Raw genomic sequence first — 112,305 nt, 5'->3', positions numbered from 1 at the left:
TACTATATTTGACATAGATATTGGTTGTTTAGCGACTTCAAGATACTGAATTTCAGTATCTTGACCAATATCTAATCAATTTATTTTGCTTTAAATAATTACACCCAACGGGTTAAAATGTATTGTAATAATCTATTTCGAAAGTTCCACGAAATATTTATAAAACAACGGGATGGTTTCAATTCCTTTCAGGTAATTGAAAATTCCAAAATGTTCGTTTGGCGAGTGAATGGCATCACTATCAAGACCAAATCCCATCAAAATTGTTTTGCTTTTCAGTTCTTTTTCGAATAAGGCAACAATAGGAATACTTCCTCCTGAACGCACCGGAATGGCGGGCACACCAAAGGTTTCTGTATAGGCCATATTAGCGGCTTTGTATCCAATGCTGTCGATTGGAGTTACATAACCTTGTCCGCCGTGATGAGGGGTTACTTTTACGGTAACGCCCGCAGGAGCAATGCTTGTGAAATGTTTCGTGAAAAGTTCGGTGATTTGTTCCCAATCTTGATTTGGAACCAAACGCATCGAAATTTTAGCGAAAGCTTTGCTTGCAATTACAGTTTTAGCACCTTCACCGGTGTATCCTCCCCAAATTCCGTTCACGTCAAGCGTAGGACGAATGGAGTTTCTTTCGTTCGTAACATATCCTTTTTCACCATAAACATCGTTAAGGTCAAGTGCCTTTTTATAATTTTCTAAGTTGAAAGGTGCTTTGGCCATTTCAGCTCTTTCTTCAAGCGTTAATTCTTGTACATTGTCATAAAAACCAGGAATGGTAATGTGATTGTCTTCGTCATGTAGGGAAGCAATCATTTTTGCCAGAGCGTTTATCGGGTTCGCAACGGCTCCTCCGTATAAACCGGAATGCAAATCACGGTTGGGTCCCGTAACTTCTACTTCTACATAACTTAATCCGCGTAATCCTGTAGTGATAGACGGTTGTTGGTTTGAAATCATTCCGGTATCTGAAATCAGAATTACATCATTCTTTAGCTTTTCCTGGTTGCGTTCCACGAACCAACTCAAACTTTTAGAACCCACTTCTTCTTCTCCTTCAATCATGAATTTTACGTTGCAGGGCAAAGTATTTGATTGAACCATATATTCCAATGCTTTTACATGCATATACATTTGGCCCTTATCATCACAAGCACCACGAGCAAAAATGGCGCCTTCCGGATGTATATCTGTCTTTTTGATAACGGGTTCAAAGGGCGGTGAAGTCCATAATTCCATCGGATCTGCTGGTTGAACATCATAATGACCATAGACTAAAACCGTAGGCAAGGCTGGATCGATAATTTTTTCGCCATAAACAATTGGGTATCCTGGTGTGTCGCAAATCTCAACAAAATCACATCCTGCTTTTTCTAAACTGGTCTTCACAGACTCGGAGGTGTCAATAACATCTTGAGAATAAGCGGTATCTGCGCTTACAGATGGTATTTTTAATAATTCGATTAACTCGTTTATGAAACGATCTTTATGCTGTTGAACATAAGATTTTATATTTTCCATGGATTTTAATTTTATAGTTTCAAAAGTACAAAAAATAGTATAAATATTTTTTCGATAAATTGCTTTGAAAATTGGAAGTTATGTTTATCTTTGCACCCACAATTGAGCGGATATGGTGAAATTGGTAGACATGCCAGACTTAGGATCTGGTGCCGCAAGGCGTGTAGGTTCGAGTCCTATTATCCGCACAAAAAAAGCTTCTCATTTGAGAAGCTTTTTTTATACTTATTATTCAAAATTATCACTCTTTTATCCAAGCATTAATTTTATTTTCTAGTAAGGCCAATGGCATTACTCCGGATTCCAATACTTTTTCATGGAATTTTTTGATGTCAAACTTAGATCCCATTTTATCCTGTGCTTTTTTACGCAATTCCATGATTTTCAATTGTCCAATTTTATATGATAAAGCTTGTCCAGGAATTGCCATATAACGTTCTATTTCTGGAATTATACTTGCTTCACTTTCAGCTTCATTTTCCAGAGAATATTTAATCGCTTGTTCTCTTGTCCAGCCTTTTGAGTGTAATCCCGTGTCAACTACTAATCGTACCGCTCTATGCATTTCGTTGCCTAACATGCCAAAATATTGATAAGGATCTTTGTACAGACCTAATTCTTTACCTAGACTTTCAGTGTACAAAGCCCAGCCTTCACCATAAGCTCCAAACCAATTGAATTTCCTGAAATCTGGAAGGCTATTGTTTTCTTGTTGCAAGGAAATTTGGAAGTGATGCCCAGGAATGGCTTCATGCAAAAATAAATCTTCATCCCCGTAAACATTATAGTTAGCTACATCTGGTATTGGTACATAAAAAATACCGGGACGTGAACCATCAGCAGTACCTTGCATGTATTCTGCGCTAGCTGTTTTTTCTCTAAAAGCTTCCGTTCTTCTGATTTCAAATTTTGTTTTGGGTTGCAACGAGAATAATTTATCCACATTCGGTTTTATTCGGGCATAAATACGTTGGAAATTGGCAATAACTTCCTCGGGTTTTTTGAAAGGTTTTAATTCCTTTTTATTTCGAACTTCCTCAAAAAAAGCTAATAAAGTACCTTTGAATCCAACCTGAATTTTCACTTTTTCCATTTCGGCATGTATTCGCGCTACTTCTTTTAAACCCAATTCATGAATTTGCTCTGGAGTCATTTCAGTAGTGGTCCATTGTTTTACATAAGTGGCATATAGTTCTTTCCCAAAAGGGAAACTTCCTATTCCGCTTGTTGTTCTGGATGAAGGAAGGTATTCATTTTTTAAGAATTCAGCCATTTTCTTGTGCTGCGGAATCAACTTATCATTGATTATTGCGGTATATTTTGTCGTTAACTCTTTTTTTACGGCATCAGAGAAAGTGGCGGGCATCAATTTTATAGCGGAATAAAACAAATTATCTTCTATTTTTGGGTTTGCCATTTCCGCAAATTGAGGAATTAACTGTATCGTTAATGCTTTTGGTATAACAATACCTTGTTTGATTCCTTTTTTCATATAAACCATGGCCGAATCAATCCAAACAGAATACTTATCCATTCTCTTCAAAAAATTAGTATAGTCTTTCTCCGTTTTAAACGGTTGTGCATTTGTTCCACCGGCAAATTGTCCCATGGTCAAATGCGTGCCCCAAAATTGATGGATTGGCATTAAATTAGTAGGTTGTTTTAGTAAATTTTTGCCTATTTCAACTTCCCATTTAATGATTTCGTAGCTATTTTTTTCTTCTTCAGAAAGTTTAGTTTCATCAACAGTTTGCAAAGCTTTTTCATATTTGTCAAAAAATGCAGTTTGGGATTTTCTATAACTATCCGTCATTTCAAATTGCAACTGGTCGTTGTATTCGTTTTGACCATTTTGTGTGGCAGTCAAAGGATCCAACGCATTTTTATCATCGAAGTAGTTTTTTGTTAAGGCACTGAAATCTTCTTTTTTCTCTTTGGATTTACAGTTTACCAGCAATAGTAAAATAGTGAATGCAGTTAAAACAAGGGTTGTTTTTCTCATAATGATTGATTGTTAAATAATTGTAGCTAATTTACCAAAAAAAATGAATTATTGACTAAATATATTCCTGTCTGTAATGTGGACTTTTTCTGTATCTAATTCTTGTTTACCAAAAAAAAATCCCATTCGGTTTAAAGCGAATGAGATTTTGATGTTGTGTTTTTCTAAATCCTATTAAAAACAGAATTGAAATAAAAGGTTATTTTAACCGTGATATACGCGCGAAGCAATTATTTTATTTTCTTTAATATCGAGTACTTCTGCAACAAGCATTTCATCCTCGCCATCAACTGTCCTAAGATATTCCATAAAAACACGATCTCCATTTGCAGTAAGCGAAGTGACTTTATAGTTTAAACTAGGCAAACGTTCAAAAGCATCTTGCCACCAGTCGCGCAATGCTTGTTTTCCTGTGACAAAACCATTGGTTTCGGGTTTGTTAATTTTTAGTTTTGGACTAAAATGCACGGCCTCATCATCATACAATGACAATAGTTTTTCTAATTCTTTGTTGTTAAAGGTTTCGAACCATTTAAAAGCAATGGACTGTAATTTTTCTGGTGTCATGGTAGTTGTTTTTTTAATTAAAAAAATCCCATTTCACTTTATGCGAAAGGGGATTTAATGATATAATTTCAAAGAAATATTAAACGTTCTTCAAATTGATGATTTCTTGGTCGGTAAGCAATCGCCAGTTTCCTCTTGGTAAGTTCTTTTTGGTCAAACCAGCAAAAGAAACTCTGTCAATTCTTAATACATCATAACTAAAATGTTCGAAAATATTACGAACCACTTTCACGTTAGATGATCTTAATTGCAATCCAATCTCACTTTTTGCTTCTCCGTCAATGTAGCTTACATCTTCTACAAAAACACGGTGTCCATCAAGAGTCAAACCTTTGTTTATCTTTTCTAAATCTTCATATTTCAGGTTTTTATCTAAAGAAACTTGGTATATTTTAGATGATTTTTGACTTGGTAAAGTAAATTTACGAATCATATCCGTATCGTTAGTGAACAGTAACAAACCAGTTGTATTCTTGTCCATTCTACCTACAGCTCCAATTTTTGCAGTTGTAGAACCTTTTACTAATTCCAATACATTACGATATTCCTGACCTTCGTCCATGGCTGTCGTAAAGTTTTTAGGTTTGTTCAGTAAGATGTATACTTTTTTCTCCGGTGTCAAAGTTGAACCGTCAAAATTTACAACATCTCCGGGTTTTACCATATACCCCATTTCAGTAACAGGGATTCCGTTTACTTTTACCGTTCCGGATTGAATGTAGATATCGGCATCACGACGCGAGCACGCACCAGAGTTAGCAATATATTTATTCAAACGAATCTCGTCTTTTACTTTTGGTCTTTTTGGTGCCTGATTTGGTTTTTTCTCTACTTTATCAGTAGCAACTTCGGCAACTTTAGTATTTACTTTAACTTTTTTTGGCCCTTGAGCGCGCTTCTGCATGGCAGGTTTTGGCTTATTCGAACTGGGTCTTGAGCTATTTGCTCTAGCACCACTTTTCTTATTATTGCCCTCCTTGTTATTCATAATATTCCAATAATTTGCGCAAAGATAGTATTTATATAATTGACAAACGATTTTTGACAATTAGAAAACGCTAACTATCTAATTAATAAGCTGATTAAGCAGTGATGGTTTGATTTTTTGTAGCTATTTCCCGCTTTCCACTGTATCTTTTTCTTTTTAAAGAAAAAAAGAAAAAGGATGCCGTTTTAATCGGGGCTAACCTAATCGAGGAATTAGTGAATTTTTAATGAAATTATTTTCAACCTTTTTTATGATCTTTTGAAGAAAAACCTAAATCATCAACAGTAATCTTTTTCCATGCCACAATACGCTTGGATTGATAAGCACAATACAAAATACGCCCGCTACAATAAGGAATTTCAAGACGTTATGAAGCAATAAAAATTGTGCTTTGGTGTTCGATTTCCATAAATAAAGCAGGAAGAAAATCATGATGATAAGACAGACATAAAAATAAATATCCATGTAACCTACATCATATATTTCGATTAGAACATAAACTGGAAAAATGGTTAAAAGAGCCAAAATAGTGATTACTTTCTTTGAGGTCTCTTCGCCGTAGATAATTGGAATCGTTTGGTAACCATTAGCTAAATCCCCTTTTAAATTCTCTAAATCCTTAACCATTTCCCGAACGAGAAGTAAGAGAAATAAAAATGTCGCATGCGCGAAAATTACAGCAAACTGACTTTTATAAACCTCGATATCGCTAAAGGAAATTTTAGTGTAATAATATAGCAGGATGGCAAAAAATGGTAAAACAGCCAACAAGGCAGCTGTCAAATTCCCTATTATCGGATATTTTTTTATTTTATGGGAATAGAACCAAATGAAAAATATATAAACAGAAAAGAATAAAAACGCACGCCACGACACAAACATTGACATTAATGCTACAATAAAATTGAGTAAAAAATAAACCGTAAGCTTGGTTTTCTGACTTACTAAGCGGTCAAGCATGGATTTATTCGGGCGATTGATTAAATCTTTTTTGCTGTCGTAAAAATTATTAATGATGTAACCGGAAGCAATCGTTAACGAAGATGCAAAAACAATTAGGAATAAATTGAAATCGAACAGGATATCTAAAGCTCTGATTTCGGGCGCAAGAATAAATATAGCCGATAGATACTGTGCTAAAATAATTATTGGAATGTTATAGCCTCTTACGACAGAGAACAAACTTATCATTTTCATCAATAAAAGTTTGTGCTTCCTGCTTAACATTTAGATTTATTTTAAGAATGTCCTTCCAATAATTAAGGATGCTATTTTATGTTTGTTTCTCCCTCTCCTTCGGAGAGGGTTGGGGTGAGGAATTTTAAAACTGATAAACGACTTCTAGTTTATAATCTTTTAGCGATAATTTTGCACGTTCTAAATCCTCAGTAAATCCTAAGATATAACCGCCACCACCAGAGCCGCACAATTTCAAATAGTAATCATTACTGTCAATTCCTTGCTGCCAAATTCCGTGAAATTGCTCTGGAATCATAGGCTTAAAATTATTCAAAACTACTTTTGATAATTTCTTGGTATTCATGAACAATGATTTCATGTCGCCACCAAGGAAATTTTCTACACAAGCGTCAGTGTGTTTTACAAACTGATTTTTCAACATAGCACGGAATCCTTTGTCTTTCAGGTTTTCCATGAAAATATTAACCATCGGAGCAGTTTCGCCTACAATACCTGAATCTAACAAGAATACAGCACCTTTTCCGTCGAAACTTTGATTTGGAATTCCGGTTGCTTGAATATTGTCTTTAGAATTGATAAGAATTGGAATACTCAAATAGCTGTTTAGAGGATCCAAACCAGAACTTTTTCCGTGGAAAAAACTCTCCATTTGAGAAAATATATTTTTCAGCTGCAATAATTTTTCACGAGTTAAATTTTCCAGAACCGTGATTTTATTTTGGGCATATTTATCGTAAATAGCAGCAACTAATGCGCCACTGCTTCCTACTCCGTATCCTTGCGGGATACTGGAATCGAAATACATTCCGGTTTCAACGTCGCTTTTTAAAGTATCTAAGTCAAAAGTAACTAAGTCGGGTTGCTCATTTTGCAATGTGTCTAAATAAACAAGAAAACGTTTCAAATTTCCATTTGATTTTATCGCTTCATCAGATGGATTTTCGTCTCTTTTAAGCGCACCGTTATAAAAATTGTAAGGAATGGACAATCCTTTTGAATCACGAATAATTCCGTATTCGCCAAAGAGTAATATTTTTGAGTAAAATAAAGGTCCTTTCATATTAGATTGTAAATTAGCAATTTGGGGTTGATAATTAGGTAATTTAGTAGGTAATTTTATAAATCGACTTTATCTCCTCGATTTGCTTCTTGAATTCCAAGGTCAATTTCTTCTTGTTCTTCAGGAGATAATTCTTTCCAAACATCTTTTTTTTCTGATTTGAAAATGTTTTTTATAGATTCAATTATGGATTTGTCATTAGTTTCTAATAACAATTTAATCAATTCTAATTTCTCTGATTGAATGTCCATAATTTCAGTGCTTTAAAAAATAAAGGTAGGAAAAAAACAAACTAAATCAACAAAGCTCCATTTCCAATTTCGTCACAAATGTACTGACCATTTTGGCAATAGCCAACTAATTCGTCCTGAATAAATTGTAATATTTTTGGTTTGTCCTTATTTGGATACAAAACATGCACATTTGCTCCAGCGTCAAGTGTGAAACAAACAGGGATTTGTGTCTCATTTCTATATTTCCAAATGGCGTTAATAATTTCCAAAGTGTTGGGTTTCATCAATATGAAATAAGGCATCGAAGTCATCATCATGGCATGCAAAGTCAGCGCTTCGCTTTCTACAATTTTGATAAATTCATCTAAATTTCCTTTTTCAAAAATGGTAATTAGTTTATCTAAATTCTCATGCGCTTGTGCAAATCGCCTTTCAGCAAATGGATGGTCGTGCATTAAATCATGACCCACGGTACTCGAAACCTGCTTTTCACCTTTATCAACCAATAAAATAGTGTCTTGATAATTCTTGAAATTTTCATGAATAGCCTTTGGAAATTCCACTCCAAATAAATCCGAACTTCCGGAGATATTTTTATGGTTTCCCCAAACTACCACTTGTCCTTTTACGCTACGACAAGCACTTCCTGAACCTAAGCGCGCTAGCAAAGAGGCTTTTTGATAGAAATAGTCCTCCGTCATTCCCGGGTTTAATGCTTTTTCTAAACTCATCAAGTTCATCGCCAAAGCTGCCATTCCAGATGCCGAAGAAGCAATTCCGGAACTGTGCGGGAATGTGTTTTCTGTGTCAATCGTAAAATGGTAGTCTTTCAAAAAAGGCAAGTAAATTTCGATTCGCTCCAGGAATTTTTGAATTTTCGGTTTGAAATCTTCTTTTGGTTTCCCTTCAAAAAGTAAATCGAATGAGAATTTACCATCACTTTGTTTTTTTGCAAAAGCCAATTTGGTAATAGTTTTACAATTATTCAACGTAAAACTCACCGAAGGATTGGCTGGAATCTGATTGTCTTTTTTACCCCAGTATTTTACTAAAGCAATATTACTTGGCGCACTCCATTGGAAATTTCCTTGATCTACGTTTTGAGAATAGTGTTTTGGAATGAAATCTTTTGCTGTAAACATGAATGATAAATTTACGCAAAGATACTTTTTTTGATTTATTCTTTGATTTGTTTTATTTATGGATTTGTACTAAAGTTTTGATTAAATTTGACCAACATTAGAAAATAGAATTATGACTAAGATTACTCGAATTTTAACTATGGTGGTTACCTGTCTTGCGATTGGTTATTTGTCAGGAATGGTTACTCGTTCAGCAATTGTGACTTGGTACCCAACTTTGATAAAACCAAGTTTTAATCCACCCAATTGGATTTTTGCACCCGTGTGGAGTATGCTTTTCATTATGATGGGTGTCGCAGCAGGATTAGTGTGGAACCGTTTAGAGTTTGAAAAAGAAATCGTAAAAAAAGCATTGGTTTTCTTTGCGATACAGTTGGCATTAAATGCTTTATGGTCGTATTTATTCTTTGGATTGCACAACCCGATGCTGGCTGGTTTGGAGATTATCGTATTATGGCTGATGATTTATGAAACCTATATCCAGTTTTCTAAAATTAATAGAATCGCGGGCTATTTATTCATTCCTTATTTAGCGTGGGTAAGTTTTGCTGCTGTTTTGAATGGAAGTATTTGGTGGCTGAATAGATGATAGTGTTCAGTGTTCAGTTTTTTTAGTAATCAGTTTTCATGCTGCATAAAAAAAGGTGTATTATTTTTTAAAGTCTTTATAGTTTTTTGAATTCAATATTCTTGGTAGATAAAAAATCCATTAGACTTAAAATGTTGAAATTTCCAATGATGGTCTTTGATTTAGGATCTGCATCGCAAAATTGGAGGAAAAGAGGTATCTCGTCTGGTTTTAACTGTAAAGTTTCGATATAAAACTTGTGATCACAGCTGCTTTTTGCCAATGCTGTAAATTCTATTTTTGTGTGATTTTTTTTGACTTCGTCTTTTTCTTTTATGAACAAGCCTAAAATCATCCCGCCAATTCGCTTCAAATCCATTCCATTTTCAATACTGCCATTGTAAACCCCTGTTTTTAAACTTTTTGCTGATTTCTCTAACGCATATTTATCAAGCTTCCCTTGTTCATAACCTTTGTCTGTACTTAATTTAATAGAAGGCATTTTTGTAATTACTACTTCCTCTAATTGTTCTGGCTTAAGGATTAGTGAAATAATAAGATTGTTTTGGTCAATGGTTTTTTGATCCACTACAATTTTTTTGATATCATGGTTTTTTGAAATAAAAAGGAGCGCATCGCCCACTTTTACCAATATAGAAAATTCCCCGGCTGCGTTTGTAACTGTAGTTTTTTTAGAATTAAAATTAGCCACTTCAACTTTTCCGACAGGAAATTGTTCGTGCAAAACTTTGCCGTTAATTAATTTATCGGTTTGTGAAAAACCAGATTGAAATACAAAAAACAGTAAGGAAACAAAAAAGTAGTTTTTAATCATTCGTAATATTTTAATTACAAACATATTAAAATCATTCTATGAAAATCAAAACAGAATAATAAATTCTTGTTAATCAAAAACTAAAGTTCTCTTAATTAAAGTATTGCAGAATAATGGCTTTGGTCTAAACAGCATTCGCCACAATAAACCCACTTGTCCACGCATTCTGAAAATTAAATCCGCCGGTTATCGCATCAATATTGACGATTTCACCTGCAAAATATAAGTTTTCGTGTAATTTGCTTTCCATGGTTTTGAAGTTGATTTCTTTTAAATCAATTCCTCCTGCAGTTACAAATTCTTCCTTAAATGTACTTTTTCCGTTGACTTGAAAAGTTCCATCTGTCAATTGATTTGCCAAGTTTTGCAATTGTATTTTTGATAAATCGGCCCATTTTGTCTCAGCTTCTATTCCTGAAGCGAGTACTAAACTTTCCCATAATCTATTGGTTAATTCGAATGGAGATTTTTTAGAAACTGATTTTTTCGCGTGTTCTTGCTTTAAATCTTTTAGCTTTTTCTCGACATCTTCTTTGTCAGCATCATTCAACCAATTCACAAAAATGGTAAACTGATAATTTTTGTCATGCAAGATTCGGGCACCCCAAGCGGAGAGTTTCAAAATTGCGGGACCACTCATTCCCCAATGGGTAATTAACAATGGTCCTGTTGAGCTGAGTTTGGTATCTTTTACTTTTACAGTTACTTGTGCCGCAACTCCGGGTAATTCTTTTATTCTTGAATCCTTGATGTTAAAAGTGAATAGGGAAGGAACCGGGCTAACAACTGCATGACCAAAACTTTGTAACATTTCCCATACTTTAGGATTGCTCCCTGTGGCCAAAATTAGCTTTTCGGCAAGGTAATTTTCGGTTTGGGTTTCTATTTTCCATTCATGTTCTTTTTTGAAAATAGATTGCACACTTTGTCCCGTAACTACTGCGATTCCGAGTTTTTGCGTCGCTTTTAGAAAACAATCAATAATAGTTTGTGAGGAATTTGAAACGGGGAACATACGTCCATCCGCTTCAATCTTCAGTTCTACCCCATGCCTCTCGAACCATTCAATCGTATCGCCAGAACAAAACTGATGAAAAGGTCCGCGTAATTCTTTTTCGCCACGCGGGTAAAACTTAACCAATTCATTAGGCTCAAAACAAGCGTGCGTTACGTTGCATCTTCCGCCGCCGGAAATTCGAACTTTTTGCAATACCTCTGCACCGCGTTCTAAAATTGCGACTTTCAGTTTTGGATTTTTCTCCACAATATTAATTGCCGTAAAAAAACCTGCAGCGCCACCGCCTACTATTATTATATCAAAATTTTGATTCATATTCTATTTGGGAAATCAGTGATAATTCCGTTTATGTTGAATGTTTTTATTTTTTGAATGTCTTCTACTTCATTGATGGTCCAAGGGAAAACATGCAATCCTTTTTCCTGTATTTGCGCCGTGTTATCTTTTGTCAATAAATGAAAATGCGGGTGAATGGATTTTGCCTGAATGAATTTGGCGAAAGCCAAAGCCAAGTCTAAATCGGTTTCCGTTAAAACGCCAATTGGAATTTTATCATTTAAAAACGCCACTTGCTGCAGTGCATTCCAATCAAAACTGGAAACTAAAAAACGATCGTATTTCCACCCTTTTTTAGTGACATACTTTTCAATCAGTGAAACTACTTTATCTGTAGCTTCATAGCTTTTGAGCTCAATATTGATAAAACAATCTTGGTTTACCAAATCAAAAACCTCTTTCAAAGTTGGAATTTGATGCTTACCATCAATTGGGAAAGTCTTCAATTCGTGCAAAGAGAGGTTATTTACAAAACCTTTTCCATTGGTCGTTCGGTCAATGGTTTCGTCGTGAATTACGATTATTTCACCATCAGCGCTCAAATGCACGTCGAGTTCAATGCCTTCCACTTGCATATCTAATGCTTTTTGGAACGAAACCAAGGTGTTCTCCGGTTCGTATCCTTTTGCACCACGATGTCCAATTTTAAGCATTGTCTTTTATTTTTTGGTAAAGGTAAACATAAAAAAAACGCCTTCATTTCTAAAGACGTTTGGATTAAATAATTTAAAAAATTATTTTTTCACTTCCAATAAAACAATATCGAATTCTGAATCAATATTTACTTTTCCACTGGAAACTATTGCTTCTTTGCCAGAATAGGTATCAATTACGGTCGTTCCATTACTGAAAATAGAATCTACAGAAAGTTCTTTTAATCCAATTGCCAAATCCAATCCAATTACTACTTTGTCTGTAAGTTCATCTTTAGCAAAAGTTCTGGAAAACACATACGGATGTGCCGAAATTTGTTTGTGGATTCCTGCACCTACTGAAGGATGATTTTTTCTGAATTGTCCTAATTTCTGCCAATGCAGCAACGTTTTTTGTGTTGAAGGATTTGATTTAATGGCATCCCAATTCATAAACGAACGCAATGTAGCATCACCTTGAGTTCCTTCGACTACTAAAGGACGAGCGCTTTCATCACCGTAATATACTTGAGATAATCCGGGACTTAATAATAATTTAGTCCCTGCTTCTTTGCTTTTTGTTCTTTTGGCATCAAAAGGTCCGCCGTCATCATGAGAGGATAAATAGTTTAAAACACTATAACCTTTCAAGTCATTGTTTAGCTTGTCAGAATACTTGGAAAATATAAATTCATAGTCTTTTTGCGCATCCCATTTGAATTCGAAATTGATCATGTTGTTGAATCCATTTTCATAATAATTGACTTTCTTATCTCCAAAATCAAAAATTTGTCCTGCACTTATTCCATAATTATACACTTCAGCAATGGTGTAAAAAGAATTGTTATCTAACACTTTTGTAGGATTGTTTTTCTTCCAGTTTTCAAAAGCATAATTACATTGTGTTTTAAAATCGGCCCAAACCGTTTCATCAGTATGTTTTACGGTGTCACCTCTATAACCATCAATTCCGTAATCGGCAATATAATCAGTCAGCCATTTAATGATGTAATATTTGGGCGCTCGAGGGTAACCGGTACGGGCAAAAAACGCATCCAATTCTTTCATTTCTTGGCTGTAACGTCCTTCTTTTTTCCATTTTTCGATTAAAAAAGGAGGTAAATCCACATTTTCCATACTTTCCGTTTTTATATCCGGAAGATTGGCTACTAATGTGCAGGCAGTTGTATTTACGAAGGATTTATAATTACAAGTTGGTCCTGTTCTCACCCAGTCATTTGGCCAAACCGTATCCTCCGTCGTTACCGGTCCTGTATGATTGATCACCCCGTCAAGAATAATTCGGATTCCGTGTGCATGTGCTTTTTCTACTAATGCTTTTAAGTCTTCTTTTGTTCCAAAGTTAGGGTCTAAATTTGTCCAATCTCGGGCCCAATACCCATGAAAGGCATAGCTTAAACCCGTTCCTTCATCAACACCATCATGAATTTGTTCTACAATTGGTGTAAACCAAATGGCATTAATTCCCAGTTTGTCAAAATACCCTTCCTCTATTTTTTTAGAAATTCCTATAATATCTCCTCCTTCAAAACCACGAAGTTTCCCCGGTGTTTTAGTTCTGTTTAAGTTTATATCATTTGAAGTATCACCATTATTAAAACGGTCCGTCATTAGAAAATAAACATTTGCTCCTTCCCAAACGAAAGGTGTTTTGTCACGTTCAGAAACTGTTTTTGTACTGGAGCAACTACTTAGAATTGTCATGGTTAATAGTAAAAGGGGAATTGAATATTTTTTCATTTTTTTAGCATTAAGGATTATTTTGTAAGCTATTTGTTGTGCTTTACATTACTTTAACTCTAAAATCAAAACTGATTTTGGTTCAATAATAATTTCATTTGTAACATCAAATGATAATTCCGAAATCACATCTTTTCCGGTTTTAAATTCTTTGATGTTTTCTTTGAAACGATGTGTGTTAATTTTATGGGTTTCATTACTGTTGTTTATTACAACCATGACAGTTTCATTGGCATTGTATCTAAAATAGGTATAGACATTATTCTCTGGAATATAGTGTGTCATTTTTCCAAAATGAACCACTGATTTGCTTTTTCTCCAGTTGAATAACTTAGCAGTGAAATCGAAATATTCACTTTGCCCCGAAGTTCTTCCTTCTTTTATAAAAGCATTGTTTTGGTCTCCTTCCCAGCCGCCCGGAAAGTCTTGGCGAATATCTCCATCACCTTTGTTTTTATCGCCTGTCATGCCAATTTCGCTTCCGTAATATAATTGCGGAATACCGCGAATGGTTGCCAGCAAACTCATTGCCATTTTATATTTTCTAATGTCGTTTCCGTACGTCTGATTGAACCGATTGGTGTCGTGATTTTCAACAAAAACCAACAAATTATTGATGTTAGGATACAGAAAGTCATTGGTGAAATTGTCATATAACTTTATCATTCCTTTGTCCCAAGAGCCATCATCTTCATTGAATACTTTTGTTGCTGCCTCGTACAATGTAAAGTCCATTACACTTGGTAAATAGGAATTATAATTTTGAATTTGGCTTATTTTGCTGTCTTTTTGCCAATAGGCCATTTGTGCTTGGCTTTGCATCCAGACTTCCCCTACAATATTAAAATTTGGGTATTCATCTGTGATGGATTTGGTCCATGAAGCTATTCCTTTTGGACTAGAGTAATTATAGGTATCAACTCTAAAACCATCTAAATCAGCATATTCGATCCACCAAATGGCATTTTGGATCAGGTATTTTAAGGCCAATGGGTTCGATAAGTTTAAATCCGGCATTGCTGGTGCAAACCATCCGTTTAAGCAGGTTTCTGTATCAATTTTAGACGCATGGGTATCGCTGATAACCGTTCTTTTATGATTAGTTTGGGTATAATTATCAAATTGATTGATCCATCCCTTTGTAGGTAAATCTTTCATCATCCAATGTTTAATTCCCCAATGATTGGTTACATAATCCATGACTAGTTTCATGTTTTTTTTATGCATTTCAGAGGATAAACGTACATAATCTTCATTGGTTCCGTAACGAGGATCTATTTTATAAACATCTGATTGACCGTAAGTGTGGTACGAAAAAGTAGGGTCGTTGTCTTCGCAAAGTGGCGTACTCCAGATTGTTGTTGCTCCTAAAGAAGAGATGTAATCGAGGTTTTTTATAATCCCTTCAATGTCACCACCATGTCTGCCTCCGGGTAATTCCCTATTGTATTTTTCAGTTGTTGAGGTTTCACTATCGTTTTTTCTGTCTCCATTTGCAAAACGATCCGGCATCAGTAAATACATCATATCGGAGGAATCATAGCTTTTGCGTTGCGCTGAATTTTCTCTTCTTTTCTTCAAGGCGTATTTTTGTGTAAACGATTCCTTCTTGTTGTTTTTAAAAGTAAAAATCAGATCGGTCGCCTGCACTTTTTTAGTGTCAATTGTGATGAAAATATAGTTAGGATTTTCCGTTCGCTTCACGTTAGTGATTTTTATTGCATTTGATACCGTAACTTGATAGTCCGCTATGTTTTTACCATAAAATAGGATTTGAAGTTCCGGATTTTTCATGTCTGCATACCAAAAAGGAGGTTCGACTCTTTGAATTTGAGCGGTTAATGATAAAGACATAAAGAAAAGTAATAAGGTTATTTTTTTTAGAAAGCTCTTATTTATGAAAGGGAATGTAACAAATATATTCATTATTATATACTTTTTAGTGATATTAAATTTACAGCAACGGACAACGAAATTTTATAAACGGATGGTAATTAAACAATCCCAATAAAAATTGGGATTGTTTGTCGGCCTTTGGGGCCTCTTATTAAATGATAGAATTAACTACAAGTTCCAACAATTAATACTTATACAGATATTGCTTTATTTACCAAGACAACTAGTGTCTTTCCATTGACAACTATTGATAGGTCTTTTTGACCATCGATTGAAAATGAAGTTTTCTCATGAGTAATGTCTACTTTCAAAATTTGATTTCTGAAATTTATTTTAAAGGAATAGCCTTTCCACTCTTTTGGAATTTTTGGAGAAAAATGGAGTTTATTCTCTTTAATTCTCATTCCACCAAAACCTTCAACAATACTCATCCAAGTTCCGGCCATCGAGGTGATATGACAACCTTCTTCTACCTCTTTATTGTAATCATCTAAGTCTAAACGAGAAGTCCTCAAATAGAACGTATAGGCCATATCCATCTTATCTAATAATGCTGCCTGAATGGAGTGTACACAAGGAGAAAGTGAACTTTCATGAACCGTAAAGGATTCGTAAAATTCAAAATTGTTTTTCAGTTCTTCTTTCGAAAAATGATCTTCAAAGAAATAGAAACACTGTAAAACATCGGCTTGTTTGATATATGGAGAACGCAAAATTCTATCCCAAGACCATTTTTGGTTAATTGGTCTCTGGCTTTTGTCTAAATCAGCCACTCTTACTAAATCTTTGTCTAAGAAGCCATCTTGTTGCAAGTACACATTATGCTCTTCCGAAAAAGGGAAGTACATGTTATCAGCAACTTTTTTCCAAGATTGTAATTCCGAATCCGAGATTTTTACTTTCTCCGAAATTCTTTTGTGATCCGATGGATATTCCAATGATACTTTTTGAATCTGTTCGTAGGTATAATCCAAACACCATTTTGCAATATAATTGGTATAGAAATTATTGTTTACGTTGTTCTCGTATTCGTTTGGTCCTGTAACTCCAAGGATAACATATTTGTCAAGATTAGTCGAAAAATTAGCTCTTTGATGCCAAAAACGTGCAATTCCTATTAATACTTCCAGACCTTTTTCTGGAATATAACTGTAATCCCCAGTGTATCTATAAAAGTTATAAATGGCAAATGCAATAGCTCCGTTTCTATGAATTTCTTCAAATGTAATTTCCCATTCGTTATGGCATTCTTCGCCATTCATGGTCACCATTGGATACAAAGCAGCGCCGTTTGTAAATCCTAATTTGGCAGCATTTTCAATGGCTTTGTCCAATTGATTGTAACGGTATGTCAATAAGTTTCTTGCTACTTCCTGGTCTTTTGTTGCCATGTAAAATGGGATGCAATACGCTTCAGTGTCCCAATAAGTAGATCCGCCATATTTTTCTCCTGTGAAACCTTTTGGTCCAATATTCAGACGGGAATCTTTTCCTAAATAGGTCTGATTCAACTGAAAAATATTGAAACGAATTCCTTGTTGCGCTTTCACGTCACCATCAATCGTGATATCCGACATTTCCCAAATTTTTGCCCAAGCCTCAATTTGATCTTGTAACATTTGGTCGTATCCTTTTGCTAATGCAGTTTGAATCACTTTTTCGGCAGCAGTTTGCGTATTTACATGATTCAAAGAAACAGTGTAACCACCAATTTTTTGGATTGATGATTTTTGGCCTTGAGCCACAACAACGTCATAACTAAATTTGATTTTATCTGAAACAGCTTCGATATTGGAAGGAGAAATATTCGTTTTCTCTCCATTAATCAAAATGCTGTTTTGCATAAAAGTAGTTACCTTGAAATGCGTCTTGAATGTTTGCGCAGTAACGTATGCTTCATTTCCTAATTTTTTAACATCAAGAGGTTCCCAGAATTTTTCTTCCCAGTTAGCATCTTCGTTAGTTACTCCGGCGTCGATATACGGTTTGTAAATTATTTTGGCATCCTTATTTAAAGGAGTGATTTCATAACTAATGACTCCAACTTCATCTAAAACGATAGAAAGGAAACGACGGATATTTACTGAAATTTCAGTTCCGTTTTTTAGAGTTGCCTCAAAGGAACGGTGATACCAGCCTTCTTTCATATTTAATTCCCTACGAAAGTTTGAAACTGAGGCGCAAGTGTTTAAATCTAATTTTTCACCGTTGATTTCGATGTTGATTCCAATCCAATTTGGTGCATTCAGAACTTTTGCAAAATATTCAGGATATCCATTTTTCCACCAGCCCACTTTGGTTTTGTCAGGATAATATATTCCGGCAATATAACTTCCTTGAAATGTTTCACCGCTATAATTTTCTTCAAAATTTGCACGTTGTCCCATCGCTCCGTTACCAATACTGAAAAGACTCTCAGATGATTTTACGCTCTCTACATCAAATCCTTCTTCAATGATCGACCAATTGTCAGGTTTTATATAATCTTGATTCATTCTTTACTTTTGTTTAAAGTTTAAAAAGTTTACCGTTTAGAAGTTTACAGTTGTTGAATTTTAGTTCTGTTTTTCTAACCTGTTGCTTCTCGTTTCTTTTTATTCTATCTTTTTATTTTCTAATTAATTCTTCTATAAAATCGGTGTCTATTTCTGTAAAGTCTTTGAAGATGTATTTTGCTTCATGTAAAATAGATGCTTCGCCAATCCCAACACTTGTCATTTTTCCGATATTGGCTGCTTGTACACCAGCTACGGAATCTTCAAAAACGATAGCGTTTTCTGCACTTATATTTAATAGTTTAGCCGCAATCAAGAAAACTTCTGGATCTGGTTTAGCATTGGTAACATCATTTCCGTCTACAACAACATTGAAATAAGATAATATTCCAGTTTTCTCGAGAATTGGTCTGGCATTTTTACTGGCCGAACCTAAAGCGATAGGTTGGTTTTTCTCTTTTAAAAACTTTAAAATTGTAAAAACACCTGGGAGAATTTCACTTTCATCCATATCCACCAGATAGGTTAAATAATCCTCGTTTTTTTGAATTAACCATTTGTCTTTGTCTTCTTGTGAAGCTTCAACTTTACCTAATTCTAAAATTATGTCTAATGAACGTACTCTACTAACTCCTTTCAAGAGTTCGTTATGTTCAAGAGTGAAATCAATATTTAATTCTTTTGCAATTTTTTGCCAAGCCAAAAAATGGTATTTAGCGGTGTCAACAATAACTCCGTCTAGGTCGAAGATGAATGCTTTTTTATTCATTTATTATAATTTTTGATTCGTCGTTAATGGTAAGCGCAATAATTCCGGCAAGAATCATCGATGCTCCACCAATTAAAAGCGCGTATATAGGTTCGTTGTTAAAAAATTTAGAGACTAAAAACCCTAAAATGGATGCAGCAACTAATTGTGGAATTACGATAAAGAAGTTAAAAACTCCCATATAATACCCCATTTTGTTAGAAGGTAATGAGCCGGATAGCATGGCATAAGGTATAGATAAAATACTAGCCCAGGCAATTCCAACGCCAATCATCGGAAGCCATTCCATAGTGAACGCGGTTGGTTCTGATATAAAATAAATAGAGATAAGACCAAGGCCACCACAGACTAATGCCGCGAAATGGGTGAATTTTCTACTGGTATATTTGGCTAATAATGGTAGTAAAAAAGAAGCGATCGCCGCAATTAAATTATAATTAGCAAACATTTCACCTACTTGATTGGCGCCAGTATTATAAGCAGTAGAAGTGGTATCTGTTGTGCCATAAATGTGTTGGGTAACGGCAAGAGTGGTGTAAATCCACATGGAGAAAAGCGCAAACCAAGAAAAGAATTGAACCCAGGCCAATTGTTTCATGATTTTGGGCATAAACTGAAAATCGTTCATAATAGTCACAAATCCATTTTCGGTATTATTTGTTTTTTGCATTAATCCGGAAACTAACATTGCTAATCCGCCCAAACCAATAAGTCCAAGTGATAAGACATACAAATCTTTTTTTAAATCAAAATGAAAGATGGCTAACGAAAATAGTACACTAACAATCAGGAATGAAATTCCCTTTGTCAGATGTGATTTTGCATTAGATGCAAACCAATCAGCAGAATTTTCCTCTTTTACAAAAATGGCTTCTTTGTGTTTCTCAAAAGCGGCTAATTCTTCCGGAGAATATTCTTTAGAAGTAATAACAGTCCATAGAACTGTTATGATAAATACAATTCCACCAAAATAGAAAGAATATTTAACTGAATCTGGAATGATACCAAGAGGCGCTGTGTTTTGAACTCCTAAATGGGTGAAAATTAAAGGTAGTTTTGAAGCGAAATAAGCACCGATACCGATGAAAAAACTTTGCATGGCAAACCCCATGGTTCGTTGTTTTTCTGGAAGGTTATCTCCAACAAAAGCACGAAAAGGTTCCATAGAAACGTTGATAGAAGCGTCCATAATCCAAAGCATTCCTGCAGCAATCCAAAGTACTGGTGAATTAGGCATTATAAATAATGCCGCCGAGGCTAAAATTGCACCTGCTAAAAAATAGGGTTTTCTTCGTCCTAATTTTGTCCAGGTTCTATCTGAAAAATAGCCAATAATTGGTTGAATAATTAATCCGGTCAAAGGAGCAGCAACCCATAAAATTGGGATGTCGTCAATATTAGCACCTAAAGTCTGAAATATTCTACTGACATTCGAGTTTTGCAAGGCAAAACCCATTTGAATTCCCAGAAATCCGAAACTCATGTTCCAAATTTGCCAGAAACTTAATTTACGCTTTTCCATTATCGTAATTTAAAAAATTAATACGATAAGCGCTATGCTTATCAAAACTTGTCTTATTTTCGAAGTAAAAGTAAAAGCTTTGATTGGGTAAATATAAAAATATATTTTAAACTTTTATTTTTTAGAAACAAATAAAAAGAAATATTTCTAACTACAAGGTTGTAGTAATGAATATAATATGGAATGGACTGCTTAGATTAGTTAGATTTTTAGACTTCTTGGATTTTTTAGTCCTGAGACTTCGGAATTAGACAAAGACTACTGTTTATATAATGCTGCATTTTATCTAAAAATCAAATCATCTAATACGTCCAAAAATCTAATTCGTAGATTCTCTTTCTATTAAATGAGTTTCAATTACCTCTGTTTTATAATTCTCTTCCTCTTCGTCCTCATGTTCTGATTCTAATCGGTCAATCAGCATTTTTGCGGCTTTGTTTCCCATTTTTATTCCGCTTTGACTCACGGTTGTAATAGTAGGAGTAGAGTATTTTGAAATAATTCCATCCGTAAATGCGATAACTGCTAGGTCTTTAGGTACATTAAGCCCTATTTTGTTCGCTGTTTTAATGCAGATTACGGCAAAAAGCTCATTAACGGCAAAAACGGCATCAATCGCTTTGTCTTCCAATAGCTTTCCAATGATTATTTCGCAAGTATCAACGTCTTCGATTTTAATAATTAGATTTTCATCAAAAGGAATGTTATTGTCTAATAATGCTTTTATGTAGCCATCTGTGCGGAGCTTGCCTACGCTAACATAATCAACGGTGGTAACTAGGGCAATTTTCTTTCTTCCTTTGTCAATCAGGCTTTGAACTGCTTCATAAGCCGAAAGTTTATCGTCAATAATAACCTTGTCGCACAGAATTTCATTGGTAACGCGGTCAAACATAACAACTGGCATTCCTTGATCAATTACTTCAGTGATATGATGAAAATCGCCTTTGAACTGAGTTTCTTTAGAAAGGGACATAATGAATCCGTCGATGCTTCCATTAGCAAGCATTTCCATATTAAGGACTTCTTTGTCAAAAGAATCATCTGATAAACAGATTATTACGCTGTATCCGTTTTCGTTTGCAACCTGTTCTATTCCATTAATGACGGTGGAGAAAAAATGATGAACAATTTCAGGTATGATAATCCCTATGGTTTTTGTTTTTCGATTCTTTAAACTCAGGGCTATATTGTTGGGTTTGTAGTTGTAAAATTTGGCGAAAGCTTGCACTTTTAATCTGGTATCTTCTCCAATTTCTAAACTATTTCTTAAAGATTTTGAAACTGTGGAAATTGAAACGTCAAGTTCTTTGGCAATTTGTTTAAGCGTTACCTTCCTTTTCATAATTGTAAAATTGATAAAAATTATTTTCGTAATAAAGATATGGTTTGTTTTTATTAATGGCAATTTATCCCTTAAATAATTAGATTATAAAGAAAGTTTTCAACACTATCACGTTTTCGTAAACCAAATAAAAAGTGGGTTTGTCGGGCGTGACAAAATTTACATAAATTTAACATTCGAAGTAAAATTAAAAGTTAAAACCACAACCAAATTTCAAATTAATTTAAACAAAAAGTATGAAAACAATTTATAAAAAGTTGTTATTTTTATTACTATTACTGCCTCTTAGTGTTCTGGCTCAGAATACTGTAACTGGAACTGTTCTTGATAAAGCATCAGGACAGCCAATTCCGGGAGTAAATGTAAATGTTCAAGGCGCCGCAAACGGTGTTTCAACAGATTTTGACGGAAAGTTTCAATTGTCAAATGTAAAGAAAGGCGATAAGGTCGTATTTTCTTTCATTGGATATAAAGCTTCTGTTGTTAATTATGATTCTCAAAAATCAGTGATGGTCTCTTTAGAAGAAGATGAAAATCAATTAAAAGAGGTAGTTGTTCAAGTAGGTTATGGTACCGTTAAGAAAAAAGATGCAACGGGTGCAGTGACAGTATTGACAGCTAAAGATTTTAATAAAGGGGCAAATGTAACAGCCGAAAACTTGCTTAACGGAAGAGTTGCAGGTGTTACTGTAAATACAAGCGGTGCGCCAGGTTCAGGTTCTCAAATTAGAATTCGTGGAGGTTCTTCTTTATTTGCAAGCAATGATCCATTAATTGTAATCGATGGTTTGCCTATTGAAAACAATTCAGACAAAAATTACGGTTCTACATCAATTTTAGCTTCGTTAAACCCTAGTACTATTGAGTCGATGACTGTTTTAAAAGATGCTTCGGCAACTGCTATTTATGGTTCTCGTGCATCTAATGGGGTAATTATTATTACTACCAAAAAAGGTGGAAAAAAACTTTCTGTAGATTATAATTTTCAATATGGAAGTGGTAAAATAGACAAAACAGTTGATGTATTTGATGCAGCGGCTTTTAGAACTATAATCGCAGAAAAAAGACCTGGAGATGTTTCAAAATTAGGTACAGCAAATACCGATTGGCAAAATGCAATCTACAGAAAAACAGATTTTGTTGATAATAACATATCTATTAGAGGCAATCTGTTTAATAGTATCCCATCTCGTCTTACAGTGGGGAATACGTATCAAGAAGGTTTGCGATTGACAAATACATTTAATAGAAATACTGTTGGGTTGGCTTTAAATCCATCTTATTTTGATGATCATTTAAAGTTAAAATTGAATGCAAATTACTCAAATGAGAACAATAGATTTGCAGAAAGCGTTGAAGGTAGTGCGCTACGTTTTGATCCAACGCAACCTATTTATGATCCAACTTCTATATATGGTGGTTTCTTTGAATACTATGACCATGGTAATGGAAGATTAACGTCTCAAACGCCAAGGAATCCGGTGGCTCAATTAATGCAAACATTTGATACTGGAAAAAACAATCGCTTTTTTGGAAACTTTGAATTAGATTATAAATTTCATTTCTTTCCAGCTTTACGTACAGTTATAAATGTAGGTTTTGATCAAGCAGATGGCGAAAGAAGCAAATTAGCTTCAAACAAAGTAGCTACTTCGGGTTCAAATAACGACATTCCTTATGGGACTGATGAATTTTCTACAAGTATGAGAAAAAATAAATTATTGGATGCTTATTTAATTTATAATAAAACATTCGATAAGTTGGTTTTTGATGCAACTGCTGGTTATTCTTACCAAAAATGGGATTCAAACAACTATCAATCAGGAAATATTAAAGATCCAAATTTACCAACCGGTTTAACAGGTTTTCCAAAGACAAATGTAGATTATGATAGAGTAAATATTGGCTTTTTTGGAAGAACCAATTTAAATTTCAATGATAAATATTTAATGACTTTATCTTATAGAAGAGATGGTTCTTCTCGATTCGACAAAGACAATAGATGGGCAAATTTCCCCGCTGCAGCATTTGCCTGGAAAATAAAAGAAGACCTTTTTAATGACAGTAAAACAATTTCCGATTTCAAATTAAGATTGGGTTGGGGTATTACCGGACAGCAAGAAATTGGAAATAACAATGATTATTTGCAACAATATAATTTAGGAAGCGGAAGTTCTCAATATTACTTTGGTACTGTTGCCTTGCCAATTGCGGTTTCTGCAAGACAAAGTTCAAATTTAAAATGGGAAGAAACTACAACCTATAACGCAGGTTTGGATTTCGGACTTTATGACAACAGAGTTTCGGGTAGTGTGGAAGTGTTTTACAAAGATTCAAAAGATTTGTTAGCGGATGTTGCAACAGCAGATGGTAGTAACTTCTCAAACAGATCTTGGCAAAATATTGGAAGTTTTACGACCAAAGGAGTTGAATTCGCTTTAAGTTCCGATGTTGTAAAAAATGAAGATTTTAATTGGAACCTAAACTTTAATGTAACTGCTTTCGAAAGAAAAATTACAAAATTAAGTTCTGATTTCATTAGAACTGGAGATAATCTGGCAGGAACAGGAACGCAAGGTCAAGTGCATAGAGTTGGTTACGCACCAAGTTCTTTCTTATTGTACAAACAGCTATATGATACAGCCGGAAAACCGATTGAAGGCGCTTATGCAGATTTGAACGGCGATGGAATTATCAACTCTAATGATAAATATATTTATAAAAATCCTGATCCTAAAGCAACTTTCGGATTGGCATCAACTATGAATTATAAAAACCTAGATTTTTCTTTCAATTTGAGAGCAAGTGTTGGGAATAGAGTTTTTAATGCGGTTAACGCAAGTAGAGCTCAATATGATCAATTAACGACTGGCGGAACGGTTGGGAATATCCCAACATCAGTTTTAGACACTAATTTTAATACAACATCGAATGTAGTTTTATCTGATATTTTTGTTGAAAATGCATCTTTTTTAAGAATGGATAACATCACATTAGGTTATACTTTTCCAAAATGGTTAGAAGGTAAGGCTTCACTGCGTTTGTTTGCAGGTATGCAAAATGTTTTTGTTATTTCAGATTATTCTGGTTTAGATCCGGAAATTGCTAATAATGGTGTTGATAATACCATTTACCCAAGACAACGCTCAATTTTAGGTGGAGTAAATGTTAAATTTTAATAATTAGATTATGAAAAAAATAAATTTTATATATATACTATTTGCGTTCGTCGCATTACAATCGTGCACAAGTGATTTAGATGTAGTAGCTGAAGACACCAAAATCAATTCACCAGAACAATTGTTTTCGACACCGTTAGGGTATAAACAAGCATTGGCTGGAGTTTATGGTAATCTTAGCCTAACAGGCACAGGAGATGCAGGTTCCTCTTTTTTGCAGGGAATTGATGCAGGAACAAGCCAGTTTGGAAGATGTATGTGGTACTTGCAAGACTTAACTACTGACGAAGTGGTTTGGACGTATGAGAATGATGAAGGTACCGCTGAATTACAAAGAAATACTTGGACATCTGCTAATCCTATTTTATTGGGGATGTTTAGTAGAACTATGGCCGAAGTGGCTCTTGCTAATGATTTTTTAAGACAATCTACGCCAGAACTATTAAGTTCAAGAGGTATTACCGGTGCTGCTGATGTTGCCGAAATCAATTTTTATAGAAACGAAGCAAGAGTTTTAAGAGCTTTTGCATACTATAATATGATGGATTTGTTTGGTAAAGCACCTTTTGTTACAGAAACGGATCCTTTGAATTTCAAGGGACCTCAATATGACAGAAAACAGTTGTTTGCTTTTATAGAGACAGAACTGAATGCCGTAATTCCTAATTTAAAAGCTGCTAGAGCTAATGAATATGGTAGATTAGATAAAGCGATGGCTCAAATGATTTTGGCCAAGATGTATTTGAATGCTGAAGTATATATTGGAGCGCCAAAATATGCAGAATGTATGACTAAATGTTCCGATGTTATTGGTGGTGGATATACTTTAAATGCAAAATATTTAAACAACTTTAAAGCCGATAATCATACCTCTTCTGAAATGATTTTTACATTACAGTCTGATGGGGTTAAAACTCAAAATTACGGTGCAACAACTGTAATGATAAACGGACAGGTAGGTTCTCTTGAAGGAAACGGAGCAGAATTTGGTGTTGGTGGTTGGGGTGGAGCCTTGAGACTTAGAAAACAGTTTGTTGAAAAGTTTGATGGTGCAAAATTTGTGACTGATACAAGAAAAACATATACAACATCGGGTGCAAGAACGCTGGAAATCGCAAGTTTAACAAATGCAGCTCAAGGGTATATTTTACACAAATATTCAAACAAAACTGCCGCTGGAGTTGCTGGTGTAAATTCAACATTTGTAGATACGGATTTTCCTTTGTTCAGATTAGCAGATGCTTATTTAATGTATGCAGAAGCGCAAATGAGAAAAGACGGTGCTACAAATCCTAGTACAACTACAAATGCAACCACACAATCATTAAAATATATTAATGATTTAAGAGAAAGAGCTAATAATGGCTCTACTTCTGCAAATGTATCTAAAGGCGATGTAAATCTTGATTTCATTATAGACGAAAGAGCTAGAGAACTTCATTGGGAAGGTCATAGAAGACAAGACTTAATCCGATTTAATAAATACGGAGGAGGAAACTATAACTGGGCTTGGAAAGGAAATATTGCAAATGGTACTTCAATTAGTACTGACAAGAATGTGTTTCCATTACCAACAGCTGCTATTTCGGCTAATTCAAATTTAACACAAAATACAGGATATTAATAAATAATTTTATTTAGATAAACATGAAAAATTCAATTAAATGTTTAATAGCTTTTATAAGTCTGATATCCTTGTCGTGTGCAAATGATGTTGAAGATGTGCAAGCTGTTACGGCTGATTCAAGTTTTAAATTACTTACGCCGACTTCAGATTTTAATCTTGTTCTTGACGGAGCTAAATTAAATGATTTGGCAACTACTTTTGTATGGAATGATCCTGCAAATGCTACAGGTACTACTATCACTTATACAGTGCAAGCGGCTAAAGCAGGTACTAATTTTGCGACTCCGGTAGTAATAGGTTCAACAACCAATCATTATTTAGATGCTACCGTTGGTAAATTAGATGCAACAGCAAAAAGTTTAGGATTACCTGCACTTGTTGAAGGTCAAATGGAAGTTCGTGTCAAAAGTAGTGGTACTACAGAAACTTCAAATTTTTACACATTAAAAGTAACTCCTTACCTGCCAAATTGGGGTATTATTGGAGGTGCTACTCCACTTGGTTGGGACAAAAGCACAGATATGACTTTTAATCCTACAAATGGCACTTATTCAATTTCATTAGCTTTAACAACTGGTGAATTTAAATTTAGATTAGATAATGCCTGGACAACCAATTATGGAGATACGGGAAATAATCTTTCATTAGAAGCAGGCGGGGATAATATTCCTGTTACCGCTGGTAATTATACTATTGTTGCTAATTTTACAACCAAAACTTACACAATCACACCTATAACAAACGCTTGGGGTATAATTGGAGATGCTACAACAACAGGTTGGGGTTCTGACACGCTTTTGGATTACAATTCCACAACCAATAAGTATTCTATTACAATGAAAATGAAATTGGGATCATTCAAATTTAGATTAAATCACGATTGGGGTACTAATTATGGTGATGATGGAAACAACTTGTCATTAGATAACGGAGGTTCCAACATTGTTATTACAGATGCTGGTACTTATTTTATTACTGTTGATTTTACAGGATTGACTTATACAATTAAAAAATTATAATTTAAAAGATATAAACATGAAAAATATAATTAGATTTCTAATTGCTTTTATCAGTATTTTTGCAATATCTTGTACGGATGACGTTATAGACAGAGAAGCTGTAAGTACAAATACTGCTCCAACTCTAAAAACACCGTCTACAGGTTTTGATTTAGTACTTGATAAAAACAAACCAAATGATCTTGCTACTACTGTAGTTTGGGATTATGCGGTATACAATGGGACTTCCACTATTGTTACCTATAGTATTGAGTTTGCAGCTGCAGGAACAAAATTTGCAAAGCCTACCGTTGTAGCTACCAGCACAAATAAATTTAAAAATTTTACTGTAAATGAGTTAAATTCTGCTGCATTAAGTGCTGGTTTTGCTCCGTTTCTAAAAAGCTCAGTAGATGTACGTGTATTATCTACGGTGGGTACAACAGGAAGTTTGTCGCAACCATCAAACTCTTACACCATAAAATTAACACCATATCCGGCATGGCCTAACTGGGGAATTATTGGTAGTGCTACTCCTACAGGATGGGACTCTGACACTAATTTAGATTACGATTTGGCAACCAAAAAGTATTCAATCACTATGCCCTTAACTGCAGGAGGTGAGTTCAAATTTAGATTGGATGATGGTTGGGCAGATAATTTTGGTGATGACGGAAATAATTTGACGTTAGATGCTAGTGGAGCTAATATTCCAGTTGCTGTGACAGGAACTTATAAAATTGTTGTCGATTTTGCAGCAAAAACATACACCATTACAAAAGTATAATTAGTTTATAATTACCGTAAAAGGGCTATTTTTTAATAGCCCTTTTTTTTAATTTAAATTTAATAAATAAATGAGATGAAAAAAATTACTTTATTATTTTTACTAATATCATCTATTAGTTTTGCGCAATTCACAACTACGCCTTCACCGGCAATTGCTAGTGGGGTAGTTACGCTGAATTTTAATAAAACGGGAACGGCATTAGCTGCCTATACAGGCACAATATATGCGCATATTGGTTTGACCGTTAATGGAACAAGATGGCAAAATGTCAAAGGAACATGGGCGAACAATTCAACTCAGCCTGCGTTAACATTTATTTCAGGAACTAGTTATAAATTAGATCTAACACCTGATTTATATACTTATTTTGGAGTTCCACTTTCTAGTTCTATCACTGAAATTTGTGTTGTATTGAGAAATGACGCTGGAAACATGCAGACTGCTGATACTTTTTTTAATGTTGGAGCTTTTCAAGTAAATCTAACAGCTCCAACTGAAAATAGTTCAACAATAATTGCATCTGGAGCCAGTTTTAATATTGCCGCGACAAATACAGGCGGAAACGCCAGCTATAACTTAAAAGCAAATGGTGTAAGTATAAATACAAATGCAAGTACAGCTAGTTATACTTTTAATGATACTAATATCACTAGTAATAGAAATTATGCATTGGAAGTAACGCAGGGAAGTACAAGTGTCACTAAAAGATTTAGTGTAATCGTAAATCCGGGAACAGTTAGTGCAGCATTACCGACAGGTTTATTGGACGGAATCAATTATACTGCAAATGCGACAAAAGCTACTTTAGTATTAGATGCTCCGTTAAAGGATTTTGTGTATGTAGCCGGTAGTTTTAATAACTGGCAACCGGACGCAAACTATGCCATGAAAAAAGATGCTGTTTCAGGAAAATTTTGGTTGGAACTAACCGGATTGACATCGGGAATAAATTATACGTATCAATACTGGGTGGTTGACGCAACACCTATTACTGGAACTCCATCTTTAGTAAAAACAGCCGATCCGTATTCTACTTTAGTATTGTCAGCAGATGATGATCCTTATATTCCTGCAGTATCTTATCCTAATCTTCCTTTATATCCTGCAGGTCAACAACGAGAAGTGACCGTGTTACAAACGGGCCAAACACCGTATCCATGGACAACTGCAACGACTAGTTTTGTAAAACCGGAGAAGGAAAAGTTAGTGGTTTACGAACTTTTGATACGAGATTTCGATGCAGGCAGAAGTTATCAAAATGTAATTGACCGAATTGATTATTTCAAAAATTTGAAAATTAATGCCATTGAGCTACTGCCAGTAATGGAATTTGAAGGAAATGAAAGTTGGGGTTACAATACTTCTTTCCATATGGCTTTAGATAAGTTTTATGGTACTTCAAGTAAATTTAAAGAATTGATAGATGTTTGCCATCAAAATGGTATTGCAGTAATTCTGGACGTAGCGTTAAACCATGCTTTTGACAGAAATCCAATGGTCAGAATGTGGATGAATGATCCTGATGGCGATGGTTGGGGTTCACCTTCAACGGAGAATCCTTATTTTAATACTGTGGCAAAACACACTTATAGTGTGGGGAATGATTTCAATCATACTTCGGCCTTGACGAAAAATTACGTAAAAAGAGTAGTTAAACAATGGATTGACGAATACAAAATTGACGGTTTCCGTTGGGATTTGACTAAAGGTTTTACACAAAATTGTACGGCTAGTGACGAAAATTGCACTAATGGGTATCAAGCGGACAGAGTTGCCATTTTGAAAGATTATGCGGATTATTCCTGGAGTCTGGATCCAACGCACTATACTATTTTCGAACACTTAGGAACTGATGCAGAGGAAAAAGAATGGGCAAATTATAGAATTGCCGAAACTCCTAGCAAAGGAATCATGATGTGGGGTAAAATGACCGATCCATACAATCAGTTGACGATGGGATACAATTCTAGCAATGATATTTCAAGAATGAATAGTGCCAGTCATGGATTTACCGCAAACAGATTGATGGGCTATGCTGAAAGTCACGATGAAGAGCGATTGATGTACAAAAATATCCAATTTGGTGCCAATCTAAATGGATATAATGTAAAAACTCCGGCAACTGCACTTTCCAGAATGTCAGCTTTAGGAGCCGTTTCTTTATTAGTTCCTGGACCAAAAATGATTTGGCATTTCGGTGAGCTTGGGTGGGAGATTTCTATTTTTAGCTGTAATGATGGTTCAGTGAATACTTCTTTGGATGCTATTTCTGGTGATTGTAAATTGGATAAAAAACCACAACCACAATGGTCGAATAATTGGTTAAGTGATAACGGAAGAAATAAAATTTATAACGATTGGGCAAAAATGATCAGTATGAAAATTGCGGAACCTGTATTCTCTGGAACGGCAACGATGTCAAGTGGTACTTCATTAACACCTAATATCAAGATTACCAATAGCACTTTGGCGGCAACGCAACTTAAAGATGTGTTAGTATTAGCTAATTTTGAATTATCTACTAAAGATGTACCGACTGGTTTTCCTTATCCTGGAATTTGGTACAACTTGATGGATAATTCTGCTATTACTGTCACTGATATGAACGCTACTATTGCAATTTCGGCAGGTGATTTTAGAATTTACGGTAATAAGGTGGCAAACTTAGCGATTGCCAACTATGAAAAAACTAATACCGTTTATTTGTATCCAAATCCTTCTTCAAGTTATTTTACTTTAAATACAAATACCACTAAAGTTCAGGTTTTTTCTATTAACGGACAATTGGTAAAAAGCTTTGATACGAATCATTCTAAAGATACTCCTTTTGCTATCAGTGATTTGAGCAAAGGACTTTATATTGTAAAAGTACTGAATGATAATAATGAAACTGAAGTGATGAAATTTATAAAAGAGTAATATTTATTATTAACATCAAGGAGGCTGTCTCTAAAAAGGGCAGCCTTTTTTTGTACAAAAAAAACTGCTCCCGTGAGGAAGCAGTTTTCGACAAATTACCACAATTAAAAAAAAATTATACTTTTTCGTTTTTGATTTCTTCTACGATTTCAGGATTCAGTAATGTTGAGGTATCGCCAAAATTTGAATAATCCCCTTCCGCTATTTTACGCAAAATTCTACGCATTATTTTTCCGGAACGGGTTTTTGGCAAACCAGAAACAAACTGTATTTTATCCAGTTTTGCAATTGGTCCAATGTGATCGGATATGTGTTGGTTTATCTCTTTGCTAAGATTTTCTCTATCACGATATTCTCCCGTTTCCTTTAAAATCACAAAACCATACAAGGCATTTCCTTTGATGTCATGAGGGAAACCTACAATGGCGGATTCAGCAACTGCCGGGTGTTCGTTGATGGCATCTTCTATTGGTGCAGTTCCAAGATTATGTCCTGAAACAATAACGACGTCATCCACACGACCTGTAATTCGATAATATCCAACTTCATCACGCAAAGCGCCGTCTCCAGTAAAATATTTGCCTGGAAAAGCAGAGAAATAAGTGTCTTTATAGCGTTGGTGGTCTCCCCAAATAGTTCTGGCAATTCCCGGCCAAGGGAATTTAATACATAAACTACCCGTTACCTGATTCCCTTCTATTTCGTTGCGTTTTTCATCCATTAAAACAGGTTGAACCCCCGGTAAGGGAAGTGAAGCGTAGGTTGGTTTTGTTGGGGTAACAAAGGCAATTGGTGAAATCATAATTCCTCCGGTTTCGGTTTGCCACCACGTGTCAACTACCGGGCATTTTTTGTCTCCTACGTGGTTGTTGTACCAGTGCCAAGCTTCCTCGTTGATAGGTTCACCTACAGAGCCAATCACTTTCAAAGAGGTTAATTGGTAGCGTTGTACGTATTCGATGCTTTCTTTAGCCAAAGCCCTAATGGCTGTTGGGGCGGTATAAAACTGAGTTACTTTGTGCTTTTCGATTGTTTGCCAAAAACGACTGAAGTCAGGATAGGAGGGAACTCCTTCAAAAATTACCGTAGTGGCTCCGTTCAGTAATGGGCCATAAAGAATGTAGGAATGTCCGGTGATCCAGCCAATATCAGCGGTACACCAGAAAATATCATTTTCTTCATAGCTAAAAACATTCTTGAAAGTATAAGCAGTATAAACCATATAACCAGCCGTAGTATGCACCATGCCTTTTGGTTTTCCGGTTGAGCCCGAAGTGTAAAGGATAAATAAAGGATCTTCGGCGTCCATAATTTCGGCTACATTATTGTCTGATGCTCTGTCTAAAAGAGGTTGCAACCATTGGTCACGACCTTCTTTCATATTTACAATTGTATTCGTTCTTTTAACCACTAATACGTTTGAAACTCCTGTACAATTGGTCAATGCATCGTCAATAATTCCTTTTAAATCAATGGTTTTGTTACCACGATATCCTCCATCTGAGGTGATTACCATTTTGCAATCGCTGTCATTTATTCTGGTGGCTACTGCTGAAGCCGAAAATCCCGCAAAAACAACGGAATGGATAGCTCCAATTCTGGCACAAGCCAAAGTGGAAATGGCCAACTCAGGAATCATTGGTAAGTAAATACAAACACGATCTCCTTTTTTCACACCTTGTTCCCGCAATACATTTGCCATTTTACAGACCCGCTCGTGTAATTCATTATACGAAATGTGCAACGCTTCTTCATTGGGGTCATTCGGTTCAAAAATGATCGCGGTTTTGTCTCCTTTTTTAGCAAGATGTCTGTCAATGCAGTTTTTAGTGATGTTTACTTTAGCATCAACAAACCATTTTATTTCGGCTTCAGCCATATTAAAATCGACCACTTTTTCCCATTGTTGGTACCAAGTAAAATTTTCAGCAGCAATTTTGTCCCAGAACTTTTTTGGTTCACGAACTGACTTTTTGTATTCTTTGAAGTATTCTTCTAATGTGTTAATTTTATAACGACTCATAATTATGATATTTTCTTATTTAGTATTATAAACTCCAATTTCATATTTTTTCAAAACAGCAATTATTTCATCTACAATGGATTCATCATCAATCGTTGAAGGGATTTGATAATTTTCTCCATCAGCAATGCTTCGCATTAGTTTTCTCAGGGTTTTCCCGGAACGTGTTTTTGGTAATCGTTCTACAATTACAACATTCCGAAGAGATGCTACAGCACCAATTTGTTGGCGAACTAATTTTATAATTTCCTGCTCCAGTTGGAAATGTTCAATTTCAGCATCTAATTTAGTTACAACCAAAGCCAAAGGAGTTTGTCCTTTCAAAGCATCATTTATTCCAATTACGGCACACTCCGCAACTGAAAGATGAGAAGCAACAATTTCCTCCATTTCGGCTGTCGAAAGGCGATGTCCGGCAACATTAATCACATCATCGACTCTTCCTGTAATGAAAATATAATCGTCTTCGTCTTTAAATCCTCCATCACCGGAGAAATAATAACCGGGAAATTTATTTAAATAACCCGCTTTAAATCGGGGATTATCATTCCATAAATCCATTAAAGTTCCGGGAGGTAATGGTAATTTTAGTACTACATAACCCTCTTCATTTGGACCTAATTCAGTGCCTTTTTCGTCAAATATTTTAATGTCAAAGCCACAAACCGCTTTTCCTACTGAACCGGGTTTTATGGGTAAATATTCGACACCCATCATATTGGCAATCATTGGCCAGCCAGATTCTGTTTGCCACCAATGGTCGATTGCCGGGACAGGAATATGTTCTAAATACCATTCTAATGTTGCGACATCACAGCGCTCACCTGCCAGAAATTGTGTTTTCAGAGAAGTTAAATCATATTTTTTAATGAAATCTCCGTTAGGATCTTCTTTTTTAATGGCACGAATCGCAGTAGGTGCGGTGAACATGGTATTGACTTTATGTTCCTCAATAATTCTCCAAAAAGTACTCGCATCAGGCGTTTTAATTGGTTTTCCTTCAAAAATGATGGTGGTGTTTCTATTGATTAATGGACCGTAAACAATGAAACTATGTCCAACAACCCATCCCACATCTGAAGCGGCCCAAAAAACCTCATTTTCTTTTACGCCATAGATATATTGCATCGAAAATTTAAGTGCAACAGCATAACCACCGGTATCTCTCACAATTCCTTTTGGTTTTCCTGTTGTTCCCGAGGTGTGAAGTACATATAAAGGATGTATTGCATTCACTGGAACGCAAGCTGTTTCTTCTGAGCCATATACCAATGCATCATAATCAACATCATATTTTTTAAACGGAACTCTTGCTCCTAATTTTCTGTTGAAAACAATGACTTTTTTTGGTCTGTGTGAAGCTAACTCAATCGCTTCATCCACTAATGGTTTGTACGCAATTAGTCGGTCAATTTCAATTCCTGAAGAGGCAGTTATGATGGCTTTGGGTTTGCAATCATCGATTCGAATAGCCAATTCATGTGGTGCAAAACCGCCAAAAACGACCGAATGTGTCACCCCAATTCTAGCACAAGCAAGCATTGCAAACGCAGCTTGCGGAATCATTGGCATATAAATGATTGCTGTGTTGCCTTTTTTTAAACCTAGGGAGAGCATACCTCCGGCGAGTTTTGCCACTTCCGTTTTTACTTCAAAAAAAGTATATTTTTTTACTGTTTGTGTTACTGGTGAATCATAAATGAGAGCTACCTGGTCCCCATAACCATCCTGAATATGCTTGTCTAATGCCAAATAACAGATGTTTAATTCTCCATCTTTGTACCAAACCGGATATCCATTTTCATCTTTTGATATAATAGTTTCCGGTTTATTATACCATTCTATCGCCATCGCCTGTTCTTTCCAGAAAGCTTCAGGTTGATTAATGCTGTTAGTATAAAAATCTTTATAATTCATTTTGTTGCTGGTTGTTTATAGTTTAAAAAATCTCTGCATCCCTGCAAAAACCAAATAGTTTAAATCAATCCCTGTACCTGTTCGACCAATTTTTTGACTGAAAAAGGCTTGAGCACATATAAATTTGCACCTAATGAAAGTCCTTTTTCAATATCTTTTTCTTTGTTTTTTGCCGTTAGGAAAATGACCTTGCAATGTTTTAGTCTTTCGTCTTTTTTAATTTGTTCCAATGTCGCGTAACCATCAACCATTGGCATCATCACATCCAGAATGATTACGTCCGGAAGTTGGTTCTTCAGAATTTCTAAGGCTTCTTGTCCGTCGCGTGCAATAAAAACTTCAAAATTGTTCTTTTTGAATGTGTATTCAAGTGACATAACAATATTTGGTTCGTCATCTACAATTAAAATTTTTTTCATTTTTTAATAATTTTCAGTAGTATTATAATTGGGTAGAGTAAAAATAAATGTTGCTCCATTTGTCTCGGTGCTATCCGCCCAAATTTTTCCTTTATGGTGTTCTATTATCTGTTTGCAAATGGCCAATCCTAAACCGCTTCCGATTGGTTTTTTTACATTTTGATTTCGAGATTGATAAAATTTATCAAAAATGGTTTCAAAATCTTCTTCCTTAATTCCTTTACCGTTATTATGGATGCGGACTTCAACAACTTCTTTTTTCTCTGCTATTTTGATGCTGATTTTTCCATCGGTTTCGGAACTGAACTTAATAGCGTTTGATAACAAATTGTAAATGACCTGAATGATTCGTTCTTCATCATAAAAGGCTTTTGTTTCTTTAGAGGCTTCATTGAACTCAATGCTTATCTTTTTATTTTTAATCAATTGCTTCAATGAAAGCAAAGTTTTTTCAACGGTTTTGGAAATGTTGTTTTTCGAAAGATAAATTTTTTGTTTCCCTGTTTCGAATTTTTCTAAATCCAGGATTTTGTCTATCAAACGATTCAAACGATCCGATTCGGAAATGATATTCTGCAAGAATTGTTTTCTCAATTCCTCTGGAATATCGTCATCATCATGAAGAATTTCACTTGCTGCGCGTATTGCGGTTATTGGCGTTCGCAACTCATGCGTAACCGTATCGAGAAATTCGTCTTTTTGAATGTCTTTGTTGACCAATTCCTGATTGGCATTTTTCAGTTGAATGGATATTTTTTTTAATTCATTGGAAGTATCCGTTAGTTTCTTATTGATAATAATGTTCTCTTTAGATTCTTCGAGAATTCGCAACACTTCAGTCAGGCTGATTTTATCTTCTTTGACTACACTCGATATTAGTATTTTGGCGGAAGCCGTGCCAATATGTCCTGTCAATAAATTCTCCGCAAACTTTATAAACCGTGCATCGGCCGTGGTGATGTTTTTATCAATATTGTATTTTAAATTGAAAATCGTCATGGCCCTTTTTGTTCTTTCTTCTCCAAGAAATCGCTGTAAAACTTTTTGAATATCAGAAATATACGCAGTTCCTTTCCATACAAATGCATCTTCGTGATTGGTGATGTATTTGTCGATATCCACAAACATTTCGGCATAATTGCGTTCCCTGTAATTCCCTTTGAAACTTACTGAAATTGCAGCATAGCAGATAACATTAAAAAATAAACTCCAAAAAACAGCATGGGGAATAGGTTCTAAGTAATCCAATCCAAAAAGTTGAAACGGTTTTAACAATGTAATTCCCCATGGACCTTCCTGAATAAATAAGCTGGAAGATTTTGTTATTCCAATGGCGTAGGGAATTAATAAGGTATAAAAGCAAATCAAAAAGCCCATTATAATTCCTGTTATAGCTCCTTTTTTTGAACCTCTTCTCCAGAATAATGCTCCAAAAAAAGAAGGTGCTAGTTGTCCAATAACAACAAATGAAACCAAGCCAATGGAAACCAACGAGTAATCTAAAATGAAAATTCGGTAGATGGCATACGCCAAAATAATTAACGAAAAAATGCCTATTTTTCGGCTAATCAGAATGCGTTTACTGTTTTTTTCTTGAGAAGAATTTTTGAGTGAACCAATGAAACCGTAAGGAATCAACAGATTATTACTTAACATGGTTGCTAATGCAATCGATGAAACAATAATCATGGAGATGGCAGCGGAGAATCCACCAAGAAATACTAAAACGGTCAAGAAATTATTGTTGAAAAATTGAGGAATCAATAATGAAAAGGTGTCTGAATTGAGTCCTTTTCCCTGAAAAAGAATATTTCCTCCCCAAGCAATTGGAAAAACAAAAATATTGAACAGCAATAAATACAACGGAAAAAGCCACATGGCTGTTCGAATATGGGTTTCTTTATTGTTTTCAACAATTGCAGTATGGAATTGTCTTGGCAACAGAAAAATTGCAAACATGGACAATATGCAAAGAAAAAACCAATTTATTCCGCTTGTTAAGTCACCTATCGAATTCTTCTTTTCAAAATTTTCAAGAACTGCAGCTTTGGTGTAAATATCTCCAAAACCATCGTAAACAAAATAGGTTACATAAATTCCGATGATTAAAAAGAAAACTAGTTTTAAGATTGATTCTATTGCGACTGCCGTAACGATTCCGCGTCTTTTTTCGGAAGCATCAACGTATTTTGTTCCGTAATAAGAAGCAAATAAAGCCAAAGCGAGGCAAACATAAGTAGTAGTGTCCGTAAAAATATTATCGCTTGATTGCGTTTTTGTAACAATATGAAAAGTATCCGAAATCGATTTTAACTGTAAAGAAATGTAGGGAACAATACCAAAAACACAAATCATAGTTACTAATGCGCCAAGAAATCTACTGTTTCCGTATCGTAAAGAAATAAAATCGGCAATACTGGAGATTTTATTTACTCTCGATATTCGGATAATTCTCTTGAGGATAACCATCCAAGTGGGGATAATTATTATTGGACCTAAGTAAATAGGTAAGTAACTTAAACCAGATTCTGCTGCAACACCAATGCTTCCATAATAGGTCCATGCGGTGCAATAAACCGCTAAGGAAAAAGAATAGATGTAAGGATTATTCGTCCATTTAGAATGGCTTCTTTTTTCAGCCCAATAGGCGATGTAAAAAAGAATGGACACATAAAGTGCTAAAATCAATAAAAGTCCTATGCTACTCATAATATCTTTTTATGATTAGGTAGGTGATGGCAATTGAAAATAACCATGCCGAAAAAATATAGATGTACACGATTGGAAAACCAAAAAGCGGCTTGGAACTGTCAAATAAAAGCAAAAGAGGTATGTTCAACGCTAATAGCATTAGCATGGAAAGTATAACTAACTTTTGTTCGTGTCTTTTTTTCATTCGAAATAATATTTACTTTTCTGCGGAAAATGATACCGTCATCTTTACTGGCGATTTCATTATAATGAAAATAAGCAATCTCTACCGATTAATGTAGAGACTGCATATTAGAAATTTATTTAATAATTATTTTTTTTCATCGTAATCGCCCATTAAGGAAAAATAACCAAAGGTACCCAGCCCTAAAACTATTAATGGCGTTAATATAAATAAGATGATAATTCCAAATACTAAATCCTCTTGTTTACCGGACATGAATTTTGGCAATCCAAAGGTAAAGATGCAAAAATAAGCTGCCGCAATTGCTAAGGCGATCCAAACTAATCCTAAAACTCTTTTTATCTGATTCATAGCTGTGTTTTTATATGTGAGCGTTTTTATCTTTATTTTTAATGTAAATCATTCCAACTACAAAGCTGACTGCAGCAATAACAATTGGATACCAAAGTCCTTCGAGATAAAATTCTGGATTTCCTGCTTCTTTTGCATTTATAACAAAATAGGTGGAGATCGCAGGAAGCAATCCTCCAAAAATTCCGTTTCCTACGTGATAGGGCAACGACATAGAAGTATATCTAATTTTCACTGGGAACATTTCTACCAAGAATGCTGCAATAGGGCCGTAGACCATAGTAACAAATAGCACTTGTATAAATATCAAAAAGATTAAAGTCCACTTGTCATTCCAATTAATATTGATCGTTGTTTTGGTTTCAATTTTCGGTTTCCCATCAACGATCTTCGCTGTTCCCTTCTCTAAAGATACCGTTTTTACTTCAAGAAATTTAGTCCCGTCAGTATACTCTTTGCTAGTGGTATAAATAGAATCCATAGTCTGTTTCTTGTTCTCTTTTAGTTCAGAAACCACTTTTGTATTCGTAACAATTTCAGTTTTATTTTTTACAGATGTTGTTTCATACATTTGTTTGTAAATGGGTCTGTATAATAAAATGGCCAATAACATTCCTCCCATCATAATATATTTTCTACCCACTTTGTCACTTAACCAACCAAATACAATGAAAAAGGGCGTTCCTAATATTAATGCAATTCCCAATAAAGTATCCACTTGAGAAGAGTCAATAGACATAACTGTTTTTAAGAAACTCATGGCGTAAAATTGACCGGTGTACCAGACAACCCCTTGTCCCATGGTAGCTCCAAATAAAGCCAATAAAACAAATTTTAAATTGTAACGATTTCCGAAACTTTCTTTTAACGGATTAGTACTTGTTTTTCCTTCTGATTTCGCTTTGGCAAAAACCGGAGATTCATCCATGTTTTTTCTAATTAAATAGGAAACTCCAACCATAATGATAGAAACCCAGAATGGAACTCTCCATCCCCATTCGTCAAATTGTTCAGGAGTAAGAACATTTCTTGTGGCTAAAATAACCATTAAGGAAATAAACAAACCAACCGTTGCCGTAGTTTGAATCCAGGAAGTCCAATATCCTCTTTGCCCGACTGGTGCATGTTCTGCCACATAAGTTGCGGCTCCACCATATTCGCCACCAAGTGCTAGACCTTGAAGCATTCGCAATATTAATACTAATAAAGGGGCCATAAAGCCAATGGTTTCATAACTGGGAATACAACCGATCAGGAAGGTAGCGCCACCCATTAGTAGCAAGGTAACCATAAAGGTATACTTTCGTCCAATTAAATCTCCTAATCTCCCGAAGAAAAGTGCACCAAAGGGACGAACTACAAAACCAACTGCAAAAGTGGCTAGGGTTGCCAGGAAGGCTGCGGTTGGATTATCTGCCGGGAAAAATTTAGTTGAAATTACAACGGCTAAACTTCCAAAAATGTAGAAGTCATACCATTCAATCATTGTTCCCATGGAGGATGCGGAAATAACTTTCCAGATTCCTTTTGTTGATTTTTCTTTCATAAAATTGATATTATAGTGGTTTGGTTAATTATTTTAAAAGGCATAGACACAGGAAACCATAGCTCTTAGGTTAGCAACGTCTTTTTTGTTAGTGGATACTTTTGCGTATAAATCAGTATCACCCCAAGTTGCTGTGGTGTATTCTAATTCTGGTGTAACTCTGAATTTGTTGCTTTTGAAATCAATTCTTCCCGAAGCTCTCCAAACATTGTCTACTATTCTTGGTCCCGTAATACCTCTGCCATATACTTGGACAGTACTTCCAGCCGCAGTATTGGCTCCGTTATTTTTGGTAGTTCCAAAGAAAAAACCAGGAGCAATCGCTTTTGCGTTGCTTGCGATGTCAATCCAAAAAGAAGTTGTTTTTGTTGGGTTGTAAGACTCAATTCCAGAAGTTGTAGATCCTGTAAAACCACCTAGCATCACCAGATTGTTTAAGTTGCCACCTGAAATTCCATAAGCTTTGATAATAATTTTGTCATTTGAATATTTAGCATAGCCAAATACGGAAGAGCTATTTACGTTTTCGGTAGTTACAATATTAGTTGCGCTAACTGTCAAAGGTTGCATTGACTTGTACTCTATTCCTGCGCCTAAAAACCAGTTTTTTCCTTTGTATTGAATTTGGCCATTCAAAGAAGGTAAAGCTGAATTGATTGAGGCTGAATTTTGAGTTCCTGTGGTGCCAAGAGCAAAAAATTCTCTTTCTTTATATGCGGTAGCGATTACAGTAACTTTTTTTGTTAAAGCTTGTTTTAATTTCACTTGGGTAGCCCATCCGAAAGGATTAAACATAATCCCAGTATTAAAGTTTGCAACACCAGGAAAAACTTCGGGGATGAAAGTTGGGTACCAAGTTTGTCCCATGGTTAAGGATGTTTTAGACCAATCCATATTTACGTAGGCATGTCGTAATCTCAAAGTTCCAATAGTTCCATCTGTATTTCCGAAAAAGTCACCTTCAATATTTCCACTCATTTTTGCGCCCCAAACATCAGGGCCCTTGACTTTAATTCCAAATCGAGACGTTATCGATAAAAAGTTGGATTGTGAAACTGCATTTGCATCTTTGCCGTTGGCGTCTAATGCAACATCCAAAGGATATAAATTTAAATTGTCCTCGCGAACAGTTGCGGATTTTCTAGAATCGAAGATGTAATCCGTTCTTACAAATCCATATAGGTTTACACTCCAATCTTTTTCAGCTGGCGCGGCAGGGACGGACTGTGAGTATCCTTTAAGGGAAGAAATTCCAAGCAAAAGGAAAAGGCAATATTTTTTCATAGTAAATAAGATTTGGTTAGGGGAAATGGTTAGTTTCAATACTGCCAAATTCTAATTTTTTGTTTATAAAAAAAATTAAGTTATATATAAGTGTAAAGTGACATAGTTAGTCTTTGAAACGCTCCCATTTTATAAGCATAAATTTATCACCAAGTTCCGTTATTATCATGCCGGCTCCTGAAAGCAATCCTTTGTTTTTTATATATTCTACCAGCTCTAAATGGTTAAAAATCTTATAGGTAGGATGGTAATTAGCATGAGAGGGTTTTTTGATATTAAATGCCTTCACCCAATTACTTACCGTGACATGTGAAACGCCTATAATGCGCTCTATTTCGCGATAACTTAGTCCTTCCAAGTAGAGTTGCAATGCTTTGGTAACGTAATAATCGTCTATCTTTTTCCCAATTTTGTTTACAGTAAAAAAATACTTACAATTTTTACATAAATACCTTTGTTTGTTGTTGACTACGCCACTTTTTACTATGTGATTATTTTGACATTTCGGACAGGTTAAAAGTTCCATGTATATAAATTTTGCATAAATATACTAATTTAGCAATTATTATTTTTAGAAATTCATAATAAAAAATAAAAATATTTATGAAACCCGCATTTATATTGGTAAAATGAGTGGATATTACTAAAATTGCAGTGTCTTTTGAAATGGATTTTTCGGCCTGTAAAAACGGAAACTTACAATTAGGAACTTTGTTACATTTATAAAGTCTTAAACTAATGCTTTGTGATTGAATTTTTTTTAGTATTCCGAGAATAAAAAAGGGTCTAGCTTTTAAAGACTAAACCCTTTATATGGCACTAATATTAAATTTTTTTAATACACTTTCAAGTTTTAATTAACTCCTTTTAGGATTTCCCCGTTTGCGTGAACTACTAATTTACGTACTTCATTATTTTTTTTGATTTTTAGATGGTATTGTTTCTTTATTATATCGCCACCTTCCTGCGTAAATAAAAATTTGTCATTAATAATTTGCCAATCTGGGAACTCTTTGTAAACAGAATAAATCACTTTGCTGGGCAGTCTTACGTTTTGATAGTTTTCTACAACTCGAGTTAATTTTCCATTGCCATTATAGGTTGCTGCCAGAGAGCCATTTTTAGTTTCCATGGTCACTAAATAGCTGTCAAATCCTTCGTAATCTTTCCCTAGACTATAGCTGATAAATTGTTCTTCAAGTCCTCTAACGGTTGCGTCAGGGTTTTTGTCGGTTAAATAAACAGAGAAATCTTTTCCGGCACTTCGAATTACCACTTCGGGTAATTGTTCTAATGTAAGACTTCCTTCATCTGAATCACTACTTTTTTTATCTTGGGAATAGGAGGTGGTGACAAAACCTAAAAAAAACAAAATTATAATAAATGATTTCATAACTTTTTTTATTAATTTAATATTAAATCACTAATCTTTAATATTAAAATAAATTACAAGGCCTCAGATTTACCTTCCATTATGTTTCGGTAATTTATTTTATGTTTAATAAAATGTTGTACGCAATAGTTCTGATTTACATTTAATCAAATTTGTTTGGTTTAGTAAAATTATGATTTATAACTAGGTAATTCAGTTAATGTAATCCATTTTTTCTGTTAAAAATGAGTTGGAATTAATACTTTTTTTTAATAGGATTAGGGCGTCAGGGACTAAGCATAGAGTTATGGTTTCAAAATAAGATTACGTATTTAGGGATTTAAGTAAGCAAAGAATTGAAACTTCTTGTAATTGATGATGCTTACGATTTGATAAATTACAGGAAAGGATTAAAAACAGAAAACCCGAATATTTCTATTCGGGTTTTGTGGTACCTCCAGGGATCGAACCAGGGACACATGGATTTTCAGTCCATTGCTCTACCATCTGAGCTAAGGTACCGTGCTTATTGCGGGTGCAAATATAGAATCATTTTTAGGATATCCAAAACATTTTTTTAAAAAAATCAATTCGTACCTTCGCAACATCAAAATATAAATTATGATTTTAACGGTTGATATAGGGAATACCAGAATTAAAGGTGCTGTTTTTGAGGGTAATACTCAAATTGATACTTTTTTTTTTACTAAAATAGACTTTCAAAAAAAAATTGAAAATATTTTAAAAACACACCAAAAAATAACTGATTTGGTAGTTGCATCTGTTGGCAATGTTAAAAAAGAGCCTTTTTTGACGTTTAAAAAGGAACTAAATGTTCATTTTATATCACACGAGGATCCTTTTCCTTTTTCTAATGATTATGAGACTCCTTTGACATTGGGAATTGACCGAATGGTTCTCGCTGCCGGAGCGACATTTCAGTTTCCTGATCAAAACAGGTTGGTTATTGATGCAGGGACCTGTGTTACTTTTGATTTTATTGATGATACTAATAGATATCATGGTGGAGCAATTGCTCCGGGATTACGATTGCGGTATGAGTCATTGCATAATTTCACGGCAAAATTGCCCTTGTTAACCTTGGAAAGTCCTAAAGATTTAATTGGAAATTCAACTTCCGAATCAATTCATTCAGGAGTAGTTAATGGTTTGGTCTATGAGATTGATGGGTTCATAGATGAATATCGAGCCCGGTATTCAAATTTTATAATAATTTTAACGGGAGGAGATACAGATTTTTTGGCTAAACGATTAAAAAATACCATATTTGCCAATTCAAATTTTCTTTTGGAGAGTTTGAACCAAACATTTCAATATAAAATCAAAAATGATTAAAAAAATTATAATAAGCGCATGCTTACTTTTGTCACTTGTATCCATCGCTCAAGAGGGAACTTCATCTCCTTATTCTTTTTACGGAATTGGTGACATAAGATTTAAAGGAACGCTTGAAAATCGCTCTATGGCAGGAGTTGCGGTGGAACAAGATAGTATTCACATTAATTTAGAAAATCCAGCCAGTTTTTCGAGCTTAAAACGTACTACTTTTAGCATGGGAGGTACTTATGGGACTAAGACTTTAAAAACAAATACGGAGTCAGCTAATGCTCGCAGAACCACTTTAGACTATCTAGCTGTTGGTTTGCCTTTAGGAAAGTTTGGTTTAGGTTTTGGATTAATTCCATATTCTTCGGTAGGGTATAGAATTCAAAAATTATCTTCAGAAGTAGGCGAAACCAACAAACGGTTAAGTGGGACTGGTGGTCTGAATAAAGTGTTTTTAGGAATTGGGTACAAAATAACACCGAATTTCAGTATTGGTGCTGATGCAAATTATAATTTTGGTAAAATTGAAACTAATAGTTTAGAAATTATTACAAATGTCCCTTTAGGTACTCGTGAATTGAATAGCGCAGAGTTGTCAGGAGTGAATTTTAATATTGGAACAATGTACCAAGCTAAATTAAGTAAAAAATTATCTTTATACAGTAGTTTAAATTATACGATAGAAGGTAGTTTGACTTCTAAAAACACAAGAAATATATCCACGGTCGTTTATAACTCGACTTTTGATTTGTCTGTTGTGGATAGCTATGGGGAGCAAAAAACACAATCTGATGTGAGGTATCCAAGCAAAATATCATTTGGTATGGGAATTGGTGAATCAAAAAAATGGCTTATAGGAGGAAAAATAGCATACCAGAAAACCTATGGTCAAGAGAACACCTATAATAAAGCTAGTAATGTGGGGTATGGAAGATTCGGAAGTGTAAGTCTTGGAGGATATTACATTCCAAACTATAATTCGTTTTCAAGTTACACGAAAAGAATTGTTTATAGAGCTGGACTTAAATATGAGAAAACAGGCTTGATGATTAATTCAGAGTCTATAAATGACATGGGATTAACGCTTGGATTTGGATTGCCAATAACAGGAAGTTTTTCTAATGTGAATTTAGGTTTTGAATTGGGTAAAAAAGGAACAACAAATGCAAATTTGATTCAGGAAAATTATGCTAATTTTAGTGTTGGTTTTTCCTTAAACGACAAATGGTTTGAGAAAAGAAAATTCAACTAGAGCCAAATAAGTAAATTTAATCACATTGCTTTGTCAAGTACAGCATATGACTTTACTAAAAAAACATATAATCTTTCCAGTAGTCACAGTTTTTGCTGTGACTCTGTTTTTTGGTTGCGAAAGTAATTTTAAAGAAGTACAAAAAATTAATTTTTCAGATTTTGTTCCTGGTGGCGATGCCGATAATGTAAATCTAAAATACACTGATTCAGGTTTGATTAAATCAATTTTGGTAAGTCCTAAAATGTTAGATTTTTCTAATGTTGAGTTTCCTTTTACTGAATTTCCTAAAGGAATTGATGTAACTTTATATGATAATAAAGCAAAGAGAACATTTATAACTGCCAATTATGCGGTTTCCTACAAGTTGACAAATATTATTGATTTGCAGGGAAAAGTAAAAATCAAATCAGAGAACGGACAAATGCTGGAGACGGAACAGTTGTATTACGATCAAAAAAACGAATGGTTTTTTACGGAGAAAAAATTCAAATTAACAGACCTTAAAGGTTCTTCGAACGGACAAGGCATCGATTTCAGTAAAGATTTCAAAGTGATCAATTCACAGAGAATCTCCGGTGAGTTTGAATCTGCCCAATAATTTATAAATTCTACTTATGACTTACTTAAAATACGTGCCTTATTTCTATTTGGTTTTTGCAGTTTTCTTTCTCTATGACGGCGTTACAAAGTTTTATGATCCTGCTGCAACACCTTGGCTAAGTTTTGGGATAGCGGCCGTAGCGGTATTTATGTTTTTCTTCCGAATGAAATTTGGAAAAAAATTTGAAGACAGAAGCAAAAAATCCTAAATTATGGAAATTAGTATCATAATATTGTGTTTAATACTATGTGCCTTTTTTTCAGGAATGGAGATTGCTTTTATTTCTTCCAATAAAATTTATCTTGAAATAGAAAAAAAGCAAGATAATTTTCTCTCTAGAATACTTACTAAACTTACTGAAAAGCCTTCTAAATTTATTGCAGCCATGCTAATTGGGAACAATATTGCGTTAGTGATATATGGGTTTTTTATGGGCGGGTTATTGATGCGTTGGGTTGAATCCTTTGGTTATCATTTTTCAAGTCTACTGGATTTGTTAGTTCAGACTATTCTTTCCACACTAATAGTTTTGATTACTGCAGAGTTTTTGCCTAAAGTATTCTTTCAGATTTATGCCAATACGTTAATAAAATTTTTTGCTGTTCCAGCTTACGTTTTTTATGTTTTATTCTATTTTATTTCTACTTTTTTTATCTGGGTTTCCGATTTTGTTTTGAAAAAATTCTTTAAAACCGAAGGCGATCAGGCACAGATCTATTTTAGCAAAGTGGAGCTTGGGAATTACATAACAGAACAAATGAGTACTGTTGAGGATAATGAAGAAGTAGATTCAGAAATACAAATGTTTCAAAATGCTTTAGAGTTTTCGGGGGTAAAAGCCAGAGACGTGATGAGTCCCAGAACTGAAATCGTTGCGATTGACTTATATAATTCGATGGATGAATTGAACAAATTGTTCATTGAAACTGGATATTCTAAAATTGTGGTTTATGAAAATTCTTTGGATGACATTGTAGGTTACGTACATTCATTTGATTTATTCAAAAAACCGGAGAGTATTAAGGAAATTGTAATTTTGGTAGAGTTTGTGCCAGAAACAATTTATATCAAAGACGCCATGAATTTGCTGACTAAAAAGCGAAAGAGTGTGGCCGTTGTGCTGGATGAATATGGCGGAACTTCCGGGATTATTACTATAGAAGATATTGTCGAAGAACTTTTTGGAGAAATAGAAGATGAACACGATTCAGAAGAAGAATTAATCGAAAAAGAGCTTGGGGATGATACCTATCTTTTTTCGGCTCGTTTTGATGTCGAATATCTAAATCAAACCTATAAACTTAATATTCCGGAGAGAGATTCTTATGGTACACTTGGTGGTTTTATTGTTGATTTCACCAAGGAAATTCCGCAAAAAGGGACTGTAATTACCATTGGGACCTTTCATTTTGTCATAGAAGAGGCCACAAATAAAAAAATAGAATTAGTGAAAATGGCGGTGCGAGAGTAGTTTTTTTTATAAAATTGAAAATTCTTTCAAAATAAAACGCTACTAGTATAATTATTAATTAGATAATTGTATTTTCGCAAACTGAATATAAAAATTAACAACAATAGAAATGGCAGTTTTAGCAAAAATTAGACAACGTTCCGCTTTATTGATAGCAGTTATTGCACTTGCATTATTTGCATTTATCATACAAGATCTTATCGGTAAAGGAGGCTTTGGTAAAAGCACAAAGGATGTAGGAAGTATCAATGGAAAAGATATTGCCTTCGAGGATTTTAGAATCAAAGTAAGCAATGTTGAGAAAAGTGGTCAAGGGATTACTTCAACAGCAGCAGCAAACAGAGTTTGGGATCAGGAAGTTTCTATAGCTTTATTGTCTTCAGAATTTGATAAATTAGGATTAAGAGTAGGTGAAAAACACATACTTGAAGTTTTAAAAGCAGATGAAAATATTGGTAAAAATCCATTGTTCTTGAATGCAGCAGGGATGTTTGATATTGCAAAATTCAAAGAGTATTTTAAATCAAATCCTGCACAAGCGCAATATTTGAAAGATAGAGAGAAAGATGCGGAATTGAATGCGAAATATCAAATTTATAATACTTTGATTAAAGCGGGTATTTATACTACGGAGAGCGAAGGAAAAATGAAATATGAAATGGAAGCCAACAAAGTAAATTTTGCTTACGTTGCTGGTTTGTATTCTACTATTAAAGACAGTGACGTAAAAGTTACTGATACTGAAATTGTAGATTTCATGAAGAAAAACGAAAAGAAATTCAAAGCTGACGAATCACGTGAAGTAGAATATGTTTTGATTGAAGACAAAGCTTCGAAAGAAGATCAAGATGAGGTTAAGTCTAAAATAAACGGATTGTTGTCTGGAAGAGTAGTGTACAATCAGGCAACTGGTAAAAATGATACTTTACCAGGATTTAGAAATGCGACTAACACAATTGAGTTTGTGAATTCGAATTCAGATGTTCCTTACGATTCAACTTACATAGCTAAAAAAGATTTGCCGGCAGTTGATGCAGACAAATTATTCAATCTTGCATCAGGTGAGGTTTACGGCCCTTATCTGTTTGGAAAATACTACTGTATTTCTAAATCAATGGGAATGAAGGCAGGTGTAAATGCAAAAGCAAGCCATATTTTAATTAGCTATGAAGGAACACAGGTTCCTAACAAAAAAGAGAAAAGAACAAAAGAGGAAGCGAAAGCTAAAGCAGAATCTATTTTAGCTCAAGTGAATGCAAATCCGGATAGTTTCTTGATGTTAGCGTTTACTAATTCAGATGATTCTTCAGCACAGCAAGGTGGTGACTTAGGTTATTTTGGTCCAAATCAAATGGTGAAGCCGTTTAATGATTTCGTTTTCAATAACGGAATTGGAAAAGTTGGTTTAGTAGAAACTCCTTTCGGTTTTCATATTATCAAAATTACAGATAAACAAGACGGAATTCGTTTAGCAACTGTTGCTCAAAAAATTGAAGCTTCGGAAGTGACTTCTGACAAAGTGTTTACTCAAGCGACTAAATTTGAAATGGACGCAACGGATAAAGATTTTGGCAAAATTGCAAAAGACATGAAGCTTACTGTAGCTGCTCCACTAACTTTAAAAGGTATGGATGAGACTTTTGGTCCTTTAGGGAATCAAAGAAGTATAGTTAGATGGGCATTTGAAGATGATACTAAAGTAGGTGCTGTAAAAAGATTTGAAGTAGCTAATTTAGGACATGTAATTGCAAAACTTAAAAATGTAGACAAATCTGGTTTAGTAACTGTTACATTAGCGAGACCTTATGTAGAGCCAATTCTTAAAAACAAGAAAAAAGCAGAATTGATCAAAGCTAAAATGACAGGTTCTTCATTAGAAGCTATCGCAAAAGCTACTGGTGCAAAAATTCAACAAGCAGCTGACGTAACTATGGAAAATCCAATGTTAGTTGGTGCAGGTCAAGAGCCTAAAGTTGTAGGAAATGCATTTGCATTAGCTGCAAACAAAATGTCTGCTCCTATTGAAGGAAATACTGGAGTTTATGTTGTGAAAAACATGAGTACAGTAAAAGCACCTGCTTTGAAAGATCATGCTCCATACGTAGCTAAATTAAAAGCACAAAGCGCTTCTGATGTGAACAGAGTTATTCCAGCTTTGAAAAACAGTGCTAAAATTGAAGACAACAGAAAACAATTCAATTACTAATATTTTAAAGTAATTAATTTAAATAAAAATCCCGATACATTTCTAGTGTATCGGGATTTTATTTTTAAGATAGTTTTGTTTGAAAGCTTGAGCGAAATTTAAAATAAAAATTTAATGTAACTAAAGCAATATCATTTCATTATAAGGAATAATTGTATGATATCCTTTTAAGGCAAAATAATGGCTAGGATTTTCAGTGGCAATTGCCATAACAAAATCTCCTCCCCATGCACCAAGGCTTTTGATTGTACCATTAAAATCAGGGAACAAAGATTCTTTGACCGTTTGCATTTCCAAAATGTTACTCATGTCAGCCTCGTGCTGTTCTATCGCTGAAGCAAATGATTTAGTGGTTGTTGCTTTCAAAGCTTCAAAAGTTATTTTGTCGTTTAGAGCAATAGTTTTAGCTAGATTGACTTTTTTATTGATGTTGTATGCCGTTATCGCTTTTTTACTGCTCTGCTTCTTGTTCAGATATACAAAATAGAGGTCTTTAGTAAACGAAGGATTAAAAACCACTTTTTCAACAATCGGTTTTCCTTGTTCTAAATGATATAAAATAGGAGTGTCGTTTTGAGCGCAGGCAATATCGTAGCCACTTCCTCCAAAACTGTTATTAAGCAGCGTAAAAGCATCAATTTGCAACCACTGGGCAATGTTGTTTATCAAAGTAGACGAGGTGCCTAAACCCCAGCTTTTAGGAAATCCAAGTTCGGTGGTAATTGTGTATCCTTTTGAAAGATTTATAAAATCAGGATTTAATACAAAAGCTTCGTGCAAAATAGCAATCAATGTTGATTTGACGGACTCGTTTTCTGAATTTCTTACCTTTGAAATATCAGAAAATGAAATGGTATCTTCAAACCAAATGCTTTTGTCAGCATCGTAACTTTTCCATTGTATTTCTTGATTGGTTCCTTTTTCGATGATTAAATTTTGTCCAAGTTTTGTGGGCAGAGCAAAAGCTTTGGCGCCATCTAAAACCAGATATTCACCTGTAATTAAAAGTTTTCCGTTACTGTAAAATGTTTGTTTCATTATTTTTGTTTAAATCCCTGACAGGGTTCTGAACCCTGTCAGGGCTGTCGAAAATCAATGTTATTTTCTTAGATTTTCGATATAGTCAACAACGGCGCTATGGGAAACCATATTGTGTTTGAAATGTTGTCGGATTAAAACACGCTCTTTGTGAGTGGCTTCAAACTGATTGATGATATTATTTAAATGCATTTTCATGTGTCCTTCCTGAATTCCGGTTGTCGTCAAGGAACGTAAAGCCGCAAAATTTTGAGCTAAACCAGCAACGGCAACAATCTGCATTAATTCCTTAGCGGATGGTTTCTTAAGCATTTCCAAAGAAAATTTCACTAAAGGATGCAAAGTGGTTAATCCGCCTATAGTTCCCAGCGCTAAAGGAATTTCCAGCCAAAAAGTAAAAATACCATTCTCAATTTTTGCATGTGATAAACTGGAATATTTTCCGTTTCGAGAAGCATAAGCGTGAATTCCAGCCTCAACTGCGCGGAAATCATTTCCCGTTGCAAGCACCACAGCATCGATTCCGTTCATGATTCCCTTGTTGTGGGTTACGGCACGATAAGGTTCAACTTCGGCTATTTGAACGGCTTGGACGAATTTTTCTGCAAATTCTTGTGGATTCTGAATGTGTTTTTCTTTTAATTCTTCTACGGGGCAGGACACTTCAGCGCGAACAGTACAATTGGGAACGTAATTAGACAGAATACTCATCACAACATGAATGTCTTTTTCTGTTTCTGAAAATAACTCATATAGCGAAGCTTCTTCTTTTAATGTTTTAGCAAATTGCTCCAAACAAGAATTGATGAAATTGGCTCCCATGCTGTCTTTCGTGTCAAAAGTAGCATGAAGTTGGAAATAATTAGGTAATAAGTCCGTCTTGTCGTTTAGAGCAATATCTAGAATTCCGCCACCGCGTTTTTGCATGTTTTTAGTAATGCTTTCCGTTTCGGTAAAAAAGACAGCTTTGGTTTGGGCAAAAAATAAGTTGAGTTTAGAAACATCGCCGTTATAGATAAAATGAACCTGGCCAATTTTTTCGGTATTGATAACTGTCGCTTTAAATCCGCCACGAGTGGACCAGAATTTAGCCGTTTTTGAAGCTGCGGCAACTACAGAACTTTCTTCAATCGCCATGGGAATAGTGCTGTATTTTCCGTTAATTAGAAAATTTGGAGCAATTCCTAACGGAATATAGAAGTTGGTGATTGTATTTTCGATGAATTCATCGTGTAGCTGTTGTGTTTTTTCGTCAGAATTCCAGTAGTTTTTCAGCAATGCGATAGCTTCAGTTGGAGTAGAAAAGTATTCGTAGGCAATCCAGTTTATTTTTTCTTCTTTGGATAATTTAGAAAATCCCGTTACTGCATTATTCATTCTCAATAGATTATGTGATGTTTAGTTGCAAAGATACGGTTTTAGCGCTTTTATTTACCTCAAATTATCGTCATTAAATTGTGGTTTTTAATATTGCTTTTTACATTTAACATAATAAATAGCCATTAATTGTAATTTTTTCACTAAAATTGACGGTTTTTATCTTTAAATCAATCGTATGAGTTCAAATAGAATTACCATCTTGCTTTTATTCGTGTGTTTTACTGTTTTTGGACAGCAAAAAATCACAATTGACGAAATTTTTAATGGCACTTTTCGTGCTAAAGGAATGGATGAATTGCAGTCTATGAAACTTACCAATCAATATTCTGTTTTGAATACTGATAAGGGTTCTAAAAGTATGCAAATTGATTTATACGATTTTGCTACTTTGAAAAAAGTGACCGTTTTAATCGATACCAAGGATCATAAGGAATTGCCAATGATTGACAGTTACACATTTGATTCCTCCGAAAAAATGATTCTGTTGGCTTGCAATACGAATCAAATTTTCCGCCATTCTTTTACGGCAGATTATTATTTGTATAACATTGCAACCAAGCAGTTAAAGAAGTTATTTGATTTTCAGGTGCAGGAGCCAACTTTTTCTCCTGATGGAAAAAAGATAGCTTATGCCAAAGAGAATAACCTATATGTATACGATTTGGCTTCTAATCAATCAACTCCAATTACCGTTGACGGGAAGAAAAATGCTTTTATTAACGGAATTACGGATTGGGTTTATGAAGAAGAATTTGCATTTGTAAGAGCATTTGACTGGAGTGCTGACAGCAAAAAAGTAGCGTACATTCGTTTTGACGAAAGCCAAGTACCGGAATTTTCTATGTCAATCTTTCACAAAGATTTGTATCCAACAGTTGAAACATTCAAATATCCTAAAGCTGGTGAAAAAAATTCAGAAGTTTCATTACATATTTATGATGTAACTGCTAATGCGACCAAGAAAGTTAATTTAGGAAACTACAATGATTTTTACATTGCAAGGATGAAATGGACAAATAATTCTAATGTTTTATCAGCACAGGTGCTGAACCGTCATCAAGATAATTTAGATGTTTTGTTTATTGATGGAAATTCAGGAGATGCAAAAGTGGTTTTGAATGAAAAAGATAAAGCGTATGTTGATGTTACGGATAATTTAACGTTCCTGAAAGACAATAGTTTTATTTGGACTAGTGAAAAAGACGGTTTTAATCATATTTACTTATATGATAACAATGGTAAACTGAAAAAACAAGTTACTAATGGGAAATGGGAAGTGACCAATTATTATGGTTTTGATGAAAAAACCAATACTGTATTTTATCAATCAGTGGAGAATGGTTCAATTAACAGAGATGTTTATAGAATAGGTCTTGACGGAAGAAACAAAGTAAGGCTGACCAAGAATGTTGGGGCAAATGCTGCTGTTTTTAGTCCAAACTATCAATATTATATCAATACTTTTTCAACAGCAACACAGCCCACAATCTATACGTTGAATGAAGCTAAAACGGGTAAACAAATTCAAGTTATTGAAAATAATGAAGCATTAGCTGCAAAATTGAAAAAGTATAATTTGCCTTCAAAAGAATTTTTTGTTTTGAAAACAGAAAAAGGAAATGAGTTAAATGCTTGGATCATGAAACCAAAGGATTTTGATGCTACCAGAAAATATCCCGTTTTTATGATTCAATATTCAGGTCCTGGATCACAACAAGTAGTAAATCAATGGGGTAGTTCTAATGAATATTGGTTTATGATGTTAGCGCAGCAAGGTTATATAGTTGCCTGTGTTGACGGAAGAGGAACTGGCTTCAAAGGGGCTGATTTTAAAAAATGCACACAAAAACAGTTGGGTAAATACGAAGTGGAAGATCAAATTGATGCTGCCAAAGTGATAGGAAATTACTCTTTTGTTGATAAATCAAATATTGGAATCTGGGGTTGGAGTTATGGTGGATTTATGGCTTCTAATTGTATAATGAAAGGGAATGATGTTTTTAAAATGGCGATTGCGGTTGCTCCGGTAACGAATTGGAGATTTTATGACAGTATTTACACAGAAAGATACATGCAAACACCACAAGAAAATGCTAGTGGTTATGATGAAAATTCTCCAATAAATCATGTAGAGAAGCTTAAAGGTAAGTTTTTATTGATACATGGTTCTGCGGATGATAATGTACATGTCCAAAATTCGATGCAAATGATGGAAGCATTAATTCAAGCAAACAAACAATTTGATTCTCAGATTTATCCAGATAAAAACCACGGAATTTATGGAGGTAAAACCAGAATCCAACTGTACACTAAAATGACTAATTTCATCAAAGAAAATTTACAAACTAAAACAATAACTTCAAAACAAATAATATGATTGAAACACAGGTAAAAACAGCACATCCAAAAGGTCTTTGGGTATTATTTGGAACAGAAATGTGGGAGCGCTTCAATTTCTATGGAATGCGGGCAATTTTAACCCTGTTCCTTATCAATTCATTAATGATGAAAGAGGCAGATGCTTCTATTATTTATGGAGGTTTCTTAGGACTTTGTTATTTGACACCAATGTTAGGAGGATTCGTTGCCGATCGTTTTTTTGGAAATAGAAATTGTATTTTACTTGGAGGTTTAATGATGGCTATTGGACAGTTATTATTGTTCACCAGTGCCAGTATTTTTGGTACAAACTTAAGTCTTGCCACTACATTAATGTGGTCGGCTTTAGGGATTATCATTTTTGGGAACGGTTTTTTTAAACCAAATATTTCAAGCATGGTGGGAAGTTTGTATCCAAAACAAGAAAAAAGTAAACTGGACACTGCTTTTACCATTTTCTACATGGGTATAAATTTAGGGGCTTTTCTAGGACAATTAATTTGCCCATTAATAGGGGATATTAAGGACGCAAACGGAATTAGAGATATTCATGCTTTTAAATGGGGTTTTCTTGCCGCTTCTATTGCTATGTTAATAGGGACGTTAGTGTTTTATTTCTTGAAAAATAAATACGTGGTAACACCAGAAGGAAGACCTTTAGGAGGATTGCCATCTAAAAATGAAGCATCAGATTTTGAAGAAGGAGAAGCGCAAAAAGCGGTGTTCTCTGCAAAATCTTTAGTAATGGCAGTAATTGCATTTTTTGCTTTGTTTTTTGCTTTTAGATATTTATTGGGAGGTGAAAATTTCATTAAAACAGTAATTTATCCAATTATCTATGCAAGTGGTTTGACCTTGGCAGGATTAATTATATCAGATACTTCGCTGACTAAAATAGAAAGAGACAGAATTTTCGTAATTTATATCGTTGCCTTTTTTATTATTTTCTTCTGGGCAGCTTTTGAACAAGCGGGATCTTCATTGACTTTTATCGCGGATAACCAAACCGACAGAAATTTCTTTGGATGGAATATGCCACCGTCGATGGTTCAAATTTTTAACGGTCTTTTCGTATTCTCGTTTGCACTTCCTTTCAGTATTCTTTGGGATAAATTGAGAGCTTCTGGAAAAGAACCAATTTCGCCCGTAAAACAAGCTATCGGTTTAGGGCTAATTGCTTTGAGTTATTTTATTTTGGCTTACAATGTGAAGGATTTAGGAAACAGCGGGCTTTTAGGTATCAAATGGTTAATTTTAATGTACCTAATTCAGACTTTTGCTGAATTATGTTTGTCGCCAATTGGATTGTCATTGGTAGGGAAATTATCTCCAAAACGTTTTTCTTCTCTTTTATTCGGGGTTTTCTTTTTATCCAATGCAGCAGGATACGCGTTAGCAGGAACTTTAGGTTCAATTATTCCTGCAACGGGAGATAAATTTATTAAAGCAAAAGAATTAGGGATTGAATTACAACCTATTTTAGATAAGACAGTTACTCCAACAGCGGAGCAATTACAAATTTTAACAACCAATCAAATAGATGCATCAAATCCTATATTTGCAGGATTTGAAATTCATAATCTTTTCGAATTTTTTATGGTTTTTGTGGTCTTAACAGGATTTGCAGCAGTAATATTATTTGCATTGACACCAGTTTTGAAAAAAATGATGCATGGTGTTCGATAATACTAAAAAAATAAATTAATATCTTTAAAACCTACAAGAATTCTTGTAGGTTTGTTTTTTTAAATACTTCGCAAATGGCTCAAAATGTAACAATAGAAGAAATACAAAATTTCAAAGGCAAGTACCCAAAGCAATTGTGGTATTTATTTTTTAGTGAAATGTGGGAACGTTTCAGTTTTTACGGTATGCGAGGAATGTTGGTTATTTTTATGGTGAACCAATTAAATATGAATGCTGTAAATGCTAATTTGCAGTATGGCGCTACTCAGGCTTTTGTTTATGCTTTTACTTTTATTGGAGGGATGTTTGCTGATAAAATTTTGGGTTTTAGAAAATCATTGTTTTGGGGAGGGATTTTAATGATTGCCGGAAGTATTATTTTGGCATTAGATCCTCATCAGTTTTTCTTTATCGGAATTAGTTTTACTATTATAGGGACTGGTTTTTTTAAACCAAATATTTCTACTATGGTGGGACGTTTGTACAAAGACGATGATAATAGAAGGGATGCCGGTTTTTCTTTTTTCTATATGGGTGTGAATCTTGGTGCCTTGATTGGGGGTTATTTATGTATAGCTGTTGCAAATGGATCGATGCTGTCAAGTATTGTGCCGGAACATTTAAGATGGAATGTTGCTTTTGGTTTTGCAGCGATTGTAATGATCATAAGTTTATTGACTTTTATTCAAACTCAAAAAAGCTTAGGGGATATTGGAGTTTCACCTTTGTTGGCCTTGGAAACCTCTAAAAGAAAAGTCTACGAATACCTTACCTACATTGGTTCGCTAGCTGTTATTCCGGTTATTATTTTGTTAGTTTCTAATTCGGGCTATACTGATATGTTTATGTATATAATTGGGCCTTGTTCTTTGTTGTATTTGCTTTTTGAAATGAGAAATTTTTCCGTTTCAGAGAATAAAAAATTAGTTGCTGCATTAGTGTTTGTTTTGTTTTCTATTGTTTTTTGGGCATTTTTCGAACAAAGTGGTGGTTCTTTAAGTCTTTTTGCAGAAAGTAATTTGAGTAAAACGGTTCTTGGAGTTCCACTAGATCCTAACGGTGTGAATAATTCGGCTAATTCATTCTTTGTAATTGCTTTTGCGGCTCTTGTCGGATTAGTGTGGCTCTGGATGAGTAAACGGAAAATTGAACCAAATACGGTAGTAAAATTTGGATTAGGATTTCTGTTTCTTGCAGGTGGTTTTTATGTTTTTTATTACACAAAATTCTTTGCTGATGCAAATGGTGTTACTTCATTAGATTTATTCACTTTTGGGTGGTTTATTATCACTTTTGGAGAGTTATGTTTGTCACCAATTGGAATGTCTGCGATGACAAAATTGTCACCTCAAAAAGTGCAAGCTGTAATGATGGGGATGTGGTTTCTGGCGAGTGCTTATGGGCAGTATTTTGCGGGATTGTTAGGGGCGAATATTGCAGGGGCTTCTGAAAATGCAACTAATCTTGAAAAATTAATTGTCTATGCCGATGGATACAAACAATTAGCCATTTATGCTTTAATTGCTGGAATACTTTTAATTGTTGTATCACCTTTGGTAAAAAAATTAATGCAAGAAGTGAAATAATTCACTAATTTTAGGCATTGTTTTTGCGTTTAAAATTTTAAATTAAAATATATGAAAAAGATACTTTTACTTACGATGTTAGTTTTTGGCGGTTTTGTGATGCAAGCACAAGAGTTAAAATGGCATACTGACGTTAAAGAAGCAATTGCCATTGGGAATAAAGAGAAAAAACCTTTATTGATGTTTTTTACAGGAAGCGACTGGTGCGGCTGGTGTATAAGACTGCAGAAAGAAGTTTTAAAAACACCTGAGTTTGAGAAGTGGGCGAGCGAAAATGTAATTCTGGTAGAGTTAGATTATCCAAGAAGAACTCCTCAAAATCCAGAGATTAAAAAACAGAATGATGAATTGCAACAAGCTTTTTCTATACAGGGTTTTCCAACAATTTGCTTTGCCAATGGAACTACTAAAGACGGAAAAATCAATTTTGAAGGTTTAGGAACTACGGGATATGTAGCGGGTGGTCCAGCCGCTTGGCTTGAAGTTGCAAACGGAATTTTGAAAAAGAAATAATTTTTAATTCAATTTATAGAATCCCTTTTCACCAGTAGCGTGAAAAGGGATTTTTTGTTTAGTACAGGTTGCTTTCCAGAACTTTTGGATGGTTTTAAAGTTTGATGCATCAGCGATAACTATTTCTGGTTTTATGCTTTGAAAAAGTCTTTCCAGATTTATTTTTGGAGATTGGGTAAGTAGTAAAATGTCAGGCTTTATATTTTTTGGATAAATACCCAAACTATCGATAATGATAATTTTCTTTCCGTTGAAAAAGACGACGTTTTGCATTCGTCTTTTTGTTTTTAAGTCACTGAAATTCCCAACCAAATAGGAATTTAGAATCGTGTTTTTTCTGGAGATTTTTAATAAACTATCATTTGCATATAAGCTAACATCATTGCTATTTCGTTCCGTAATTAGTGTATTTCTTTTCAAATTGAATACCACCCATTCTTTTTGGTTTTTAATGTTATATCGTGTTTGTAAAAATGATATTTGTAGAATAATAATAGTAATTAAAGCTAGAATTAATTTATTGAAAGTTGGTTTTTTAAACCAAATGATTATTGCAATAAGCAACAAGTAACTACTGATTAAAAGGGAATAATTGAACGAGATATTATGGATTATAAATTGTTCTAGGGAGGCGATCGCATTGATTATTTTATTCAAATAATAGATGCTCCATTCCAAAGGTTTGGCAAACACAAAAGGAACGTAGCCAAAAGCCGCCAAAACCATAACCAAAACGCCCAAAATCATTATAATACTTAGCAGCGGTATAATGACTAAATTAGTTACGAAGAATAATCCCGGAAATTGATGGAAGTAGTAAATGCTTAAAGGCAGTGTTCCGATTTGTGCCGCAAAGGAAACCGTCAGAATATCCCAAATGTATTTTGTAATCTTATTTTTTGGTAACCAGAAGGAGGCTAAAAGCGGTTGCAACCAAATAATAAAAAATAGAGCGATATAGCTTAATTGAAAACCGACATCAAATAGAAAGGAAGGTTCGAAAAGTAATATGATCAAGATGGAAACCAGCAACGTATGATAAATGTTGACACTTCGTCTTAAATGATTTCCAATGGCAACAAATGAAAACATGGTTACAGAACGAACTACAGATGGCGCAAGACCTGCAATTATGCCAAAAAGGGATAATGAGGCGAGAATAATTAACAACTTGATAAATGAGCCTCGTTTTGTGTTGGGTAAAGGCTTTAGAATAAAAGTTACAAAAAGTAATATAAACCCAATATGTAATCCTGAAACCGACAAGATATGTATGGCGCCTGCATACTGATAGTCCCGAATAATTTCTGGAGAGATATCTTGCTGTTGCCCCAGAATTAGAGCAATAGCTACATTTAATTCTGTTTTATTAAAGTTGCTTTTTTCTAAATTATGAATGATTTTAGATCTTAATTTGGAAGTATAATACCAAATGCTTTTATCTATTTCAGTTCCAATTTTTATTTCACCAGACTCAGTGTAAACTTGCGCAAAGATTTGCTTGTTTTCAAGGTATTTACTGTAGTCAAATTGGTTAGGGTTATTTGGAGGACTATTTTTATGTAAGGTAGTTTTGATTTGTAAATTATCGCCTATCTGAAATACATGTCGTAAACTGTCTTTTCGAATATTTAGGATTAACCTACCCGTGCTTTCTAATTGGTCTATACGGTTTACAATAGCAATATAACGGTCATTAGCTGTAGAACTTTTTAGCTTTTCTCGCAGAGTTATGGTAAGCAAAAGGGGCTTTTCATAAATGGAGCTGTAATGGGTGTAATTGCTCTTTTGAAAAAAATCATTATGTGTGATATGCGTAATCATACCAATAAAAAACGAAAGTAAACAAGCGGTTAAACCAAAATATAGCGGAGAAATTTTATTTTTTCGTGATAAAAACCAAGTAATTCCTAAGGCCAAAAATGTAATAAATAGTAAAAAAAATACTATTTGTGGATTTGCTTTTGAGTAAAATGCAGCAATTATTCCTAGAACGAAACCAACTGTTATTCTCGCTAAAGGAAATTGGAGCACTTTCATGTTTCTAAAGTACACTTTTTTTAGTAAGAAATAACTTTGTATTTAAAAATAATGAGATAGAACTTTAATTCACTAGGCCAAATTATTAATTATTACAAAATTCTATTTAACTGAGCATATGTTCTTTTGTAGTAAGACTCTTTTGTTGAGGAAATAATCACTCCTTTTGAGGTAGAGGAATGTATGAATATTATTTCGTCATCATTGACATCAATGACCATTCCCACATGATTAATCTGAGATTTTCCATTCGTTTTAAAAAAGATTAAATCTCCTTTTTTGGCTTCTTCTCGATCAATAACCACTCCTGTTTTTGATTGTTGATAAGAAGAGTGTGGAAGTTGAACATTGTGCGCGTTAAAAATAGTGCATATTAATCCTGAACAGTCATAGCCAGCTTTTGTAGTGCCAGCGTATTGATATTTAACGCCTATGTTTTCAGTTGCAGTATCTATTAATTCTTCTATCAAACGACTTGTCTTCCTTTTTTCTGATTTTGTGGAATTTTCTTTTTTTGAAGTTGTAACCGCAGCTGTGGGTTTACAGGAAGTAAAAAGGAGAACTAATAAAGAAAGATACAGTAAGTGTTTCAAAAGTTTTTGTTTTTGTAAAAGAATAAAAGGCTATGAAACGACCGAAGTTACTGTAAATCAGCAACAATTAATTTCGCTGTTTTTTTACTCGCACCAATTCCGCCAAGTTTCTCCTCTAATAACTCATATTCTTTTAAAATAGTACCTCGATGTTTGGATTCCAGTATTTTTTTTAATTCCTCTCGAATGCGTTTAGTAGAACAGTCTTCCTGAATTAATTCCGTTACGACTTCTTTATCCATGATTAAATTGACCAGTGAAATGTACTTAAGCGTAACGATCCGTTTTGCAATTTGGTAAGAAGCCCAGCTTCCTTTATAGCATACAACCTCCGGAACCTTGAATAGTGCTGTTTCTAATGTTGCCGTACCGGACGTGACTAATGCGGCAGTCGCATTTTGCAGCAAATCATAGGTTTTGTTTGATATAAACTTTATATTTTCATTTGAAATGAATTGTTCATAAAATGAATAGACCTGACTTGGCGCACCCGCAATTACAAATTGATAATCCGGAAAATCATTGACCACGCTAAGCATCACTGATAACATTTTTGTAATTTCCTGTTGTCGGCTGCCAGGCAAAATAGCGATGATAGGTTTTTCGTTTAACTGATTTTCTTTTCTGAAAACAGTAGCGTCAATTGGTGTTTGGTTATGAATAGCATCAATCAATGGATGACCAACAAATTCCACAGGAAAATGATGCTTGTCTTCGTAAAATTTTTTTTCGAATGGTAAAATCACATACATTTTATCGATGTCACGTTTGATTTCAGTAATTCGGCTTTCTTTCCAGGCCCAAATTTGCGGAGAAATATAGTAGTGAGTTTTCATGCCTAACCCTTTTGCCCATTTTGCAATTCGTAAATTAAAACCAGGATAATCTATAAAAATAATTACATCTGGTTGAAAGCTGGTGATGTCTTTTTTACATATTTTGATGTTATTTAAAATAGTTTTTAAATTAAAAATAACTTCAACAAATCCCATAAAAGCTAATTCTCGATAATGTTTTACTAAAGTGCCGCCAACATTTCGCATCAAATCGCCACCCCAGAACCGAATATCAGCATTAGGATCTTCTTCGTAAAGTGCTTTCATCAAATTAGAACCATGTAAATCGCCTGACGCTTCTCCTGCTATGATGTAGTATTTCATGTTTTATGTGGTGTTTAAAGTCTTGACTTTACAGTAATACCTCTGAAATCAGATTTCTATTTAGTATTGCTTAAGTCAAAGGTATGAATTATTAAATTTTCTATATAAATAGAGAAAGAAGCGCTAAACATATGACGGCTAAAATGACCCCACGGGCCATTATTTCTTTATTTAATTTCAATAAAATTGCAAATGCTACCAAATCAAGTATGGATCCAAGGGTGATTATTTTACCTAGTTTTCCTTCAAATTTCATAAGTTGTATGCCACCTAAAAAGGTATAATCAGTAAAAAAAGTGATGAAAATGAAGCATCCTAGTAGGGATGCTAAAAGACCAATTATAAATCCAGTCAACAAATCTATTTTATTCATTCCAATTCCAAGTGTTAAGTTGTTGTGTTGCGTGATGTGCTGTCATATCAAACTGCACTGGAACAACTGAAATATATCCGTTTTTCAATGCCCATTCATCTGTGTCTTCGCCATGATCCTGGTTTATAAATTCACCTGTAAGCCAATAATAGTCTCTGCCTTGTGGTGTTTTACGCTTGTCGAATTTTTCCATCCAAATAGCTTTAGCTTGACGGCAAATTTTAATACCCTTTATCTCCTTCTCCTTCAATTTCGGAAAATTTACATTCAAAACAACTCCTTCGGGCAGTTTGTTTTCAAGAACTTCCAATGTTATTTTTTTGATAAATGGCTTTATGTCTTGAAAATTTGCATTCCAATCAAAATCTAATAATGAAAATCCAATAGCCTGTATTCCTTCAATACCAGCCTCAACAGCAGCACTCATCGTTCCGGAGTAGATAACATTTATCGAAGAATTAGAACCGTGATTGACACCCGATACGCATAAATCTGGTTTCCTTTTCAGAATTTCACTGACCGCAAATTTTACGCAATCTACTGGAGTACCAGAGCAACTGTATTCAGTGATGGTATCACCTTCCTTTGAAAGTTTGTTCAAATAAAGCGTGTCGTTTATTGTAATTGAATGACCTGTAGCGCTTTGTGGAGAATCAGGAGCGACAACAATGACTTCACCAATTTCTGCCATTACCGCTATTAATGCTCGAAGTCCTGGTGCAGAAATGCCATCATCATTGGTAACTAATATTAAAGGTTTAGCTTGTTTTGTCATTTTTTATTTTTAAGAAAAGATTTTTAATTCACAATTTATAGAACAAATGTAGTTACACAAAACGGTATTTTATAAACAAAAAATATAAAATTTATGAACTTGATTTATTATAGCCAAAACAAAAAAAACAATTTTATATCTTTAACAAAAAATTATGCAGCGCTTGTTGACGATGGCATAGTTTTTACCGTAATTTAGATTAAAAATTGATGAATACTATTATTGAATATATGAAAAGAAATTATAAAATACTTCTTGTTGTTGCGTGTCTTTCGATATCGCTATTTGCGTTCAAAATCAATGCAGCAAAAGATACAGACCCTGAGAAAGATAAATTACTTTTAGAATTATTGACTTTTGTCATACAAAAAGGACATTATAATCCTGCAACTATAGATGATACTTTTTCAAAAGGAATTTATAAAGACTATATTCAAGCTTTAGATCCTTCTAAACGTTTCTTTTTGCAGTCGGATATTAATGAGTTTTCAAAATATGAAACGCAATTAGATGATCAATTATTAAATAAAGATTTGACCTTTTTTAATCTTACTTACGATCGTTTAATGCAAAGGATGGAGGAAAGTAAAAAACTCTACAAGAACATTTTGAGCCAACCTTTTGACTACACAATTGATGAGAGTTTTAATACAGACTATGAAAAAGCACCTTATTCGAAAGATAGTAAGGAACTGGCCGATAAATGGCGTAAGCAAATTAAACTGTCTGCTCTTTCCTCGCTAACCGATCGATTGAAAATGCAGGAGAACAAAAAGAATGGAATAGTGGAAGCTAAAGATTCTGCAAATAATATAGAACAAGCGGAGAAATTGAAAGTTGATATCATCAGTGCGGAAAAAGACAATAAGGCTGTGTCTCTAGATAAAGGAAAACTGAAAACATTCGAGCAATTAGAGAAAGAAACTAGAGAAAGTGCGTTGAAATCACTAGATGAATATTTTGGTTTTATGAAGGACTTAGATAGAAATGATTGGTTTTCGGTATATATTAATTCTATTACGGCTCGTTTTGATCCTCATACTAATTATTTTGCTCCTGAAGAAAAAGAGCGTTTTGACGTTAGTATCAGTGGAAAATTAGAAGGAATTGGTGCTCGTCTTCAAAAGAAGAATGATTTTACTGAAATTTCAGAACTTATCTCCGGTGGGCCGGCTTGGAGAGGAAAACAGCTTGAGGCAGGTGATTTAGTTATGAAAGTGGCTCAAGGAGATGAAGAAGCAGTTGATGTTGTTGGGATGCGTCTTGATGATGTTGTTAAAAAAATTAAAGGTCCTAAAGGAACTGAAGTTCGCCTTACGGTGAAAAAAGTAGACGGAACGATTAAAATTATTTCTATAATCAGAGATATTGTAGAAATTGAAGAGACCTATGCTAAATCAAGCGTAGTAAATAAAAATGGATTAAAATACGGCGTTATTTATCTGCCAAAATTTTATATTGATTTTGAAAACAAGGATGGTAGAGATGCCGGGAAAGATATTGCCAAAGAAGTGGAACGTTTAAAAGCAGCCGGTGTAAACGGAATTGTGTTAGATGTTCGCGATGATGGTGGCGGATCATTATCAACTGTTGTTGATATCGCTGGATTATTTATTGAGCAAGGCCCAATCGTACAAATCAAATCCGCAGGTAAAAAGAAAGAAGTTTTATTTGACAGAGACAAAAAAATTGAATGGGATGGACCACTTGTAATTATGGTAAATAGTTTTTCAGCTTCAGCATCTGAGATTTTGGCAGCGGCAATTCAAGATTATAAAAGAGGTATCATTGTAGGAAGTAAGCAAACCTACGGTAAAGGAACGGTGCAAAATGTAATCGATTTGAATCAATTTGTGCGCAATAGTGCTACGGGAGATTTAGGAGCTATTAAGACAACAACTCAAAAATTTTACAGAATAAATGGCGGTTCAACTCAGCTTGAAGGCGTAAGCAGTGATATTGTTATGCCGGACAGATATGCTTATTTAAAAATGGGTGAACGTGATGTAGACAATGCTATGCCATGGGATAAAATTGATCCGGCTGCTTATTCTGTTTGGAATAAAACAGCTAATTTTAATCAGGCTATTGCAAACAGTAAAAAAAGAATCGCGCAAAGTTCCGAATTTCAATTAATTGAAGAAAACGCAAAATGGATAGACAGTAGAAGTCAGGATAATACCTATAGCCTGAACATGGAGAAGTTTAAAATTGCTCAAAATGCGATCGAAGTAACTGCTAAAAAGTACAAGCCACTTTCTGATTACAAAAACGCATTGAAGTTCACTTCATTGCCTTATGAAATTGACGAGGTAAGTAAAGATGTTGTTTTGAAAGAAAAACGTGCGAGATGGCACGAAGCTTTAGCAAAAGATATTTACGTTGAGGAAGCTTTAAATGTTTTGGATGATCTACAATCAAAGAGTGTTGTGAAAAAGGGAATCCCAGCTAAATTAAAAAAGGATAAACTGGCAAAGTCATAATTTGATATGGTTTTATTTTAATAACGAATAAAGGAATTAAAACGCCACAAAAAAATCTATTTTTTTTGTGGCGTTTTTAGTAGTAGTGTAGATTTTAATTCTAAGGAAATGTTAAGATAGTATTTGAAGATAGTTTAGTTTAAATTTTGTTATTAGAAATGAAAAATAAAATTTTGTTCCTATTTCAATATCCATTCTTACTTTAGTTTTCAATAATAGAAATCGCAAAGGGTTTGTTATTGGGATTACTGAACAAGTGCTCGCTTTTTTCTGACAGACGGTAGATTTTTCTTAAATTAAAAGGAGATTTAGAAAATCAAGTAGTAAAAAATAGTGGTCGTAAAAAGGGGGGTTTAAGTAGCTTTGATAGAAATAGAATGCTTTTGAAGGCGCGCAGCATCGTTTTTCTATTTTTACAAAGCGACCAAGGGAAGCCATTGAAGAAATAAATAAAAACTATAGTGAGACGAAAAACTTGAAATGAAAAGTAGGATTTAGCTTCTGATAATAAATGCTGTTTACCATTCATTTACTTTATTGGCGTCCATTTTTATAAAGATAAACAATAATATAGTGAATCCCCATAGTCCCGATCCTCCGTAAGAAAAGAAAGGAAGTGGTACACCTATAGTTGGGAATATACCTACGACCATAGCAATATTTACAAAGAAATGAATGAATAAAATACCGGCGACGCAATAGCCATAAACTCGGCTGAATTTGGTTTTTTGCCTTTCAGCGAGGTAAATAATCCTTAGAAATAATCCAACAAAAAGCCCAATTACGACAAGTGAACCAATAAATCCCCATTCTTCACCAACTGTTGTGAAAATATAATCGGTATGTTGTTCCGGGACAAATCCACCTTTAGTTTGTGTGCCTTCCAGAAAACCTTTGCCAAACCATCCGCCAGATCCAATAGCGATTTCAGATTGATTGGTATTGTATCCAATCCCTTTCATATCGACACTTTTGCCTAATAAAATATTAAAACGATCTCGATGATGTTGTTTAAAAACATGTTCAAAAACATAATTTACAGATAAAACAAAACCTGACATTAGGACAAAAAGGATACTGCTTAATAGTAGATTGCGATCGCCTAATCTCGACTTGAAATGGACTATTACGAGTACCAGTAACGCAATCAAGATTACATATTGTGGTTGCAGTACCAGTGTTAGAACAAATAATAATATAGTAACAAAACCAGTCCAAACATACCAAGAAGGAAGACCTTCGCGATATAATACGATAATGAATATGCTGTATATTAAGGCGCTTCCGGGGTCAGGTTGGGGCAATATAAGCATGACTGGTAAAAAGACAATGGCTAATGCCTGAATCTGCCTGTTGACTTCTTTTAAATTAATTTGAGAATCACTTAGATATTTGGCTAATGCCAATGCCGTAGCTGCTTTTGCAAATTCAGATGGTTGAAGTGTAAAACTTCCGAAACCATACCAACAGCGTTGTCCTGCTATCGTCTTACCAAAAACGAATAAACCGGCGAGTGATAATAAAGAGACTCCAAAAATTATACTTGCATACTTTTCGTAAAACTTTCCATCTACAGAAAGTATTATAAATATTAATGGTATGGTTAATACAATAAATATGAGCTGTTTCTCAGAAGTGCCCTCCATAGATGACAAAGAGGAGGAGTAAATGTTTAACCACCCCATGATCACAAGCGCAATGTATATAATTACACAGGTCCAATCAAGATTGTTCTTTATACTTTGGTTTTTCATCTGAGGTGTATAGTCGTATTAATTCTGTTGAGTTGTGTCCACTTTTATAACTGGGACGGGAACTACGTTTTTTTTGTTTTTTATTGAATCTTCGATTCTTAACTGTAATTTTATAGTTTCTGAAAGTCCGCCTAATTTAGCATATTGTCCTTGTAAGCTGGTGTTAAGTATGCGAGTTTCTAAATCAGTTCTTGTAATTTTTTTTCTTAAGAATTTTTCAATCATTAAACTGGCAATAGGTCCAGCTATTGTTGCTCCAAAACCTCCGTTTTCGACTAATATTGCTATAGCAATTTTAGGATTGTCTTTTGGTGCAAAAGCCACAAAAATGGAATGATCTTTTAGTTGTTCTCTTTTGCCATTTATTTTCGCAAAGTTTTCGGCTGTTCCTGTTTTACCACAAATATCTATCCCTTCTACTTTGAGGGAGCTTGCTGTTCCTAGATTGTACACATCAAACAAACCGCTTATCATAGGTTTGTAATATCTTTTATCAATTGTGGTAACGTGTTTTGTTGTGAATTTTTTATCAATTTTATGACCTTCAATTCTCTTGATGATGTGAGGAGTATAATAGTAGCCTTCATTAGCAACTGTTGCCATCATATTGGCGAGTTGTATCGGGGTCATTAAAACTTCCCCCTGTCCGATGGCATTTGATACGATTGTAGTACTACGCCATCCACCATTAGGATAGATTTTTTTGTATGTTTTTGAATCTGGAATATTTCCTTTTTTTCCGGTTGGTAAATCATATCCCATAAATTGTCCTAGTCCAAAACTCTTTATATGATTGCTCCATACATCTACGGCGTACGCAGGTTTCGCATATTTATTTATGGTCAACATATACGCACTTGCGAAATATGTGTTACAAGAATTGTAGATTCCGTTGTGTAATTGATGCGGTCCAAAACCGTGGCATTTCATGAATCTGCCTCTTGCATAACTAAAACCATGACGGCACATAAAAGTGGTATGCTCATTTACAACACCTTCTTGAAGTGCTACCAGTCCAGTTAAGATTTTAAATGGAGAACCTGGTGGGTATTCCGCAAGTAAACCTCTGTCATATAATGGTTTTGCTATCGAGTCGTGATATAAAACCGTATAATTTTTTGATCTTTGTCTCCCTACTAATATGGATGGGTCGTAGGATGGTGCCGTAACAAGTGCCAGTATTTCACCAGTTTTAGGCTCTATAGCAACAATTCCCCCTCTTTTATTAACCATTAATTGTTCACCGTACTTTTGAAGTTCGGAATCAATAGTTAGATTGATGTCTTCTCCCTGAACAGCGACAGTGTCATATCTTCCTTCTTTATAGGAACCAATTTCTCTGTTGTATTTGTCTTTTTGAAAATATTTCACTCCTTTTATTCCTCGTAAAATATCTTCGTAACTTTCTTCAACGCCTTGTCTTCCTATTAAATCACCACTGTTGTAGTAGGGGTTTTTCGCAACTAATTTCTCATTTACCTGTGTTATGAATCCAAAAACATTGGCTCCGTAATCTACTTCATAGTCTCGTAAAGAACGTTTTTGAAAGTAAAAACCTTCGAATTTTCGAATTTTTTCTTGGAATGCAGCAAATTCGCTTTTGTTTAATTGTGGTAAAAATACCGATGGTAATCTTGGACTGTATATTTTGGCTTTTGCCATTCGTTTCAAGAAATCTTCTTTGGTAATGTCAAGTAATTGACAAAGCTCTAAAGTATCTATGTTTTTTACATCTCTAGGTATAACCATGATGTCATAAGATGCCTGGTTAGCAACTAATAATTTACCATTTCTATCGTAAATATAACCTCTTTCCGGATAGTCATACTTTATTTTGATTGCATTATTGTCTGATTTTAGTTTGAAGGAATCGTCAATAAATTGCAAATAAAATATCCGTAGCACCAGCAATAACGCTGCAACAATGATTAAAGAAGGCAGCAATACTTTTCTCATCTTTTGTTTGGCTTAATAAGGTAGATTATAGTAATACAAAGCAGTAATGTAAATAGGGTGCTTAATAATGTTCTCAGCAATATGTCTAAAATAAAGCTAAACTGAAAAGCTTCTAAAATAAACAAAATGAGATGGTGGATCAAAACAGAAAGTAATATAAAAGAGAATCGTTCCGGAGTCAGCACGTCATTTAATTTAACGGTTTGGTATTCATAACTCAAACCAAAAGAAAATTTAAAAATAAAGGGTCTAAAATAAGCGAGAACTAAACAAGCGGTTGTGTGTATTCCGCCCGAATTAGAAAACATATCCATAATTAGACCAAGAAAAAAGCTGGCGATTAATAACCCGGATTTATTTCCATTTACAGGATATAATATGATAAAGAGTATATATGGGAACGGACTGATATAGCCCAAAAAATTCATATTATTAAAAATAATAATTTGGACTGCCAGTAACAGAACGAAGCGAAAAATATTGACTAACAAAGTGCTATTCATTTTTTTCTTTTTTTTCTAAATTAATAAGTTCTTCACGATCTTTACTTTTTATAATATAAACATGACCTAAATTTGTCATGTCATTAAAGAGTTTCACTTTTATTGTATAATAGTGAGTTTGATCGTCTATTTCTATTTTGTCAATTGTTCCTATGTTGATATTCTCAGGAAATATTACAGATTGTCCACCAGTTACGATGGTATCTCCTTTTCTAACTGAAGCAAGTCTAGGCACATCTATTAATTGTACAAAACCAGTGCTTTTTCCATTCCAAATCAAAGAACCAAAATGATTAGATTTTTTGATTTTTGCATTTATTTGAGATTTTGTATTCAAAATACTCACCACAGTAGAATATCTTGGGGATGTGTTATCAATAATACCTATGATACCCAAATCATTGATTACTCCCATGTCCGGTTTTACGCCTTGAAGTTCGCCTGAATTTAAAGTTAAATAGTTTTCATGTGAATTGAACGAATTATGAATCACTTTAGAAACTACTATATCAGATGGTTTTACTCCTTTTAAGCTGTCTAATTTCTTTATTACAGTGGTGTCTTTTTTATTAAATAATAGACTTTTTAACTTTGCATTTTCAAGCGCAAGGGCATCATTTTGAGTTTTTAAATTTAAGTACTCATTGATGTTATTGACTTTTTCATAAACACCTCCACTCAAAAAGTTAGCAGAACTGATTATTTTACTTCTATGAAAAGAGTGAGATTGAATAGTTAGCGTTAACGAAATACCCAAAAGCAGCAAAAACAGTATTCGATTACTGTTTTTAAAAATAAAATTAAATATTTGCTGCATTTTTTTTAAGTTAAAATTTTTAAAAAATCAAACCCCAAATTCCAAAATATCGATTTATAAATTGGAATTTGAAAATTGGAATTTGTTATTTTATAAGGATACTTTTGAATTTTGTAATGTTTTTAAGCGCCATACCAGTTCCTCTAACTACAGCTCTCAAAGGGTCTTCGGCAATGTAAACAGGTAAATCTGTTTTTTGCGAAATTCTTTTGTCAAGACCTCTCAACATTGATCCACCACCTGCAAGATAGATTCCTGTATTGTAGATATCTGCTGCTAATTCTGGTGGGGTTTGAGATAAAGTTTCCATTACGGCATCCTCAATCCTTTGAATTGATTTGTCTAATGCTTTAGCTATTTCTCTGTATGAAACCTCTACTTGTTTTGGTTTACCGGTAAGTAAATCTCTTCCTTGAACAGACATGTCTTCTGGAGGAGTTTCTAAATCTTCGATGGCGGCACCGATTTGGATTTTTATTTTTTCAGCGGTAGTTTCTCCAACAAAAAGGTTGTGTTGGGTACGCATATAATATACAATGTCATTTGTAAATACATCACCAGCAATTTTTACTGATTTGTCACATACAATACCACCTAATGCTATTACTGCAATTTCAGTAGTTCCTCCACCTATATCGACAATCATGTTTCCTTTTGGTTGCATGATATCGATTCCAATACCTATTGCGGCTGCCATAGGTTCGTGTATCAAATAAACTTCTTTACCGTTAACTCTTTCGCAGGATTCTTTAACCGCTCTCATTTCCACTTCAGTAATGCCAGAAGGAATACAAACAACCATTCTTAATGCGGGAGTAAACATTCTTTTCTTCAATGCTGGTATGCTTTTTATAAATAAGCTTATCATTTTTTCAGAAGCATCAAAATCAGCGATTACACCATCTTTCAAAGGTCTGATCGTCTTAATGTTTTCATGTGTTTTACCCTGCATCATGCTTGCTTCTTTACCTACAGCAATGATTTTGCCCGATACTCTATCACGAGCAACTATTGAAGGGCTGTCAATTACAACTTTATCATTATGTATGATTAAAGTATTAGCGGTACCAAGATCTATCGCGATATCCTCGGTCATGAAATCAAAAAATCCCATAAGTTTTTTAGGGGTTAAATAGTTATAAATTTGAGACGGGCAAAGTTAAACAAATTAATGTTTAAAATGACGCGTTCCAGTAAATACCATTGCAAGTTTATTTTCATTGCAATAATTGATGCTCAATTCGTCTTTTATTGATCCACCAGGCTGAATCACTGCAGTAATACCTGCTTTTTTTGCAATTTCCACACAATCGGGGAAAGGAAAGAATGCGTCACTTGCCATTACCGCTCCGTGTAAATCAAAATGGAAATTATTTGCTTTTTCTATGGCTTGTAATAAAGCATCGACTCTCGATGTTTGTCCAGTACCAGAGGCTATAAGTGTACCGTTTTTTGCAAAAACAATTGTGTTTGATTTTGTGTTTTTGCAAATTTTAGAAGCAAAAATTAAATCTAGAACTTCTTGTTCTGAAGGAGCTATAGTCGTAACGGTTCGCAAGTCTTCTTTATTGTCTGTAATACTGTTTCTTTCCTGAACTAGAATCCCGTTCAAGCAAGAACGAACCTGCTTTTGTGGTAAAATCACATCGTTTTGAACTAATATAATTCTATTTTTCTTTTCTTGTAAGATTGTAATGGCCTCAGCATCATATTCAGGGGCAATAACTACTTCGCAAAATAATTTATTTATTTCGGTTGCTGTTTTAACATCTATTTTTGTGTTAGAAATCAAAACGCCTCCAAATGCTGAAGTTGGATCGCAAGCCAAAGCTACTTCATACGCTTGGCTTATGGTGCTTCTAGTAGCTAAACCACATGCATTATTGTGTTTTAATATGGCAAAAGTAGGGCCGTCATTTTTGAATTCATTAATTAAATTAACGGCAGCATCTACATCTAATAAGTTATTGTAAGACAATTCTTTTCCGTGAAGTTTTTTGAACATGGCATCAAAATCACCAAAGAAAAATCCTTTTTGATGTGGATTTTCTCCGTATCTCAATACTTGTCCATTAGCAATACTTTGTTTGTATATAGTTTCGTCTGTATTGAAATAATTGAATATGGCAGTGTCGTAATGAGAAGAAACATGAAATGCTTTTGTAGCCAATAATTTTCTGTCCTCAAGAGTTGTTTCTCCATTTTGATTTGTTATCAAATCTAGAAGTAAGCCATATTGATCAACAGAAGCTACAATTACAGTGTCTTTGAAGTTTTTTGCAGCAGCACGAATCAAAGAAATACCACCAATATCTATTTTTTCAATAATATCTTCTTCGCTGGCTCCTGATGCAACTGTTTTTTCAAAAGGATATAAATCAACAATAACTAAATCAATTTGCGGAATATTAAATTCTTCCATCTGTTGCACATCACTCTCGTTGTCTTGACGATTTAGAATACCTCCAAAAACTTTTGGGTGTAAAGTTTTTACTCTGCCACCAAGAATAGATGGGTAAGAAGTTACGTCTTCAACTGGTATCACAGGAATATCCAAGTTTTTAATAAAATCCTCAGTTCCACCTGTAGAATATAGTATGACATTTTGAGAATGTAATTTTCTTACAATAGGCTCTAGACCTTCTTTTGAAAATACTGAAATTAATGCAGATTGAATTTTTTTAGTAGTGTTCATTGTGTAGTTATAATTATAAAGTGCAAAAATAGTTTTTTTTTGATTATAAATTCCAACGAAGATTCGTAACATTATCTTAAATAATCATACTAACTTGTTGGTAGGGTTTTATTAGGTTCCTGAATAAAATTTATTGAATTTTACCTTAACGCAAAAAAGTTTTTATGTTAGTCTATCTTCGGTTATTAAATGAGAGTTTTAGTTTTGCAATGAATGCCTTACGAAATAACAAATTAAGAACGTTGCTTTCTTTGTTGGGGGTTACCATTGGTATTTTTTCTATCATAGCGGTACTGGCAGCCGTAGATTCTTTGGATAGAAAGATTACAAAAGATTTAAGCAGCTTAGATAAAAACACTATTTATTTAATGAAATTTTCTTTCGGACCGTCTGATATTCCACAATGGAAAAGGGAGCAGTTTCCGAATGTTGAATACGATGAGTATACCTACATGAAAGGTGCTATGACTAATACGGCGCAAATGGGATACCAAATATTCACAAAAAGAGAATCTATAAAATACGACTCTAAAACCGTAAGTGATGTCAATGTTGTCCCTGTTTCGCATGAATTTATAGATATTCAAGGACTTGAATTTGAAAAAGGAAGATTTTACAATGAATCAGAAGCTAACTCTGGTGCTACAGTAATAGTCCTAGGTGATGAGATTGCAAAACAATTATTTGAGAATTTTGACCCAATAGGCAAGAATGTTCGTTTGTATGGGAAAAGATTTACGGTTATTGGGGTTTTAAAAAAAGAAGGAGCAGGGTTATTTGGAGACAGTAATGACACTACTGTTTTTATTCCTGTTAATTTTGTACGTCAGCTGTACGGAGACAGTAATACAACATCAACGAATGTAATTATTTTAAAGCCTGAAAAAGGTATTGATATGGAAGCTTACAAAGGTGAAATATCTCAAAAATTACGAAGTTACAGAGGTTTGAAATCGGGAGAAATTGATAATTTTTTCATTAATGTATTTTCAGGTTTTACTGATTTTATTGATAATATTTTAGGTCAAATGAATGTTGTAGGCTGGATTATAAGTGGATTTTCACTACTTGTAGGAGGATTTGGGATTGCTAATATTATGTTTGTTTCCGTAAAAGAGCGCACGAATTTAATAGGAATTCAGAAATCTTTAGGGGCAAAAAATAGATTCATTCTGTTTCAGTTTTTATTCGAAGCCATCATACTTTCGGTAATTGGCGGAATTATAGGACTTTTGTTGGTTTGGATTATTTCAGTAGTTTTAACAAAAGTGGTGGATTTTGAATTCGTTTTAGGGATAGGAAATGTTCTTTTAGGAACTGGTCTTGCCGCGTTAATTGGGTTGATTTCTGGAATTCTTCCTGCTATTGCCGCTTCTAAATTGGATCCTGTTGAGGCAATTAGAACCGGGATGTAGGACTTGTTATCGGATAAAGAAAGTACTAAACTTCATATAAAAACGGCTCTCAAAATAATTGAGAGCCGTTTTTCTTTGTGCTTTTTAAACAAAAAAAATCCCGATTATTTCGGGATTTTAAATTTATCGTATTTCATTGTTTTGAATCAAATCAATGTACAAATTAATTTTGTCTTTCAATTCTTTTCTAGGCGTTATAAAGTCAAGGAAACCGTGTTCCAAAAGAAACTCGGCAGTCTGGAAGCCTTCCGGTAAATCTTTACCAGTTGTGTCACGCACCACTCTAGGTCCGGCAAATCCGATTAAAGCGCCTGGTTCAGAAATATTAATATCTCCTAACATAGCATAAGAAGCAGTTGTTCCCCCAGTAGTTGGATCCGTACACAAAGAAATATAAGGTAGTTTTGCTTCGGCAAGTTGAGCTAGTTTTACAGATGTTTTAACGAGTTGCATCAGTGAATATGCAGCCTCCATCATTCTTGCTCCACCTGATTTCGAAATCATCACAAATGGCAGTTGATTTTTTATAGCATGATCAATTCCTCTTGCGATTTTTTCACCTACTACTGCTCCCATAGAACCACCAATGAAGGCGAAATCCATACAGCAAATTACCAATTCTTTCCCTTTAGATTTTCCAACTGCAGTTCGTACTGCGTCCTTAAGTTTGGTTTTTTCCATCACGTCTTTCAATCGATCTGCATATTTTTTTGTGTCCACAAAATGCAAAGGATCTTTAGAAGTCATGTTTTTATCTAATTCAACAAACTCATTGTTGTCAAATAAAATTTGAAAATAGGCTGAACTTCCAATCCTAACATGAAAACCATCTTCTGGACTTACAAATAAGTTGCGAGCCAGTTCATCAGCATCAATAATTTTTCCAGTCGGCGATTTGTACCAAAGACCTTTTGGAATGTCCATTTTGTCTTCAGTAGGAGTTGTAATTCCTTTTTCTTTTCTTTTAAACCAAGCCATTTATTTAGTATTCAGTGTTCAGTAATCAGGTATTCAGTGTTTTGTAATCAGCTTTAGTGTTCCATTATCAGCATTTGAGAACTGAACACTAAAAACTGAAAACTGACCACTATTTTTATAATGTATTCACATTGTTTAAGTCAGCAAATGCTTGCTCAAGTCTTGCGTTGAAAGTAACTTCGCTCTCACGTAACCATTTTCTTGGATCGTAATATTTTTTGTTTGGAGCATCAGCACCTTCTGGGTTTCCAATTTGAGTTTTCAAATAGTCAATATTTTTCACCATATAATCGCGAATACCTTCCGTAAATGCAAATTGCAAATCAGTATCAATATTCATTTTTATTACACCGTAGCTAATTCCTTCTCTGATTTCTTCAAGAGTAGAACCTGAACCACCATGGAAAACAAAATCTACTGGATTAGATCCTGTATTGAATTTGTTTTGAACAAAATCTTGAGAATTTTTTAATATTTTTGGAGTCAATTTTACATTTCCTGGTTTGTAAACACCGTGTACGTTACCAAAAGCAGCTGCAATTGTAAATCTTGGGCTTACTTTTGAAAGTTCTTCGTATGCGTAAGCAACTTCTTCTGGTTGAGTATATAATTTTGAGCTATCAACATCAGAGTTGTCAACACCATCTTCTTCGCCACCTGTAATTCCAAGTTCGATTTCCAATGTCATTCCCATTTTGCTCATTCTTTCTAAATAACCTTTACAAATTTCGATATTTTCTTCGATTGGCTCCTCAGATAAATCAATCATGTGAGAAGAGAACAATGGTTTTCCTGTTTCAGCAAAATGTTTTTCTGAAGCATCTAATAAACCGTCAATCCAAGGCAATAATTTTTTAGCACAATGGTCTGTATGAAGTATCACGGTTGCTCCGTAAGCTTCCGCCAAAGTATGAATGTGTAATGCACCAGCTATTCCACCAGCGATCGCCGCTTTTTCATTAACATTAGAAAGTCCTTTTCCAGCGTTGAATTGAGCTCCTCCGTTAGAAAATTGAATGATCACTGGTGCATTTAATTTTGCAGCAGTTTCAAGAACACCATTGATGGTATTTGATCCCGTAACATTTACAGCTGGTAATGCAAATCCTTTTTCTTTTGCGTAATTGAAGATTTCTTGTACTTGATCTCCCGTAGCTACGCCTGGTTTTATGTTGTGTGCCATTGTAATTTTTTTAGTTATTTTTTTAGTTTTTAGTTTGCAAAAATAAGAATTAATAGAATTAGAATGGGTAATTTATTCCAAAATTTAAAACAGAGTGTCCAAAATTGTATTCTTTAAACCATTTTTGGCCGCTTTCATTCGCTGGATTGTAGGTCTTAAATCCTAAATCAAAACGAATTACAAAAAAACTAAAATCATATCTTAGTCCAAAACCAGTACCTAACGCAATGTCTTTTAAATCTCCAAAACCGGTAAAAGTTGATTTTTCATCAACAACGTTATCCAATACATTCCAAATGTTTCCTGCGTCAGCAAAAAGAGCTCCTTTTAAACTGCCTAATACTTTGAATCTAAATTCGCCGCTAATGGCAATTTTCATATTTGCTTCATTGAAATCATCAGTTGCGCCACTGCTTCCCGGTCCTAAGGCGTATGGTTGCCAAGCTCTGTTATCATTAGATCCACCAGAAAAATAACTTCTTGAAAAGGGAACGTTGTCTGAATTCCCGAAAGGAATTGCAATTCCAAAAAAAGTTCGAACGGCAAAGACTTTTTCTTTAGTTAAATCCCAATGTTTTATATAATCGAACTCCGTTTTTATATATTCTGAATATTCTAAATTGAATATTTCGTGATTTCCATTTGCATTTTTAGGCACACCTGCTCCTTTAGCTACTAATGACAAAAGGGTCCCTGCAGACTCAATTTTAGTTCTGAAAAGGTAAAAGTCGTTATCCAACAAATCTTTTTTAGTTGTTTTTGAAAAGGTGAAACTGGTGGCAAGAATAAAATCATTTTCTGTAAGTCGCACTCTTCGCTCTTCGATGCTTTTTACGCTTTGAAAATCTGTTTGCGCTATTGGTGTAAGAAAACTTCCGGTTCCGGTTAGTACATCATTGGTGAAACCGCTAGTTCCGTCTTCAATTATTAAATTTCCATCAGTGTCAAAATAAGAAGTGTTGTTGCTATACGTTTTCCCAATTTCGTTTAATGCTTTATACGAGGATCCATAAACATTGAAGTAATTTTGTGGATTTAGATTTCTTACAAATTGTACGTTGAATAAATCAAAGCGTGCGGTATTGTTTTTTTTGGGAGTCCAATTATAGGATAATGCACCCGTAAAATTTTCCTTATCCAAACCAATGTTTTGTTGTTTTGCAAAACCTGCATTGGCAAGTGTGGAAGGAATCATACTCTTGGGAATGATTTTTTCGGTACTAAAAGGCATGAAAATTCGCGGAATATTTAATTTTAAATCCAGTCCGTATTCTGAAACATTGAAGAAATTATTCTTTGGGTTTGCTAAATCTTTTGAGGAACCAATATTTCCTCTCGCTCCAATTTCTAAAGTTTCTGCTCCATTAAAAACATTTCTGATTGTTTCCGAAACACTTAATCCTATTCCGACATCCTGTATGTTAGAATGTGTTAAGTCTAAGTTAGTGCCAAAACTGTATTTTTTTCGTGGGGACAAATAGATTTTGGCAATTAGCGAGTGTGCAGTCGTATCTCTTGCGTCAACTTCATATTGAATACTTGGATAATTAAAAATTTTAAGGTTATTCAGGTAACGTGTGGTTAAAACCGTTTTGTTATCTGCAAATAAGCTTCCTTTAGTAATAAAGATTGCATTAGTGATTGCGCGCGGTTTGTATTTTAATTTGTCCTGGCTGTATAGATTAAAACTGTTGTATGTGGTGCTGTCAGTTATGTTTAGCTTTTTAGTTGGCGAATAGTCGGTGTAAATGTTTACATCACTTATTTTATACATTTTAAAAGGTTCCGTTCTACTTGAATCTTGTTCTTGATAAGAATAATTATTGATGGTAAGATTTACATTCGCCTTATTCACTTTTTTGATTGTGTCAATGTCAAAAGTTACATAATTAGGCTGGAAGAAATAAACTCCGTTGTTTCTAAAATGAGTGGTGATTCGGTTTTTTTCATTCTCAAAATCTATTGTTTTATATTGATTGCCTGATTTTATTAAACTATTCGATTTTATAGATTCATACAATGAGTCTAAGACAGGAGTTAGAATAGTTGTTTTTATAGTGTCCAAAGAATAAGGTGCGCCTGTAATTATAGTATATTTTGTTTTGGCTTTTTTCATGCTCAACGTGTCTATAGTATAATTAGCTTTTACATTGAAATAACCGGTATTAAAATAATAGTATCTTAAGCGTACGATGGATTTATCAATTTTCGTTTTCTCAATGATTACTGGCGGTTCTCCTGTTTTTTTTAAAAAATCATGGATGCCGTGATACCAGAAAGACTGACCCAGTCTGTCAACTTGCTTTGCTGATAGCCATTTTGATTTTCTTTCATATTTTCCGGGATTATTAGTAAATTTAGCTTGATAGGTTGAGTCTGGATTCAGGTTAGCTAAGTTGTATAAATTCAATCGCAATCGATAGCCTAGAAAGGTGCTGTTGGGTTTTTGATACAGTTGATTAAAAACAATTTCTTCTTTTGTGATCTTATCATTTACCTTAATTTCGTTTTTAGTAAGCAGTAATTTTCCCTCGGGAACTCGTTTTACAGCATTACATGCGCAAATAAATATTGCTATTAGAATAAATGCTGTTATTTTTGTGGAAATCTTCTTCAATTGTTATAAATATTTAATTCAAAAGTACATTATTTTATGGTTAGTAAAAACCAAATAAAACTTATAACGAGTTTACAGCAAAAAAAATATCGAAACACCAATAAATTATTTTTTGCCGAAGGCGTAAAAGTAATTCAAGAATTACTGCAGTCTAATTTTGAACTGGAACATTTGTATTCGACTTTAAACGATTTTGAAGAAGTTTCGAAAGTAAAAAAGACACTTATTGACGACAATGATTTAAAGAAAATAAGTGCTTTGTCAACTCCAAACTCTTGTTTGGCAGTCTTTAAAATTCCTGTTGAGAAAGATAAGATTGAATCGGGACTGATTCTTGCTCTTGATTCTGTTCGCGATCCTGGAAATTTAGGAACTATATTGCGTTTATGTGACTGGTTTGGGATCAATCAGTTGTTGTGTTCCAAAGAAACGGTAGATGTTTATAATCCAAAAGTCGTGCAGGCAACAATGGGATCCATAGCCAGAGTAAATGTGAATTATGTTGATTTGAATGCTTTTATAACGCAAACTAAATTACCAATTTTCGGAACATTTATGGATGGTGAAAATATTTATAAAACGAGTTTGCCTCAGGAAGGAATTATTATTATGGGAAATGAAGCTAACGGAATTTCGGCAGAATTGGAGAAATTAATTCAAAACAGATTGACTATTCCTCGTTTTGGAGACATCCAAAAAACAGAAAGTCTTAATGTTGCCACCGCTACCGCTATTGTTTTAAGTGAGTTTCGCAGAGGCTAGTATTCAGTATTCAGTCGCAGTTTGCAGTGAGAACCGAATACTGTGACTGAACAATGTAAACTATTTTTTAATGGAAAGTAAAGTTGATAAAAACGGCTCTTGATTTTATGGATTCTATATTGCTGGTCCATGGACTGTTAGGGTCGTTGTCTCGAATCAATTCGTCTCTAAGTCCAAAAATACCTCGAATAGAAGGCGAAAATATAAAATAAGGAGAGAAAAAATCAATTCCAAAACCCATTTCATAGTTGGTAGTCCAAGGTTTTACTCTAAATCGTTGTCCGGAATTGTCATCTACTGATTTTGAATTACTGGATAGATTTAAAGTAGTCGATAGCCCTCCTAATATATAAGGACGAACATTTCCTGTTCTTAGAGAAGAAAATTTCAACAATAAAGGCAAGTGAATGTAGGTGCTGTTTACCTGTCTTAATGCATCAGTTTCAGTCGTGAAATTGGGATACATTAACTCTCTTGTTGTGTAATATAATCCTGGTTCAAAACGTAAGTTTATGTATTCATGAAGTTTTAAATCACCCACAATCCCAACATTAAATCCAGTTGATTTTTTTACTTGAATATCGGGACCTACTGTTTTATAATCTATTTTGAAATCATACGAATTGAACCCTAAAAAATATCCAAAATAAAGTCTTTTATTTTGAAAATTTTCTAAGTTAATAATAGGGTCCTTACTGAACATATTTTTAGTAAACTGTGCAGATCCACTCAATGTGAAAGCAAAGAGAATTAAGCAAACTATTTTTTTCATGTTTATTCTAAAGGTTCTTCAGTGTTATTTTTTAGAAGCGGAATAAATAGTAGCCACGCCAAATGTTTGAGGCATTGCTATAACATCTATAAACCCAGTTTTTCTCAAAATATTGTTTAATGCCTCTCCATAAGGAAATGCAGCTGAAGATTCTGATAAATAGCCATAAGCTACATTATCTTTTGAAAATAATTTACCTATAAGTGGAAGTATGTTTTTACTGTAAAAATTATATCCTTGTTTGTATGGTGTTTTTTCAGGCACCGATGTTTCTAAAATTACAAATACACCATTTGGTTTTAAAACTCGTAGTATTTCAGCCAATCCTTTTTCTAAGTTTTCAAAATTTCGGACACCAAAAGCAACGGTAATAGCATCAAAATAGTTGTCTTCAAAAGTCATGTTTTCTGAATCTCCCAAAATCATTTCAATAGTGTTAGAAAGATGTTTAGTATCAATCTTTTTTTTGCCTACTTCAAGCATTCCAGCAGAGATATCTAAACCAATAATTTTCTCCGCTTTGGTCTGTGCCATCAAAATTGCAAGATCTCCAGTTCCTGTTGCAATGTCTAAAATTGTTTTAGGATTAGATTCGGATACGATTTGCAATACTTTTTTACGCCACTTTATGTCAATTCCAAAAGAAATGACACGATTAAGGTTGTCGTAATTTCCGGATATTGTATCAAACATTTGTGCAACTTGTTCTTTTTTTCCTAAAGTTGAATTTTTATATGGAGTAATATTTTTTGACATTTTAATTTTATTTCCACAAATATAATACAAACCGTACGAACTAAAAATGGGTTTGTAAAATTGAATTCGATTTTGTTTGCATGGTTAGAAGAATGAATCTTTTATTTATTTTAAAAAAAATGAAATATCACTAAAAGTGGGTATTGCAAGGATAATTTTTAATGTTGAATTTTACTTTCTAGTTTTAAATATTAGAATCAATGATTAAGAGGGATTTAATGACCCAAACAAAGTGGTTTTTTCTTGCGTTAACAATCTCTTTTGTTCTTGTAAGCGGTGTTGAAAGTACTATTTTATTAAATGGTACTTTGTTGAAAGCGCAAAATACGTTCTTAGGATTAAATTTGTTTTTGGAAATTTTAGTTTTCTTCGTCTTTAGTACCTTCGTGGTATTTGGTATTAAAGGCTTCTTTGAGATGTATTCTCAAAAAACGTCAAATGTTATTATCTTCATCTCTGGAGTATTTTTAATATTTGTAATTTTTCTTTTATGTTATCAAATACTGTTTCAAGAGTAGGTCATTTCTCTTATCATTGTAAAAAAAAACATCCCATAATGGGATGTTTTTTTATTTTCTTAAATAGGTATCGTAACTGTAGTCGTAAAGATGTTTTTCATCCTTCTTATTGAATTCTGAAATGGTTTTGTCCCATTCTTCAAGATTTATCTCTGGGAAAAAAGCATCTGCATCAAAAGATTCGTGTACCCGTGTAATTTCAATTTTATCGGTAAATGGTAGTCCTAAAACGTAAATTTCTCCCCCACCTATAATATATGTGGTTTCATTTTTAGGACATATTTCTATTGCTTTTTCCATGCTGTCAACTACAATACAGCCATCTGGTTGATAATCTTCCTGTCTGGATATAACTATATGTGTTCTGTTGGGTAGAGGTTTTGGAAAGCTTTCAAATGTTTTTCTACCCATTATTATGTGATGTCCTGAGGTAAGTGTTTTAAACCTTTTGAAATCATTTGGAAGATGCCAAACTAATTCGTTGTTTTTTCCAAGTGCATTGTTTTCGGCTACAGCCGCAATCATTACTATCATTTTTTTAAATTTTATGTAGCGGATTCTTCATTTAACTGTGATTCTAATTGGATTATTTTCTTTTGCTGTAAAGCAACCAGTCTGTCTATTTGTTCTCTTTCCCAATCTTTATTCATAAAACGATCGGTTATATATACTTTTATGAAGTGTAGAATAAAAAGGAAAAACCATATTGTAATTACCCAAATGCACCAATTTGTTTCTATTCCAATATTGAGAAATTTATGGGCAATAAACAAAAATAAACTTCCTAAAAGGAATAAAACAGAATGAAAATAAAGCCCTTTTTTTTGTTTTATTCTTCTACGAGCATATTCATATTGTTCGTGTAGTTCTTTTTCCATAGTTCATTTTTATTTTATAAAGATAAAATTAATTTTGGAAAGGTAATATTTTGGTTGTATATAATTTAGTAAGAAAACGTTTTCTTATTTTGAATATCAAAATTAAAACTAAATAATTTGGTAAATCATTTAAAAATTAACGCTGCTTAATTCATTTCATTAAATCGTAAGATGGTTTTTTGAAAGTCCAACCGAATTCGTTTTCTTTGTCTCATAAATCTAAAAATGAAATAGTTATGTCGATAAAGAAACAATTTGTAAAAACAAAACCAGTTTGTAAAGTTACATTTTCGGTAGATGCAAAGCAAGCAGCATCAGCATCAGTAGTTGGTGATTTTAATAGTTGGGATTTAACAGAAGGAGCCTTAGGTAAATTAAAAAACGGAACTTTCAAAGCTACTTTCGACTTGAATAAAGATGCATCTTATGAGTTTAAATATGTTATAGATGGTCAATTCGTAAATGAACCAGAAGCAGATTCTTTCAAATGGAATGATTTTGCTGGGACAGAAAACAGTGTTTTGTCTATCTAATCAAATATAAAAATCCGCTATGAAGCGGATTTTTATATGTTTTTAATTTAAGAAGAAAGATCAGCGTAATTTAAACGGCAACGCTTCCTTTTATAATTGGATGCGGCTCATATCCTTCTAGAGTAAAATCTTCGAAATCAAATTCGAAAATATTTTTTATGGCTGGATTCAAAATCATTTTTGGCAATAGTTTCGGCTCTCGGGACAACTGTAATTCAAGTTGTTCAAAATGATTGTTATAAATGTGAGCATCACCAAAAGTGTGGATAAATTCTCCAGCTTCTAGATCACAAACTTGTGCAATCATCATAGTTAGCAATGCATAAGAAGCGATATTAAAGGGAACTCCCAAGAAAATATCGGCACTTCTTTGGTATAACTGACAGGATAGTTTTCCGTCGGAAACATAAAACTGAAAGAAAGCATGACAAGGAGGCAATGCGGCTTTATTGTTGGCTACATTTTCGTCAAATGATTTTGTTGTGTCAGGTAGTACAGAAGGATTCCATGCAGAAACAAGCATTCTTCTGCTATTCGGATTAGTTTTGAGTTCGGTAATTAGATCCGTGATTTGATCGATTTCCTCGCTGTTCCAGTTGCGCCATTGATGACCGTAAACAGGTCCTAAGTCGCCATTGGCATCAGCCCAAGCGTCCCATATTTTCACTCCGTTTTCTTGAAGATAGGCTATGTTTGTATCTCCTTTTAAGAACCAAAGCAATTCGTATATTATAGATTTTAGATGCAGTTTCTTAGTGGTAACCATTGGAAAACCTTCACTTAAATCAAAGCGCATTTGATATCCAAAAACACTTTTTGTTCCTGTTCCTGTTCGATCTCCTTTTTGACAACCGTTTTCCATAACGTGTTGCACTAAATCTAAATATTGCTTCATTTTATTTGGGGTTAATCGGTTCTTGGTTTATTCAGGAAACATATGAGAATAAATTATGATTCTCTTTTCGAGATTTCATCTCTAATTTTTGCGGCTTTTTCATAATCTTCATGAGTTACGGCTTGATCCAATAATTCATTTAATTCTTGTAAACTATGCTTGGAATAAGTGTTTCCGGATTGATTGCTTTCTTCTTCTCGCCCGAAAGTGTCCGGGTTAGAAAGTACATCATCCAGTTCTTGAGAATCTTTATTCGCATCTGATGGGTTTGCTTTCAAATAGATCCCGGCTTTGTCCAGAATGTTCTTGTAAGTAAAAATAGGAGCATTGAATCGCAGTGCTAATGCAATGGCATCAGAAGTGCGTGCGTCTATTATTTCCTCAATTTTATCTCTTTCGCAAATGATACTGGAATAAAAAACACCGTCCACTAATTTGTGAATTATGACTTGTTTTATAGTGATATCAAAACGTTCTGCAAAATTTTTGAATAAATCATGCGTCAAAGGACGAGGCGGTTTTATTTCTTTTTCCAGAGCAATAGCAATAGATTGGGCTTCAAAAGCACCTATGACAATAGGTAACTTTCTTTCGCCATCAACCTCATTCAAAATTAGAGCATAGGCTCCGTTTTGAGTTTGACTATATGAAATTCCTTTTATGGATAATTTAACTAAGCTCATAATTGTTGTAATGGGAAAGTACGTGTACTTTTTTAATAATAAAGGGGGTGCAAAAAAAATGCTATCTAAAAGCAAAGATACAAATATCTTGTTTTTTAGATAGCAAATTAGATGATTTATTAAAAAGACTAGTTTTGTGCTTTGAAAGCTTTGAATTTTTCAATTAATTTTGGAACAATCTCAAATGCATCACCAACAATTCCGTAATCAGCCACTTTGAAGAAAGGGGCTTCTGGGTCACTATTGATTACTACTTTTACTTTAGAAGAGTTGATTCCTGCAATATGTTGTATTGCACCAGATATTCCAATAGCAATATATAAATTTGTGGCAACCGGTTTTCCAGTTTGTCCTACGTGTTCTCCATGAGGTCTCCAACCTAAATCTGAAACTGGTTTTGAACAAGCAGTTGCAGCACCAAGTACTGAAGCTAATTCTTCAATCATTCCCCAGTTTTCAGGCCCTTTTAATCCGCGACCAGCTGAAACGACGATGTCAGCATCAGCGATAGAAACTTTTCCGGAAACTTTTTCTACTGATTCTACTTTTACACCAAAATCATTGTCTCCAATAGATGGGTTGAAATCTTCTTCAGTTAACGTAGATGCACTTTCAACAATTCCGTACGAGTTTTTGGCAAGTCCAAGCACTTTTACATCAGTGTCAATTTCAGTGATGTTGAATGCTTTGTTTGAAAAAGCATTTCTTTTTACTTGAAATGGTGAAGTTGAAACCGGTAATCCAACAACATTTGATGCATAACCAGCCTCTAAAGCTACTGCAACAAGTGATGAAAGATAAATACTGTCCGTAGTTGACGAAAGTAAAATTAATTTAATATTTTCTTTTTGAGCAGCCTGTTTGATTACATCAGCATACGCTTTTGCTGTAAAACCTGATAATTTATCGTTGTTTACTTTTAATACTTTGTCTACTCCGTATTTTGATAATTCTGAAACATCTCCTGCGTTAACAGTCACTGCCGTTACAGTTGTTCCTAATGATTCCGCTACTTTTTTAGCATAAGAAGCCAATTCGAAAGCTACTTTCTTGAATTTTCCTTCTGCGTATTCTGCATATATTAATATTGACATAATTTTTTATTTTAGTCTTAAAGTTTTAAAGTCTAAAGTCATAAATGGAAATTAGTATAAACTTCTATCCTTTTGACTTTCGACATTCGACTTTATGACAGTTAGATTACTTTTGCTTCGTTGTGTAATAAATTGATTAATTCGTCTAAATTGTCAGGAGAAATTAATTTCACAGCAGATCTTGGAGCTGGCTTTTCAAATTTCACTGCTTTAGTTGATGATGGCGCATTAACAGGTTCAAGAATTGTCATTGCTTTAGTTCGAGCAGTCATAATTCCTCTCATGTTTGGAATACGCAAATCTTTCTCTTCTACTAATCCTTTTTGTCCACCAATAATCAAAGGCAGAGTAGTAGCAACGGTTTCTTTTCCGCCATCAATTTCACGAACTGCTTTTACATTTGTACCATCAACGGTCAGCGAAGTACAAGAATTCAAAAAGTTGTATCCTAAAATACCGGCAATCATTCCAGGAACCATTCCACCATTATAATCCAAAGATTCTTTTCCAGCTATAATAATATCGTATCCTCCATTTTTGATTACTTCAGCAAGTTGCTTAGCAACAAAAAAACCGTCTGTTGGATTTGCATTGACACGAATGGCTTCGTTTGCGCCTATTGCTAATGCTTTTCTTAAAGTTGGTTCTGTTTCTGGTCCTCCAACATTGACAACTGTAACCGTTGCACCTTGTTGTTCTTGGAACCAAATAGCTCGTGTTAAACCAAATTCATCATTTGGATTAATCACAAATTGAACACCGTTAGTATCAAATTCTGAGTCGCCATTGATAAAGTTAATTTTTGAAGTAGTATCAGGAACGTGACTGATGCAAACTAATATTTTCATAAGTATATATTTAATTATTCTTAATTTCTTTTACAAATTTAAAATTTTAATTCGAATAAATACTATGCGTGCATAATATTTTTATCATAACTATTACGATTTCGGAGATTTAATAGGAAGATTTATCGCTTTGGACAGTAAAGACCGCTTTTGATAAAAAATGCTTCCGTTATTTTTTTGTGATTTTATAGTGATAAATACTTGTTATGGAAATAAATAAAACAGAAATTCAATCACTCCTTTTTAGTATTGAAATGTTGTAAATTTTATAGAGTAAGAGAATTGCTCTGTATTACATCGATTTCGTAGCCCGGATAAAAGCGGCATCCTTCTTGCAGTCTAGTTTTTTAGAACTAGACTGCAAGAAGATATAGCGGTTAGCCGGAAATAGCTCCTGATTATTTTAAAGTAATTTATGCATTAAAGTGGTTTTAAATAATTATTTTTGCTTTTCTAAAAATTACACACATACACTATAACTATGAGAACGATACAATTTAGAGAGGCCATTTGCGAAGCAATGAGTGAAGAAATGCGTCGCGATGAGTCCATATACTTAATGGGTGAAGAAGTTGCAGAATATAATGGTGCTTACAAAGCATCTAAAGGAATGCTTGCTGAATTTGGCGAAAAAAGAGTTATTGATACTCCAATCGCGGAACTTGGTTTTACAGGTATTGCAGTAGGATCAGCAATGAACGGGTGTCGACCAATCGTAGAATACATGACATTCAATTTCTGTTTAGTAGGAATTGATCAAATTATAAATAACGCCGCTAAAATGCGCCAGATGACGGGTGGGCAATTTAATGTGCCAATCGTTTTTCGTGGCCCAACCGCGTCAGCAGGACAATTAGGAGCAACGCACTCACAAGCTTTAGAAAACTGGTTTGCAAATACTCCAGGACTTAAAGTTGTGGTTCCTTCTAACGTTTATGATGCAAAAGGACTTTTGAAATCTGCTATTCGAGATAATGATCCTGTAATTTTTATGGAATCAGAGCAAATGTATGGTGACAAAGGAGAGGTGCCAGATGGTGAATATACAATCCCAATTGGCGTTGCTGATGTTAAACGTGTTGGAACGGATGTTACGATTGTATCCTTTGGAAAAATAATCAAAGAAGCGTACATCGCTGCTGATGAATTGGCAAAAGAAGGAATCTCCTGTGAAATTATCGATTTAAGAACGGTTCGTCCTTTAGATTTCGAAACAATTTTGACTTCAGTAAGAAAAACAAATAGATTGGTAATTCTTGAGGAAGCTTGGCCTTTTGCAAGTGTTTCTTCTGAGATTACGTATTTAGTTCAAGAACGCGCTTTTGATTTTCTGGATGCACCTATTCAGCGAATCACAACCGCTGATACGCCAGCGCCTTATTCTCCAGTTTTACTGAAAGAATGGTTGCCAAACGCTGGGGATGTTGTAAAAGCAGTAAAAAAAGTACTGTACAAATAATCAAATAACAATTCAAAAGAACTTCATCATACAAATATTTGATGAAGTTTTTTTTTACAATTATGAAAAAAATCCTAATAATCAGTCTGCTTTTTTTATTCGCGTTTGCGAATAACACCTTTGCGCAAACAAAAGTGAGTGGCATTGTTGTCGATAAATCAGGTCAGCCTATTCCTTTTGCGAATGTCGTTTTCAAAGATTCCAATGAAGGAATTGTTACTAATGAAGATGGTCGTTTTTATATTGAATCCCAAAAGACATATACTACAATAGTAGTCTCCTCGGTAGGATTTTCAGAAAAAGAGATTACTTTGGATAAACCGGTAAATTATAATTTTAAAATTCAGTTGAATGAAGCCGAAAGCCTGAAAGAAGTGGTTATTTTTTCGGGTAAAACTTCAAAGAAAAAGAATCCGGCACTTGATATTCTTAGAAAAATTTGGGAACACAAGCGCAAAAACGGATTGAATTTATTTGCTCAGTACCAAATGGAAAAGTATGAGAAGGTAGAGTTTGATATGAATACGATTGACAGTGCTTTTATGAAAAGTAAACTTTTCAAAGGCATGGAATTCATTTTTGATCAAGTAGATACTTCCAGAATTACCGGAAAAACGTATTTGCCTATTTTTATCAATGAGGCTTTGTATGATGTATATGGAGATACTAAATTGAAGAAGGTAAAAGAGATAATGAAAGCCAACAAAACTTCGGGTTTTGAAGGGAATCAGCAAATTTTATCTTTTGTAAAAGATTTGTATTCAGATTATAATATCTATGACAACCACCTTACTTTTTTTGACAAAAGCTTTACCAGTCCGTTGTCTACCACCGGAATTGATGTTTATAATTATGTATTGCGCGACAGCTCGTTTGTGGATAAAAAATGGTGTTACAACATTGTATTTTATCCCCGACGCAAGAACGAACTGACTTTCAAGGGTGATTTTTGGGTTAATGATTCCACATTTGCGATCAAAAAAATCAACATGGCCGTTACAAAAAGTGCTAACATCAACTGGGTAAAAGATATTTATTTAGAGCAGGAATTTGATGTGGTCAATGATTCGGTTTTTTTATTGACGCGTGATTATTTGATGTCGGATTTTGCTTTAAACAAAAAAGAAAAATCAAAAGGATTGTATGGAAAGAGAACTTCTTTCTACAGGAACCATGAATTCAATAAAGAGAAACCAGTTGCCTTTTATAAGGAGGAGGTTAATTATATGGATAAAGCGGTTTACGCTAAATCAGATGAATTCTGGAATGAAAACCGTTTTGAAAATTTGAGTAAAGACGAGTTAGGCGTTTATAAAATGCTTGACACCTTGAAGACCGTTAAAAAATTCAAGCAAATATCAAGTTCAGTAATGGTGCTTGCCAGTGGTTATGTACAGTTTGGCCATATCGATTATGGTCCTATTTTTTCCACATTTGGATACAATGAAGTGGAAGGGCTTCGACTACGTACCGGCGCAAGAACTTATTTTGGTACTGCCGATACATGGAGATTACAAGGATATGCTGCGTATGGTTTTAAAGATGATAAATTTAAATACGGATTTTCAGGAAAATGGATGGTCGATAAGAAAAATCGACTGATTTTATCTGGAGGAAATAGGCGTGATGTAGAACAAATAGGTTCGAGTTTAACCGCTTCAACGGATGTTTTGGGTCGAAGTAATGCTTCGTCAACGATTTTTACATCGGGAAGTAATGGAAAACTGACCAGTATTAATTTAAGCACCGTTGCTTTAGAAATAGAGCCGGTAAAAAACGTAACCTTTCAAACTGGGTTTTCCTATCGAACGTTAGAATCTGCCTCGCCAACATTTAGTCTGGATTACTACACAGATACAGCACAGACCATTACTAAAAGCGATGTAAAACAATCGGAATTTAATTTTCGGGTAGGTTATACCCCCAAAAGAAAAGCCATTGGGTTTGCCGTAGAAAGAGACATTGCAGACAGTCCGTATAGTGAAGTTTCTGTGAACTACAGTCATGGTTTTAAAGGATTGTTGGATAGTGATTTTAAATATGAAAAGATTCAATTGTATTTCAAACAACCTATAATAATAGGGCCTTTGGGACGTTCCAATATTATTCTTGAAATGGGGAAAACCTTTGGTACAATTCCTCTGGGATTGATGAGCGTTATCCCGGGGAATCAAACCTTCTTTTCGAACGAAAGTACATTTAGCAACCTTAATTATTACGAGTTTATATCAGATCAATACACCACATTACAGTGGAATCATAATTTTCAAGGGAGATTCTTTTCGAGAATCCCTTTTATGAGAAAACTCAATTGGAGAGAAATCATTGGAGTAAAAGGAGTTTATGGAACAATATCAGATGCGAATAGAGCGTTAAATGCTTCCGGATTAGCCTATAATGCACCGGAGAATGTTTACTGGGAATACAATGCGGGTATTGGAAATATTTTCAAATTTTTACGTGTTGATTTCGCGTGGAGAGGAAGTTATTTGAATACGCCGGATACCAATCGTTTTTCGGTAAAAGGATCTTTTGGATTCTATTTTTAATGCGAATTTATTTCAGATTTAATCTTATTATTTTTATTTGAAGCTAATTCTCCCGAAGCTTCGGGATGGGCTAAAAAAATCAGATTATGCAGCACGCCATCGAATATCTTTCAGAAAAAGATACTATTTTTAAACTCATAATTGAGAAATACGGGCTTCCAACGATTCCAAAAAGACCGCAAGGTTTTGAGACTTTAGTGTTGTTAATATTGGAACAACAAGTCTCGATAGATTCCGCCAAAGCCACTTTTTTAAAATTAAGAGAAAAGATAAAAATCTTTGAACCGGGCATTCTGCGGGATTTGCCGGATGAAGAATTGAGGACACTTGGCGTAAGCCGTCAAAAAACATCTTATATCAAAGCGTTGTCAATTGCTATACTAAACAAGGATATAGATTTAGAAAGTTTGCCGACCAAAACAGCGGATCAAGTAAGACAAGAACTCATTAAAATAAAAGGAATAGGAAACTGGACCATAGATATTTACTTGATGTTTTGTCTGCAAGCCCCGGATTTGCTCCCGCTAGGAGATATTGCCGTAATAAATACCATAAAAGAATTACTAGATATTCACGAAAAAGAAGCGATGGAAGTTCATGCTGCGCAATGGAGTCCGTATCGTTCTTATGCCACATTTCTTTTATGGCATTATTATTTGAACAAAAGAAACAGAACTATAGTATATCAATATTAATTTTATGAAAATTTAATATAGAGATAACGTCGATTTTTCATTGTAAAAACGTATGGTTTGCTTATTTTTGCACCCATAATTATAGAAAAGAAAAAACTAAAATGACTGCAGACAAATTAACAACTTTCGATGTTCTTATCGAAATACCAAGAGGAAGTAGAAATAAATACGAATATGATTTCGAAATAAAAAGAATGCGTTTTGACAGAATGCTTTTTTCATCCATGATGTATCCGGCTGATTACGGATTTATTCCTGAAACTTTAGCATTAGATGGAGATCCTTTGGATGTTCTAGTATTAGTAAATGAACCAACTTTTCCTGGATGTGTAATGGAAGTAAAACCAATTGGTGTTTTTCATATGGCCGACGATAAAGGACCAGACGAAAAAGTAATCTGTGTACCGGTTTCAGATCCAATATGGAATTCATTGAACGATTTGTCTGACATGAATCCGCATTTACTAAAAGAAATCGAACATTTCTTCCAAGTTTATAAAGACCTTGAAAACAAGACAGTAGATGTTGGTGGTTGGGGTGATGTGAATGAGGCGTATGCCATTATCAAAGAATGTACAAAACGTTTTGACGATATTGAAAACAAACCAGAAGGATTATTTAGTATTAAATAATTCCCACACATATAATTTTTGCAAAAAAAGCAATACTCCGTTAAGAGTATTGCTTTTTTGTTTAAATTCGTTTCGTTACATTATTAAAAATAACCAAAAACCAAACCAAAATTATGAATACAATAATGATTTACTTGCCAATAGTCATGGCATTTATTGGACTGGCATTTATGCTTGTAAAAAGAAAATGGGTTTTAAAACAAGATGCCGGAGACGGTAAAATGAAAGAGATTTCGGATTATATTTATGAAGGGGCACTAGCTTTCCTTAATGCTGAATATCGTTTATTAGCTTTCTTTGTAGTTGGAGCAAGTATTGTTCTTGCAGGAATGTCTTTCTTATTCCATACTACCAATATATTAATAGTTGTCGCTTTTATTTTTGGCGCATTTTTCTCCGCTTTCGCCGGGAATATGGGGATGAAAATTGCAACGAAAACTAACGTTAGAACCACACAAGCAGCCCGTACGAGTTTGCCTCAAGCGCTGAAAGTTTCTTTTGGCGGCGGAACAGTAATGGGTTTGGGAGTTGCTGGTTTAGCCGTGTTGGGTTTGACAAGTTTCTTTATTTTCTTCTATAATTATTTTATGGGTGGCGTTTGGACTTCATCAGAAGATATGACCAAAGTGCTGGAAACATTAGCTGGTTTTTCGCTTGGAGCGGAATCAATTGCTCTGTTTGCCCGTGTTGGAGGTGGTATTTATACAAAAGCTGCCGATGTAGGTGCTGATTTAGTGGGTAAAGTAGAAGCAGGAATTCCAGAAGATGATCCTCGTAATCCGGCTACAATTGCGGATAACGTAGGGGATAATGTGGGTGATGTTGCCGGAATGGGTGCCGATTTATTTGGTTCTTATGTAGCGACAGTTTTGGCCGCCATGGTTCTTGGAAATTATGTGATTAAAGATATGGGCGGGAATATTAAAGATGTTTTCGGCGGAATTGGACCTATCTTATTACCAATGGCAATTGCTGGTTTTGGTATTTTGTTTTCTATCATCGGAACGATGTTAGTAAAAATTACAGATGAAAATGCAAAAGAATCGCAAGTTCAAAAAGCATTGAATATTGGAAACTGGGTTTCTATCTTATTAACTGCTGTAGCTTGTTACTTTTTAGTACAATATATGTTGCCGGAAACAATGAAAATGAATTTCTTCGGTGAAGGGATTCAAGATATTTCTTCCATGAGAGTTTTTTATTCGACCCTTGTTGGATTAACAGTTGGGGCAGTCATTTCGTCAGTTACGGAATATTATACGGGATTAGGGACAAAACCAGTTATGGCAATTGTTCAAAAATCAAGTACTGGCGCGGGAACTAACGTAATTGCGGGTTTAGCAACTGGAATGATTTCTACATTTCCGACGGTATTATTATTTGCTGCGGCAATTTGGACTTCTTATGCTTTTGCAGGATTTTATGGTGTGGCATTAGCCGCTTCAGCGATGATGGCAACTACTGCAATGCAATTAGCAATCGATGCCTTCGGACCAATATCTGATAATGCAGGTGGAATTGCGGAGATGAGTGAATTACCAAAAGAAGTGCGTACCAGAACAGATATTTTAGATTCTGTGGGGAATACAACTGCTGCAACAGGAAAAGGTTTTGCTATTGCTTCGGCGGCATTAACTTCATTAGCCTTATTTGCTGCATATGTGACTTTTACAGGAATTGACGGAATCAATATTTTTAAAGCGCCCGTTTTAGCAATGCTATTCGTTGGTGGAATGATACCAGTAGTTTTCTCGGCATTAGCGATGAACTCTGTCGGAAAAGCCGCAATGGACATGGTGTATGAAGTGCGCCGTCAGTTCAGGGAGATTCCCGGAATTATGGAAGGAACCGGAAAACCGGAATATGCGAAGTGTGTCGATATTTCTACCAAAGCCGCTTTGCGCGAAATGATGTTGCCGGGGATTTTGACTATTGGTTTTCCAATTGCAATTGTTTTGCTTGGGAAATTAGTTTACGGAGACAACAACCAGTTAATTGCAGAAATGTTAGGGGGTTATATGGCAGGTGTTACCGTTTCGGGTGTGCTTTGGGCAGTTTTCCAAAACAATGCCGGTGGTGCTTGGGACAATGCCAAGAAATCATTTGAAGCAGGAGTTTTAATTAACGGAGAGATGACTTATAAAGGTTCTGATGCGCATAAAGCGGCCATTACTGGAGATACCGTTGGAGATCCTTTCAAAGATACTTCTGGACCGTCGATGAACATTTTGATTAAACTAACTTGTTTAATAGGATTGGTAATTGCACCAATATTGGGCGAAGGAAGTCATACATTGGCTAATAAAGCGTCTTGTTGTGCTGTTTCTGAAATGTGTACTTCAATGTCTCAAGAAGAATGTGTAGCTAAAGGATGCACTAGTAAAACGTGTAAATATATGAATGCGGCAATGCCTGCTGATATGATGTCTAAAGAAGTCTCAATTGAAAAAACGAATGTTGACGGAAAAGTAAAAGCTACTATTAAAACAAGCATAAACGGGAAAGTTACTATCCAAGATTTTGAGGGAACTGATGCAGAAGTTCAAGCCAAAATTGATGCGTTGAAATAATAGATTTAGTTATAAAATAAAAATGCCTCGCAGTTGCGGGGCATTTTTTGTTTTTTAAATCCTTTGTGTTGTATTTCCTAAATATTCAATAAGACCAATCTCCCCAATCGTCACCCCAATTTGAAAGTTCAATAGCTGCCACAACTAAGAAAACAACTCCTAAAGAACCTACGACAATTGCAATATTTCCTATTGTTGTTGCAGTTTTGTCTAGAACACGTATGGTTTTTAAATCGCTTTCGGTTAATGGAATTTTTTCAATTTGGCCTTTCGTTTTTATGAGACCGTAATATACGCCATCAATTTGTTCAATTTTTTTAAATTTAAGTTTTGTATTGTCGGCTTTTACCAATAAAACTTTTCTATCAGTAGTTGCCGCTTCATTTAAAGTAACAGGCGTTTTTTTATAAACAGCGCAACTTTGAAGAATAAGCGCAATAGCCAATAAAAAACAAATGGTTGTGTTTTTTAAGTTTGTGAATCTCATGATTTTTAGATTTAAATTAGTAATCAGAAAAACCAATTGATTAGCATTTTAGGTCGGATAAATTAAGGGGTAGAAACATCAATCTAGTTAGTGATAACGTATTGATATGTAAAGATATGAAAATTAAAAAATGCCTCGTTGAGGTGAGGCATTTTTTTACTGTATGTGTTGTTTTTGTTCTAAAACAATCCGTTTAATTCTGCATCGATTCTATTAAAAATAGTTCCCAAATCTTCAGGATTATCGACAAAATTAATATTGTCTACATCAATAATTAGCAATTTACCTCTGTCATACGTATGAATCCAAGCTTCATAACGCTCATTCAATCGGCTTAAGTAATCAATAGAAATTGTGGATTCGTACTCACGGCCACGTTTATGAATTTGTCCTACTAAATTCGGAATCGAACTTCTTAAATAAATTAATAAATCTGGCGCTTTAACCGTTGATTCCATTAATTCGAATAAAGAAGAATAATTCTGAAAATCGCGATTTGTCATCAAACCCATGGAATATAGGTTGGGAGCAAAAATATGAGCGTCCTCATAAATCGTCCTGTCTTGTATGATTTTTTTACCGCTTTCGCGAATTTGCATTATTTGGCGAAAACGACTATTCAAGAAATAAATCTGTAAATTAAATGACCAACGTTCCATTTGATGATAAAAATCATCCAAGTAAGGGTTGTCTACAACGTCTTCATAATGGGGTTCCCACTTGAAGTGTTTCGCTAATAAACGTGTCAAAGTTGTTTTTCCTGAGCCAATGTTTCCTGCTACTGCTATGTGCATTACGGTATTGTGATTTTATAATTTGTAATTCCCTCGGATGTAAAAATAGATAAAATTTGGTCTTTGTAATGGAATTTTTTAAACGTTTTTTCCGAAATTTCAATTTCAAATTTTAGCTGTTTCTCACTAGCCACATAAATAAGAATATTGTCCCTACTGAAGAGGTATTTATTATCGTTTATTAATTCAACAGAATCAAAAGTAGGTATTTTTCCTTTGAAGATTATTTTTCCAAATAAGTCACACATGTACCAATTATTCTCTTCATCAATCCAATTAAAGTTATTGAAATCAGTTTGGTATTTTATTAGGTTCTTCACAAATGGGATGGAGACTGTTTTATATTCTTTTTGTAAAAAATCAAAAAGACCTATTTGCTGCGTTAAACTATTATAAATCCATAGCTGATTTTGGGAGGAAAGCCCAATTGCACCAACCAGTATTGGTATTTTATTGTCAGAAAAATTGATCTTTTGGATTTCATTCAATTGATTGTCTAGTAAAACAGCGGTATTGAAGTTCTCGTAGAATAAAACAATAGTAAGCGGATTTATCAAATCAACTTTTGTGATTTTTCCTAAAGAAATATTCTTATACTCAAAGGACTCGCCTTCTTTAGATTTAAATAAAACATTGTCTTTAATATAATAATAATAGCCAAATGGATCTTGCTCTAAAAATTGATCGCAATCTAAAGGAACGAAACCAATTTTCATAGCAGTCAGTTTTTGGTTTTGTCCAAAAGCAACAGTAAAGAATGTAATAAAAAACAGAATTATAGCTTTTTTCATAGAACGCTAAATTACAATTAAACCTTGTATCATTACAGATGTCTAACTGTTAATTTAATAGGGTATTTGTAACATTAACGAGCACACATAGTCTTATCATTAAAAATAAATAATCATGTATAAAATAATCTTCGTTTTAGTATTTGCAATAGCTTCTTGTCTGGGGCTTCATGCACAGGAATTTCAAGGTATGGCCATTTATGAATCAAAGACAAGTACAGCTGATTTTAAAGCAAGAATGGAAGGCAACAAAGATATTACACCGGAAATGCAAAAAAATATGGAGGAGAGAATGAAGAAAATGTTCGAAAAAACATTCATTCTTAACTTTGATAAATCAGCTTCCATATATAAAGAAGAAGAAAAATTAGACACTCCAGGTCAAGGCGGCGGTATGCGAATGATGGCTTCCATGATGGGTGGTGGTGACACTTTTTATAAAAATGTAAAAGATAAATCCTATACGGTTGATAAAGATTTCATGGGGAAAGAATTTTTAGTAAAAGATTCTTTGCCTAATTTAAAATGGAAAATGGAATCTGAAACTAGAGTCATAGGCGGTTACAATTGTTTTAAAGCGACTGCAGTACGACCAGCAAGCAAAACAGATTTTAGAAATTTTAGAGGCAAAAAAGAAGAAGCTACAGGGGCAAAACCTGCAGATGCTGCAAAGAAAACGAGCTTTATGGATGAAATGAATATACCTAAAGATATAGTAATAACCGCTTGGTATACTCCAGAAATTCCTGTAAATCAAGGTCCGGAAAACTATTGGGGTTTACCCGGTTTGATTTTAGAAGTGAATGATGGTAAAACCGTTATCCTATGCTCAAAAGTAGTTTTGAACTCAAAAGTAAAAGCAGAAATAAAAGCACCAACAAACGGGAAAGTGATTTCTCAAAAAGACTTTGACGAAACGGTTATAAAAAAAATGGAAGAATTCAGAGAAATGAATCAAGGTCAAGGAGGTAATGGCGGAATGCGCATGAGAATAGGCGGGTAGTTTTAAATCATTATTTTAAGTTTAAAATTAATTATTAAGATTTCATCTCTTTTTCCTAAATGAAAAAATCAATACTGCTGGCTTTATTTTTTATTACCTCAATCTCATTTTCTCAATCTATAAAACTGGAAGGAGTCATAACTGATTCAAAAACTGTTGGTCTGGAAATGGCCAACGTCATGGCAGTAAATCAATCTACAAAAGCAATGGACTCCTATGCCATAACAAATGACAAAGGCAAATATATCCTTAATTTAAAACCAAATACATCTTACATTCTTAAAGTTAGTTATCTGGGAATGCAGAATAAAGAGCTAGAAGTCACAACTTCTGCTGAAAATAGCATTAAAAACGTCACCCTTGAAGAAGGAGGAATTGAGCTGGACGGTGTGGAAATCGTTCGTGAAATGCCAGTTTCTATAAAAGGCGATACCATAGTTTACAATGGAGATTCTTTCAAAACTGGAACCGAACGCAAACTGGAAGATTTGTTGAAAAAACTTCCCGGTGTTGAGGTAAATGCAGATGGTGAAGTCGAGGTCGAAGGGAAAAAAGTTACGAAACTAATGGTGGAAGGAAAAGATTTTTTTGATGGGGATACAAAATTAGGGGTAAAAAACATTCCTGCGGATGCCATCGATAAGATTCAAGTTTTGCGTAACTACAACGAGAATTCTATTCTAAAAGGAGTGGAGAACAATCAGGACAATGTGGCTATGAATATTAAACTAAAATCAGGAAAGAAGAATTTCTGGTTTGGGGACATGACCGCAGGAATTGGAGTTGCGCATGAAGAAAGCCGTTATTTGATTAACCCAAAATTGTTTTATTACAGTCCAAAATACAGTATAAATCTTATTTCAAATTTTAATAATATAGGGGAACTTCCATTGACAGTTCAGGATTATTTTAAATTTACGGGAGGTTTTAGAGGCATGATGCAAAAAGGAGGATCGAGTTTTAATGTTTCTTCTAATGATTTGGGAATTTCACTTTTAAGAAACAATAGGGCAAAGGATATTGAAACCCAGTTTGGAGCCACAAATTTCTCATACAATGTGAATAAAGCTTGGAGTTTAAGTGGTTTTGGGATTATTTCTTCTTCCCTAACGGATTTAGAAACTAAGTCTCAAACTAATATTTTACAACCCAATTCTTCCGAAATCCTGTCAACAGAAAACCGTCAGGAAGTAGCACATCAAAAAAGTAATTTAGGATTGTTTAAATTGAGCTCCAGTTATAAACCTAACACAAAGTTTCAATTTGATTATGATATTTTGACGAAAATATCCAAACAAGACGAAAATAATTCGTTGCTTAGAGAATCTATTGTAAGCAATACTTCTCAGACGGAGAACATTAATACTTTGAAAAAACAAGACCCAATCTCGGTAAATCAAAACTTGAGTTTGTATTATACCCAAAGCGATAAAAATATTTTTGCTTTCGAAATACAACATTTGTACCAAGAAGAAAACCCTTTTTACAATGCTAATTTACGATCGCAGCCTTTTAGTTTATCGGGTTATACTTCTGGTCAAAACAGAAACGATATTAATCAAAACCGTTTTGTGAAAACTAATAAACTTGACGCAAAATTGGATTATTATTACATGCTTACCCCAAAAAGTAATATCAATGTAACATTAGGGAATACGTATTCAAATCAAAACTTCAACTCGAGTATTTTTCAAGTTTTAGATAATGAAACTGTCAATAATTTAGGTAATGTTGCGAATACGAATGATGTAAATTATAATTTTAATGATACGTTCTTGGGTCTGCATTATAAAGTATTAAGCGGTAAATTTACGTTTACTCCGGGAGTGAGTCTGCATTCCTATAATATGACAAACGAGCAATTAGGAACCGGTAACAGTCAAAGTTTCTTCAGGGCATTGCCTGACTTTTTAGCAATTTACCAAATTAAAAAAGCAGAAAGTTTAACCTATAATTTTTCGTACGCTAATAATTTTACCGATATAAATCAATTAGCCGAAGGGTATGTTTTCTCCAATTACAACAGTTTGACAAAAGGAAACAGGTTTTTAGAAAATGCTACCGCTCAAGTACATTCTTTGCGTTATTTCAAGTACAACATGTTTAATTTTGAAAACATCACCGCTTTTGCCACCTATTCTAAAAGAGTTGAAGCAATAAAAACACGAGCAATATTCAACGGAGTAAATCAAACTTCATCGCCTTTCAATTCTGATTTTGCCGATGAAACCCTGTCAGGAAATGGTTCTTATGGGCGTTCTTTCTTGAAGAATTACAAAGCCTCTTTGGGAACCAATTTGAATTGGTCGAAATTCAACAATATTCAAAACAATGTTTTGTCTACAAACGAAAGTTTCACACAAAGCTATACGGTTAAAGCTTCTACCAATTATAAAAATATGCCCAATCTGGAGCTTGGATATAATATCGTGAAAAATGATTACAATAATTCTACATTTTACACAGAAAAACCTTTTGCCAGACTAGATTATTATTTCTTGGAAAGCTTTTCCTTCGTGACGGAGTATGAGTTTTATCATTATTACAACAACGCTAAAACAGTCAATAATGCGTATGATTTTTTGAGCGCGAGCTTGATTTATCAAAAGAAAGGAAGCAAGCTGGAATACAAAGTCAGTGGAACCAATTTGTTGAATACAACTTCCTTAAATGATGATAGTTTCTCTCAATTCTCCACCAGAACATCCCAATATACCGTGCAGCCGCGCTATATAATTTTTTCTTTAAAGTATAATTTATAAGGAGCTAATCCCGCTGTACATTTCAATCTTTCCTGAAAGGATTTCCATTACCTCCCGAGACTTCGGGATGGGCTAAAAAAAAACCGCAATCCAATTGAATTGCGGTTTTCTATATATAAATACTTCGAATTATTACAATCCGAAAGCCGTTTTAACTTGGTCAACAAAATCTAATTTTTCCCAAGTAAACAATTCAACAGTAACTGTTTTTTCGTTTCCACCTGGAGCAGAGAAAGTTTTAGTAACTGTTTCTGGAGTACGTCCCATGTGACCGTAAGCTGCAGTTTCGCTATAGATTGGATTTCTTAGTTTCAAACGTTGCTCAATAAAGTAAGGACGCATATCAAAGATAGCTTCAACCTTTTTGGCAATTTCACCATTAGTCAAGTTTACTTTTGATGTCCCGTAAGTATCAATAAAGATACCCATTGGTTTTGCAACACCAATTGCATAAGAAACTTGCACTAAAATTTCTTCAGCAACACCTGCTGCAACTAAATTTTTAGCGATATGACGTGTTGCATAAGCTGCGCTTCTGTCTACCTTACTTGGATCTTTTCCAGAGAATGCACCACCACCGTGAGCTCCTTTTCCACCGTAAGTATCCACAATGATTTTTCTTCCCGTAAGTCCAGTATCACCATGAGGTCCACCAATTACGAATTTCCCTGTTGGATTGATATGGTACTGAATTGCATCATTGAATAAATGCGCTTGTTTTGGGTTTTTTGCAATAATCCTTGGAATCAAAATTTCAACAATGTCTTTTTTGATTTTAGCAAGCATAACAGCTTCTTCGTCAAAATCATCGTGTTGAGTTGAGATTACAATAGCATCAATACGAGTTGGCTTGTTGTCATCGCTATATTCTAATGTAACTTGAGATTTAGCATCAGGACGTAAATACGTAATTTCGTTATTTTCACGTCTTAAAATAGCTAATTCCTGCAGTAATTTATGAGATAAATCAAGTGCCAATGGCATGTAATTTTCTGTTTCATTAGTTGCATAACCAAACATCATTCCTTGATCTCCGGCACCTTGCTCTTCAGGATTTTTTCTGTCAACACCTTGATTGATATCAGCAGATTGTTCGTGAATAGCAGATAGAATACCACATGAATTGGCTTCAAACATATATTCGCTTTTTGTGTAACCAATTTTTTTGATTACATCGCGGGCGATTTGTTGGACATCTAAATAAGTGTTAGATTTAACTTCACCAGCTAAAATTACTTGTCCGGTAGTTACTAAAGTTTCACAAGCTACTTTTGATTCTGAATCAAATGCTAAGAAATTATCAATTAATGCGTCTGAAATTTGATCTGCAATTTTGTCTGGATGTCCTTCACTCACAGATTCTGACGTAAATAAATATGCCATAATAAATATAAATTTAAAATTAAAGGGAGGAAAATAATTGCTGGAAATAGTACTAAAGGAGAGTTTCTGCTTTAGCATTTTTTCTACTGAAAATTTTTCAGCATCCATAATGAATTCGTTTCATTATGAAGAGGTTGCAATCAGTTCAAATTTTTCCTCTTGTATTCGAGTGCAAATGTATGAAACCATTTTGAATTGCAAATTAATCTTTTGTTTTTTTTAATTTAAATAAAGTTAATTTAACATATCCTAGTTGCCCTATAGAGTTTGGGAAATAAATTACTTTTTCTTTGGCAGATTCAAAAATAATTTGCAATTTTGTCTCATCAAACAAGAAAAAATGAAATTAGTTGCTATTAATATGTGTTGCATGATGCCGGAACTTTCCGCAGAGTGCACTATTGTATAGTTTTAAATTTTAAAATATATAATCAAGACCTCTGCTAACCGCAGAGGTTTTTTTATTTAATGTCATTTCAACATCTGAAGAAATAAAAAGATATAATTCAATTTTGTCAAACCTATAAAACACACTATAATGATTAAAACGGTAGTAAATAAAATGATGATGTGTTGTATGATGCGTATGTGCATCCCAATTAACTGTTGCCGAAAGTGAAGGATAGAATCTTTGTTATAGTTCAAACTATAAGTCCTTTTGGTAAGTCATCCATAAGGACTTTTTTTTTACGCAAGAAATGAAAAATACAAAATAAATAATACTAATATTAAAATCTAAACATCATGAGCACACAAAAATTTGCAACAAACGCACTACACGCGGGACACGACGTAGCAAAAAACGCAGGAACCAGAGCTGTTCCTATTTATCAAACCAGTTCTTATGTTTTCAATAACTCAGAACATGCCGCAAACCTTTTTGGTCTTGCTGAACCCGGATTTATCTATACGAGATTGAATAATCCAACAAATGACATTCTTGAGCAGCGACTAGCTACTTTAGAATGCGGTATTGGAGCGGTAGTCACTGCATCAGGAACCGCTGCAATTGCTACAACATTATTGGTACTTTTAAAAGCAGGGGATCATATTGTGGCTTCCAACAGTCTGTATGGTGGAACGTATAATTTATTAAAAGTTACTTTGCCAAGGCTAGGGATTACCACCACATTTGTAGATCCATCTAATCCATCTAATTTTAAAAATGCTGTGCAAGAAAATACCAGAGCATTTTTTGTAGAATCTTTGGGAAACCCAAAATTAGATGTGCTGAATTTGAAAGCGATTTCGGCTGAAGCCAAAGCATCTAAAGTGCCTTTTATTGTTGATAATACGGTTGCGTCTCCTTATTTATTAAATCCTATTCAATACGGAGCAGATATTGTCATTCACTCGTTGACGAAATACATAACGGGTAACGGAACTTCTCTGGGAGGTGTTATTATTGATGCAGGAAATTTTGATTGGACTAATGGGAAATTCCCGGAATTCACTGAACCTTCCGCCGGTTATCACGGATTAGTGTATCATGAAGCTCTTGGAAATGCCGCTTTCATTGCCAAAGTTCGTATTGAGGGTTTACGAGATTATGGCGCTGCTTTGAGTCCGTTCAATGCGTTCCAGATTATTCAAGGATTAGAAACATTGCCTATTCGTATTCAAAGACACAGCGAAAATGCTTTCGCTTTAGCGCAATGGCTGGAAAGCCAGGAAGAAGTGGCATGGGTAAATTATCCGGGATTGAAATCGAGTAAATATTATCTTTTAGGGCAGGAATATTTGCCAAAAGGACAAAGTGGAGTAGTTACCTTTGGTCTAAAAGGAGGATTTGAAGCTGCCAAAAAAGTGGCGGATGAAACTAAATTATTCTCGCTTTTGGCTAACATCGGTGACACTAAATCACTGATTATCCATCCGGCAAGTACTACACATCAGCAATTGTCTGACGAGGAGCAAATTGCGACAGGTGTTTCTAAAGATTTAATCCGACTTTCTGTTGGTTTAGAAGATATAGAAGATTTGAAAGGAGATTTGAAAACTGTTTTTGAAAATATAAAAAAATCACAATTGGTATAAAAATTTATCTTTTGGAAGTTAAACTGTCTTTGGTTTATTGTTAAGCCAAAGGCAGTTTTCCTATAATTAGGAATAGAAATATTTAGCAACTATTTATCATCGCTGAAAATCAAATTTTAATCTTTTTAGCATTAACAATTGAATTGGATTAATGCGATTTTGTTGACTAATTGCTTTGTGTTTTGTTTAGAAATAGCCGTTATTTTTCTTTTTATGACTTTTTTCTGAAATATATTCTTAAAAAAATGCTTTATATCTGATATAGTGTTAGTTGGTCGGATATGTTTTATTCCAAGCTATTTATTTTGTTAAATTTGTTAAACCCTAAAAGTAACAATCTAGAGAATAATTATTTTTCAAGATTGATTTTGTTTAAAAAGCTTCATGTTATAAAATTACAACCTACAGAATTACACCACATTTTCAGCTTATCAAATTGTGTTAGAGAAGTGGTATTGCCCCAACTGTTTATTATTAAAATAATTTTTAATTAAAATAATTTAATTATGAAAGCAAGTGAAAACGTTTTTGTATTGGAAAATACAATGAAAAAAAGAGGCAAGATCCATACTAACAAATGGGACAAATATCTGGATGATTATAACAATTATATCAAGGAATATAAAAAACATTACAAGAATTCACAAAATGGAGATGAAATCTCATTATCTCTGTATCCTTATATGCTTGTTAAATGGGAAGATTTACAAAATCGAATCACTAGAGCGTATGCCAAGAAATGCTTAACCAAAAAGCAAATCAAACGAGTAATTAAAATTAATATGAAAAATAATTAAACACTGTTTTTCAACTTGTAGTGAAAACTAAAGCATCAAATTATTGGTGCGCTATTTTGGAAAAATAGTTTTTCACTAAATCGCCAACGAATACCTTATTTGGCATTTATTTTTTAGATTTAATATTATTGGCAATGAAATTGATTGTGTGGAATACCAGTTCTTTTTAACTGGGATTTTGCGAATTTAATTAATACTAAAACAACAACTAAAAATAATTATCATGAGAACATCAAAAACAATTTCGTCATTGCCGAATTTTAAATTCAAGGCAAGAAAAGTAAAAGAGATTCAAGCGGAGAATGAATTAATGCATACTAGGTTTGAAATGAAAACTAAAGGTGTGTTTGGGGAAAAAGATTCTACCTCTTTATTGGCTTTAATGTATTCTCAAGATAACGAGGTGCTTTTTATCTAATTTAAAGGCAATCTTTCGTTAATTATGCATATTTAAAATCAGGATTTTACATGGTAAAAAACGACTTTCTTAAAATTTAGAATTCCCTTGAAAAACCGAAAAGCACCATTCAATAAAATGGATGCGTTTTTGTGCTTATATAAAGCGAGAGGTTGCTAAATAATAACAATCAATTCTTTAAAAAATTTGTTTCTTTAAAAAATTTGTAGTTAATTTGCTCCTTTAAGTTCACAAACGTATTGAAATGTTATAAAGAAAGGACGAGGGATTAGACCCAATGAAGCCTTAGCAACCCTTCGATTTATCGAAGAAGGTGCTGCATTCTACCACGCCAAACGTGGAAAGATAACAACAAGAATTTAACTGGTTTACTCTAGTTTTTTCTTTCTAATATTTCCAGACACAAATCAAAAATCATAAAAGATTTGAAATTGGAAAATAAACCAAACCATATTACCTTACAAAATTTCACCACCGAAAGTGGCGTGTTTTATTCTGTTCTAAACTTGAGTTTTCAAGTTTTTGGGCCAGAATTAAATACGGCGCCAATCGTTCTAGTAAATCATGCTTTAACCGGAAATTCCCAAGTTATTGGAAAAAACGGTTGGTGGAATGATTTAATCGGTGAAAATAAAACAATTGACATCACTAAATATACGGTATTAGCTTTTAATGTACCAGGCAATGGCTATGACGAAACTAGAATAGAAAACTATTTGGATTTCAATGCGAGAGATATTGCAAAATCATTTGTTGAAGGAATTAAATTTCTTGAAATCAAAAAGCTGTATGCTATTATTGGAGGTTCAGTCGGTGGCGGAATTGCTTGGGAAATAGCAGCTTTGGAACCAAAAATCACAAAACATTTAATTCCTATTGCAACGGATTGGAAATCGACGGATTGGTTGATAGCCAATTGCTTTTTGCAGGAACAAATTCTAAACAATTCTTCAAAGCCTATTGAAGATGCCCGGATTCATGCCATGTTGTGCTACCGTACTCCAGAATCATTCAAGTCAAAATTTCAGAGAACTGTTAATGAGGAATTGGCCATTTTTAATATAGAAAGTTGGTTGTGTCATCACGGTGAGAAACTCCAAAAACGATTCCAACTTTCCTCTTATAAAATGATGAATCAATTGCTCAAAACAATAGATATCACCAGAAATAGAGGATCATTCGAAGAAATTACATCCAAAATTGATGCTGATATTCATATCATCGGAATCAATTCTGATTTATTTTTTACTGCAGATGAGAATAAATCTACCTATCAAGAAATAAAAAAATATAAAAATAATGTTTCCTATCACGAAATAGTTTCCATTCATGGTCATGATGCTTTTTTGATAGAATTCAAACAATTAGACAATTTGCTTCAGAATATATTCTAAGCCAAAAAACACAACACAATGAAAATATTAAAATTTGGAGGTAAATCTTTATCGAATGGAGAGGGATTAAACAAGGTGGTTGCTATTATTACTGATAAAGTTAATCAAGGAGAAGAAATTGCTATCGTTGTATCTGCTCGTGGGAACGCAACTGACGAGTTGGAAAACATTTTGAAAATTGCATCACAAAATGGAAATTATAAACCGGTTTTCGAAGATTTTAAAAAATACCAACAAGCCGAATATAGCGATGTCGATTTAACAGAAGAATTCAAAGTGTTGGAAAAACTTTTTGAAGGTGTAAGTTTGATTGGGGATTATAGCAATAAAATTAAAGATTTAGTGCTTTCGAAAGGAGAATTGCTTTCGGCTAAATTACTTACTGCCATTTTAGTTAAAAATGGTATAAATGCTCGTTTTACCGATTCCAGAGAATTGATAAAAACCGATTCTAAATTTGGAGACGCACAACCTTTGGAACAAATTTCGAAGAAAAATGTAATCAATTATTTCAAGCAAAATATTGGGAACACAGTCAATATTGTTACTGGATTTATTGGATCAAACAGTAAAAATGACACTACGACATTAGGCAGAAATGGCAGCAATTATACGGCTTCTTTGATTGCTAATTATTTAAATGCCGAGGAGCTTCAGAATTATACGCATGTTGATGGGATATACACAGCAAACCCTGATTTAGTTTTGGATGCCAAAAAAATTGACCATTTGACTTTCAATGAAGCGAATGAGTTGGCTAATTTTGGAGCAACCATTCTTCATGCGAAAACGATAATTCCATTATTGGAAAAAAATATTCCTCTTCGAATTTTAAACACATTCAATCACGAAAATAAAGGAACTTTAATCACGTCAAACTCTAATGAGGAAGGAATTAAAACGCTTTCCGTTTTGGAAAATGTGTCTTTAGTAAACCTGGAAGGAAGAGGTTTGCTGGGAAAAACTGGTGTTGATGCTCGTATTTTTAGAGTAATGGGAGATAATGATATTAGCGTTAGTATCATTTCACAAGGCTCTTCAGAAAGAGGAATTGGCCTTGTAGTTGCCGCAGATCAGGCTACAAAAGCAATGATAGAACTGGAAAAAGAATTCGAAAATGATTTCTATTCTAAAGACGTCAACAAAATTTCAGTTACTGATAATGTTTCGGTGATTTCTATCATTGGACAGGATTTAAGCACTTTTCACAAGCCATATACCGCTCTAATCAAGAACAAGATTGTGCCTATTCTTTTCAATAATACGGTAACGGGGAAAAACGTAAGTTTAGTTGTCAAAAAATCGCAACTTCATAAAGCGTTAAACGTTATTCACGGGGAGATTTTTGGAGTTTCAAAGAAAATTAATATTGCCATTTTTGGACATGGATTAGTTGGTGGAACTTTGATTAACCAAATACTGGAATCGGCCGCTGCTATCGAAAAAAGAAAGGACATTAAATTGAATGTTTTTGCTATCGCCAATTCAAAAAATGTATTGTTGAATAAAAACGGAGTGACTCCAAACTGGAAAAACGAGATACAAAATAATGGTTTTTCTTATACGATTGATGATGTTATTGCCTTTGCTAATGAAAATCACCTAGAAAATTTAATTGCAATCGATAACACAGCAAGTGCAGCGTTTGTTGAAAATTATGTTAAATTGGCTGAAAACAGTTTCGATTTAATTTCTTCGAATAAAGTAGCCAATACGTTAAGTTATAGTTTTTATAAAGAGTTGCGGAAAGTATTGGCTGACAATCAAAAGAGTTATCTTTATGAAACCAATGTTGGAGCTGGTTTGCCATTGATTGATACGATTAAATTATTGCATCTTTCTGGTGAAAATATCACCAAAATAAAAGGTGTTTTTTCCGGAACGTTGAGTTATTTGTTTAATAATTTTTCTGCTAATGATCTTCCATTTAGTCAGGTTTTGCAAGAGGCAATTGATAACGGATACACGGAACCTGATCCTCGCGAGGATTTATGTGGCAACGATGTAGGTAGAAAATTATTAATTTTAGCAAGGGAATTGGATTTGCAAAATGAATTTGAAGAAATCGAAATTGAGAATTTAATTCCAGAACATTTGCGTGAAGGAAGCGCTTCGGAATTTTTGACTAAACTAAAAGAGTTTGATCCTATTTATGATAAAATAAAAAAAGAACAAAAACCAAATCACGTTTTGAGATACATTGGTGAATTATCGGGTGATTTACAAAATGACAAAGGAAATCTTGAAGTAAAATTAGTTTCGGTTCCATCTGATACGGCATTGGGAGGATTGAAAGGTTCAGATTCGTTCTTCGAAATTTACACAGAATCATATGGAGACAGACCGATTGTCATTCAAGGAGCTGGAGCAGGATCAGCAGTAACGGCGAGAGGGGTTTTTGGAGATATTTTGAGACTGTCTGATAAAGGATAAGGATTTAAGAGTGCAGATTTTTGATTTAAAATAAAAACACACAAAATGAAAATAACACTAAACAGAGTAAACGAAAACTTCCACTTTGAATTAAAAAATGACCGTGGACATATTGTAAACGTTGATGCTAGACCAGAATTTGGTGGGAATGATATGGGATCAAGCCCAATGGAATTAGTATTAATGGGTGTTGCTGGTTGCAGTGCGATTGATATGATTTCTATTTTGAAAAAACAAAGACAAGTTATCACTTCTTTTAAAGCTGAGGTCGAAGGTGAACGTGTACAAGTAGGCGAGGCAAAGCCATTCAAAGATATTCACGTTGTGTTTTATCTAGAAGGACCTATTAATGAAGATAAAGCAGCCAGAGCAGCACAACTTTCTTTCGAAAAATACTGCTCGGTTTCTAAAACATTAGAACCAACAGCAACCATACATTACAAAGTAGTCTTGAATGGAAACCCCCTAACCCCCGAAGGGGGAACTAGCAAGTAATAGCTGTGGGATAAATATTAAATTTAGTAACAAACAAATCGACCCCAATACAATTCCCCCTTCGGGGGTTAGGGGGCTTATTTATGGAAAATGATAATTTTGGTTTTGAAACCCAAGCCATACGCACCCAATTAGAAAGAACGCAGTATTTAGAGCACTCGGTTCCTTTGTACTTAACTTCAAGTTTTGTCTTTGAAGATGCCGAAGATATGCGTGCTTCTTTTGCTGAGGAGAAAGACAGGAATATTTATAGCAGATACAGCAACCCAAATACGAACGAATTTGTTGATAAAGTTTGCAAAATGGAAGGGGCTGAGGCTGGTTTTGCCTTTGCTTCAGGAATGGCAGCAGTGTATTCAACCTTGGCAGCTTTACTGAAATCCGGAGATCATATAGTTTCATCCAGTAGTGTTTTTGGAGCGACACATTCTTTATTCATTAATTATTTTCCAAAATGGAACATTGAAACCTCCTATTTTGATATAAATAAGCCGGAAACGATTGAAAGTTTTATTACACCAAATACAAAGATTCTTTTTGCTGAATCGCCTACCAACCCTGCTGTTGATATTATCGATTTGGAGCTTTTAGGAACTATTGCTAAAAAACACAATTTGATTTTGGTAATAGATAACTGTTTTGCAACACCTTATCTGCAACAACCTATAAAATGGGGCGCGCACTTAGTGGTGCATTCCGCTACGAAGTTAATGGACGGTCAAGGTAGAGTGTTGGGAGGAATAACAGTTGGTGATGCTGAATTGATACAAAAAATCTATTTATTTTCTCGACTTACGGGGCCTTCCTTATCGCCTTTTAACGCTTGGGTTTTGTCAAAAAGTTTAGAAACTTTAGCAATTCGTTTAGACAGACATTGTGAAAATGCATTGAAAGTAGCAGAGTTTTTAGAGCAACATCCAAATGTGAATAGTGTTAAATACCCCTTCTTGAAATCTCATCCGCAATACGAAATTGCTCAAAAGCAAATGAAGTTGGGTGGGAACATCGTTGCTTTTGAAATAAAAGGTGGTCTTGAAGCCGGAAGAAACTTTTTGGATAAAATAAAGCTATGCTCATTATCACCAAATTTAGGAGATACCAGAACAATTGTAACGCACCCAGCGTCTACTACGCATAGTAAATTATCTGTTGAAGAACGTTTGGCCGTAAGTATAACGGATGGGTTGGTTCGCGTTTCTGTAGGGTTGGAAACAGTGAAAGATGTTATAGCAGATTTAGAGCAAGCTCTATCGTAAAGATTTTTGTCCCGAAGTTTCGGAAGTGGATTAGCGATTTTTATTCCGAAGTTCGGGAGCAGATTTAGTGCAAATCGAAAATCGTTAGTCTGCATTCACTATTCTTAAATCAAAAAGTATATTTTTGTTGCTACAATAAAAGACATATAGATTTTGGATTACTTTTAAAATCTGAAATCAAAAATCGTTAATCTTCAATCTTATATTTTTTTAAATGCTTTCAAAGAAAACAAAATACGGAATAAAAGCTTTGACTTTTTTGGCTCGCCAGAAAGATAATACTCCAGTTCAAATTGCTGAAATAGCAAAGAGTGAAAATATTTCGTTGAAATTTTTAGAAAGTATATTATTACTTTTACGTCACTCCGGTTTTTTGGGTGCCAAAAAAGGAAAAGGTGGTGGTTATTATTTAATTAAAGAGCCAAAAGACATAAATATGGCTCATGTCTACCGTATTCTGGAAGGACCTATTGCACTATTACCTTGTGCGAGTCATAATTTCTATGAAAAATGTGAGGATTGTACTGATGAAGCAACTTGCGCGGTTAGAAAACTAATGATCGAAGTACGCGATAACACATTGAAAATCTTAGATA

Annotated in this window: 90 protein-coding genes, 2 tRNA genes and 1 riboswitch (1 of these 93 cut by a window edge); of the genes, 36 read left to right on the top strand and 56 right to left on the bottom strand. The window is 34.2% G+C overall.

The window, feature by feature from the left end:
• Positions 1–132 precede the first annotated feature (132 nt).
• On the bottom strand, positions 133–1,521 hold the full coding sequence (locus tag ACFX5F_RS10055; RefSeq protein WP_379851921.1) for a dipeptidase: 1,389 nt from the start codon (positions 1,519–1,521) through the stop codon (positions 133–135).
• A gap of 106 nt (positions 1,522–1,627) precedes the next feature.
• On the opposite strand from ACFX5F_RS10055, the gene ACFX5F_RS10050 reads away from it, so the two are divergent.
• Positions 1,628–1,709 (top strand) — tRNA-Leu (locus tag ACFX5F_RS10050).
• 53 nt (positions 1,710–1,762) lie between these two features.
• On the opposite strand, the gene ACFX5F_RS10045 is transcribed toward ACFX5F_RS10050, so the two are convergent.
• From ACFX5F_RS10045 to ACFX5F_RS10015, 7 genes are all read right to left on the bottom strand, one after another.
• Positions 1,763–3,523 carry a DUF885 domain-containing protein gene (locus ACFX5F_RS10045; RefSeq protein WP_379851920.1) on the bottom strand — a complete coding sequence of 587 codons (1,761 nt, stop codon included), beginning with the start codon at positions 3,521–3,523 and terminating at the stop codon, positions 1,763–1,765.
• A gap of 204 nt (positions 3,524–3,727) precedes the next feature.
• On the bottom strand, positions 3,728–4,090 hold the full coding sequence (locus ACFX5F_RS10040; RefSeq protein WP_379851919.1) for a nuclear transport factor 2 family protein: 363 nt from the start codon (positions 4,088–4,090) through the stop codon (positions 3,728–3,730).
• Between the two features lie 79 nt (positions 4,091–4,169).
• A complete protein-coding gene (locus ACFX5F_RS10035; protein ID WP_073205361.1) occupies positions 4,170–5,078 on the bottom strand; it encodes a pseudouridine synthase in 909 nt (302 codons plus the stop codon).
• A 270-nt stretch (positions 5,079–5,348) separates the two neighbouring features.
• Positions 5,349–6,305, bottom strand: a complete 957-nt coding sequence (locus ACFX5F_RS10030; RefSeq protein WP_379851918.1) for a geranylgeranylglycerol-phosphate geranylgeranyltransferase — start codon at positions 6,303–6,305, stop codon at positions 5,349–5,351.
• A 94-nt stretch (positions 6,306–6,399) separates the two neighbouring features.
• Entirely contained in the window at positions 6,400–7,338 is a 939-nt protein-coding gene (locus ACFX5F_RS10025) for a mevalonate kinase family protein (protein ID WP_379851917.1), read from the bottom strand.
• Positions 7,339–7,394: 56 nt separating this feature from the next.
• Positions 7,395–7,589 (bottom strand): hypothetical protein, encoded by a 195-nt coding sequence (locus ACFX5F_RS10020; protein ID WP_073205369.1) that lies wholly within the window; start codon positions 7,587–7,589, stop codon positions 7,395–7,397.
• 41 nt (positions 7,590–7,630) lie between these two features.
• Positions 7,631–8,713 carry a diphosphomevalonate decarboxylase gene (locus tag ACFX5F_RS10015; RefSeq protein ID WP_379851916.1) on the bottom strand — a complete coding sequence of 361 codons (1,083 nt, stop codon included), beginning with the start codon at positions 8,711–8,713 and terminating at the stop codon, positions 7,631–7,633.
• Between the two features lie 112 nt (positions 8,714–8,825).
• Between ACFX5F_RS10015 and ACFX5F_RS10010 the strand changes: the two genes are divergently transcribed.
• The gene (locus ACFX5F_RS10010; protein ID WP_379851915.1) at positions 8,826–9,302 is read left to right on the top strand and encodes a TspO/MBR family protein; all 477 of its coding nucleotides are present in this window, start codon (positions 8,826–8,828) and stop codon (positions 9,300–9,302) included.
• Between the two features lie 76 nt (positions 9,303–9,378).
• Here the strand turns inward: ACFX5F_RS10010 and ACFX5F_RS10005 are convergent, their stop codons facing one another.
• From ACFX5F_RS10005 to ACFX5F_RS09965, 9 genes are all read right to left on the bottom strand, one after another.
• The gene (locus ACFX5F_RS10005) at positions 9,379–10,116 is read right to left on the bottom strand and encodes a hypothetical protein (RefSeq protein ID WP_379851914.1); all 738 of its coding nucleotides are present in this window, start codon (positions 10,114–10,116) and stop codon (positions 9,379–9,381) included.
• Positions 10,117–10,240: 124 nt separating this feature from the next.
• On the bottom strand, positions 10,241–11,449 hold the full coding sequence (locus ACFX5F_RS10000) for a BaiN/RdsA family NAD(P)/FAD-dependent oxidoreductase (protein WP_379851913.1): 1,209 nt from the start codon (positions 11,447–11,449) through the stop codon (positions 10,241–10,243).
• Positions 11,446–12,123, bottom strand: coding sequence for a glycerophosphodiester phosphodiesterase (locus tag ACFX5F_RS09995; RefSeq protein WP_379851912.1), 678 nt, complete (start codon positions 12,121–12,123; stop codon positions 11,446–11,448). The genes ACFX5F_RS10000 and ACFX5F_RS09995 overlap by 4 nt, the downstream gene beginning before the upstream one ends.
• Before the next feature lie 81 nt (positions 12,124–12,204).
• Positions 12,205–13,863 (bottom strand): alpha-amylase family glycosyl hydrolase, encoded by a 1,659-nt coding sequence (locus ACFX5F_RS09990; protein WP_379851911.1) that lies wholly within the window; start codon positions 13,861–13,863, stop codon positions 12,205–12,207.
• A 48-nt stretch (positions 13,864–13,911) separates the two neighbouring features.
• On the bottom strand, positions 13,912–15,717 hold the full coding sequence (locus tag ACFX5F_RS09985; protein WP_379851910.1) for a glycoside hydrolase family 13 protein: 1,806 nt from the start codon (positions 15,715–15,717) through the stop codon (positions 13,912–13,914).
• A 233-nt stretch (positions 15,718–15,950) separates the two neighbouring features.
• The gene (locus ACFX5F_RS09980) at positions 15,951–18,254 is read right to left on the bottom strand and encodes a glycoside hydrolase family 65 protein (RefSeq protein WP_379851909.1); all 2,304 of its coding nucleotides are present in this window, start codon (positions 18,252–18,254) and stop codon (positions 15,951–15,953) included.
• Positions 18,255–18,366: 112 nt separating this feature from the next.
• On the bottom strand, positions 18,367–19,023 hold the full coding sequence (pgmB, locus tag ACFX5F_RS09975; protein ID WP_379851908.1) for a beta-phosphoglucomutase: 657 nt from the start codon (positions 19,021–19,023) through the stop codon (positions 18,367–18,369).
• Complete coding sequence (locus ACFX5F_RS09970; RefSeq protein WP_379851907.1) at positions 19,016–20,545, bottom strand: MFS transporter; 1,530 nt, start codon at positions 20,543–20,545, stop codon at positions 19,016–19,018. Before ACFX5F_RS09970 ends, pgmB begins: the two co-directional genes overlap by 8 nt.
• 319 nt (positions 20,546–20,864) lie before the next feature.
• Positions 20,865–21,890, bottom strand: a complete 1,026-nt coding sequence (locus ACFX5F_RS09965; protein ID WP_379851906.1) for a LacI family DNA-binding transcriptional regulator — start codon at positions 21,888–21,890, stop codon at positions 20,865–20,867.
• Between the two features lie 236 nt (positions 21,891–22,126).
• Here ACFX5F_RS09965 and ACFX5F_RS09960 point away from each other — a divergent pair, with 236 nt between their 5' ends.
• The 5 genes from ACFX5F_RS09960 to ACFX5F_RS09940 all read left to right on the top strand — a co-directional run bounded on the left by ACFX5F_RS09960 (position 22,127) and on the right by ACFX5F_RS09940 (position 31,403).
• Positions 22,127–25,069: a SusC/RagA family TonB-linked outer membrane protein gene (locus tag ACFX5F_RS09960; RefSeq protein WP_379851905.1), complete on the top strand. Its 2,943-nt coding sequence runs from the start codon at positions 22,127–22,129 to the stop codon at positions 25,067–25,069.
• 10 nt (positions 25,070–25,079) lie between these two features.
• Entirely contained in the window at positions 25,080–26,693 is a 1,614-nt protein-coding gene (locus ACFX5F_RS09955) for a RagB/SusD family nutrient uptake outer membrane protein (protein WP_379851904.1), read from the top strand.
• A gap of 23 nt (positions 26,694–26,716) precedes the next feature.
• Positions 26,717–27,715 carry a SusE domain-containing protein gene (locus tag ACFX5F_RS09950; protein WP_379851903.1) on the top strand — a complete coding sequence of 333 codons (999 nt, stop codon included), beginning with the start codon at positions 26,717–26,719 and terminating at the stop codon, positions 27,713–27,715.
• 16 nt (positions 27,716–27,731) lie between these two features.
• Positions 27,732–28,481 carry a SusE domain-containing protein gene (locus ACFX5F_RS09945; RefSeq protein ID WP_379851902.1) on the top strand — a complete coding sequence of 250 codons (750 nt, stop codon included), beginning with the start codon at positions 27,732–27,734 and terminating at the stop codon, positions 28,479–28,481.
• Between the two features lie 75 nt (positions 28,482–28,556).
• On the top strand, positions 28,557–31,403 hold the full coding sequence (locus ACFX5F_RS09940) for an alpha-amylase family glycosyl hydrolase (protein ID WP_379851901.1): 2,847 nt from the start codon (positions 28,557–28,559) through the stop codon (positions 31,401–31,403).
• 115 nt (positions 31,404–31,518) lie between these two features.
• On the opposite strand, the gene acs is transcribed toward ACFX5F_RS09940, so the two are convergent.
• From acs to ACFX5F_RS09885, 11 genes are all read right to left on the bottom strand, one after another.
• Complete coding sequence (gene acs / locus ACFX5F_RS09935; RefSeq protein WP_379851900.1) at positions 31,519–33,426, bottom strand: acetate--CoA ligase; 1,908 nt, start codon at positions 33,424–33,426, stop codon at positions 31,519–31,521.
• Between the two features lie 15 nt (positions 33,427–33,441).
• Positions 33,442–35,343, bottom strand: coding sequence for an AMP-binding protein (locus tag ACFX5F_RS09930; protein WP_379851899.1), 1,902 nt, complete (start codon positions 35,341–35,343; stop codon positions 33,442–33,444).
• A 59-nt stretch (positions 35,344–35,402) separates the two neighbouring features.
• Positions 35,403–35,762 carry a response regulator transcription factor gene (locus ACFX5F_RS09925; protein ID WP_073205424.1) on the bottom strand — a complete coding sequence of 120 codons (360 nt, stop codon included), beginning with the start codon at positions 35,760–35,762 and terminating at the stop codon, positions 35,403–35,405.
• A 3-nt stretch (positions 35,763–35,765) separates the two neighbouring features.
• Entirely contained in the window at positions 35,766–38,471 is a 2,706-nt protein-coding gene (locus ACFX5F_RS09920) for an ATP-binding protein (protein ID WP_379851898.1), read from the bottom strand.
• Entirely contained in the window at positions 38,464–38,658 is a 195-nt protein-coding gene (locus ACFX5F_RS09915; RefSeq protein ID WP_073205431.1) for a hypothetical protein, read from the bottom strand. The genes ACFX5F_RS09920 and ACFX5F_RS09915 overlap by 8 nt, the downstream gene beginning before the upstream one ends.
• Positions 38,659–38,784: 126 nt before the next feature.
• Positions 38,785–39,009 (bottom strand): DUF6814 family protein, encoded by a 225-nt coding sequence (locus tag ACFX5F_RS09910; protein WP_035668533.1) that lies wholly within the window; start codon positions 39,007–39,009, stop codon positions 38,785–38,787.
• Positions 39,010–39,019: 10 nt separating this feature from the next.
• Entirely contained in the window at positions 39,020–40,555 is a 1,536-nt protein-coding gene (locus tag ACFX5F_RS09905) for an MFS transporter (RefSeq protein ID WP_379851897.1), read from the bottom strand.
• Between the two features lie 33 nt (positions 40,556–40,588).
• On the bottom strand, positions 40,589–41,839 hold the full coding sequence (locus ACFX5F_RS09900) for a DcaP family trimeric outer membrane transporter (protein ID WP_379851896.1): 1,251 nt from the start codon (positions 41,837–41,839) through the stop codon (positions 40,589–40,591).
• A 106-nt stretch (positions 41,840–41,945) separates the two neighbouring features.
• Positions 41,946–42,365 carry an IS1/IS1595 family N-terminal zinc-binding domain-containing protein gene (locus ACFX5F_RS09895; RefSeq protein ID WP_379851895.1) on the bottom strand — a complete coding sequence of 140 codons (420 nt, stop codon included), beginning with the start codon at positions 42,363–42,365 and terminating at the stop codon, positions 41,946–41,948.
• A 327-nt stretch (positions 42,366–42,692) separates the two neighbouring features.
• Positions 42,693–43,232: a hypothetical protein gene (locus tag ACFX5F_RS09890; protein ID WP_379851894.1), complete on the bottom strand. Its 540-nt coding sequence runs from the start codon at positions 43,230–43,232 to the stop codon at positions 42,693–42,695.
• 428 nt (positions 43,233–43,660) lie between these two features.
• A tRNA-Phe gene (locus ACFX5F_RS09885) sits at positions 43,661–43,733 on the bottom strand.
• 99 nt (positions 43,734–43,832) lie between these two features.
• Between ACFX5F_RS09885 and ACFX5F_RS09880 the strand changes: the two genes are divergently transcribed.
• The 6 genes from ACFX5F_RS09880 to ACFX5F_RS09855 all read left to right on the top strand — a co-directional run bounded on the left by ACFX5F_RS09880 (position 43,833) and on the right by ACFX5F_RS09855 (position 50,091).
• Positions 43,833–44,567 (top strand): type III pantothenate kinase, encoded by a 735-nt coding sequence (locus ACFX5F_RS09880; RefSeq protein WP_379851893.1) that lies wholly within the window; start codon positions 43,833–43,835, stop codon positions 44,565–44,567.
• Positions 44,560–45,810, top strand: a complete 1,251-nt coding sequence (gene bamG / locus ACFX5F_RS09875) for a BamG family beta-barrel-assembly machinery protein (protein ID WP_379851892.1) — start codon at positions 44,560–44,562, stop codon at positions 45,808–45,810. The genes ACFX5F_RS09880 and bamG overlap by 8 nt, the downstream gene beginning before the upstream one ends.
• Before the next feature lie 46 nt (positions 45,811–45,856).
• Positions 45,857–46,411, top strand: a complete 555-nt coding sequence (lptC, locus tag ACFX5F_RS09870) for an LPS export ABC transporter periplasmic protein LptC (RefSeq protein WP_379851891.1) — start codon at positions 45,857–45,859, stop codon at positions 46,409–46,411.
• A gap of 16 nt (positions 46,412–46,427) precedes the next feature.
• Positions 46,428–46,622 carry a hypothetical protein gene (locus ACFX5F_RS09865; protein WP_379851890.1) on the top strand — a complete coding sequence of 65 codons (195 nt, stop codon included), beginning with the start codon at positions 46,428–46,430 and terminating at the stop codon, positions 46,620–46,622.
• A gap of 3 nt (positions 46,623–46,625) precedes the next feature.
• Entirely contained in the window at positions 46,626–47,885 is a 1,260-nt protein-coding gene (locus tag ACFX5F_RS09860) for a hemolysin family protein (protein WP_379851889.1), read from the top strand.
• Between the two features lie 109 nt (positions 47,886–47,994).
• A complete protein-coding gene (locus tag ACFX5F_RS09855; RefSeq protein ID WP_379851888.1) occupies positions 47,995–50,091 on the top strand; it encodes a peptidylprolyl isomerase in 2,097 nt (698 codons plus the stop codon).
• Positions 50,092–50,211: 120 nt separating this feature from the next.
• On the opposite strand, the gene ACFX5F_RS09850 is transcribed toward ACFX5F_RS09855, so the two are convergent.
• Together ACFX5F_RS09850 and ACFX5F_RS09845 are read right to left on the bottom strand one after the other, a co-directional pair.
• Positions 50,212–51,129, bottom strand: coding sequence for a GYDIA family GHMP kinase (locus ACFX5F_RS09850; RefSeq protein WP_379851887.1), 918 nt, complete (start codon positions 51,127–51,129; stop codon positions 50,212–50,214).
• A 60-nt stretch (positions 51,130–51,189) separates the two neighbouring features.
• Positions 51,190–52,506 carry a hydroxymethylglutaryl-CoA reductase, degradative gene (locus ACFX5F_RS09845; protein WP_379851886.1) on the bottom strand — a complete coding sequence of 439 codons (1,317 nt, stop codon included), beginning with the start codon at positions 52,504–52,506 and terminating at the stop codon, positions 51,190–51,192.
• 178 nt (positions 52,507–52,684) lie between these two features.
• Between ACFX5F_RS09845 and ACFX5F_RS09840 the strand changes: the two genes are divergently transcribed.
• From ACFX5F_RS09840 to ACFX5F_RS09825, 4 genes are all read left to right on the top strand, one after another.
• Positions 52,685–54,886 (top strand): S9 family peptidase, encoded by a 2,202-nt coding sequence (locus ACFX5F_RS09840; protein WP_379851885.1) that lies wholly within the window; start codon positions 52,685–52,687, stop codon positions 54,884–54,886.
• The gene (locus tag ACFX5F_RS09835; protein ID WP_379851884.1) at positions 54,883–56,574 is read left to right on the top strand and encodes a peptide MFS transporter; all 1,692 of its coding nucleotides are present in this window, start codon (positions 54,883–54,885) and stop codon (positions 56,572–56,574) included. The genes ACFX5F_RS09840 and ACFX5F_RS09835 overlap by 4 nt, the downstream gene beginning before the upstream one ends.
• A 74-nt stretch (positions 56,575–56,648) precedes the next feature.
• A complete protein-coding gene (locus ACFX5F_RS09830) occupies positions 56,649–58,160 on the top strand; it encodes a peptide MFS transporter (protein ID WP_379851883.1) in 1,512 nt (503 codons plus the stop codon).
• A 51-nt stretch (positions 58,161–58,211) separates the two neighbouring features.
• Entirely contained in the window at positions 58,212–58,673 is a 462-nt protein-coding gene (locus ACFX5F_RS09825) for a thioredoxin family protein (RefSeq protein ID WP_379851882.1), read from the top strand.
• A gap of 3 nt (positions 58,674–58,676) precedes the next feature.
• Here the strand turns inward: ACFX5F_RS09825 and ACFX5F_RS09820 are convergent, their stop codons facing one another.
• The 5 genes from ACFX5F_RS09820 to surE all read right to left on the bottom strand — a co-directional run bounded on the left by ACFX5F_RS09820 (position 58,677) and on the right by surE (position 63,614).
• Complete coding sequence (locus ACFX5F_RS09820) at positions 58,677–60,713, bottom strand: ComEC/Rec2 family competence protein (RefSeq protein WP_379851881.1); 2,037 nt, start codon at positions 60,711–60,713, stop codon at positions 58,677–58,679.
• Between the two features lie 92 nt (positions 60,714–60,805).
• On the bottom strand, positions 60,806–61,306 hold the full coding sequence (locus ACFX5F_RS09815) for a C40 family peptidase (RefSeq protein ID WP_379851880.1): 501 nt from the start codon (positions 61,304–61,306) through the stop codon (positions 60,806–60,808).
• A gap of 47 nt (positions 61,307–61,353) precedes the next feature.
• The gene (gene lpxB / locus ACFX5F_RS09810) at positions 61,354–62,466 is read right to left on the bottom strand and encodes a lipid-A-disaccharide synthase (RefSeq protein ID WP_379851879.1); all 1,113 of its coding nucleotides are present in this window, start codon (positions 62,464–62,466) and stop codon (positions 61,354–61,356) included.
• 100 nt (positions 62,467–62,566) lie between these two features.
• The gene (locus tag ACFX5F_RS09805; RefSeq protein ID WP_379851878.1) at positions 62,567–62,839 is read right to left on the bottom strand and encodes a hypothetical protein; all 273 of its coding nucleotides are present in this window, start codon (positions 62,837–62,839) and stop codon (positions 62,567–62,569) included.
• On the bottom strand, positions 62,832–63,614 hold the full coding sequence (gene surE / locus ACFX5F_RS09800) for a 5'/3'-nucleotidase SurE (protein ID WP_379851877.1): 783 nt from the start codon (positions 63,612–63,614) through the stop codon (positions 62,832–62,834). The genes ACFX5F_RS09805 and surE overlap by 8 nt, the downstream gene beginning before the upstream one ends.
• Before the next feature lie 209 nt (positions 63,615–63,823).
• Here surE and ACFX5F_RS09795 point away from each other — a divergent pair, with 209 nt between their 5' ends.
• Entirely contained in the window at positions 63,824–66,097 is a 2,274-nt protein-coding gene (locus ACFX5F_RS09795) for a carboxy terminal-processing peptidase (RefSeq protein ID WP_379851876.1), read from the top strand.
• A 518-nt stretch (positions 66,098–66,615) separates the two neighbouring features.
• Here the strand turns inward: ACFX5F_RS09795 and rodA are convergent.
• From rodA to purH, 6 genes are all read right to left on the bottom strand, one after another.
• Positions 66,616–67,851 carry a rod shape-determining protein RodA gene (gene rodA / locus ACFX5F_RS09790; protein WP_379851875.1) on the bottom strand — a complete coding sequence of 412 codons (1,236 nt, stop codon included), beginning with the start codon at positions 67,849–67,851 and terminating at the stop codon, positions 66,616–66,618.
• Between the two features lie 18 nt (positions 67,852–67,869).
• Complete coding sequence (gene mrdA / locus ACFX5F_RS09785) at positions 67,870–69,807, bottom strand: penicillin-binding protein 2 (RefSeq protein ID WP_379851874.1); 1,938 nt, start codon at positions 69,805–69,807, stop codon at positions 67,870–67,872.
• A complete protein-coding gene (locus ACFX5F_RS09780; protein ID WP_073205516.1) occupies positions 69,804–70,310 on the bottom strand; it encodes a rod shape-determining protein MreD in 507 nt (168 codons plus the stop codon). Before ACFX5F_RS09780 ends, mrdA begins: the two co-directional genes overlap by 4 nt.
• The gene (gene mreC, locus ACFX5F_RS09775) at positions 70,303–71,127 is read right to left on the bottom strand and encodes a rod shape-determining protein MreC (protein WP_073205520.1); all 825 of its coding nucleotides are present in this window, start codon (positions 71,125–71,127) and stop codon (positions 70,303–70,305) included. Before mreC ends, ACFX5F_RS09780 begins: the two co-directional genes overlap by 8 nt.
• 85 nt (positions 71,128–71,212) lie before the next feature.
• A complete protein-coding gene (locus ACFX5F_RS09770) occupies positions 71,213–72,241 on the bottom strand; it encodes a rod shape-determining protein (RefSeq protein WP_073205523.1) in 1,029 nt (342 codons plus the stop codon).
• A 54-nt stretch (positions 72,242–72,295) separates the two neighbouring features.
• The gene (purH, locus tag ACFX5F_RS09765; RefSeq protein ID WP_379851873.1) at positions 72,296–73,822 is read right to left on the bottom strand and encodes a bifunctional phosphoribosylaminoimidazolecarboxamide formyltransferase/IMP cyclohydrolase; all 1,527 of its coding nucleotides are present in this window, start codon (positions 73,820–73,822) and stop codon (positions 72,296–72,298) included.
• Between the two features lie 164 nt (positions 73,823–73,986).
• Between purH and ACFX5F_RS09760 the strand changes: the two genes are divergently transcribed.
• The gene (locus tag ACFX5F_RS09760) at positions 73,987–75,237 is read left to right on the top strand and encodes an ABC transporter permease (RefSeq protein WP_379851872.1); all 1,251 of its coding nucleotides are present in this window, start codon (positions 73,987–73,989) and stop codon (positions 75,235–75,237) included.
• Positions 75,238–75,360: 123 nt separating this feature from the next.
• Here ACFX5F_RS09760 and accD read toward each other — a convergent pair whose 3' ends face one another.
• The 3 genes from accD to tamL form a co-directional block, all read right to left on the bottom strand.
• Positions 75,361–76,215, bottom strand: coding sequence for an acetyl-CoA carboxylase, carboxyltransferase subunit beta (gene accD / locus ACFX5F_RS09755; RefSeq protein WP_073205532.1), 855 nt, complete (start codon positions 76,213–76,215; stop codon positions 75,361–75,363).
• Between the two features lie 115 nt (positions 76,216–76,330).
• Complete coding sequence (gene fbaA, locus ACFX5F_RS09750) at positions 76,331–77,398, bottom strand: class II fructose-bisphosphate aldolase (protein ID WP_073205535.1); 1,068 nt, start codon at positions 77,396–77,398, stop codon at positions 76,331–76,333.
• A gap of 58 nt (positions 77,399–77,456) precedes the next feature.
• Complete coding sequence (gene tamL / locus ACFX5F_RS09745) at positions 77,457–80,015, bottom strand: translocation and assembly module lipoprotein TamL (protein WP_379851871.1); 2,559 nt, start codon at positions 80,013–80,015, stop codon at positions 77,457–77,459.
• A 36-nt stretch (positions 80,016–80,051) separates the two neighbouring features.
• Here tamL and ACFX5F_RS09740 point away from each other — a divergent pair, with 36 nt between their 5' ends.
• The gene (locus ACFX5F_RS09740) at positions 80,052–80,777 is read left to right on the top strand and encodes a TrmH family RNA methyltransferase (RefSeq protein ID WP_379851870.1); all 726 of its coding nucleotides are present in this window, start codon (positions 80,052–80,054) and stop codon (positions 80,775–80,777) included.
• A gap of 67 nt (positions 80,778–80,844) precedes the next feature.
• Here the strand turns inward: ACFX5F_RS09740 and porT are convergent, their stop codons facing one another.
• From porT to ACFX5F_RS09720, 4 genes are all read right to left on the bottom strand, one after another.
• Positions 80,845–81,549 (bottom strand): type IX secretion/gliding motility protein PorT/SprT, encoded by a 705-nt coding sequence (porT, locus tag ACFX5F_RS09735; RefSeq protein ID WP_379851869.1) that lies wholly within the window; start codon positions 81,547–81,549, stop codon positions 80,845–80,847.
• 24 nt (positions 81,550–81,573) lie between these two features.
• Complete coding sequence (gene ubiE, locus ACFX5F_RS09730; protein ID WP_379851868.1) at positions 81,574–82,305, bottom strand: bifunctional demethylmenaquinone methyltransferase/2-methoxy-6-polyprenyl-1,4-benzoquinol methylase UbiE; 732 nt, start codon at positions 82,303–82,305, stop codon at positions 81,574–81,576.
• A 569-nt stretch (positions 82,306–82,874) separates the two neighbouring features.
• Positions 82,875–83,357: a dihydrofolate reductase gene (locus ACFX5F_RS09725; RefSeq protein ID WP_379851867.1), complete on the bottom strand. Its 483-nt coding sequence runs from the start codon at positions 83,355–83,357 to the stop codon at positions 82,875–82,877.
• Positions 83,358–83,368: 11 nt separating this feature from the next.
• Positions 83,369–83,701 (bottom strand): 2TM domain-containing protein, encoded by a 333-nt coding sequence (locus tag ACFX5F_RS09720; protein ID WP_073205559.1) that lies wholly within the window; start codon positions 83,699–83,701, stop codon positions 83,369–83,371.
• Between the two features lie 236 nt (positions 83,702–83,937).
• Between ACFX5F_RS09720 and ACFX5F_RS09715 the strand changes: the two genes are divergently transcribed.
• Positions 83,938–84,234, top strand: coding sequence for an isoamylase early set domain-containing protein (locus tag ACFX5F_RS09715; protein WP_379851866.1), 297 nt, complete (start codon positions 83,938–83,940; stop codon positions 84,232–84,234).
• A 70-nt stretch (positions 84,235–84,304) separates the two neighbouring features.
• Here ACFX5F_RS09715 and ACFX5F_RS09710 read toward each other — a convergent pair whose 3' ends face one another.
• From ACFX5F_RS09710 to ACFX5F_RS09695, 4 genes are all read right to left on the bottom strand, one after another.
• Positions 84,305–85,129 carry a thymidylate synthase gene (locus tag ACFX5F_RS09710; protein WP_379851865.1) on the bottom strand — a complete coding sequence of 275 codons (825 nt, stop codon included), beginning with the start codon at positions 85,127–85,129 and terminating at the stop codon, positions 84,305–84,307.
• Positions 85,130–85,182: 53 nt separating this feature from the next.
• Positions 85,183–85,812 (bottom strand): bifunctional nuclease family protein, encoded by a 630-nt coding sequence (locus ACFX5F_RS09705; protein ID WP_073205569.1) that lies wholly within the window; start codon positions 85,810–85,812, stop codon positions 85,183–85,185.
• 128 nt (positions 85,813–85,940) lie between these two features.
• Positions 85,941–86,906, bottom strand: a complete 966-nt coding sequence (locus ACFX5F_RS09700) for an electron transfer flavoprotein subunit alpha/FixB family protein (RefSeq protein WP_379851864.1) — start codon at positions 86,904–86,906, stop codon at positions 85,941–85,943.
• A gap of 101 nt (positions 86,907–87,007) precedes the next feature.
• Positions 87,008–87,754, bottom strand: a complete 747-nt coding sequence (locus ACFX5F_RS09695) for an electron transfer flavoprotein subunit beta/FixA family protein (RefSeq protein WP_379851863.1) — start codon at positions 87,752–87,754, stop codon at positions 87,008–87,010.
• 481 nt (positions 87,755–88,235) lie between these two features.
• Here ACFX5F_RS09695 and ACFX5F_RS09690 point away from each other — a divergent pair, with 481 nt between their 5' ends.
• The 5 genes from ACFX5F_RS09690 (at position 88,236) to ACFX5F_RS09670 (ending at position 95,659) form a co-directional block, all read left to right on the top strand.
• Entirely contained in the window at positions 88,236–89,213 is a 978-nt protein-coding gene (locus tag ACFX5F_RS09690) for a pyruvate dehydrogenase complex E1 component subunit beta (protein WP_379851862.1), read from the top strand.
• 62 nt (positions 89,214–89,275) lie between these two features.
• Entirely contained in the window at positions 89,276–91,762 is a 2,487-nt protein-coding gene (locus ACFX5F_RS09685; RefSeq protein WP_379851861.1) for a DUF5686 and carboxypeptidase-like regulatory domain-containing protein, read from the top strand.
• Between the two features lie 86 nt (positions 91,763–91,848).
• A complete protein-coding gene (locus ACFX5F_RS09680) occupies positions 91,849–92,457 on the top strand; it encodes a DNA-3-methyladenine glycosylase family protein (protein WP_379851860.1) in 609 nt (202 codons plus the stop codon).
• A gap of 101 nt (positions 92,458–92,558) precedes the next feature.
• A complete protein-coding gene (locus tag ACFX5F_RS09675) occupies positions 92,559–93,089 on the top strand; it encodes an inorganic diphosphatase (RefSeq protein ID WP_073205589.1) in 531 nt (176 codons plus the stop codon).
• Positions 93,090–93,202: 113 nt separating this feature from the next.
• Positions 93,203–95,659: a sodium-translocating pyrophosphatase gene (locus ACFX5F_RS09670; RefSeq protein ID WP_379851859.1), complete on the top strand. Its 2,457-nt coding sequence runs from the start codon at positions 93,203–93,205 to the stop codon at positions 95,657–95,659.
• An 85-nt stretch (positions 95,660–95,744) separates the two neighbouring features.
• Here the strand turns inward: ACFX5F_RS09670 and ACFX5F_RS09665 are convergent, their stop codons facing one another.
• The 3 genes from ACFX5F_RS09665 to ACFX5F_RS09655 all read right to left on the bottom strand — a co-directional run bounded on the left by ACFX5F_RS09665 (position 95,745) and on the right by ACFX5F_RS09655 (position 97,731).
• Positions 95,745–96,146, bottom strand: a complete 402-nt coding sequence (locus tag ACFX5F_RS09665) for a hypothetical protein (protein ID WP_379851858.1) — start codon at positions 96,144–96,146, stop codon at positions 95,745–95,747.
• Positions 96,147–96,325: 179 nt separating this feature from the next.
• Positions 96,326–96,940: a deoxynucleoside kinase gene (locus ACFX5F_RS09660; RefSeq protein ID WP_379851857.1), complete on the bottom strand. Its 615-nt coding sequence runs from the start codon at positions 96,938–96,940 to the stop codon at positions 96,326–96,328.
• The gene (locus ACFX5F_RS09655) at positions 96,940–97,731 is read right to left on the bottom strand and encodes a hypothetical protein (protein WP_379851856.1); all 792 of its coding nucleotides are present in this window, start codon (positions 97,729–97,731) and stop codon (positions 96,940–96,942) included. Before ACFX5F_RS09655 ends, ACFX5F_RS09660 begins: the two co-directional genes overlap by 1 nt.
• Positions 97,732–97,846: 115 nt before the next feature.
• Here ACFX5F_RS09655 and ACFX5F_RS09650 point away from each other — a divergent pair, with 115 nt between their 5' ends.
• Both ACFX5F_RS09650 and ACFX5F_RS09645 read left to right on the top strand, forming a co-directional pair.
• Positions 97,847–98,734 carry a GLPGLI family protein gene (locus ACFX5F_RS09650; RefSeq protein WP_379851855.1) on the top strand — a complete coding sequence of 296 codons (888 nt, stop codon included), beginning with the start codon at positions 97,847–97,849 and terminating at the stop codon, positions 98,732–98,734.
• A gap of 59 nt (positions 98,735–98,793) precedes the next feature.
• Complete coding sequence (locus ACFX5F_RS09645) at positions 98,794–101,496, top strand: carboxypeptidase-like regulatory domain-containing protein (protein WP_379851854.1); 2,703 nt, start codon at positions 98,794–98,796, stop codon at positions 101,494–101,496.
• 132 nt (positions 101,497–101,628) lie between these two features.
• Here the strand turns inward: ACFX5F_RS09645 and metK are convergent, their stop codons facing one another.
• The gene (gene metK / locus ACFX5F_RS09640; protein ID WP_073205832.1) at positions 101,629–102,879 is read right to left on the bottom strand and encodes a methionine adenosyltransferase; all 1,251 of its coding nucleotides are present in this window, start codon (positions 102,877–102,879) and stop codon (positions 101,629–101,631) included.
• Positions 102,880–103,623: 744 nt separating this feature from the next.
• Between metK and ACFX5F_RS09635 the strand changes: the two genes are divergently transcribed.
• The 8 genes from ACFX5F_RS09635 to ACFX5F_RS09600 form a co-directional block, all read left to right on the top strand.
• Positions 103,624–104,916 carry an O-acetylhomoserine aminocarboxypropyltransferase/cysteine synthase family protein gene (locus tag ACFX5F_RS09635; RefSeq protein WP_379851853.1) on the top strand — a complete coding sequence of 431 codons (1,293 nt, stop codon included), beginning with the start codon at positions 103,624–103,626 and terminating at the stop codon, positions 104,914–104,916.
• Positions 104,917–105,422: 506 nt separating this feature from the next.
• The gene (locus ACFX5F_RS09630; RefSeq protein WP_379851852.1) at positions 105,423–105,713 is read left to right on the top strand and encodes a hypothetical protein; all 291 of its coding nucleotides are present in this window, start codon (positions 105,423–105,425) and stop codon (positions 105,711–105,713) included.
• A 223-nt stretch (positions 105,714–105,936) separates the two neighbouring features.
• On the top strand, positions 105,937–106,131 hold the full coding sequence (locus ACFX5F_RS09625; RefSeq protein ID WP_379851851.1) for a hypothetical protein: 195 nt from the start codon (positions 105,937–105,939) through the stop codon (positions 106,129–106,131).
• A gap of 244 nt (positions 106,132–106,375) precedes the next feature.
• A riboswitch (SAM riboswitch) is annotated at positions 106,376–106,483 on the top strand.
• 79 nt (positions 106,484–106,562) lie between these two features.
• A complete protein-coding gene (locus ACFX5F_RS09620) occupies positions 106,563–107,525 on the top strand; it encodes an alpha/beta fold hydrolase (protein ID WP_379851850.1) in 963 nt (320 codons plus the stop codon).
• Between the two features lie 18 nt (positions 107,526–107,543).
• Positions 107,544–109,958, top strand: a complete 2,415-nt coding sequence (gene thrA / locus ACFX5F_RS09615; protein WP_379851849.1) for a bifunctional aspartate kinase/homoserine dehydrogenase I — start codon at positions 107,544–107,546, stop codon at positions 109,956–109,958.
• Positions 109,959–110,003: 45 nt separating this feature from the next.
• A complete protein-coding gene (locus ACFX5F_RS09610) occupies positions 110,004–110,453 on the top strand; it encodes an OsmC family protein (RefSeq protein ID WP_379851848.1) in 450 nt (149 codons plus the stop codon).
• Between the two features lie 83 nt (positions 110,454–110,536).
• Positions 110,537–111,709, top strand: coding sequence for a trans-sulfuration enzyme family protein (locus ACFX5F_RS09605; RefSeq protein ID WP_379851847.1), 1,173 nt, complete (start codon positions 110,537–110,539; stop codon positions 111,707–111,709).
• Between the two features lie 214 nt (positions 111,710–111,923).
• Positions 111,924–112,305 carry the 5' portion of an RrF2 family transcriptional regulator gene (locus tag ACFX5F_RS09600; RefSeq protein ID WP_379851846.1) on the top strand. Its footprint extends 29 nt past the window's final position, so only the first 382 of its 411 coding nucleotides appear in the window; the start codon lies at positions 111,924–111,926; its stop codon lies off the right edge, out of view.

Source organism: Flavobacterium zhoui, assembly GCF_042787235.1.
Taxonomy (GTDB): Bacteria; Bacteroidota; Bacteroidia; order Flavobacteriales; family Flavobacteriaceae; genus Flavobacterium; species Flavobacterium zhoui.
This window is presented reverse-complemented; position numbering and strand designations above follow the sequence as displayed.

Coding starts and splice junctions, on each gene's coding strand:
- bamG (WP_379851892.1), top strand. CDS start 44,560: ATGATTAAAAAAATTATAATAAGCGCATGCTTACTTTTGTCACTTGTA.
- mreC (WP_073205520.1), bottom strand. CDS start 71,127: ATGCAGCAAATATTTAATTTTATTTTTAAAAACAGTAATCGAATACTG.
- ACFX5F_RS09820 (WP_379851881.1), bottom strand. CDS start 60,713: ATGAAAGTGCTCCAATTTCCTTTAGCGAGAATAACAGTTGGTTTCGTT.
- ACFX5F_RS09835 (WP_379851884.1), top strand. CDS start 54,883: ATGATTGAAACACAGGTAAAAACAGCACATCCAAAAGGTCTTTGGGTA.
- ACFX5F_RS10020 (WP_073205369.1), bottom strand. CDS start 7,589: ATGGACATTCAATCAGAGAAATTAGAATTGATTAAATTGTTATTAGAA.
- ACFX5F_RS09645 (WP_379851854.1), top strand. CDS start 98,794: ATGAAAAAATCAATACTGCTGGCTTTATTTTTTATTACCTCAATCTCA.
- mrdA (WP_379851874.1), bottom strand. CDS start 69,807: ATGAGAAAAGTATTGCTGCCTTCTTTAATCATTGTTGCAGCGTTATTG.
- ACFX5F_RS09950 (WP_379851903.1), top strand. CDS start 26,717: ATGAAAAATTCAATTAAATGTTTAATAGCTTTTATAAGTCTGATATCC.
- ACFX5F_RS09700 (WP_379851864.1), bottom strand. CDS start 86,906: ATGTCAATATTAATATATGCAGAATACGCAGAAGGAAAATTCAAGAAA.
- ACFX5F_RS09685 (WP_379851861.1), top strand. CDS start 89,276: ATGAAAAAAATCCTAATAATCAGTCTGCTTTTTTTATTCGCGTTTGCG.
- ACFX5F_RS09690 (WP_379851862.1), top strand. CDS start 88,236: ATGAGAACGATACAATTTAGAGAGGCCATTTGCGAAGCAATGAGTGAA.
- ACFX5F_RS09985 (WP_379851910.1), bottom strand. CDS start 15,717: ATGTCTTTATCATTAACCGCTCAAATTCAAAGAGTCGAACCTCCTTTT.
- ACFX5F_RS09850 (WP_379851887.1), bottom strand. CDS start 51,129: ATGAAACAAACATTTTACAGTAACGGAAAACTTTTAATTACAGGTGAA.
- ACFX5F_RS09965 (WP_379851906.1), bottom strand. CDS start 21,890: ATGAAAAGGAAGGTAACGCTTAAACAAATTGCCAAAGAACTTGACGTT.
- ACFX5F_RS09630 (WP_379851852.1), top strand. CDS start 105,423: ATGAAAGCAAGTGAAAACGTTTTTGTATTGGAAAATACAATGAAAAAA.
- ACFX5F_RS09780 (WP_073205516.1), bottom strand. CDS start 70,310: ATGAATAGCACTTTGTTAGTCAATATTTTTCGCTTCGTTCTGTTACTG.
- ACFX5F_RS09895 (WP_379851895.1), bottom strand. CDS start 42,365: ATGGAACTTTTAACCTGTCCGAAATGTCAAAATAATCACATAGTAAAA.
- ubiE (WP_379851868.1), bottom strand. CDS start 82,305: ATGTCAAAAAATATTACTCCATATAAAAATTCAACTTTAGGAAAAAAA.
- rodA (WP_379851875.1), bottom strand. CDS start 67,851: ATGAAAAACCAAAGTATAAAGAACAATCTTGATTGGACCTGTGTAATT.
- ACFX5F_RS10025 (WP_379851917.1), bottom strand. CDS start 7,338: ATGAAAGGACCTTTATTTTACTCAAAAATATTACTCTTTGGCGAATAC.
- ACFX5F_RS09890 (WP_379851894.1), bottom strand. CDS start 43,232: ATGAAATCATTTATTATAATTTTGTTTTTTTTAGGTTTTGTCACCACC.
- surE (WP_379851877.1), bottom strand. CDS start 63,614: ATGACAAAACAAGCTAAACCTTTAATATTAGTTACCAATGATGATGGC.
- ACFX5F_RS09940 (WP_379851901.1), top strand. CDS start 28,557: ATGAAAAAAATTACTTTATTATTTTTACTAATATCATCTATTAGTTTT.
- ACFX5F_RS10005 (WP_379851914.1), bottom strand. CDS start 10,116: ATGATTAAAAACTACTTTTTTGTTTCCTTACTGTTTTTTGTATTTCAA.
- ACFX5F_RS09605 (WP_379851847.1), top strand. CDS start 110,537: ATGGAAAATGATAATTTTGGTTTTGAAACCCAAGCCATACGCACCCAA.
- ACFX5F_RS09715 (WP_379851866.1), top strand. CDS start 83,938: ATGTCGATAAAGAAACAATTTGTAAAAACAAAACCAGTTTGTAAAGTT.
- ACFX5F_RS09905 (WP_379851897.1), bottom strand. CDS start 40,555: ATGAAAGAAAAATCAACAAAAGGAATCTGGAAAGTTATTTCCGCATCC.
- ACFX5F_RS09915 (WP_073205431.1), bottom strand. CDS start 38,658: ATGAAAAAAAGACACGAACAAAAGTTAGTTATACTTTCCATGCTAATG.
- ACFX5F_RS09980 (WP_379851909.1), bottom strand. CDS start 18,254: ATGAATCAAGATTATATAAAACCTGACAATTGGTCGATCATTGAAGAA.
- ACFX5F_RS10015 (WP_379851916.1), bottom strand. CDS start 8,713: ATGTTTACAGCAAAAGATTTCATTCCAAAACACTATTCTCAAAACGTA.
- ACFX5F_RS09650 (WP_379851855.1), top strand. CDS start 97,847: ATGTATAAAATAATCTTCGTTTTAGTATTTGCAATAGCTTCTTGTCTG.
- ACFX5F_RS09970 (WP_379851907.1), bottom strand. CDS start 20,545: ATGGAAAAGCGTAAATTAAGTTTCTGGCAAATTTGGAACATGAGTTTC.
- ACFX5F_RS09720 (WP_073205559.1), bottom strand. CDS start 83,701: ATGGAAAAAGAACTACACGAACAATATGAATATGCTCGTAGAAGAATA.
- ACFX5F_RS09845 (WP_379851886.1), bottom strand. CDS start 52,506: ATGAATAATGCAGTAACGGGATTTTCTAAATTATCCAAAGAAGAAAAA.
- ACFX5F_RS09880 (WP_379851893.1), top strand. CDS start 43,833: ATGATTTTAACGGTTGATATAGGGAATACCAGAATTAAAGGTGCTGTT.
- ACFX5F_RS09860 (WP_379851889.1), top strand. CDS start 46,626: ATGGAAATTAGTATCATAATATTGTGTTTAATACTATGTGCCTTTTTT.
- ACFX5F_RS09680 (WP_379851860.1), top strand. CDS start 91,849: ATGCAGCACGCCATCGAATATCTTTCAGAAAAAGATACTATTTTTAAA.
- ACFX5F_RS09610 (WP_379851848.1), top strand. CDS start 110,004: ATGAAAATAACACTAAACAGAGTAAACGAAAACTTCCACTTTGAATTA.
- ACFX5F_RS09840 (WP_379851885.1), top strand. CDS start 52,685: ATGAGTTCAAATAGAATTACCATCTTGCTTTTATTCGTGTGTTTTACT.
- ACFX5F_RS10000 (WP_379851913.1), bottom strand. CDS start 11,449: ATGAATCAAAATTTTGATATAATAATAGTAGGCGGTGGCGCTGCAGGT.
- ACFX5F_RS10045 (WP_379851920.1), bottom strand. CDS start 3,523: ATGAGAAAAACAACCCTTGTTTTAACTGCATTCACTATTTTACTATTG.
- ACFX5F_RS09625 (WP_379851851.1), top strand. CDS start 105,937: ATGAGAACATCAAAAACAATTTCGTCATTGCCGAATTTTAAATTCAAG.
- ACFX5F_RS09695 (WP_379851863.1), bottom strand. CDS start 87,754: ATGAAAATATTAGTTTGCATCAGTCACGTTCCTGATACTACTTCAAAA.
- ACFX5F_RS09805 (WP_379851878.1), bottom strand. CDS start 62,839: ATGAATAAAATAGATTTGTTGACTGGATTTATAATTGGTCTTTTAGCA.
- lptC (WP_379851891.1), top strand. CDS start 45,857: ATGACTTTACTAAAAAAACATATAATCTTTCCAGTAGTCACAGTTTTT.
- porT (WP_379851869.1), bottom strand. CDS start 81,549: ATGAAAAAAATAGTTTGCTTAATTCTCTTTGCTTTCACATTGAGTGGA.
- ACFX5F_RS09865 (WP_379851890.1), top strand. CDS start 46,428: ATGACTTACTTAAAATACGTGCCTTATTTCTATTTGGTTTTTGCAGTT.
- ACFX5F_RS09660 (WP_379851857.1), bottom strand. CDS start 96,940: ATGCACATAGCAGTAGCAGGAAACATTGGCTCAGGAAAAACAACTTTG.
- pgmB (WP_379851908.1), bottom strand. CDS start 19,023: ATGAATAAAAAAGCATTCATCTTCGACCTAGACGGAGTTATTGTTGAC.
- ACFX5F_RS09930 (WP_379851899.1), bottom strand. CDS start 35,343: ATGAATTATAAAGATTTTTATACTAACAGCATTAATCAACCTGAAGCT.
- ACFX5F_RS09670 (WP_379851859.1), top strand. CDS start 93,203: ATGAATACAATAATGATTTACTTGCCAATAGTCATGGCATTTATTGGA.
- ACFX5F_RS09910 (WP_035668533.1), bottom strand. CDS start 39,009: ATGAATCAGATAAAAAGAGTTTTAGGATTAGTTTGGATCGCCTTAGCA.
- ACFX5F_RS09760 (WP_379851872.1), top strand. CDS start 73,987: ATGTTAGTCTATCTTCGGTTATTAAATGAGAGTTTTAGTTTTGCAATG.
- ACFX5F_RS09900 (WP_379851896.1), bottom strand. CDS start 41,839: ATGAAAAAATATTGCCTTTTCCTTTTGCTTGGAATTTCTTCCCTTAAA.
- ACFX5F_RS09770 (WP_073205523.1), bottom strand. CDS start 72,241: ATGGGATTTTTTGATTTCATGACCGAGGATATCGCGATAGATCTTGGT.
- ACFX5F_RS09995 (WP_379851912.1), bottom strand. CDS start 12,123: ATGCTTAAAATTGGACATCGTGGTGCAAAAGGATACGAACCGGAGAAC.
- acs (WP_379851900.1), bottom strand. CDS start 33,426: ATGAGTCGTTATAAAATTAACACATTAGAAGAATACTTCAAAGAATAC.
- ACFX5F_RS09705 (WP_073205569.1), bottom strand. CDS start 85,812: ATGAGCTTAGTTAAATTATCCATAAAAGGAATTTCATATAGTCAAACT.
- ACFX5F_RS09635 (WP_379851853.1), top strand. CDS start 103,624: ATGAGCACACAAAAATTTGCAACAAACGCACTACACGCGGGACACGAC.
- ACFX5F_RS09920 (WP_379851898.1), bottom strand. CDS start 38,471: ATGAGTAGCATAGGACTTTTATTGATTTTAGCACTTTATGTGTCCATT.
- ACFX5F_RS09990 (WP_379851911.1), bottom strand. CDS start 13,863: ATGAAAAAATATTCAATTCCCCTTTTACTATTAACCATGACAATTCTA.
- ACFX5F_RS10010 (WP_379851915.1), top strand. CDS start 8,826: ATGACTAAGATTACTCGAATTTTAACTATGGTGGTTACCTGTCTTGCG.
- ACFX5F_RS09665 (WP_379851858.1), bottom strand. CDS start 96,146: ATGAGATTCACAAACTTAAAAAACACAACCATTTGTTTTTTATTGGCT.
- ACFX5F_RS09740 (WP_379851870.1), top strand. CDS start 80,052: ATGGTTAGTAAAAACCAAATAAAACTTATAACGAGTTTACAGCAAAAA.
- ACFX5F_RS09655 (WP_379851856.1), bottom strand. CDS start 97,731: ATGAAAAAAGCTATAATTCTGTTTTTTATTACATTCTTTACTGTTGCT.
- ACFX5F_RS09855 (WP_379851888.1), top strand. CDS start 47,995: ATGGCAGTTTTAGCAAAAATTAGACAACGTTCCGCTTTATTGATAGCA.
- ACFX5F_RS09725 (WP_379851867.1), bottom strand. CDS start 83,357: ATGATAGTAATGATTGCGGCTGTAGCCGAAAACAATGCACTTGGAAAA.
- ACFX5F_RS09830 (WP_379851883.1), top strand. CDS start 56,649: ATGGCTCAAAATGTAACAATAGAAGAAATACAAAATTTCAAAGGCAAG.
- fbaA (WP_073205535.1), bottom strand. CDS start 77,398: ATGGCACACAACATAAAACCAGGCGTAGCTACGGGAGATCAAGTACAA.
- ACFX5F_RS09675 (WP_073205589.1), top strand. CDS start 92,559: ATGACTGCAGACAAATTAACAACTTTCGATGTTCTTATCGAAATACCA.
- ACFX5F_RS09795 (WP_379851876.1), top strand. CDS start 63,824: ATGAATACTATTATTGAATATATGAAAAGAAATTATAAAATACTTCTT.
- ACFX5F_RS09825 (WP_379851882.1), top strand. CDS start 58,212: ATGAAAAAGATACTTTTACTTACGATGTTAGTTTTTGGCGGTTTTGTG.
- ACFX5F_RS09710 (WP_379851865.1), bottom strand. CDS start 85,129: ATGAAGCAATATTTAGATTTAGTGCAACACGTTATGGAAAACGGTTGT.
- ACFX5F_RS09955 (WP_379851904.1), top strand. CDS start 25,080: ATGAAAAAAATAAATTTTATATATATACTATTTGCGTTCGTCGCATTA.
- ACFX5F_RS10030 (WP_379851918.1), bottom strand. CDS start 6,305: ATGTTAAGCAGGAAGCACAAACTTTTATTGATGAAAATGATAAGTTTG.
- ACFX5F_RS09925 (WP_073205424.1), bottom strand. CDS start 35,762: ATGAAAAAAATTTTAATTGTAGATGACGAACCAAATATTGTTATGTCA.
- metK (WP_073205832.1), bottom strand. CDS start 102,879: ATGGCATATTTATTTACGTCAGAATCTGTGAGTGAAGGACATCCAGAC.
- lpxB (WP_379851879.1), bottom strand. CDS start 62,466: ATGAAATACTACATCATAGCAGGAGAAGCGTCAGGCGATTTACATGGT.
- ACFX5F_RS09945 (WP_379851902.1), top strand. CDS start 27,732: ATGAAAAATATAATTAGATTTCTAATTGCTTTTATCAGTATTTTTGCA.
- purH (WP_379851873.1), bottom strand. CDS start 73,822: ATGAACACTACTAAAAAAATTCAATCTGCATTAATTTCAGTATTTTCA.
- accD (WP_073205532.1), bottom strand. CDS start 76,215: ATGGCTTGGTTTAAAAGAAAAGAAAAAGGAATTACAACTCCTACTGAA.
- ACFX5F_RS10055 (WP_379851921.1), bottom strand. CDS start 1,521: ATGGAAAATATAAAATCTTATGTTCAACAGCATAAAGATCGTTTCATA.
- thrA (WP_379851849.1), top strand. CDS start 107,544: ATGAAAATATTAAAATTTGGAGGTAAATCTTTATCGAATGGAGAGGGA.
- ACFX5F_RS10035 (WP_073205361.1), bottom strand. CDS start 5,078: ATGAATAACAAGGAGGGCAATAATAAGAAAAGTGGTGCTAGAGCAAAT.
- ACFX5F_RS10040 (WP_379851919.1), bottom strand. CDS start 4,090: ATGACACCAGAAAAATTACAGTCCATTGCTTTTAAATGGTTCGAAACC.
- ACFX5F_RS09960 (WP_379851905.1), top strand. CDS start 22,127: ATGAAAACAATTTATAAAAAGTTGTTATTTTTATTACTATTACTGCCT.